A 97,774-nucleotide genomic window follows, 5' to 3' on the forward strand; every position below is an offset into this window, starting at 1 on the left:
ACGCTCAAACTTTTCCTTAGCCATTCCTTAGGCGCCCTTTTGAAACAGGGGTCATGCATTGACCCGGTTACCTCTGCGCGGGCGGATTATTTGGTTTGAGCGGAAAAATCAACCCGTTCCTGCTTGACGAAGGCGGAAATCGCAAGGCTCAGCCGGCTGGCGCAGGCGCGGCGGCATCCGCAGCAGCTCCGCTTCCGGAACCTGCCGCCGGACGTGGCGCAAACCATCCCTCGTCCTCGTGCTGCTTAGCCATCCATTCTTCCACCTTGTCGGCAATATTGACCGCGAGGCCCTGGATTTGCTGCTCTTTGGTGCGGGCATGGCCGGATCCCAGCAACGCGCTTTCGCCGGTGGTGCTTTCAAAGATCTCCATCTGGTGCTTCTTGGCCAGGAATTTCTTTGCCGCAACGTCATAGACAAAGACATTCACCACCACCGCGCTTTTGGGGGAGAACAGCACCGGCACGCCGGGCGGTGCCAGCATGAAACCCTCCAGCGTAACCGCCACATCATATTCCTGCGCCCCCTGATAGCGGCGCAGGCGGGTTTCCAGGGCGTTCTTCATCGCCGCATCCCATTCGCTGTGTTCCGCATTGCGGGACAACGGCCATTGCAGCGCTTTTTCGGTGTAGACATGCGTTACCCGTGCCTGAAAAGCGCCAAGGTCCTCGGGCGCTTCGTCCAACCGGGTTTCACCGCAGGACGCGAGCAAGGCCAGCGTGGCCAGAATGGAAAGAAAGCGGATCATGGAGCCCCCCAAGGAAATTCGACACCGCCCAGATAGCCGGGCACGGCACAGCGGGTAAAGAGGTGGAAACAGCCGCCCCCCGCGCGGGTGGCGCGGGGGGCACAGGCAGGCAGCAGGTTTCAGCCGCCTTATTTGAACTTGTAGTCGCGCGGGAAGCCATGCGGCGGGCGTTTGCCAACGCCGGCCCGCTTGCCCAGCCACTGGCCAAGGTCTGTTTCGTGGCGGGTCTTGCCACCACCCATTTCCCATTTGAGCCCATCATCCCAATTGAAGGTCGTGATGTCGCTGAGACCGCCGTCCAGTTCCAGCGAACCCTGCTTGCCGCGGGCCATGTTGTATTTCTGCAGGCGTACGCCCTTGCCGCGGGTGAGCTCCGGCATTTCCTCGACCGCGAAGACCAGGAACTTGCCGTTTTCCGAGACAATGGCGACGTGATCGCCTTCGACCGGGATACAGATCTTGGCGTGATCGTCATCCTTGACGTTCAGCACCTGCTTGCCGCTGCGGGTCTGCGCGACGATTTCCTTCTCTGCGCAGATAAAGCCGTTGCCCGCATCGGATGCAACAAGCAGCCGGCCTTCGGGATTGTGGATCAGCAGGTCGACGATCTCCACCTCGTTGGGCAGGTCGACCATCAGGCGCAGCGGTTCGCCCATGCCGCGGCCGCCGGGGAGATTCGCCGCCGACAGGGTGTAAAAACGGCCATTGGAACCGAACACCAAGAGCCGGTCGGTGGTTTCCGCATGGAAGACAAAGCGCGGACCATCGCCGTCCTTGAACTTCAATTCGCGGCTGAGGTCGATATGGCCGGTCATTGCCCGGATCCAGCCCATCTGGCTGCAGACAACAGTGATCGGCTCGCGGTCGATCATCGCCTCCAGCGGCACGTCCTCGACCTCGCCGGCCTCGGCAAAGCGGGTACGGCGGGCGCCGCCGGCGTAGTCTTTGCCGAACTGCTTTTTGGTGTCCTTCAGCTGTTCTGAGATCCGGCTCCACTGCAGCTCTTCGGACCCCAGAAGCTCAACCAGCCCGGCCCGTTCCGCACGCAGCGCGTCGCGCTCGCGGACCAGCTCGATCTCTTCCAGCTTGCGCAATGAACGCAGGCGCATGTTGAGGATGGCCTCGGCCTGGACCTCAGTCAGCTCGCCCACGCCCTGAGCCGGGGTAATATAGTCCGCCTCGGTGAAAGCGCGGGGGTGGTCGCGGCTCCAGTCCTCGCGGATCAGGGCGGCCTTGGGGTCGTCATCATAGCGGATGATGTCGATCACACGGTCAAGGTTCAGGAAGGCGATAATGAAGCCTTCCAGGACCTCCAGCCGGTGGTCGATTTTCTCCATCCGGTGCTGCGAGCGGCGCTGCAGCACGTCGCGGCGATGATCGAGGAAGGCACGCAGCACCTCTTTCATCGAGCAGACCTTGGGGGTGACGCCGTCGATCAGCACATTCATGTTCAGGCTGAAACGGGTTTCCAGATCCGAGTTGCGGAACATCATGTTCATCAGAACCTCGGGGTCCACGTTTTTGGACTTGGGTTCGAGGATGATGCGGATGTCTTCCGCTGATTCGTCGCGCACATCGGCGAGAATCGGCACCTTCTTGGTCTGGATCAGCTCGGCGATTTTTTCGATCAGCTTGGATTTCTGGACCTGATAGGGGATCTCGGTGACGACGATCTGCCACTGGCCGCGGCCCAGGTCCTCGACCTCGTGGGTGCAGCGCAGGCGGAAGGAGCCGCGTCCGGTGCTGTAGGCCTTGGCGATGCTTTCCTTGGGTTCGACAATGACGCCGCCGGTGGGGAAGTCCGGACCGGGCACATAGTTCAGCAGCGTTTCGTCACGGGCATCCGGGGTTTTGATCAGATGCAGGCAGGCGTCGATCAGCTCGGCAATATTGTGCGGCGGGATGTTGGTCGCCATGCCAACGGCGATACCTGCGGCACCGTTGGCCAGGATGTTCGGGAATGTGGCGGGCAGCACCGCCGGTTCAGTCAGGCGGCCGTCATAGTTGTCGCGAAAATCCACCGAATCTTCGTTCAGGCCTTCGAGCATCGCCTCGGCCACGAAGGTCATCCGTGCCTCTGTGTAGCGCGAGGCCGCCGGGTTGTCGCCGTCGATATTGCCGAAGTTGCCCTGGCCGTCGACCAGCGGGTAGCGGACGTTGAAATCCTGCGCCAAACGCGCCATCGCGTCATAGATCGCGGCGTCGCCATGCGGGTGGAAGTCGCCCATGGTGTCGCCGGAAATCTTGGCGGACTTCAAAAAGCCGCCAGTGGAGCTGAGCCGCAGGCGGTTCATGGCATAGAGAATGCGCCGGTGCACCGGCTTCAGCCCGTCACGCGCATCGGGCAGTGCCCGGTGCATGATGGTGCTCAGCGCATAGGTCAGATAGCGCTCGCCAATGGCGCGGCGCAGCGGTTCCAGGATTTCGCCTTGTTCGGGGGCGGACGGCATGTCGGGGTCTTCTACCAGATCGGTCATGAATCGGTGATACTGCCGCCGCCGGAATTGGTAAAGCGGGCGCGGGCGAAATTCGCACAGTCCTGCGCAGCTTTGGCGGCAGCGGATGCGGTTCGGGGGAGAAGCCGGCCGACTCTCCCCTGTTTCCGCGGCTTTAACTTGCCCTAGATAAAAGGGAACCAAGCTGCCGCACCGCGCGTTTAATTCCAAACTCATGCAATAAAGTGCAGCTGCTGTCTGTTGGTCTGGGGGGACCGGGTTATGTCGCGATTTGTTATGGTATCTTTCGCCTTCCTTGGGTGGGGCTTTTACGAGTTGAGCGGAGGCGCGGATTTCGAGCCGCCCAAACGGCCCGCCGCCGTGGCAGAGACTGATACCGCGGCCCAGCCGGCCGAACGGCCAAGACTCTCCGCGGCCTCAATCGCGGCCCAGCCTGTTCTCACTCAGCGGGCGCAGATTCAGAGACCGGCCCGCCCGGCAGCGGATCCGGCGTTGCGCCAGCGCGTGGCAGCAGGGCATCTGGCCAGCGCATCCGGTGTGCTTGCCACGACACAAACCGCCTTTTCAGACGAGCCGGCACCCGGTGGCCTGCAGCTCGCATCGCTTGACGGCGGCCTGGCAGCCATCACCGCGGCCCCCGCTGCAGAACTGATCCCGCAGCCTGCAGAAGTTTCATATTTGGACCGCCGCAGCATCCGTGCCTCACGCGTGAATATGCGCCAGGGGCCCGGCACATCCTATCCGGTCATCACCCGCCTTCTGGGCGGCGAGGAAGTCATCGTGATCGAAGACAGCGGCACCGGCTGGCTGCATCTCCGTGCCCCGGACAAAGGCCATACCGGCTGGATTGCGGCTTCCCTGGTAAGCAAGAAACGCCCATAACTGCTGCGGAGCATTCCGCGGCAAGAGGCGTTCACATGAAGAAAACCATTCTGATTACCGGCTGCTCCTCAGGGATCGGCCTGGATGCGGCGCGCGGTATGCGGGAACGCGGCTGGCGGGTGTTTGCCTCCTGCCGCCAGCAGCGCGATTGCGACCGGATGCGCGCCGAGGGGTTTGACAGCCCGCGCATTGATTACACCGACCCCGCCAGCATCGGAACAGGCCTGGCCGAAGTACTCGCGGCCACGGGTGGCACTTTGGATGCGCTGTTCAACAATGGCGCCCACGGGCTGCCCGGCGCGGTGGAGGATCTGCCGACCGACGCGCTGCGCACAATTTTCGAAGCCAATTTCTTTGGCTGGCACGAGCTGACCCGGCAGGTGATTCCGGTGATGCGCAAGCAGGGGCACGGACGGATCGTACAGAATTCCTCGATCCTCGGCTTTGTCACCTTTCCCTGGCGCGGCGCTTATGTGGCGACGAAATACGCGTTGGAAGGGCTGACCGACACGCTGCGGGTGGAACTGCGGGGCACCGGGATCCATATGGTGCTTATTGAGCCGGGACCGGTCACGTCGAAGATTCGCGAGAAGTCGATCCCGCATTTCGAACGCTTCATCGACTGGCAGGCGTCGCCGCTGCGGGAGCTTTACGAATCGCGCCTGCTGAAGCGGCTGTATGAAAGCAATGGACCGGACCGGTTCGAACTGCCGGCTTCAGCCGTGACAGCCAAGCTGGCGCACGCCTGCGAATCCCGCCGTCCGCGCGAACGCTATTACGTCACCACCCCCACCCATATCGCCGGATTTCTGCGCCGGATCCTCAGCACAAGGGCAATTGACCGCATCCTGGTGAAGCTCGGATAGCGGATTCGCAGTCGCCAATGGCCCTGACGCAGGGTAGAGGGAGGCAACAGAATTGATGCGCCTTTGGGGGACAAGATGAGCGATCCGCTGTATTATCTGGGACTGGCAGCCGTTGCCGCCGTGGTTGTGGCACTGGTCGTCGGCATCGGCGGCTTTGGCAAGGGCGGCGAGTTCAACCGCAAGAACGCAAACAAGATGATGCGGCTGCGTATCCTGTTTCAGTTCATTGCAGTGGCGGTGCTGCTGGCCTACGTCTACCTGCGCAGCAAGGGAGGATAACCGGCAATGGTCGTTTTGAACAAGATTTACACCCGCACCGGCGACAAGGGTGAGACCGCTCTGGGCAACGGTGATCGCGTTGCCAAGCATTCGGCGCGGGTCAATGCCTATGGCACCTCGGATGAGCTGAATTCTTTTGTCGGCGTCGCACGGCTGGAAGCAGACGGCGACATGGATGCAGCGCTGGCGCGGATCCAGAACGACCTGTTCGACCTGGGCGCTGACCTGTGCCGGCCGGAAATGGCAAAAGACGCGGATGCGGAATACCCGCCGCTGCGGGTTGCCGTCGCACAGGTCGAGCGGCTGGAAGCTGAAATCGACGTGATGAACAAGGAACTGGAAGCGCTGCGCAGCTTCATCCTGCCGGGCGGATCAAAATTGGCGGCGCATCTGCACGTCTGCCGCACCGTCGCGCGCCGCGCCGAACGGCTGACTACAGATCTAAGCACCGCTGAAGAGGTGAACCCGGCAGCAGTGAAATACCTGAACCGGCTGTCCGACTGGTTCTTTGTCGCCGCCCGCATGGCGAACAACGGCGGCAAGGACGACGTTTTGTGGGTTCCCGGCGCCAACCGCTAATTCCCCAGCTACCGGCTTGATTCGCGATTTCACGCCGGTTTTCGGCCGATCCCGCGGGCAACGCGTCATTTTCGCGCCCGCGGCAGCGCCAATCCGGCAGGCTGATTTCCCTCCGGAAACATTCTTGCAAAAATGATGTTCCAAATGAGCAAACGCGACGTCGGCGTGCGCTAACGTGACGATTTTGCCCTGTTGCAGACGCACACCAGCCGGTATCAACGCAGCGAGAGCATGGAGGGGAGTCGCCCAAAGGCGGCTTGCCGTTTGTTAAGGAGAGAACGCAAAATGAAGGTACTTGTGCCTGTCAAGCGCGTGATTGACTACAACGTGAAGGTCCGCGTCAAAGCGGACGGCAGCGGTGTCGATCTCGCCAACGTGAAGATGTCGATGAACCCCTTCGACGAAATTGCCGTCGAAGAGGCGATCCGCCTGAAAGAAGCCGGCAAGGCCGACGAGGTGATTGCGGTTTCGATCGGCGTGAAGCAGGCCCAGGAAACCCTGCGCACCGCGCTGGCGATGGGTGCGGACCGCGCCATCCTGGTGGTTGCAGCCGACGACGTGCACACCGACATCGAGCCGCTGGCCGTTGCGAAAATCCTGGCCAAAGTGGTCGAGGAAGAGCAGCCGGGCGTCGTGCTTTGCGGTAAGCAGGCAATCGACAACGACATGAACGCAACCGGCCAGATGCTGTCGGCGCTGCTGGGCTGGTCCCAGGGCACCTTTGCCTCTGAACTGGACATCGAAGGCGACAACGCCAAGGTGACCCGGGAGGTCGACGGCGGCCTGCAGACTATTTCCGTGAAGATGCCCGCCATCATCACCGTGGACCTGCGCCTGAACGAGCCGCGCTATGCGTCGCTGCCGAACATCATGAAAGCGAAGAAAAAGCCGCTGGCCGAAAAGACCGCCGCCGACTACGGCGTCGACGTCACCCCGCGCCTGGAAATCGTCAAGACCGAAGAGCCGGAGGCCCGCGCCGCAGGCATCATCGTCGGTTCCGTCGACGAGCTGGTTGAGAAACTCAAAGAAGCGGGGGCTGTGTAATGGCTGTTCTTCTCCTTGCTGAAGTGACCGACGGCGCGCTGGCGCTGGACGCAACCGCAAAAGCCGTGGCCGCTGCCGCATCGCTGGGCGACGTGACCGTTCTGGCCGCTGGCGCCTCTGCTGCTGCGGCCGGCGAAGAAGCTGCCAAGATCGCAGGCGTTGCCAAGGTTCTGGTTGCCGAGGACGCATCGCTGGGCCACCGCCTGGCAGAGCCGACCGCGGCGCTGATCGCAGGCCTGGCCTCCGATTTTGAGCACATCGTCGCGCCAGCCACCACCGACGCCAAGAACGTTCTGCCGCGCGTTGCCGCGCTGCTGGACGTGATGGTGATCTCGGACGTTTCCGGTATTGTCGACGGCGACACCTTCGAGCGCCCGATCTATGCCGGCAACGCGATCCAGACCGTGAAGTCGAAAGACGCCAAAAAAGTCGTCTCGATCCGCACCGCGTCCTTTGATGCAGCCGGTGACGGCGGCTCGGCTTCGGTTGAGAGCATCTCGGCTGCAGCAAACCCGGGCTTGTCCGAGTGGGTTGAAGACAAGGTTGCCGCAAGCGACCGTCCCGAGCTGACCTCGGCCGGTATCGTTGTTTCCGGCGGCCGCGGCGTTGGCTCCGAGGATGACTTCAAACTGATCGAAACCCTGGCCGACAAGCTGGGCGCCGCAGTTGGCGCATCGCGCGCCGCGGTTGATTCGGGCTACGCCCCGAACGACTGGCAGGTCGGTCAGACCGGCAAGGTTGTTGCACCGGACCTGTATGTCGCCATCGGCATCTCGGGTGCGATCCAGCACCTGGCCGGCATGAAGGACTCCAAGGTCATCGTGGCGATCAACAAGGACGAAGAAGCACCGATCTTCCAGGTTGCTGATTTCGGCCTGGTTGCCGACCTGTTCGAAGCCGTCCCGGCCCTGACCGCAAAACTGGGCTAAGCCCTGTTCGACAGCTGATCAATCAGGAAAGGCCCGCCATCCGGCGGGCCTTTTTTTGCTTCCGCCACTGGCACTGTTCCTATTTACGAACCAGCGGCGACAGGCGGTCTGCCAGCGCATCGGCAATCCGCAGATGTTCCTTCGGGCCAATCATGTGGCGGGCGGCGGGCAATTCCATCTGGCCAAAGATCATGCCGGCGATATCCTGTGCCATTGCCGCCGAAGAGGCTCTGAACTCCAGCACCCCCTGAACCTTGGGGCGCAAGGCATCGGCCATGGAACGGTCTACCAGGACCGGCTCTTCTGGAAATCCGGCTTCGGCATCCAATTCATAACGGAGCCATAGCAGCAGAACACGGCCATCAAGTGCCTCGATCAAAACGCTCATCCGCTCTATCCAGCTGCGTTGCAGCTGTTCCTGCACCTGCTCAAACCGCTGGCTGGAGATTTCACGCAGGGTGCACAGCAGATGCTTGTTGAAATGAAATTCCGTAAAATCCACTTCGGGATAAAGCGTCTTTAGGGCCGCATGGGCCTGCAGGAACCGGTCGTTGCGGCGCGGATGCACCCGGTAGTAGGGGTTTGAGATGTTCTGCGCCCCCAGCATCTGCACCACTGATACATCCGCCTGTCTGGCGATACCGATCAGGGAATCATCCTGCACAAAACTGTCCAGCCCGGCATTCACACTGCCCAGATTGATGCAATCCAGTCCAAGCTGGGTTTGCAGGGAGTCGACAAAGGGAAATTCAACGAATCGCCCGTAAACTTCGGTTCCACCAAGAAAGGCAACATAGGGATCGTCCAGGGACCGCTGCGGGCCCCGGACCAACAGTCTGGATTTCCCGTATCTGCATGGTTCCCCCGAAAGCGCCCCCGCGCTTTTGAGTTCATAGCTCATTTCACCACCAATTTTTCACCCGAGACTCACCTTGCCGCGCAAGCATTGCAAATTCCCTAAAGTGAGAATTTGCCTCAAATCAGCCCCAGCCGCCCTTGTGCCTGCCCTTCGCCCGCCAGTAAGGTTGCCGCAGATATTTCGGGAGCCTGAGGCATGGAAATTCAGAAGGTTGGAGTGATCGGCGCCGGGCAGATGGGCAATGGCATTGCCCATGTTCTGGCGCTTGCCGGGTACGAGGTCGTGCTGAATGATGTCAGCCAGCCTGCGCTGGACAGTGCCCTGAGCCTTATTCTCAAGAACATGGAACGCCAGGCAAGCAAGGGAAAAATCTCGGAGGCAGACGTAAAGGCTGCATTGGCCCGCGTTACGCCCTCACTGAAGCTTGCAGATGTCGGCGCAACCGATCTGGTCATCGAAGCGGCCACCGAACGGGAAACTGTCAAACAAGCGATCTTTGATGATCTGCTGCCGCATTTGCTGCCGCACACGATCCTGACCTCCAACACCTCGTCAATCTCGATCACCCGGCTGGCCAGCCGCACCGACCGGCCGGAACGCTTTATGGGCTTCCACTTCATGAACCCGGTGCCGGTCATGCAACTGGTCGAGCTAATCCGCGGAATTGCCACGGATGAGCCGACATTCACGGCCTGCCAGGAAGTCGTGGCACGATTGGGCAAGACCTCTGCCAGCGCCGAGGACTTCCCGGCCTTCATCGTCAACCGGATCCTGATGCCGATGATCAACGAGGCGGTCTATACCCTGTATGAGGGCGTTGGTTCGGTCAAATCGATCGACGAATCGATGAAACTTGGCGCCAACCACCCGATGGGTCCGCTGGAGCTGGCGGACTTTATTGGTCTGGACACCTGCCTGGCCATCATGAACGTGCTGCATGACGGGCTGGCAGACACCAAATACCGCCCCTGCCCGCTGCTGACCAAATATGTCGAGGCCGGCTGGCTGGGCCGCAAGACCCAGCGCGGCTTCTATGACTATCGCGGAGAAACGCCGGTGCCGACACGGTAGAGGGAACAAAAAAGGCGCCCCGCGGGGCGCTTTTCTGTTTCCGGCCCGGTGGTGATAAGGCAGGCTTAGCCTTTTTTGCCGAGGCTCAGGGTATGTTCGCGCAGCCAGGCCATAAAGCCCCGCGGATCGCTTTGCAGCTGTTCCATCTGCGCGTCCGTCAGCGGTTCACCCACAACCGGCGCCTGCGGCTTGTTGCAGGAGCGCACGATTTCGCGCAACAGCAGCCCCTGGCGCAGGATCGGGGAAATCCGGCAGGCGATCTGATACCAGCGGGAATTGTGGCCGGGGAAGTAGATCGGCACTACCCGGGCGCCAGAACGGCGGATCAGCTGGGCAGTGAAGACATTCCATTCACGTTCAACCGCGGGGCCGAACCAGCTGTCGGAGGACATCACCACGCCGGACGGGAACAACGCCACTGCGCCGCCATCCTTGAGGAAAGTCATGGTTTTTGCCCGCATGTCGACCATCTTGCGCTGCGCTTCGGGGTCATGCGGGAAGGGCACCGGGATCATGAAGGAAGTTGCGGCCTCGTCCAGCCCTGTCAGCACCGAGCGGGTCAGGATCCGGTAATCCAGGCGGCGGCGGCCGATGAGGTCGGCAAAAATCATGCCATCGACCATCCCATGCGGATGGTTGGCGACGATCACCACAGGCCCGTCCTTGGGAATGTTGTTGATCTGCTGTTCCGGTGTCTGCAGTTCAATGCCCATGATATTGAGGGCCCCGCGCCAGAACTTCTGACCGCGGTACTCTGCATTCTGTTTTTCGAACTTGCTGACCATACGCAGGATGGTCAGTTTTCCGGTGAGCCATTCGATGGTCTTGATCGCCAGCGAGGTCCAGCGGTCGTCAAAGGAATTGGCATAGGTCAGCGTGCGGCGGTCATAGACCTCGCCCGTCTGATCAGCGGTTTCCGGCGCGACGCCGGTATTCCTGTCGTGTGCGGTATCCGCCAAAGTGTTTTTCCCGTTCCGCTGCCGGCGCGGGCCTAGTAGCCCTCGCCGAACTTGCCGGCCACCAGGGCCTCCAGCGCATGCGCCAGCGCATCAGCATCGGGCCCCGAAGTCTCGACGTCAATAGTCGTTCCTTTCGAGGCTGCCAACATCAAAAGACCCATTATGCTGTCACCAGAGGCAGACAGGCCGTCCCTGATAACTTCTGCCGTGGCGTCAAACCCTTCTACAACCTCTACCAGCTTGGCCGAGGCGCGGGCGTGCAGCCCCTTTTCATTGATGATTTCCAGCGTCTTCAGAGCCATTTAGTGTGCTTGCTCCCCGTCAGGGTTAACGTTTTGCGCGTTGATATACTTGCGCCCGGCCTCCATTGCCTGCCGGACTGCATCGGCAACCGGCAAGTGGCGGGATTTCGCCAGTTTGATCAACATCGGCAAATTGGCCCCGTACAGAATACGGCGATCCGCCGGGGCGCATGCCTTCAGGCTGAGGTTGGAAGGCGAGCCGCCGAACAGGTCGGTGACCACAACGACCCCGTCGCCGGTGTCCACTTCATTCGCAGCCGAGCATATTTCGTCCTGCTTGCGGTCCCTGTCGTCCTCGGGTCCGATGCCGATGGCCATCAGGCAGGGCTGCGGGCCCACAACGTGTTCCACAGCGGCAAGGTATTCCCTTGCCAGCTCGCCATGCGCTACGATCACAATCCCGATCAACCCGGCCTCTCACTTCTTTTGCTGGCCTTGCAGCTCGCGGTGTCTAATTGACACTTGCAGGCCGTCTTCCGCAAGGGCCTTGGCGAGGGTTTCCGCCATCGTTACCGATCTGTGCTGCCCGCCGGTGCAGCCGAAGGCGATTGAAAAATGCGACTTCCCCTCTTCCCGGTAAGCCGGCAGCAGCAGACGAGTGAGGTCCAGCACCCGGGAAAAGAAAGGGGTGAACCTGCCGTCGGCCCGCACAAAGTCCTGCACAGCCTGATCAATGCCGTTGAACTGCCGCAATCCGGGCTGCCAATAAGGGTTGGCCAGAAAACGGCAATCAAACACCATGTCAATTCCGTGCGGCATCCCGCGTTTGTAAGAGAAGCTTTGCACCGACAGCGCCAGCGCGCGGCCTTCAGGCGCAAACCAGCGTTCGATCTCTGCCTTTAACTGGTGCACATTCATATCCGAAGTTTCCAGCAGGATATCAGCACGGTCACGGATCGGCGCCATCAGATCCAGCTCTCGGCGCACGCCTTCGCCCGGAGATTCCGCGGGTGCCAGCGGATGGCGGCGGCGGGTCTCGGAGTAGCGCCGCAGCAAAACGTCAGCTTTCGAATCAAGGTAGAGCACCGTCAGCTCTACCTCGCGGCGGCCGGACAGCATGTCGATCACATCCAGCAGCGCCCGCGGCGAGAAATCCCGGTTGCGGCTGTCCAGCCCCAATGCCATCGGCCGCGGAGCCGCAGCTGCATCAATCAGCCCCGGCAGCAGCCGCAGCGGCAGGTTGTCGATCGCCTCAAAGCCAAGATCTTCAAGCACGTTGATCGCCGTGGTCCTGCCCGCTCCGGAGGGGCCGGTGACCAGCACCGCCGGGACCGCCTTTTGCTCTGCCTCAGGCATCGGGGTCCAAAGCTCCGCATCTGAGATACTGCATCAGCGCCGGAGCAAAATGCGCACCGTCCACTCGCTTGACCCGAAGCACCTCCTGCCCCAGCAACTGCGTGCTGTGCCGCATCGGCAAGCGTTCAGTTTCGGCCTCATCCAGGTCCACCAGTGCAGCAACCGGCACAGGGCTGCGGATCTGCGCGTGCAGCAGCCCCATAAACCGCGCCTCGATCAGTCCGCGGATCGGCTCTGGCGCGCTGGCTACAACCTGCCCGTCCAAAAGCTGCAGCAGCACCCGGTCGTCCGCCACCAGCTGCGCGCCAAAAGCCATCAGCTGCAGTGCCAAAGCGGATTTGCCTTGCCCGGAATTTCCCGTGATCAAAAGCCCCCGCCCCTCCAGCGCGACGCAGGAGGCATGCAGGATAAGGCTTTCTGTATCAGGCATGGTTACACCGGAAGACCAACTACAAACCGCGCACCCAAGGGCTCGGAGGTGACGTCGGCTTCTGTCGGACGGATGTTTTCGGCCCAGATCACGCCGCCGTGCGCCTCGACAATCTGCTTCGAGATCGCCAGACCGAGTCCTGAGTTATTGCCGAAATGCTCCACCGGGCGCTGCGAATAGAAGCGTTTGAAAATCTTCGACAACGCCTGGTCCGGGATGCCCGGACCGGTATCCTCAACCACAATCAGCACCCGGTTGGCACGGCGCCGGGCCCAAACGCGAATGGCGTCACCCTCTTCGCAGAACGAGATCGCATTGGTGATCAGATTGACAAAGACCTGCGCCAATCGTGCCTCAAGGCCCTGCAACTGAATGGGCTGGGCCGGAAGGTCGGTGATGTAATCAATCCCCTTGGTGCGGGCGTCTTCCCCCAAGTACTGGTTGAGATTGCCCAGCATGGCCAGCAGATCGAAGTCTTCTTCTTCCTCCTTGACCAGCTCGGCATCCAGCCGCGACGCGTTGGAAATGTCGCTGACCAGCCGGTCCAGGCGGCGAACATCGTGTTCAATCACATCCATCAGCTTCTCGCGCTGGTCATCACGGTGAACCATGCGCAATGTGCCGACCGCCGACTGCAGGCTGGCCAGGGGGTTTTTGATTTCATGCGCCACGTCGGCTGCAAACTGTTCGTTGCTGTCGATCCGGGAGTACAACGCCTTGACCATCCCGCGCAGAGCCCGGCTGAGGCGGCCGATCTCATCCGGCCGGGCAGACAGGTCCGGAATCCGGATCCGTCCCGGGTTTGACTTGCGGCTGCCGCGCTCGCGGCCAAGTTCGGCAGCCTCGGCAAGATCGGCAAGCGGGTTGGCGATGGTCGAGGCCAGCACCAAGCTCAACCCGACCGAAACCAGCAGGGCGACGACAAACATCTGCAGCACGCGCTCCTGCTCGCCGCGCACCAAAGCGTCCACCTCGCCGGTGGGGGACGTCAGCGCGATAACGCCGACTGCCCTGCCATTATGCATGATCGGCGTGGCCGCGGAAATCACCCGGCTGCCGGTAGTGTCCACCACAGTTTCAATGCCGGTGCCGCCGCTCATCGCCCGGTCAACCAAACCGCCCAGCCGTTCCTCTAAGGACGGCCCCAAAGCGGCGGCATCTTCGGCTGCCGCATCGCCGCCATCCGCAATGCCCCAAATGGCCGACAGCCCGTCGCTGATCAACGTACGGCTTCGGCCGCTGTCATTCAGCACATTCAGCGCATCGCTGCGGTCCACGCCCTTGATGCTGGAAATCAGATTGCCGGTGGTGTCGAACACAAAGGCTTCGACGCCGCCGCGCAGGCTGAGCCGCGCCAGGGTGTCCTCGACCTGGATGCCGTCACCTGCAACGAAGCTGACCGCGCCTGCGGCCGGCATTTCGGCCTCAAAGACATCCGCCGCCAGCATGGCTTCGGATACCAGAGTGCCCGCCCGCTGCTGGACCAGGCTTTGACGCGAAGAATTCAGGTACAGGATCCCGGTGACCAGAATGATCAATGCGATCAGGTTGAAAGTGATGATCTTCCGGGTCAGCGGCGAGCCCTTGAGCGACAAAAGCCCCCGGCGCGCGCGCTTGACCTGCATTTCACGCGTGACGGATTGTTCCGGGGTGACCCAGTCTTCCCCTAGAACAACATCGCCGTCCTGCTGGCGTTGCGTAATGCTGGTATCGCGCATGCGCGCCCACTCCTTCGGCCCCGGGGGCAAACAGCCCCGCTTAAACGTGCCGCTTATTCTTCGTTATAACGGTAACCGATTCCATAAAGGGTTTCGATTGCCGCAAAATCCGTGTCTGCCGTGCGCATTTTCTTGCGCAAGCGCTTGATGTGGCTGTCGATGGTCCGGTCGTCCACATAGACCTGATCATCATAGGCCACATCCATCAGCTGGTCCCGGCTTTTGACAAAACCCGGCCGCTGGGCCAGCGCCTGCAGCAACAGGAATTCGGTCACAGTCAGCGACACATCATTGCCCTTCCAGCTGACCGCATGGCGCAGCGGGTCCATCCGCAGATTGCCGCGTTCCATCACCTTGGTTTCGGGCGAGGCGGTTCCGGCGGCGTCGCTGTTGATCGCCTCCTGGCGGCGCAGCAGCGACCGGATCCGTTCGACCAGAAGGCGCTGCGAGAACGGCTTTTTCACATAATCGTCCGCGCCCATGCGCAGACCCAAAACCTCGTCGATCTCATCATCCTTGGAGGTGAGGAAGATCACCGGCATCTGGGATTTCTGGCGCAGCCGCTGCAATAGGTCCATGCCGTCCATCCGCGGCATTTTAATATCCAGCACGGCCATATCCGGCAGCTTCTTGTTGAATGCGTCCAGCGCCGCCTGGCCGTCGTTGTAGGTTTCCACCTCAAAGCCTTCGGCCTCAAGCGTCATGGAAACGGATGTCAGGATGTTCCTGTCATCATCTACCAATGCAATTTTTGACATCGGAATTGCCCCTAATCTGCTCTGTTCTGTGTTGTTTTTTAGCACTTTCATCGCCGTTATGGTGCCCCGAATCAATCCCATTTAAAGAATCAGGGCGATCTTTGGTCTCAATTGGGGCAAAAATACCTTAGCGTCTGCTGAACAAGCAGGCACCGGCGCAGGCTTAAACTGATGGTTGCGCTAAACGTCGCCTTGGTGGCGCTAACTCGGGGGAACCGGCCTGTTCACCGCCCGAAACGCCGTGTTAAGACCCCGCCACCGGCAGCGATGCCGTGTTCTATTGCCCCATTGGCGCAGCCCCGCAGCCTGCGTGCAGCCGCGCCGCCACAGGAGAAAAAACGTATGACATCTGGACGGGTTAACCCGCAATTCCGCCTCGAGGATCAGGGCATCGAGGGTCTGGGCAATGTCTTCTACAACTTCATGGAGCCCGCGCTGATCGAAGCCGCGCTGAAGCGCAGCGAAGGCACGCTGGGCAATGGCGGAGCCTTCCTTGTAACCACCGGGAAATTCACCGGCCGCTCGCCCAAAGATAAACACGTCGTCAAGTCGGACAGCGTCCGCGACACCATCTGGTGGGACAACAATGCAGCGATGAGCCCGGAAGGCTTTGACGCGCTTTACACCGACATGCTGGAGCATATGAAGGGCAAGGACTATTACGTCCAGGATCTGGTCGGCGGTGCTGACCCGGCCCATGCCATCAATGTCCGCATGGTGACCGAACTGGCCTGGCACAACCTGTTCATCCGCACCATGCTGCGCCGTCCGGACCGCGAAGACCTGGATGACTTCATCGCGGACTTCACGGTCATCAACTGCCCGAGCTTCCAAGCCGACCCCAAGAAGCATGATTGCCGTTCCGAGACCGTCATTGCGATGAATTTCGACCGCAAGATGATCCTGATCGGCGGCACTGAATACGCAGGCGAGAACAAGAAATCCGTCTTCACCCTGCTGAACTACCTGCTGCCGGAAAAAGGCATCATGCCGATGCACTGCTCCGCCAATCACGCCAAGGGCAACCCGGTCGACACCGCCGTGTTCTTCGGCCTGTCGGGCACCGGCAAGACCACCCTGTCCGCCGACCCGGACCGGGTGCTGATCGGCGATGACGAACATGGCTGGGCCGACAACGGCACCTTCAATTTTGAAGGCGGCTGCTATGCCAAGACCATCAACCTGAATGCCGAGGCAGAGCCGGAGATCTATGCCACCACCTCCAAATTCGGCACCGTGATCGAAAACATGGTGTTCGATCCGGAGACCAAGGAGCTGGATTTCAACGACGACAGCCTGACCGCCAACATGCGCTGTGCCTATCCGCTGCATTACATCTCCAATGCCTCGGACAGCGCCCGCGGCGGCCACCCGAAAAACATCATCATGCTGACCTGTGATGCTTTCGGCGTGCTGCCTCCGATCTCGCGGCTGACCCCGGCGCAGGCGATGTACCACTTCCTGTCGGGCTTCACCTCCAAAGTGGCCGGCACCGAGCGCGGCGTGACCGAACCGGAACCGACCTTCTCGACCTGCTTCGGCGCCCCCTTCATGCCGCGCCGCCCGGAAGTTTACGGAAACCTGCTGCGCGAAAAGATCGCCCAGCACGGCGCGACCTGCTGGCTGGTGAACACCGGCTGGACCGGTGGCGCTTATGGCACCGGCAGCCGGATGCCGATCAAGGCAACCCGCGCCCTGCTGACCGCAGCTTTGGACGGCTCGCTGGCCAATGTCGAATTCCGCAAGGATGCCAACTTTGGCTTCGACGTGCCGGTTGACGTGCCGGGTGTTCCTGAAATGCTGCTGGATCCGCGCCGCACCTGGGACGACAAAGGTGCATATGACGCGCAGGCGGCCAAGCTGGTGCAGATGTTCTCCGACAACTTCGAGCAGTACCTGCCCTTCATTGACGAGGACGTGAAAGCCGCCGCCATCGGCTGAGCCATTTGCTCCGCAAATAGAAAACCCGGCCAATGGCCGGGTTTTTTCGTTTCAGATGACTGAGCAGATCAAATATTCAGACTGCCTGTAACCATGTCCCGGACCTTGACCGCGTAACGGTCGGTCATGCCGGAAACGAAGTCGGCAAGCGAGTGCATCGCCGTGTACGGGTCTTCCACGCCACGCAAATCCAAATCCACAGCGCGGATCAGCTGCTTCCAATGGTTGTGCTTTTTGCCCAGCTGATCCTGATCCCATTCACAAGCAGCAAGATCGGCATAAAGCCCGTGAAACTGGTCGAGAAGGCGATGCAGCACTTGGCGGCCTGCCACTTCCAGCTCGGTTTTTCGGCGCGCGGCAAAGATCCGCTCCACCGACAATCGCTGCAGCTCGGCGAACGCGTCTGCCTTGGCGGAAGCGCCAATCAAATCGCCGTCGAACTCGCCGCTCATGATGGCGTCATAATTGTCCATGAACGCCTGCACCGCCGCGCTGGTGGCAGCGCCGATCGACAAGGCACGCAGCAAAGCAACCCGGTCATTCAGCGGCATGGCCGCGTCTTCCTCACGGTTGCGCTTGCCTGTGATATCCTCCAGCACCGCGGCCACGTCGGCGCGATCCAGGTCGCCGACTGCGCCTGCGTCCTCGATGTCCATGATCCGGTAGCAGATGTCATCCGCCGCCTCGACCAGGAAGGCGAGCGGATGGCGGCGGAACCAGCCTGTGTCTTCGCGGATCATGCCGGTGGCCGCGCAGATTTCGTCAAGCAGTGCAGTGTCAGAGGCAAAAACACCGAATTTCTTGAGGCCCGCATAGGGCGCCGGGCCGCCGCCGCAGGCCGCGTCCCGCACCTGGCGGGTGCAGGGGTACTTCAAAAAGGCACCCAGCGTTGCATAGCTGAGCCGCATGCCGCCCTCGCGCCGGGCCATTTCCAGCCGCCCGGCGATGCGCAGGCCCTGGGCGTTGCCCTCGAAATGCGCGAATTCGGCCTGCCGGTCCGCAGGCACCTGTGCTGCCAGCCCCTGTTTCGCGCGGAACTGCACGGCGAACCAGCCGCCGATGCTGTCCTCGCCGGAATGGCCGAAGGGCGGGTTGCCGATATCATGCAGCAGGCAGGCGGCCTGCACGTGGCCGGCAATGCGCAGAACCTGATCCGGAGTGATGCGATCTGCTGCCAGCAGCGCCTGACCGACGCCGGCCCCCAGAGAACGCCCGACGCTGCAGGTCTCCATGCTGTGAATCATCCGGTGATGCACATGGTCGTGACTGTAGAGCGGATGCACCTGGGTCTTCTGGGCCAGACGGCGGAAGGGCTCGGAGAACAGAATGCGGTCATAGTCCTGCAAATAGGCCTCGCGCCCCGGTGCTTCAGGGTAATCCGGCCGGCACAGCCGCCCCGGGTTCAGCAGCCTGTTCCACTCCATCACCAATTGCCTGCTCCTTTGCTGGTTTCGTAAGCGGTTAAACGGGAGGCCGGGCGGAAATGCAATCGCTTCAGCGCGGCGTGATCCCGGCAGGTTCCAGCTTGGTCTCAGGCTCCACGTGAATCACCGTCTGCGCGTCCGGAAACGCCTTGTGCAGTGCAGCCTCCACCCGGTCGCAGATGTCATGCGCTTCCTGAACAGTCATGCTTCCAGCAACAACCATGTGGCACTCCACAAACAGCGCCCTGCCTGCGCGGCGGGTCTTGAGGCCATGCACCTGCAACGCTCCGGCGGCAGAGCTGTGGATGATTTCCTCGACCTTCGCACGCTCTCCTTCGGGGGCGGCGGTGTCCATCAGCCCGTTTACCGATGCAGCAATCACCAGCCAGCCTTCGCGCAAAATATTGACCGCAACCAGCAGCGCCAGCAGCGGGTCGAGCACAGCCCAGCCGCTGGCCAGTGCCAGCACCAGGCCCAGCAACACCCCTGCCGACGTCCAGACGTCGCTCATCAGGTGCCGCCCGCCGGCAGACAGCGCCGGTGAATGCAGCCGCCTGCCCGCCCGCAACAGCACCCGCGCCCAGGCCAGGTTCACGCCCATTGCCACTGCATTGACGACTATTCCCGCGGTGCCCCATTCGGCTGCAGCCGGGCGGCCCAAAGCATTCACGGCTTCATGCACGATTACCAAAGCGGCGATGACAATCATGATGCCTTCGGCCACAGCAGAAAAATATTCGGCCTTGTGATGACCAAAAGGGTGGCCCGCATCCGGCGGCCGCTGGGCGTAGCGCACAGCAAACCACGCCATAACTGCGCCCCCGATATTCACCAGCGACTCCAGCGCATCAGACAGCAACGCAACTGAGCCCGTCATCACCCAAGCCGCCGTCTTCAGCCCCATAACCGCCAGCGCGATCAGGATAGAGCCTGTTGCCAGCTGCCCGGCACTTAGCCGTTGATGCATGATCCCATCCTCCGGCCCCTGGTCACATCAGCAAGCCGCGGCGCAGCAGGTTCACCCCCGCAATCAGCAGAACCACAAGTGTTGCGCGGCGGAACAGCACCTGATCGATCCGGTCATGCAACAGGCCGCCGATCCACATGCCTGCCACTGCCGGCGCAATCAGCACCAGCGAAAAGGGCGCAGTTTCAATCCGCATCACGCCGGATCCAATATGTGCGACCAGAAGCGCCACCGCGCCAAGGCCATAGATCACTCCTTGCACCCGGATCTGCTCTGTTTTTTCAGTATTCAATGCGGTCAGGTAGGCGACCGTCGGCGGCCCCCAAACTCCGGAGACACCGCCAATCAGCCCGGCGATGCCGCCCACCATGGCCTCGCTGCGGCGGGAGGGATAGGTGATGGTGAATGTCTTGCCCATCAGCAGGATACAGGCAAAGACCGTAACCGGCAGGCCAATCACCAAAAGCAGCGCCTGCTGCGGCAGCAGCCGCACGGACTGGGCGCTCAGCAGCAGGCAAACGAGACCAATCAGCAGGAATACCCGGAACTTGCGGATCGAGGCCATCGCCGCGTCCGGCCCCTGGCGCAGCGCCTGCATGCCGTTTGTCACCAAGGTCGGCAGAATCAGCCCCGCCAATGCCAGATCCGGAGCCAGGAACAAGCTGAGACCGGAAACAAAAATCATCGGCATGGCAAAACCAACCAGGCCTTTGACAGTGCCTGCCAGCAGCGCGATGCCAAAAGCCGCTGCCAGCTCTGCCGGGGAAAGGAGTGAAAACAATGCCGTCATATCTCCGCTGTACCACATCCGGGCTGTGCTGCACGGGCAAAATCAATACGCAATATTTGATCCAAACGCCGCAGCTGTGAGTATTTTTGTTGCGCTGCACCTGCAAAATGATTTACCACCGGGCGACCGGAAAAGGATCTGATTCATGGCCCGCGACGGACAGGACTTGCATATGAAACCGACACTCATCCCCGACCTGCTGGCGTTGACCGCCGCATCCCTGGAGCCCCTGGACCAGCTGCTTGAGGCCGCTCGCGCCTCAGTCAAGGACATGGTGAGCGAAGAGGGCCGGGTCTCCGGCCGCCTGATCGAGGAAAACCAGGTTGCCGCACATGGCCTGTCGTGGCTGGCAACCTATGTCTACAGCCTGCGGCAGATGCAAAAATGGGCCGAAAAGCTGCAAGCCGAGGGCAAGTTCAGCGAATTGGATCAGCTGATCCATCAGATCGGTTTCGGCGAATACCTTTGGCAGGTCTACGGCGGCATCCAGATGAACCAGGGCGAGATTATCCGCCTGCAGGATCTGGGCCTCTCCCAGGACGCGCAGCGCGGGCTGATGGCGCCTGCAGTGATGACACTTTGCGAACAAGGCAACAGCCAAGCCGCCCGTACCCGCCTCGTGGAACTGATGGAAGAGCAGGCCGGCGCCACCATGTTCGGCGCTTCAGGCCTGGAAGAAGAACTGGAAATGATCCGCGACCAGTTCCGCCGCTATGCGGTGGAGAAGGTAGAGCCGCACGCCCATGACTGGCACCTGAAGGACGAGCTGATCCCGCTCAGCGTGATCGAAGAGCTGGCCGAGATGGGCGTATTCGGCCTGACTATCCCCGAGGAATACGGCGGGTTCGGCCTGTCCAAGGCGTCGATGGTCGTGGTCTCGGAGGAACTGTCGCGCGGCTATATCGGTGTCGGATCACTTGGCACCCGTTCGGAAATCGCAGCCGAGCTGATCCTGTGCGGCGGCACCGAGGAGCAGAAAGCCAATTGGCTGCCCAAGCTGTCCAGCGCCGAGATCCTGCCCACCGCGGTGTTCACCGAGCCGAACACCGGTTCCGACCTCGGCTCCCTGCGCACCCGGGCTGTGAAGGATGACAACGGCGACTATAAGATCACCGGCAACAAGACCTGGATCACCCACGCTGCCCGCACTCACGTGATGACCCTGCTTGCACGCACTGATCCGAACACCACGGATCATCGCGGCCTGTCGATGTTCCTGGCGGAAAAAACGCCAGGAACCGATGAGGCACCGTTCCCGACTGAGGGCATGACCGGCGGCGAAATCGAAGTTCTCGGCTACCGGGGCATGAAGGAATACGAGCTGGGTTTCGACAACTTCCACGTAAAGGGCGGGAACCTTCTGGGCGGCGAGGAAAACAAAGGCTTCAAACAATTGATGGAGACCTTTGAATCGGCGCGCATTCAGACTGCGGCACGTGCAATCGGCGTGGCCCAGTCGGCACTGGACATCGCCATGCAGTACGCGCAGGACCGCAAGCAGTTTGGCAAATCGCTGATCAAATTCCCGCGTGTGTCCGGCAAGCTTGCAATGATGGCGGTGGAAATCATGATCGCCCGCCAGCTGACCTATTTCTCGGCCTGGGAAAAGGACCACGGTCACCGCTGCGACCTGGAGGCCGGAATGGCCAAGCTCCTGGGTGCCCGGGTCGCCTGGGCCGCCGCGGACAACGGGTTGCAGATCCACGGCGGCAACGGGTTTGCCACAGAGTATAAAATCTCCCGCGTGTTGTGCGACGCCAGGATCTTGAATATTTTTGAAGGTGCAGCAGAAATTCAGGCTCAGGTTATCGCCCGCCGCCTGCTGGGCTGAACCGGCTGAAAGCAATTCCTAAGGGAGCAATCCTGTTCAGGCCCGGCGTTTACGCCGGGCTTTTTGCAGCCGTATCCAGTCCAGAGTGCGTTCACGCTGCAACCAGCACACGGAATAAGACTGTTTCCAATCCTGGTTATTCGGTTTTTCATAAATTGTGGTTAACAAGAGTCCATGACACTCTTTCGCTGCTTCCTGCTTCCCTTGCTGTTTTTGTTTTCCGCCTGTGCCGGTGCCGTGCCGCCGGAACAATCCCCCCGCATCCTGGCGATGGGGGATTCCCTGCTGGCCTGGCACAGCCTGGCAGGTAAATCCATCGCAGACACCGTTGCCCGCGAGTTGCAGGAACCAGTCGTTGACCGCTCGGTCTCTGCCGCGCGGATCATCTACAAGCTGCCGATTTCCGGCGCGGCAGGGATGCAGATCCGCAAGCAGTATAAGCCCGGCAAATGGGACTGGGTGATCGTGAATGGCGGCGGAAATGATCTGTGGCTCGGCTGCGGCTGTTTTGCGTGCAATCGAAAACTGAACAAACTGGTTTCCCCCGACGGACGCAAAGGTGCGATTCCGGGCATGCTGTCTGAACTGCGCGCAACCGGTGCCAGGGTGATTTACGTCGGCTATCTGCGCAGCCCCGGAGTGGGATCGATGATCGAGCACTGCCGCGACGAAGGAAACGAGCTGGAATCCCGCATCGAACGGCTGGCCGCGCTGGACACAGGCATTCATTTCCTGTCTCTCAAGGATTTGGTGCCCTTCGGCGACCGGTCTTATCACGCGCTCGACATGATCCACCCGTCGGCAAAGGCCAGCGACGAGATCGGCCGCAAGGTGGCCGAAATTATCCAGGCAAATTAAGCCGCGGCCCCTCCCGCCCCTTCAGATGCATTCTTGGAATGCGCCTTCTGCGCCGTTGCGCCCGGACCCGGCCTGCGCCGCGCCGCGCATTGCGCGGCGCCACGCCCAACGGGAGCAAGGCATTTTAATGCCGCCGCAACGGGCGGGAGCCGTCACTTTTTCAGGGCGAAGCCTTGCAATTTCTGCCCCCTCTTGGCCAGAGTGTGCAAAATACTTCAATTGGGTAACCCGGTGCCGCGCATCGCTTGGATCTGTTCTCTGCTGTTTGCCAGTGCCTGCACCGGCGACGAAACGCTTTCAGCTTACGGGGCGGCGGGAAAGGTCTGGCACCTCTCCAGCATTGATAATGAGCCCTATCCCGCATTGGCCAGGCTGACCTTCCCGGAACCTGGAAAAATCACGGGGCGGGCACCCTGCAACAGTTTCCAGGGCACTCAGACGGCACCTTACCCCTGGTTCAGCGCTGAGGCGCTTACCGCTGCACGCGCTGCCTGCCCGGAACTGGCACTCGAAGCCGATTTCCTGCAGTCCCTTCAGAAAATGACGCTGGCCGAGGTTTCCGGCGATGTGCTGATCCTCAGCAACGGCCAGGGACGCGAGATGCTGTTCACAGCCGGCGGATGAGCAGGTCCGTCAGCCGTCCCCGCGCCTCCGGCACTGGCTGATTGCCCAAAGACGGCGCCAGATGCGCGTCCAGAAAATAGCCGGTGGTGTGCAGCGCCTGCACAATTTCCGCATCCTCCGCGCTGCCCTGCCCCAGCATCACCGGCGGCAAAGGCAGCAGCCGATCCGCCCAGCCTCCGGCGCCTTCACGTGAAACAGCCCGGCCAGATTTCGGCGAGACATAGCACAGGGCGCTGCCACTGCCGGTCACGGCGCAGGCTGTCAGATCAAGGCCGAAACCCATCTCCTCCAGCAGCGCCAGCTCCCAGCGCAGATAGGCAAGCGGCCAGAGCTCTTCATTACCCAAGAGATCCAGCAACAGTTCACTGCGGGTATAGAGGTCAGGATGCGGTTCACGCTCTGGCAGGCAGAAGGACAGCAGCGCTGTCACCGCATTAAGGCCGGCCAGCGCCAGCCGTCCGGACATCGCAGCTGCAGCACGGCTGCGTAAAGGTTCAGCGTGATAGCTGCCCAGATGATCCTCCAGCCGCGCTCTCCAGGTCAGGTCCAGCTGCGCACCGGGCTGCAGGATCGGGGCCAGCTTGCGGCTGGCACCGCCGCGCACCATGCCCGCATGGCGGCCATGCTCTTCTGTAAAGACGTCGATGATGGCCGAGTTTTCACCGTGGCGGCGCATCGAAAGCAAAATGCCGTGATCACGCCATTCCACTGGCGGCCCTCACTGTTGTTCTGGCAGCCTCAGCAGACCGCATTGCGGTGCGTTCCGCAAGCGTCAAGACTTCTCCAACCCAGGCTCGTCCAGCAGGTGGCGTCCGGCCCGGTCTTCGACCTCAATAACCCAGAGGTCGGGATCAAACGACCGCTGACGCAGGATAGAAGTGTCGACCTCAGCCTCCGGCCCGGCTGAAAGCCCATCCCATTTGCGCGCGCCGCTCATCAGATCATAGGTGCGGTGGAAAGCGCGTGCCTGGCCGTCCAGGGTGTTGAGTTTGACCAGCACGGCACCCGCCGTGTCGTCACCATGCGACGTTACAAAGGCAGGGATTCCCATCAGCCGCAGCCGGGCCAGATAGGCCTGCACCCAGAATTCAGCAGTAAGGCGGGTCATGCTGCGTGTTTTCCGGCGGTGCCGCAGGTTGAACGCACAGGAGCCTCCGGCGGGAGTATTTTCACAAAGGTGAAACGCATGGGGAGCATTAATTACCGTCTTTGAAGTCGAGGCCCATTTCGGAATAGCGTTCGGATTCCTCCAGCCAATTCGGGCGCACCTTCACTTGCAGGAACAGATGCACCTTACGGTCCAGGAACTCTTCCAGCTCAGCGCGGGCCGCTTGGCTGACCGCTTTGATGGTCTCGCCCCGTTTGCCCAGAATAATCCCCTTATGCCCGTCGCGCACCACATAGATCAATTGATCCACCCGGGCTGAGCCGTCCTTGCGTTCTTCCCAGTTTTCGGTTTCAACCGTCAGCTGGTAGGGCAGTTCCTGGTGCAGGCGCAAAGTCAGTTTTTCGCGGGTCATTTCTGCCGCAATCATCCGCATTGGCAGGTCGGCAATCTGATCCTCGGGGTAGAGCCAGGGGCTTTCCGGCAGTTTGCCCGCCAGCCACTGGCGCAGGTCATCCACACCATGGCCGCGCTCGGCCGAGATCATGAATGTTTCGGCAAAACCGTAGCGGCTGTTCAGGTCCTCGGCGAGGCCCAGCAGTTTTTCTGCCGGCACCCTGTCGATCTTGTTGATGGCCAGCGCCACTTTGCGGCCAGTGCCGATTTCTTCAAGTCCGTCCAGAATGGTTTCCACGCCTTCGGTGATACCCCGGTGCGCCTCGATCATCAGCACCACGACGTCGGCATCCGCTGCGCCGCCCCAGGCAGCGGCGACCATTGCCCGGTCCAGGCGGCGGCGTGGTTTGAACAGACCTGGTGTGTCGACAAACACTAACTGCGCGTCACCTTCCATCGCCACGCCGCGGATCCGGGTTCGGGTGGTCTGCACCTTATGGGTCACGATCGAGACCTTGGCCCCGACCATACGGTTCAAAAGGGTCGATTTGCCCGCGTTGGGCTCTCCGATCAGGGCAACGAATCCGGCGCGTGTGGTCATCTTAACTGGTCCTGTTTGCAGAGTAGACCCCCTACAGGATTTTACCCACAGGGGCCAGAGGCGTTTTCAACGGGGATCCGGCACCTTCCGCAACCTTGCCCTATGTCAAAGACCTGTGGCAGATCCAATGTGACAACCGCAGCGCCGAGCCATTCCGCGAGCCAGGCTTTTCATGACATTTATGCCTTGGGGAGGCTTCCGATGAGACGCCGTGATTTTCTGCTTGGGTCTGCTGCGATGGCAGGGGTGATGGGCGCCGCGTCCTGGGGCAGCGCTCGCAGCACCGTACAGCAGCTGACCATCCAGACCGCCCGTTTTGCTTTTCGCGAAAGACCAACAGACGGGCTGGTGAGCCTGTCGCCGGATGCGCCGCCGCCGGTTCTTTACGGAACCCAGGGCGACCCCATGCACCTGCGGGTGGTCAACGGCACCGAAGATTACACCGCGATGCACTGGCATGGGCTGCGGATCGCCAACGCAATGGACGGAGTGCCTTATCTGACCCAAATGCCGATCGCAGGCGGCGAGTCGTTTGAGTATGATTTCACCCCGCCGGATGCCGGCACCTACTGGTATCACCCGCATTGCATGACCATGGCGCAGATGGCGCACGGGCTGACCGGGGTGATGGTAATCAGGGAAGCAGAGGATCCCGGTTTCGACAGTGATCAGGTGATCAACCTGCGCGACTTCCGGCTGGATGGGAATGGCGGCTTCCTGCCTTACTACACCGCCCGCGGCGCGGCCCGCAGCGGAACCCACGGCAATGTGCTGACCGCGAACTGGCTGCAGGCGCCGGTTTATGATCATCCCGCGGGCGGGCTGGTGCGGTTGCGGGTGGTGAACAGCGACACCACACGGATCTACAAGCTGCACCTCAGAACCGGTCAGGCAAGGATCATCGCTTGGGATGGGCATCCCGTCGAAATTGACGTTCCCCTGCCGTCTGTTGACGAACCGCTGCTGATCGGCCCCGGCCAGCGGGTGGATTTCGCGGTGCGGATGCCAGCAAGCGAGGGGCAGACGGCGGATCTGCTGGCAGAACTGCCAGGACAGCCCACCCGCACCATGGCGCAGCTGAGGTCCGTTGGAGCTAATCAAAAACGGGACCTGCGGGATCTGAAGCCGCTGGCTGCCAACCCCGTTTCACGTCCAGACCTTTCAAGCGCCGAGATGCTCGACTTCGTCTTTGGCTGGACGCCAGAGGGCGGGCCGCCGAATGACGGCTATTGCGGTTCCTTGGGATACAGTTTCTGGTCGATCAACCGCACACCCTGGGCCGGAGATGCGGCCAAGGGCACCGGGCCGCTGGCGACCCTGAAGCGCGGAAAAAGCTATGTGCTGCGGCTGAGGAATGAATCGCCGAACCTGCATCCGATCCACCTGCACGGGCTGGCCTTTGTCCCGATCCGCTCAAACTTGCGCAGGCTGCCGCCGCTGGTGACCGATACCATGCTGCTGCTGAAGGATGAGGTGGCCGAGATTGCGCTGGTCGCCGACAATCCCGGCGACTGGGCGTTCCACTGCCATGTGATCGAACATCAGAAAACCGGTCTCGCGGGCTATATCCGCGTGACCTGAGTGTTCAGCCGAGCTGTTCCAGCAGAGCTTTGGCGGCGGCCTGTTCGGCCTGCCGCTTAGAGCCTGCGGTGGCTTGTGCTTCGGTGCCGTCCTGCAGCCGCGCTGCGATAGTGAAGACCGGTGCGTGATCCGGGCCGCTGCGGGACACTTCGACATAGGCCGGCGGTTTCTGTCCGCGTGCCTGTGCCCATTCCTGCAGCGAGGTTTTGGCGTCGCGCGCGTCGCTTTCGACCTGATGAACACGGCGGCCCCACAGGCGCAGGATCATCTCAGCTGCGGCCTCAAAGCCTGCATCTTTGTAGACTGCAGCAATCACCGCCTCCATCGCGTCACCCAGCAGCGCCTGCTTGCGCCGGCCACCCGACATCATCTCCGACCGGCCCAGTTTCAGCACTTCGCCCAGGTCGATTTCAGCGGCAACATCAGCGCAGGCTTCCTTGCGCACCAGCGCATTGAAACGCGGCGCCAACTGGCCCTCGGTGGCGGTCTTGTCATGCTCCAGCAGAGCCGTTGCCATCACCAGCCCCAGAACCCTGTCGCCCAGGAATTCCAGCCGCTGGTTGTCTTTGCGGTTGGGCGAGGACACAGACGCGTGGGTCACGGCGCGCTGCAACAGGTCGGGGCGGGCAAAGCGATGCCCGATCCGGTCTTCAAACGCGCGCAATTCCTTGGACAGCTTCACTGGATCCCCTTGAAGAAACGGTCGCTCCGCCAGGTCCAGAAGTAGAGCATGGACCGCCCGGCTGAGGAGAACATGATCCGGTCGGCCCGGCCGATCAGGTTTTCAAACGGAACGAAACCCACGCCGCCGGCAGACTGCGGCAAGCGGCTGTCCGAGGAATTGTCCCGGTTGTCGCCCATAAAGAAATAGTGGCCTTCCGGCACCTGATAAACGCCGGTATGATCCATGCCCTGATTGGTGATGTTAAGCACAATATGCTCATTGCCGCCCGGCAGGGTTTCCAGTTTGCGCGATTTATTGCAGACAGCACCCTGGCCCACCGGCGCGTTTTCACATCGCGGGAAGGAACCCTGCGGCCCCTGGCGTTCCATCACTTCCTCGAACTGGCCCGCGTCCTGCAGTTTGACCGGTTCGCCGTTGATGAACAGCACACCGTTTTTCATCTGAATCTTGTCGCCCGGCAGACCGATCAGCCGTTTGATGAAGTCATTGCTGTTGACCGGATGGCGGAACACCACCACATCGCCGCGCTTGGGCTGGCTGCCCATCAAACGGGTGTTGTCGCCGTCCAGGAAGCCGCAGATGTTCTTGGCGTCGATGTTGAGACCAACAGCAGGGATGCGCACGCTGGGGCAGGACGCGTAAGAATAGCCATAGGCCATCTTGTTCACGAACAGGAAATCCCCAATCAGCAGGGTCTCTTTCATCGATCCGGAGGGGATCCAGAAGGGCTGGAAAAACAGGGTGCGGAAGACACCGGCGATCAGCAGCGCATAGACGATGGTCTTTATCGTCTCGATGATCGAACTGCTGGTCTTTGCTTTGGCCGTCATCAGGCTCTCCGGATTGGAAACAGGGTCCGGCGCTACATGCGGGCCTGAGGGGGGCAAGTCAAGTTCCGGCGGGCAATTCCGCCGGGTTCGCGGGGATAGGACGCGCCTCGATCACCACAAAGGCCTGCGCCCAGGGGTGATCATCAGTCAGTGTCACGTGGATCACAGCCTCATGGGCAGGAGGCGTCATCTCGCGCAGGCGTTCGGCGGCCCAGCCGGTCACATGCATCACCGGCTGGCCGGTGCGCAGATTGGTAACTGCCATGTCCTTCCAGGCAATCCCCATGCGCAGGCCGGTACCCAGCGCCTTGGAACAGGCCTCCTTGGCGGCCCAGCGTTTGGCATAGGTGCCCGCCACGTCGCGACGGCGTTCGGCCTTCTTCTGTTCGGTTTCGGTGAAAACCCGGTTGCGGAACCTGTCTCCGAAACGGTCCAGCGTGCGCTGGATGCGCTCGATATTGGCGAGATCGGTTCCAACACCCAGGATCATTCTTCCAACCGCTTCAACCCCAGTTTGATGCCATGCCCCAGGAACAGGCGGTTGACCATCAGGATGACTGCCAGAAGCAGCAGGAAAATTCCGGCCAGGAAAACAAGTGGAATGGTCTCCCGCGCCTCGGCGACCATTGGCGAGTTCCAGTAGAGCGGCAGCTGAATGATGGTCAGCACGGCCACCACCCCGGTCATCGCCGCAGCGTTGATCCAGGCCGTTTTACCTGCCAGCGGCGCCCGGGTTGAATGGGCAATTCGGATCCCTTCAAGAACCGCAGCAAACATCGGCGGCAGAACCGTTGCCAGCCCGGCCGGCATACCAACCCCGAATTGTGCAAGCACCAATCCCAGCAGAAGCATCGCGACTGAGGCCGCCATCCACAGCAGCCCGTAGCGGATCAGATTGACTGGCATAGCCGCGTTACCCCCGTGCATCATCCATCAGCCGGCGCATTTCCTGCACTGCAGGGGTCAGCCCGCGGAAGACCGCCTCGCCGATCAGGAAGTGGCCGATATTCAGCTCCTTCACCTCTGGAAAGGCCGCCACCGGCTTTACTGTTTCATAGGTGAGTCCATGACCTGCATGCACTTCCAGCCCCAGCGAATGGGCAAACGCGGACATCTCGCGCAGTGCTTCCAGTTCGCGGTCGCGGTCCTCGGCCTTGCCCTCGGCGTGATAGTCGCAATAGGCGCCCGTGTGCAGTTCGATCACCTCGGCACCGATCCGGTGCGCGGCTTCGATCTGCTTTTTATCAGCCGCAATGAAGATCGACACCCGGCAGCCCGCATCGCGCAAGGGCGCGATGTAATGGGCCAGACGGTTTTCTTCACGGGCGACCTCGAGCCCGCCTTCAGTGGTGCGTTCCTCGCGTTTTTCCGGCACGATGCAAACCGCGTGCGGCTTGTGGCGCAAGGCGATCTGCTGCATTTCCTCGGTCGCTGCCATCTCGAAATTCAGCGGCACGGTCAGCGCTTCCATCAACCCGTCGATATCTGCATCGGTAATATGGCGGCGGTCTTCGCGCAGGTGCGCCGTGATCCCGTCTGCGCCAGCCTCCTCGGCCAGCTTCGCGGCGCGGACCGGGTCCGGATAGGCACCGCCGCGGGCGTTGCGCACGGTGGCAACATGGTCGATGTTCACGCCCAGGCGCAATTTGTTCTGTGTCATGACAGCTGTCTCATCCGTCTGAAGTCAAAGCTTTAACCAAAGACTAGACACCAGCCCGGCAAGAGCAACCCCGCAAGTGATAATGGTACAATCCGGCTGCCCGGGTCAGGCGTCAGTCCCGACTTCTGCCCGTTGTTTGATTGCCTCGAACTTGGCCTTAATCTTGGACCGCCGGCGCTGCTGGTAGACGCGGATCACCGGCAGGCTTAGCACATAGCAGACCGTGGCCGTGATAATGCCCGGGATGATGCCGCCAATCATGTAAGGGTAGAATACTTCATTGTAGAACAAATACAGGCCCTGCCAATCGGCGGGCCGGTCGTTGAACAGCGCAATCAGGTTGTCCTTCAGGTCGCCGCCGGCTGCCATGAATTTGCCAACCAGGGATTTGTCGACTTCCTCGTCGAACTCGGTGCCCAGGATCCAATGCCCGGTCTGCAGCGAGGCCACTCCGATCGGCACATAGGTCAGCGGGTTGCCAAAGAAGGTGGCGCTGAGCGAGGCAAGAATATTTCCGTTCATCAGCCGGGAAACGATCGCCGCCACAAGAAAATGCAGCCCGTAAAAAGGCGTGAAGGTGGTGAACACTCCGGCCCAGATGCCGCGGGCGATGCGCTCGGGCGAATCGGGCAGACGCCGCACCCGGTGCTTTACATACAGGAACGCCCTTCCCCAGCCGCCGCGCGGCCAGAGAAAATTCGCCAGCGCCCGGAGGGGCGGACGTCTGTCCCGGCGCCTGAATACCAAAGCTGTGCGTCCTTCCCAGTTCCCGGCTCAAAATTTCAGCGGCTTATCCCGGAAAATGGCGTTCTTCCGGCTTGTTCCGGAACCGCGCCACCGCGGCAACATCGCTTTCGGCTTCAAGCGTCAGCATCAGCGAGTGCAGCTGTTCCACATCCCGCAGCTCCACATTGATCATAAGCCGGTAAAAGTCTGGTTTCCTGTCGACAAATTCAAGGTCCGAGATATTGGCCTTTTTCTCGCCAATCAATGTGCAAATGCGCCCCAGCACACCGGCGTCATTGCCAATGGTCAGTTCAAGCGTGGTGCCATAAGCCGCCGGGTGGGTGCCGCTGTGCCATTGCACATCCATCCAGCGTTCCGGCTGGTCCTCAAACTCGCCCAGCTTGTCGCAATCCGCAGAATGCACGACAACCCCGCGGCCGCGGTAGGTAATACCAATGATGCGCTCACCCGGCAGCGGCTGGCAGCAGGGCGCGCGCTCAAAGCTTTGACCCGGCTCCAGGCCGACCACCGCGCGGCGCGGAGAGATTTCGTCGCCATCGCCAGTGGTGGTCAGTTCCGGATAAACCGATTGCACCACGTCATGCGCGGTGATCTCTGCCGCGCCAAGCCGCGCCAGCAGCTCATTCACCCCGCCTGCCCGCAAGGCGCGCGCTGCGGTTTCCAACGCTTTGTCGGTGGCTTTCTTGCCGACATGTTCAAAAGCCGAGCGGGCCAGTTCATGGCCCAGCTTCACAAACCGCGCCCGGTCCGCTTCGCGCAGGGCGCGGCGGATCGCAGTGCGGGCCTTGCCGGTGGTGGCAATCTCCAGCCAGCTGACCTGCGGGGTCTGGCCCTCGGCGGTGATCACATCCACAGATTGGCCATTGCGCAGCCGGGTCCACAGCGGCACCCGGATCCCGTCTACCTTGGCGCCGACGCAGGCATGGCCGATGCGGGTGTGGATGGCATAGGCAAAGTCGATCGGCGTCGCACCTTTCGGCAGTTTGATCACATCGCCCTTTGGCGTGAAGCAGAACACCTGGTCCGAATACATCTCGAGCTTCACCGCCTCGAGAAATTCATCGTGATCATCCTCGGCGTCGAATTGCTCGGTCAGCGAGGCGATCCACTTGGCCGGATCCACGGCAAAGGGGTTCTCCGTCCGCACACCGTCGCGGTAAGACCAATGCGCCGCAACCCCGGTTTCGGCCACGTCATGCATCTGCCGGGTGCGGATCTGCACCTCAACCCGCTTGCCGTCGCGGCCCGACACTGTGGTGTGGATTGAGCGGTAGCCATTGGATTTCGGCTGGCTGATGTAATCCTTGAACCGGCCCGGCACCGCCCGCCAGCGCTGGTGGATGGCGCCCAGCGCGCGGTAGGCGTCCTCTTCGGACAGGGTGATTACCCGGAAACCGTAGATATCAGAGAGCCGCGAAAAGCCCTGATCCTTGGCCTGCATCTTGCGCCAGATCGAATAGGGCTTCTTGGCGCGGCCGAACACTTCGGCCTCGATCCCGGTCTTTTCCAGCTCCAGCCGCATGTCACCGGTAATCCGGTGGATCACATCGCCTGTTTCGCGCTGCAGGGTCACAAAGCGGCGGATGATCGACTGACGCCCTTCGGCGTTGAGCACGCGGAAGGCCAGATCCTCCAGCTCTTCGCGCATCCACTGCATCCCCATGCGGCCCGCCAGCGGCGCATAGATGTCCATCGTCTCGCGCGCTTTCTGGGCCTGCTTTTCCGGGCGCATCGCCTTGATTGTGCGCATGTTGTGCAGCCGGTCGGCGAGCTTGACCAGGATCACCCGCAGGTCCTTGGACATTGCCATGAACAGCTTGCGGAAGTTTTCAGCCTGCTTGGTCTCGCGGCTGGAGAGCTGCAGATTGGTCAGCTTGGTGACGCCATCGACCAGCATCGCCACCTCATCGCCAAAACGGCGGGTGACCTCCTCGTAAGAGGCCTTGGTGTCTTCGATGGTGTCATGCAAAAGCGCGGTGATGATTGTTGCATCATCCAGGCGCTGTTCGGTCAGGATGGCGGCAACGGCCACCGGATGCGTGAAATAGGGTTCGCCCGAATGGCGGTATTGCCCTTCATGCATCTGCTCGCCGAATGCAAAAGCTTCAGCAATCCTGTCCGCATTTGTCTTTGGGTTGTAGTTGCGGACCAGAGCAAGCAGATCTCCAGCGGAAATATCGGGGGAGTTCATGTCCGGTCCGCAGCCTCAAATTCGTCAGCGTATGCCTCAGCCCTGGCCCTGGGCCTCCATCAGCGCGCGCAGCAGTTTCTCTTCAGACATATCGTCATCGGCGGGCTTGTCGTGATCCGCGCCCATCAGCAGAGCCATCGAATCCTCTTCCGGCTCATCGACTTCGATCTGAGTCTGGTTGCCTTCGATCAGACGCTCACGCAGATCGTCTGCGCTTTGAGTCTCGTCAGCGATTTCACGCAAGGAAACGACCGGGTTTTTGTCGTTGTCGCGGTCCACGGTGATCGGGGCACCAGCCGAGATTTCGCGGGCACGGTGCGCTGCCAGCATCACCAGCTCAAAGCGGTTGGGCACTTTATCGACGCAATCTTCAACCGTCACGCGGGCCATCAGCGACTCTCCATATCATTCCGGGTCCAGAAGGCAGACATTTACGCCCAAACCTTTCCCTTGACAAGAGCGGAAAACACCGCATCACGCGTCCTGCAACGGCGTGACCTCTGCCACATCTTCCGGTGGCAATTCCGCCAGCAGCCCGGCGGCAGTTTTCTGCAGCACCGGGTGGCGCCAGCGCGGGGCAATATCGCAAAGCGGCACCAGCACAAAGGCGCGGTCCTGAATGCGCGGATGCGGCAGGATCAGCTGCCCTGGCGCCTCCTGCATCTGGGTCTCCAGCGGCAGCCCCTGCCAGCGGGCAAACCCCTCCGCGTCCGGCAGCACCGCGCCGCCATAGTCGATCAGATCCAGATCAAGCGTACGCATCCCCCAGCGCTGCTGGCGCACCCGCGCGAACTGCGCTTCAATCTCGTGCAAGCGCGCCAGCAGCGCGCGCGCGGACAAAGACGTTTCAACCGCAACCGCGGCGTTCACATAATCCGGCCCCGCTCCTGCCGGGAAACAGGGTGTCTGAAAGAAACGCGAGATGCAGCGCAGCACAACATCATCCGATTGCAAAGCGGCAAGAGCCTTTGACAAGGTGGCTTGCGGCGCATCTGCCTCAACAGGCAGGTTGCCGCCAAGCGCGATGAGCGACGTTTTCCGGTTTCCGGCCATTTTTGACCCTATTTCAGAATGGCAGTATACTTGCGGCAGATGACAAATAACTTACATTAAGTCCACCCGTCCCGCTGATTTCAAGCACTCACTCACGGAACACCCGGCCGGGACGGTTATACCGGAAGGAACATTTTATGTTTTATAAAGACGAACGGCTTGCGCTGTTCATAGACGGGTCGAACCTGTACGCCGCAGCTAAGGCGCTTGGGTTTGACATCGACTATAAGCTTTTGCGGCAGGAATTCATGCGCCGCGGCAAGCTTCTGCGGGCCTTTTATTACACTGCCCTGCTGGAGAATGACGAGTATTCACCGATCCGCCCATTGGTCGACTGGCTGCATTACAATGGCTTCACCATGGTCACCAAACCGGCCAAGGAATACACCGACAGCATGGGCCGCCGCAAAGTCAAAGGCAACATGGATATCGAGCTTACCGTTGATGCCATGGAATTGGCCCCGCGGGTGGATCATATCGTGCTTTTCTCAGGCGATGGCGATTTCCGGCCGCTGATTGCCAGCCTGCAGCGCCAGGGCGTGCGTGTCTCGGTGGTGTCTACCATCCGCAGCCAGCCGCCTATGATCTCGGACGATCTGCGCCGCCAGGCCGACAATTTCATCGAGCTGGAAGAACTGCGCGATGTCATCGGCCGCCCGCCGCGCGAGCAAAGCGAACCGCGTTCAGCGACCGCTGCGCACGGCTAAGAAAAACCTGCCGGAACAGGGCGCCTGATGGGGTGGCGCCTTGTTCCGGACAGCGCGTTCCCCCGCTTGACTATTGGTCTGATTGCGGTGGGTAGCCCGTATCGTTGTGTGTGGCGCATCCAGCGTGCCGGCAGTGCCCTGAACCGGTGGATCCGCCGGCATCAAGAAGCTGCTTTGAGCTTGGGCGGGGCCGTCTGAACGGCCGCGCCAGCCGCTGCCTGTTAAAGGCAGAAATTGTCTTTTTCATACAATCACCGCTGTCCGCGCGGCACTTCCGGCCTATTTGCGGCCGGTCGCCGCGGCAAGTTCCGCAGGCACCGGCTGCGGCCCCGCCGGCACTGGACCTTACGGCCCGAACCGCTTACCTCTGGCCGTAAGGAGACGCCAATGACCAAGCCAGCCCTGACACTCTACCTTGCTGCGCCGCGCGGCTTTTGCGCCGGAGTGGACCGCGCCATCAAGATTGTCGAAATGGCGATCGGTAAATGGGGGGCGCCGGTCTATGTGCGCCACGAAATCGTGCACAACAAATTCGTCGTCGACTCGTTGCGCGACAAGGGCGCGGTGTTTGTCGAGGAGTTGGACGAATGCCCTGATGACCGCCCGGTGATTTTTTCCGCCCACGGGGTTCCGAAATCAGTCCCGGCCGAGGCCGGCCGCCGCGAAATGGTCTATGTCGATGCCACCTGCCCGCTGGTCTCCAAGGTGCATATCGAGGCCCAACGCCACGCCGAAGCCGGCCTGCAGATGATCATGATCGGCCACAAGGGCCACCCGGAAACCATCGGCACCATGGGACAGCTGCCCGACGGCGAGGTGCTGCTGGTGGAAACCGTCGAGGACGTGGCCGCGGTGGAGGTGCGCGACCCGGATCAGCTGGCCTATGTCACCCAGACCACCCTATCGGTCGATGACACCAAGGGTATCGTGGCAGCATTGCACCAGCGGTTCCCGAACATTACCGGCCCGCACAAGGAAGACATCTGCTACGCCACCACCAACCGCCAGGAGGCGGTGAAGTCGGTGGCGCCCAAAGCAGACGCTCTGCTGGTGGTCGGCGCGCCGAACTCCTCGAATTCCCGCCGCCTGGTCGAGGTCGGCGCCAAAAACGGCTGCGATTACGCCCAACTGGTGCAACGCGCGGACAACATAGACTGGCGCGCGCTGGAGGGTATCCGCTCGGTTGCCATCACCGCCGGCGCCTCGGCCCCGGAACTGCTGGTCAACGAAGTGATCGACGCCTTCCGCGGCCGCTACGACGTGACGGTCGAGGTAGTGGAAACCGCTGTCGAAACCGTGGAATTCAAGGTGCCCAAGGTGTTGCGCGAAACCGCCTGACGAAACGCGGCTGGATTGCGGCGAAAGTCACAGAAAACACGCCTGCGGTACGCTATTCATGTTACCCAAAAGCACTCGGACATTTTTTCAGGAGCCGCATTGATGATTACCCTGCAATTTCTGATCACCGCCTTTGTTGTTGTCCTCGCCCCGGGTACCGGCGTCATTTACACATTGGCCCTGGGCCTCGGCCAAGGCCGCCGCGCTGCGATCTGGGCTGCGCTTGGCTGCACCTTCGGCATTCTTCCGCATTTGGCTGCAGCAACCCTCGGGCTGGCGGCGGTCCTGCACAGTTCGGCGCTGCTGTTCCAGATCGTCAAGGCCGCAGGCGTTGCCTATCTGCTTTATCTGGCCTGGCAGGCCCTGCGCAGCGGCGGCGTCCTGGCCGTCAGCTCTAAGCGTACCAGCCAGCCCGGCTGGACCATCGCCTGGCGCGGAGCGCTGATCAACATTCTGAACCCCAAACTGTCGGTATTCTTTCTGGCGCTGCTGCCGCCGTTCCTGAGCGGCACCCCCGCCAGCGCAACGCTGGAGATGTCCGTTCTGGGACTGGTGTTCATGATGATGACCTTCGTCATTTTTGTATTCTACGGGCTGTTTGCCGCACAGGCCCGCAATTATCTGCTGAACAGCGAGCGGGTGCTGAAATGGATGAGCCGCGGCTTCGCCGCCGTGTTTGCAGGCCTCGCAGCCCGGCTAGCGTTGGAACGCGCCTGAGCCTACGGAGACCGCAGTATGACCGATTCAGAAACCATCCGCGTCTACGATAGCCGCGCCGCCGATTATGCCGCGCTGACAGATGAGCAAGCCGGAAACGACCCAAGCCTGGCGGCCTTCATCGAAGCCTGCCCCAAGGGTGGCCGGGTGCTTGATCTTGGCTGCGGCCCCGGTACTGCCGCTGCGTGCATGGCCCAATCCGGTCTGCAAGCTGATGCGCTGGATGCCTCTGCCGAGATGGTCGCATTGGCGGACCAGCACGCTGGCGTCAACGCCCGCCTGGCGACCTTCGATCAGATCGGAGGCACCGCGATCTATGATGGCATCTGGGCAAATTTCAGCTTGCTGCACGCCCCGCGCGCCGATATGCCCCGGCATCTGGCAGCCCTCAAGCAGGCGCTGAAACCCGGCGGTGTGTTTCACATCGGCATGAAACTGGGGGAAGGCGAAGCCCGCGACGGTATCGGCCGCCTCTATACCTATTACTCCGAGGACGAACTGGTGCAGCTTCTGGAACAGACTGGCTTTGACGTGAAAACCCGCAAATTCGGCGAGGCTGAGGGCCTGGATGGCACCATGGCCCCCTTCATTCTGGTGACCGCCCATGGCTGAGCTGTTTGCCTATACCGATGGCGCTTGCTCCGGCAACCCCGGCCCCGGCGGATGGGGTGCGTTGCTGCGTGCGATGGATGGAGACACCGTCGTCAAGGAGAAAGAACTGAAGGGTGGCGAAGCCGAGACCACCAATAACCGGATGGAACTGCTGGCGGCGATTAACGCGCTGGAAAGCCTGGCGCGCCCGTCCACGCTCACCGTGGTGACCGACTCGGCCTATGTGAAGAACGGCGTCACCGGCTGGATCTTCGGCTGGAAAAGAAACGGCTGGAAAACCTCCAGCAAGAAGCCGGTCAAGAACGTCGAGCTGTGGCAGCGCCTGGACGAAGCGCAAGCCCGCCACAAAGTGACTTGGGAATGGGTCAAGGGCCACGCCGGCCACCCGGAGAACGAACGCGCGGATGAACTGGCCCGCGCGGGCATGGCGCCCTTCAAGAAAAAGAAGAGCGCCTGATGCAAGCGCACTGCCCATGACATTTCTGGCGCTGCTGGATTACGCTTCTGTTCTGGTTTTTGCCCTGTCCGGCGCACTGGTGGCCAGCCGGGCACAGCTGGATATCGTCGGCTTTGCTTTTGTTGCCTGCCTGACTGCGCTTGGCGGCGGCACGCTGCGCGACCTGCTTTTGGACCGCAATCCGGTGTTTTGGATCGGCAACCCGAATTACATCCTGCTTGCGGCCTTTGCAGCGGTGGCCGTGTTCTTCACTGCGCATTTGCTGGAAAGCCGGTTGCGCTGGGTCGTGTGGCTCGACAGTTTTGCGCTGGCCGTGGCCGTCCCCGCGGGGACAGGTGCTGCGCTGGCGCTGGACAGCCCGCCGGTGATCACCGTGCTGATGGGCATGGCTACCGGAACCATGGGCGGTTTGATGCGCGACGTGGTCTGCAACGAGGTGCCATTGGTGCTGAAACAGGGTGAGCTGTACATCTCCTGCGCCATGGCAGGAGCGATCACTGCCGTTATGATGATCTGGCTGGGACTGGAGGTACGGTTTGCCCTGCTGGCCTGCGCCGGGGTGTGCTGGACATTGCGGGCAGGTTCCATCCTGTTCGGCTGGCACCTGCCTGTCTACAAAAGCCGCCCGCCGCGCAGTTAAGACCGACTTGCGGCCAGAACAATGGGCGCCTTCCTCCAATCAACCGGAAATACCTGATTGTGAACCCAATCTTCACAACCCGGATGCGGAAACTGTCACCAGCGCAATCAGATACGCGGCGGCTGCGGAGCAAGGCTGCTCAATCTGCCGCCACCGAAAGCCAAGACGCGCTGACACGAATGGCACCCGCTACCAATCAGCCGCAATCAGGCGGTTTTGCGGCTGTCAGCCAACGAGTTCAGAAACTCCTGGCCGTCCTTGCTGATCCTGGCTTTCCGGCCCTTGCGCCGATGCCAGACCAGCGCCATTTCATGATATTCCCGCAGATTGTCGTCTTGCAGAAGGTCTTCCTTGATCTGCAGCGCAGCTGAGAAATTGTCCGCCAGCCGCCGGTCTTCTTCTTCATTCTTATCAAACTTGTGCCAGTAGCCTGGCTCGATGGAGGAGGTGAAGTGGTTTGCCCGGCCGCGGGCTTTCTTGTTCAGGAACCCGTCACGCGACCGCAGCGCATAGTGGTTGAGCTGCGCTGCAGAATAGCCGTAGCCGCCGCGCACGTACAGGGCGCCTTCCAGCTCATCCTCCGGCAGGCGTGTGCCATCGGCAAGCTGCCAGTTCACCTCGCCCGCCGTGTCCGCAAGAAAAGGGCGGTGAACCCCCATACGGGTGAATTTCCCATTTTTGCGGAACGCTGTCTTGAAGAAACGGTGTTCATCCGGGAGCCCCGCCGCGGGTTCAGCCAGCACAAAGGCCTGAGGCACAGGGGGATGATCCACAGGTCCAACACCCGCATTGCCGAAAATGCGCCAAACAAAGGAAACCGCATCTGCATCCGCCCGCTCTGCCAGCAGCCCCGGCAACGTGCCGTCACCGGAATTGATCTGCAGATATTCATCGACGTCGATCACCAGAACCCAGTCGGCATTGTTCACCTTGGGTTCGTATTCCGCCCACATCAGTGCGCTTTTGTGCGGGCCGCGGCGCACCACCCGGCTGAACCGGTGTTCGATTACACCCATCCGGTGCAAGCAGCGCAGGATGTGGTCCGTGGGATCGGAGCATTCATTGGTGAAGATGACAAAATCGCTGACACCAATGGATTTGTAGTGGCTGATCCAGTCGAGAATATAGGCGCCTTCATCCTTCATGGTGGTCACAACCACCACGTTCGGCGCGCCGGGCTGGCCGCTGTCCTGTGTCATCTGCAAATGCCCTCTGCCTCGATTTTCCACCGCATTGCTCAGCGGTTGAGATATTGTATTCATTCAGCGGCCCGGTGCAGCAGAAATCACCCGTTCTCCCTTCGGCTGTGGCCTGTGTACCTCAGCCGGGATTACTTTTGCAGATAACGCTGCCAAAGCCAGATCAGCACCAAAGCGCCCAGTACCGCGCCGGCAAAGCCGGCCATGAACCCCATGACCGCCAGCAGGGCGCGCAGCACCAGCCCGCCGATCAATGCACCGGCCATGCCAATCACAACAGTTGTGATAATATCGGTTTCAAGCCGCATCAGCCGGGTCGCCAGGAAACCTGCCGCAGCGCCGATGATAATCAATGCAAGAACGGGCATAGCAATCTCCCTATCTGCGCCAATGGGTCGGCACGATCACCAAGGCCCCGATGGAAGAGGCAATCGCATTCCAGCCCGGCGCGCTGAAGCCGATGCCGAACATCAGCCGCATGAAATAGAACAGGAACGCTCCACCAGTGCAAATGATGATCGATGGCACATAGCCATTGCTGGTAAAGCCGCTGCGTTCAGAAGCGTAGCCGACAATACCGGCAATCACCACGGTGCCCATCAGGGTCAGAATCATGCCGGGCTCCCGGTTACAGGCGGCAGCCCTTCAAAACAGGGTAGCCACGTAAGAATGCTTCAGGATCCTGCGCGCTTTTACCTGCCCGTTGCAAGCGCAACAGCTGGACCGCCCCGGACCCGCAAGCGATTGTCAGATTGTCATCCAGAACTTCGCCCGGCGCGCCTTGACCCTTTGCCAAACGTGACGCCAGCAGCTTGACCCGCTGGCCCTCGATTTCGCACCAAGCACCGGGGAAGGGCGACAGCCCGCGAATCTGACGGTCCACTTCAGCCGCCGGACGGGTCCAGTTTATCTGCGCCTCGCCTTTGTCGATCTTTTCGGCATAGGTAACACCCGCCTCCGGCTGCACCTCAGGTGTCAGCTCTGCCAGGCGGCTCAGGGCGTCCACGATCAGCGCAGCGCCCATCTCCGACAGCCGGTCATGCAGCTGGGCGGTGGTTTCCCCGTCCCCGACTGCGGTGGCCTCCCGCAGCAGCACTGGACCGGTGTCCAACCCTGCCTCCATCTGCATGATGCAAATGCCGGTTTCCGGATCCCCCGCCATGATCGCCCGGTGGATCGGCGCCGCACCGCGCCAGCGCGGCAAGAGGCTGGCGTGGATGTTCAGGCAGCCATGTTCGGGTGCGTCCAGAACCGCCTGCGGCAGGATCAGACCGTAGGCCACAACCACCGCCACATCCGCATTCAAAGCCGCAAAGGCTTCCTGTTCTTCTGCCCCTTTCAGAGAAACTGGATGGCGCACTTCCAGTCCCAAGGCCGCGGCGCGGGCGTGGACGGGTGCGGGCCGGTCCTTCTTGCCGCGGCCTGCAGGCCGGGGAGGCTGGCAGTAAACGGCGGCAATTTCGTGCCCTGCATCGACCAGCGCATCCAGCACCGGCACCGAAAAATCAGGCGTTCCCATGAAGATAATACGCATCTGCATCCCCTGCCCCGGTTGCCCTGCCCGCAGCCGTCAAAACGGGCCTTACGCAGTTTCGCGTCCGTCCTGGGGACGGGGCCGGGCGCGAACCGGGCCCAAGCGGCCCGGGAAATGAAATCCGGCCTCAGCCGTTCAGCTTTTTCGCCTTGCGGATCAGCATGTCGCGTTTCACCTTGCTTAGACGGTCGAAATACATCCTGCCGTTCAGATGATCGATCTGATGCTGTACCGAGGTCGCCTCAATTCCGATAAAATCCTTGCGGTCAACCATGCCCTGTTCGTTGATGAAACGGACGGTCACGGCACGCGGGCGTTTGATCTTGGCTGAGACGCCCGGTAGATTGGGGCTGGCTTCGTCATGCTCGCGCAGTTCGATCGAGGAGTGCAGGATCTCCGGGTTGGCCAGCTTCACCGCGCGGCCGCGTTCGGTGGAGCCGTCCACCACTGCCAGCCGCAGCATCACGCCGATCTGGTTGGCGGCCAGGCCCACGCCCGGCATCGCGTCCATAGTATCAACCATGTCGTTCCAGATTTCACGAATCTCACTGGTGATTTCGCTCACGTCTTCGGCCTTGGTGCGCAGGCGCTTGTCAGGCCAGGGCAGGCAGGTGCGGACGGTCATGTCTGATGTTTCCTCAGGCGCGGGCGCGTTCGCGCTTCAACTTCTGCATCTTGCGGGTGATCATCTGGCGCTTCAGCGGTTTCAGGTAATCGATGAACAGCTTGCCGTTCAAGTGGTCGATCTCATGCTGCACGCAAGTGGCCCAAAGCCCGTCGAAGGTCTCGCGCTGCGCATTGCCGTCGCGATCCATCCATTCGACTTCTACGACCCTGGGACGGGTCACTTCGGCATACTGGTCCGGGATCGACAGGCAGCCTTCCTCATAAACGTTGGTGTCGTCCGACGACGACAGGACCTGCGGGTTGAACATCACCAAGGGGCGCGCATCGCCGTCCTCTTCCTTAACGCAATCCAGCACGATCAGCCGTTGCAGAATACCGATCTGCGGCGCCGCCAGGCCAATGCCGGGGGCTGCATACATGGTTTCCAGCATGTCATCCGCCAGCACGCGCAAATCATCGCTCAGGTCCGGCACAGGCACGCAGACCTTTTTCAGGCGGGGATCGGGATGGATCAGGATCGGTCGTTTCATGCGCTTCATGTATGCGATCAGCAGCGCCATCGCAACGCCCCCTTGCGCGTGCCGCTGCAGCGGCTAGCTTCGCATGCAAAGTTAAGGGCAACGACACGGGAATTCACCACATGAATTTTGACAAAATCACCGACCGCTGCGGCACTCACAGTTCGAAATGGGACAAAATGGAGAAACTGTACGGCATCCCGGCGCAGGACGGTCTGGCGATGTGGACGGCGGATTCCGACTATGAAACTGCGCCTTGCGTGATTGATGCAGTCAAAGCCGCCGCCGAACATGGTGTCTTCGGCTATTCCTGGCAGCACCCGGAGTATCTGCAGGCGGTTCAATGGTGGATGAAAACCCGCCACAGCTGGGACATTGAAACCGATTGGGTATTGACATCGCAAGGGCTGGGCAATGCCATTGCCCTCTGCCTGGATGTCTGGAGCCAGCCCGGTGATGGCGCTGTTATCTTCTCGCCCGTTTATCATGAGTTTGCGCACAAGGTGAACAAGTCGGGGCGCAAGGTTACCGAATGCCCGCTGGCGCGCGACGGCGATACCTACAATCTGGACCTCGACGATGCGCAATCGCGCCTGAACGGAACCGAGAAGCTGCTGCTGTGGTGCTCGCCGCAAAACCCTTCAGGCCGGGTCTGGACCGCCGAAGAACTGCGCGCAGTGGCAGAGTTCGCCAAGCGCAACGGGTTGATTCTGATCTCCGACGAAATTCACCATGACCTTGTCTATTCTGGCAGCACTTTTGTGCCGATGGACGTGGCGGCCCCCGACGCACGCGCCTGGACTGTGACCCTGACCGCGCCTTCGAAAACCTTCAATATTGCCGGCCAACGGACCGGCAATATGATCATTCCAGACCCGGAGCTGCGCGCCGCAATGCGGCACCGGCAGAACACGCTGGACTATGATCCCAGCGCGCTTGGTGTTGCGATGATCACCGCCGCCTACTCCCCCGAGGGTGCGGAATGGGTGGATGCCCAGGTCGCCCACCTGGAAGGCAACCGAAGACTGTTTGACGCGACCGTGAACGCCCTGCCGGGGCTGAAATCACTGCCGCTGCAATCGACCTATCTGGCCTGGGTGGATTTCTCCGGCACCGGTATGAACCGCGAGGAATTCATCAAACGGCTGCGCGAAGACGCAAAGATCGCGACTTCGCCCGGCGACGGTTTCGGCACCGGCGGCGAACTCATGGAACGCTTCAACCTGGCCACCCAGCGGTCACGGGTGGAGGAAGCCTGCCGCCGCCTGACTGCAGCCTTCTCGGACCTGCAGTAACCATGAAGCGCCTGCTGCGTCTTCTGGCGCTGGTTGTTCTGACCGGCGCCGCCTGGCAGGCTTTTGCACCGCGGCCCGCACCGCCGCCGCAGGCCGCGGCGGTGGAGCGGATCGACCGCATCCTGATCGAAAAATCCGCCCGCCGCCTGACCGCCAGCCGGGCGGGTGAGACGGTGCTGGAGTTCCCCATTGCGCTAGGGTTCGAACCGGCAGGTGACAAGTTTCAGGAAGGTGACGGAAAAACGCCCGAAGGCACATTCCTGATCGACCGGCGCAACCCCAACAGTGCCTATCATCTGTCGCTGGGAATCAACTATCCGCAGCCCGAAGACAGGAAGCAGGCCCAAGCGGCCGGGGTCAGCCCCGGCGGCGACATCTTCATTCATGGACAGCCGAATTCGGTGGGCGATCTGATCACCCTGCCCGGCGATTGGACCGCCGGCTGCATCGCTGTCAGCAATGAACAGATGGAAACGCTGTGGCGCCTGGCAGAAATCGGGACGGAGATTGAAATCCGTCCCTGAGCCAGCGGCTCAGATCTTGCCCTGCGACTGGTCGAAGGGGATCAGCCCGGAAGGTGCGTCCGGGGATTTGTAGAAATCCAGCGGTGCCCTGTCCGCAGCGGGTGTTGAGCGCTTGAATTCATAGCGCATCTCACCGCCCTCTTCTTCGCTGGCAACGATCAGGCATTGCGACAGGTGCCGCGCTCCCTCGTAAAGATCGACCAGCCCGCGCAGCATCGGCGCGGTCTCTGCCTCAACCGAAAAACCCGTCTTCCACATCCGCAGAACCGGGACCAGCTCATTGTCCGCCATTACCCGCAAACGGCTTTTCTTGCGCATCCCCTGAAGGCGGGCGGTGTCCAGCGCTTCCTGCACGGCTTTGGGCACATAGGTATTCATCGTTCCGGCCTTCCAAATGCTTAGGGTCTCTCGGGTCCTTCTTTCAACGGTGCGTCACAAATATATAAAATCAAGTGAACATTTTCGGAAATTTGACGGTCGCGCAATTTTGTTGCTCTTGTGCAGTGGCGCAGAGGGCTTGCGCGCTGCACTGCATAGGCACCCGGCCTGAGCAGGTCTATGTTTCCTGCGCACAGCAGCAGGAGCAGACCCGATGGGCCTTTTGATCGACGGGAAATGGCACGACAAGTGGTATGATACCAAATCCAATGGCGGCGCGTTCAAACGCAGCGAATCGCAGTTCCGCAACTGGATCACAGCCGATGGCAGCGCCGGTCCTTCGGGCAAAGGCGGCTTCCCGGCAGCAAGCGGACGCTATCACCTTTTTGTCTCGCTCGCCTGCCCCTGGGCCCACCGCACGCTGATCTTCCGCAAGCTGAAGGGGCTGGAGGATCATATCTCCGTTTCCGTTGTGCATCCCGATATGCTGGGCGAAGGCTGGACCTTTGACAGGGATGACCATGGCGCCACCGGCGACACTCTGTTCGGCAGTTCCCATATGCACCAGATCTACACCCGCGCCGATGCAGGCTATACCGGCCGGGTGACGGTGCCGGTTCTGTGGGACAAGGAACAGGATACCATCGTTTCCAACGAAAGCGCCGAGATCATCCGAATGCTCAACTCAGCGTTCAACGGGATCACCGGCAACACCGGCGATTACTGGCCGGAAGAGCTGCGGGAGCCGATCGAGGCGGTGAACGCCCGCATTTACAGCACCATCAATAACGGCGTCTACAAATGCGGCTTTGCTACCACGCAAGAGGCTTATGACACCGCAGTCAAGCCGCTGTTTGAAAGCCTGGACTGGCTGGAGGACCTGCTGTCGCAACACCGCTACCTGCTGGGGGACCGCGTGACCGAGGCCGATTGGCGGCTGTTCACCACACTCCTGCGGTTTGATCCGGTCTATCACGTGCATTTCAAGTGCAACCGCAAGCGGTTGGCGGACTACCCGAACCTTTGGGCCTACACCCGCGAGCTGTACCAATGGCCGGGCGTGGCGGAAACCGTCGGCATGCAGCATATCGTGCGCCACTATTACTACAGCCACGACACCATCAACCCGCACCGGATCATCCCGGTCAATCCGGATATCGACTGGCAAGAACCGCACCGGCGCGGCTGATCCGCCGCTGGCAGCCGCCAATCCGGCGATTCCGGACGATACCGCTAAAATTAGGGAGTTCACGCCCCGTCCCGGTTGCTTTATGAACCGCTGTGTCTGATTTGACGTCCGATCCGTTCGGAGCAACATTCAACCGGTGGCTACCGCGATGCTTGAACTCCCGCATGAAAATGCAGCCCCATCCAGGGACCACGGCGGCAATTTGGGCGTTGCCATGGCAGAATTCGGCGGAACCCGCAGCGATTGGATGGACTTGTCCACCGGTATCAACCCGCACCCCTATCCGCTGCCGGACTTTACCGTCGGAGATTGGGGCGCGCTTCCAGACGCCGATGCGCTGACCGATATGGAACGCGCCGCGCGGTCGTTCTGGAACATCCCGGATGAGGCCGCCGTCCTGGCTGCCCCCGGTGCATCAGCCCTGATCGCAGCCCTGCCTGCGCTGGCCGCGCCGCGCTGGGTGCAGATCAGCAAGCCGACTTACAACGAGCACGCCGCCGCTTTTGAAGCCCGCGGGTGGAAGATTCGCGTGGATGGCCCGGCTGAGGCCCGTGTCGCGGTGCATCCGAACAACCCTGACGGCCGAATGTGGAAAGAAGAGCAACTCACTGCACCGCTCACTATTATCGACGAAAGCTTTTGCGACGTCTGCCCAACGGAGAGCCTGATTCGCATGGCCGCCCGCCCCGGCGTGATTGTCCTGAAAAGCTTTGGCAAATTCTGGGGCCTCGCCGGCCTGCGGCTGGGCTTTGCGATCGGCGATCCCAAACTGATCGCCGCTCTGTCAACGTGGCAAGGCCCTTGGGCCGTCTCCGGCCCGGCCCTGCGAACTGGCGCGCTGGCCCTGCAGGACCACGGCTGGGCCGGAGACACCCGCAGCCGGCTCCGGGCGGATGCGGCGCGGCTGGATGAAATGGTGCTTGCCAAGGGCGCCAGCCTGGTGGGCGGCACCGATCTGTTCCGTCTCTACAATGTTGACGATGCTGCTGCCTGGCAGGATAAACTTGCCCGCGCCCGCATCTGGAGCCGCATTTTCCCTTATTCCAAAACCTATCTGCGCCTCGGCCTGCCGCCCGCTGACGGCTGGGACCGGCTGGAGGCCGCGCTATGACTACCGCTGCAATGCTGGCGGTGGCCCTCGTGCTGGATGCCGTTTTCGGCGAGCCCAAATGGCTGTGGTCCCGTATCACCCACCCGGCGGTGCTGATGGGCAAGGCAGTCGGCTTCTTCGACCGCAAGCTTAATACCGGCCAAAACCGCCGCGGCAAAGGCGTGCTGGCGGCGTTGGCGCTGGTTCTTTGCGGCATTATCGCTGGCAAGCTGCTGTCGCTGCCCGGCACGCTGGTGGAAATCCTGGTGGCAGCCATCCTGATCGCCCAGCGTTCGCTGATCGAACATGTTGCTGCCGTTGCCAAGGGCCTGCGCAGCAGCCTGGAGGATGGCCGCCAAGCGGTGGCCATGATCGTCAGCCGCGACACCGCGGCCATGACGGCGCCGCAAGCCGCCCGCTCTGCCATTGAAAGCGGCGCCGAGAACATGTCGGACGGCGTCATCGCCCCTGCCTTCTGGTTTCTGATTGCCGGGTTGCCGGGCCTGATTGCTTACAAGATGGTCAACACCGCCGACAGCATGATCGGCTACCGTACCAGCCGGTACGAGGATTTCGGCTGGGCATCTGCCCGTCTGGACGACCTGTTAAACCTGATCCCGGCCCGCCTTACCGGGTTGCTGATCGCCCTGTCCAGCGGCCAGCTGCGCCACTGGGGGGCAATTTCTGCAGACGCCCGGAAGCACCGGTCGCCCAATGCCGGCTGGCCTGAAGCCGCCATGGCGCGGGCGCTGGACACCGCACTGGCCGGCCCGCGATCCTATGAGGGGCAGATGCGCGATTTTCCCTGGGTCCATGCCTTTGGTGCCAAAAGCGCCAATGCCGAAACCATCACCCGCTCCGTGACCCTGCTTTGGCAGACCTGGGCGCTTGCGCTTGTCCTGACGGTTGCCATTGCCACGGTTTTCTAGCACATAAGGCCCTGCGGGAGCGGTCAGACAAAGGAGCGCCGGAACAATGCGCCTAATGCCCTTCGTCCTTGCAGCAAGCCTGCTGCCTGCGGCGGCAACTGCCCAATGCGGCGGCGGCTTTCAGAATTTTGTTAAGCTGATGAAAGACGAGGCGGTGCAGGCCGGATATGACACGTCCACTGTCAACGCCTTCTTCTCGGGCACCCGCAAAGATGCCCGCGTGCTTAAGGCCGACCGTGCCCAGGGTGTGTTCCAAAAACCTTTCATCGAGTTCACCCGCCACCTGATCTCGCAAAGCCGGATCAAGCGCGGCCGCCAGATGGCGCAAAAACATGATGCCACCTTCCAGCGGATTGAGAACACCTATGGCATTGACCGCGGTGTGCTGTTGGCGTTCTGGGCCTTCGAGACCGACTATGGCGGCTATCAGGGCGATTTCAACACCCGCGATGCGCTTGTCACCCTGGCGCATGACTGCCGCCGCCCGGAGCTTTTCCGGCCGCAGGTCTTCTCGGCACTGGAGCTGTTCGACCAGGGCAATTTCGATCCCAAACGCACAACAGGCGCCTGGGCCGGCGAGATCGGCATGGTACAGATGCTGCCCGGAGATATTCTGGATCATGGTGTCGATGCCGACGGCGATGGCCAGGTCAGTCTGAAAACCTCTGCCGCCGACGCGCTGATGTCGGGTGCGCGGATGCTGTCCCATTTGGGTTGGAAACCGGGCCAGCCCTGGCTGCAAGAGGTCATCATCCCTCAGGATCTGGATCTGACGCTGACAGGCACTGGACGCAAGAAATCCGTGGCCCAGTGGCGCGGTCTGGGCGTCTCGGCGCGGGACGGCAAACTCCCCGATCCCTCCTTGCGCGCTTCGCTTCTGCTGCCGCAGGGCCACAAGGGGCCGGCTTTCCTCGCTTACCCTAACTTTGACGTCTATTTTGAGTGGAACCAGAGCTTTACCTATGTCCTCACGGCTGCTTACTTTGCCAACCGGTTGAAAGGCGCGGAAGCCTTTAGCGTCGGCCAACCCGAAAGCGGGCTGAATGGCACCCAGATGAAGCAGTTGCAGCAGATACTCCAGGCCCGCGGCCATAACGTTGGGGATATCGACGGCATTCTTGGCGCCCGCACCCGGATTGCAGTGCAAAAAGAGCAAGCCCGCCTTGGCCTGCCCGCTGATGCCTGGCCGACGCCGGCGCTGCTGCAGAAGCTTTAACGGACCGGGAACCGCTCGCCCTTTTCGGTAATCAGGATGACCCGGCTTCCATTGCGTACATACAGATCGCAGCGGCCAAGTCCGTTGGCGAACTCCACGCAGACGCTGCCATCTGCGGCAATCCGGTAAGTGCCCCAAGCGGTGCCCCCGCCGTTCTTCGCCGAGTAAGTATAAGCATAGGCGCCATCGCTGCCATACAGCGACTCTCCGCCATCATAAAAGCGAAAGGACCGGCCTGACAGCGCGTCCAGTTCGTCCTGCGCCAAGACCGTGTCGCCGGGCCGCAGCGGCCAATCGCCGGCCAACGCGCTGCCTGCCATCAGAGATAGAAAAAGGGGCATGATCCATTTCATGCCCCTACCTTAGCGGTTCACTTGTTAAGCTGGTGTCACGATCCGGTGACTCGTGGGTTCACCAGTCAATGAAAGCTTCGAAATCCAGCATTGCGCGGTTCCAGATCCCCACTGCCTCGGCAAAATCATCCGGGCTCATGCCCTTGTTGCCCAGGAACACATCCATTTCGATCCGGGCTGAACCCTCTTCCGAGACATAGCCGCGGGCAAAACGGTTTTCATTGTTCCACTCGTTGATCTTGGACAGGCGCACGCTGCCGTCTGTCTGATAGCCGGAAAAGAACTGGATGGCCTCGCAGTTGGTGTTGTTGTCGCAGCCGTAGTAATAGACTGAGAAATCGTTGCCGTAATACTCAACTTTCAGTTTGGGATCACCTACGCTGTCCGTGGTTACTTCGACCTTGGCGCCCTCATCCTTGAAGAAACCGGCAACACTGTCGCCGGTTTTGGCGACTACATTCTGGGCCGCCGCGGCAACCGGGATCATCAAGACCACGGATGCGGCAATTGCTTTGAGCATATTCATTTGTCACTCCACTAATAAATTCGAAAACAAAAGCACCAATCCCAGTAGTGCCTCTGCCTTAGGCCACCATCGCCTCTGCTTTCTTCAGGTCAACTGAAACCAGCTGGCTAACGCCCTTTTCCTGCATGGTGACCCCAAACAGCCGGTCCATCCGCGCCATCGTTACAGCGTGGTGGGTGATGATCAGGAAACGGGTGTCAGTCTGGCGGCACATCTCGTCCAGAAGGTCGCAGAAGCGGGTGACGTTAGCGTCATCCAGCGGCGCGTCGACCTCGTCCAGCACACAGATCGGCGCCGGATTGGACAGGAAAACCGCAAAGATCAGCGCCATCGCGGTCAGCGTCTGCTCGCCGCCCGACAGCAGCGACAGGGTCGACAGCTTCTTGCCCGGCGGCTGGCACATGATCTCCAGGCCCGCATCCAGCGGATCGTCGCTCTCGACCATAACCAGATTGGCCTCGCCGCCGCCGAACAGATGGGTGAACAGCATGGCAAAGCTGTTGTTCACCTGCTCAAACGCCGTCAGCAGCCTTTCGCGCCCCTCGCGGTTAAGACTGGCAATCCCGTCGCGCAAGGTCTTGACCGCGCCTTCCAGGTCCAGCTTCTCGGCGACCAGCGTGTCATGCTCGTTCTGCACGCCGCGGGCGTCTTCCTCTGCCCGCAAGTTCACAGCACCCATAGCATCGCGCTGGCGCTTGCAGCGGTCCACGTCGTGTTCCAGGTCATCCGAGGCGGGCATTTCATCCGGTGACACGCCCAGCTTCTCCAGCAATGCCTGCGGGGTGATCTGCTGCGCCTCGATGATGCGGCCCGCGGCCTGGGTCACCGCCTCCTTGGCCGCATCGCTGCGCGCCTCAGAGCGGGCGCGTGCTTCGCGTGCCTCAGATGCCAGCCGCTCGCATTCGCGTTCCTTATGAACCGCGTCGCGCAGTTCGGCCTCGGCTGCAATCAACGCTTCTGTTGCCGCAGACTTACGCACCTCTGCCTCGGAAATCGCCTCGTTCAGCTCCTCGCGTTTCCCGGCAATCTCCGCCGGGACCGCATTCGCCTCTTCCAGCTCTTCTTGCGAGGCTTCACGGCGTTCGGCCAATTCTGCGATCCGTGCCTCAGCGCTCTCCAAACGGTGGCGCCAGCCGGACAGTTCCTTGGTCACTTCCTGGGCGCGCTTGGTGCGGGCCTCGCCTTCACGGCGAAGCTCATCGTGGGAGGACCGGTGAGTCAGCATGGTGATCCGCGCCGCCTCCACCGACTGCTTGATGTCCTCAACCGCAATGCGGGCCTGGTCCAGATTGCCTAGATCCCCCAGCGCCTTTTCCGCCTCTTTCAGCTGCAGGCTGGAACTCAGCGCGTCTTCCTCATGGCGGGAGACGGCAATCCCCAATGTCTCAAGTTTGGCCTCAGCCAGGTTGCGGTCCGCCTCGGCACGGCTCAGCGCACGCGCGGCGTCAGCCACCCGCTGGTCGGCCACGCGGCGCGCCTGGCGGGCGTTCTGGTCGGCCAGCGTCACCTCCTCCAGTTTGCGCAACAGCATCTCATGTGCCGCGCGCGCGCCGTCCGCCGTGGCGCTGACACGTTCCATCTCCTGCTTCAGCGCTTCCAGCTTGTTCAATTGCTCCAGCCGCAGGGCTGCTGCACTTGGCGCGTCCTCGGCCCAAGCGCGGTAGCCGTCCCAACGCCATAGGTCACCCTCAACCGTCACCAGCCGCTGCCCTGGCATCAGCAGCGCCTGCAGCCCTGCTGCCGCATCGCCATCCACCAGTCCGATCTGCGCCACCCGGCGGGACAAGGCATCAGGGCCGGAAACAAACAGCGCCAGCGGCTGCACACCATCGGGCAGGGGCGCATCCTGGTCATAACCGGACAGCGACACCCAGCCCGTCGGCCCGTCCGCCTCCGCCAGCGGCGCACGCAAATCATCGGCCAGTGCCGCACCCAGAGCCTTTTCATACCCCGGAGCCACGGTCAGCTCGTCCAGGATCTGCCCCCCCTCGGCGGTATCCCGTTCCACCAGTTTGGCCAGCGCCGTAACCTCGGCACGCAATGCGCCCAGCCCGCCTTCGGCTTCCGAGCGCTGCGAACGCGCTTCGGCCTCCCGGCTTTGTGTCTCGGTGCGGGTCTCATCCGCATCGGCCAGCGCCTCTTCAGCCATTTCCGAGGCCTCGCGGGCCTCTTCCTCAGCGGCTACCGAAATTTCGAATTTCTCCACCGCCAGTTCCAAGGCATCCTGCGCCTCGCCCTTGGCGGCGCGGGCCTTCACAGCCTCGCCCTCGGAACGGCCCAAAGCTCGTTGGCAATCCTCTAATGCACGGCGTGCCGACTGGTGGCGTGCCGCCAGACGGGCCACATCCTCGGTCACCTGCGCCAGATGATCCTCGCGTGCCTGCAAGATCGAGCCGGCATCGCGCGCCAGTTCCGCTGCTTCGGCCATCTTGCCGTCATGCCCGTCGCCGGCCTTGGAAAGCTCGCGCTGCTCCCACTCCAGCCGTTCAATGGTTTCGCCGGCGTCCTTGTTGAGCCCAGCTTCGCGCTCAATGTCGTTACCCAGCTGCACAACACGGCTGCTGAGCCGTTCGATGGTCTGGCGCGCCTGCGCCTCCTGATCGCCCAGCGAATCCCGTTGCACCGCCAGCCGCTGCAGGATGGCAGCGGCAATCGCCTCCTCTTCCCGCAAGGGCGGCAGCTTTTCTTCAAACGTGCCGCGCTGCGCCGCAGCTGCACGCACCAGCGCCTCAGCCTTGGCGGCCTGCTCAACCCGCGCCCGCAGCTCATCCTCGGAGGCCAGCCGCAACGCATCCGCTTCGCGCCAGCGGCGGTACAGCAGCATGCCCTCCGCCAGCCGCAGCTTTTCACCGATCTCGCGGTAGCGCTGCGCCTGCCGCGCCTGCTTGGCCAGCTGCGCCAGCTGTGCCGCCAGCTGCTCGATCACGTCATCGACACGCAGCAGGTTGGCTTCGGTGTTCTTCAGCTTCAGCTCAGCCTCGTGGCGCCGCTGATAAAGGCCGGAAATACCCGCCGCCTCTTCCAGAATACGCCGCCGTGCCTTGGGCTTAGCGTTGATCAGCTCGGCGATCTGCCCCTGCCGCACCAGCGCCGGCGAATGCGCCCCGGTCGAGGCATCGGCAAACAGCATCTGCACATCGCGTGCCCGCACATCCTTGCTGTTCGACTTGTAGGCACTGCCAACATCGCGGGTGATGCGGCGCACGATTTCCAGCCCGTCCGCCTCATTGAACCCCGAGGGCGCCAGCCGTTCAGAATTGTCGATTTGCAGGCTGACTTCGGCAAAGTTGCGCGCAGGCCGCGACGAAGTGCCGGCAAAGATCACATCTTCCATGCCGCCGCCGCGCATTGCCTTGGCACGGGTCTCGCCCATCACCCAGCGCAATGCCTCCAGAAGATTGGATTTGCCGCAACCGTTTGGACCCACTACCCCGGTCAGCCCATCGGCAATGACCAGTTCGGTAGGATCAACAAAGCTTTTGAAGCCGTTCAGCCTGAGCTTGGAAAACCGCAAAGCTGCCCCTCCGTGATTCCGGATCGAGAAAGTTCAGCGGTTCCTATCGTGTGTGTCAACGCTCTGCATCCCCAAATCGGGGCGAACCTGCCTCAAACCACACCATATCTTGTGGATAACCCGCACAACCCGGCGATCTTTTGCCAAGCCGGTGGCAATCCGGCCTTAGACAGAGCCCAGCAGCCGGCCCAACCGGGCAATCCCGTCCTCAATCGCCGCATGGTTAGAGTTGGAAAAGCTCAACCGGATCGTGTTCTGGCCGCTGCCATCGGCGAAAAATGCCTGCCCCGGGACAAAGGCCACCCTTTCCGTCTCCAAAGAACGGGCCAGCAACTGCGCCCCATCCATGCGGTCCGGCAGGGTCATCCACACGAACATGCCGCCCTCAGGCCGGGTCCAGCTGACACCCTCCGGCATGTGCTCCTCCAGCGCCGCCAGCATGACGTCCCGGCGGCGTTGGTAGACCGCGTGCAGCTGCGCCACATGCACATCGAAACGGGCCTCGGCAACGCCATGGACTGCCATCTGGTTGATTGTCGAACTATGCAGGTCCGCCGCCTGCTTAAGCAGCACCATTTGCGTGATCACCGGCTTGGCTGCCACCGCCCAGCCGATCCGCAAACCCGGCGAAAGGGTCTTGCTGAACGAGCCGCAATAAATCGTCCGGCAGTCCTCAATCGAACCCTTCCGTTCCAGCTCCAGCGCCAGAACCGGCGGCACCACCTCCCCGTCATAGCGCAGCGACTGGTAAGCCGCATCTTCGATGACGGCACACTCCAGACTGTCAGCCAGTTCCAGCAGCCGCAGCCGCCCGGCGCGGTCCAGGGTCTCTCCGGTTGGATTGGCAAAATCCGGCGACAGGTAGGCGAATTTCACCGCGCTGCCCGCGTCCGCTGCATCCTCGGCATAACTTTCCGCCGTTCGGTTGCCCTTCAAAGTCAGCCGGTCATAACGTGGCTCATAGGCGTTGAACGCTGCCAGCGCGCCCAGATAGGTCGGCCAGCCGACCAGTGCAGTATCCCCCGGCGACAGGAACAGCTTGCCCAGATAATCCAACGCCTGCTGGGAGCCGGAGGTGATCAGCACATTGTTCGCATCACAGGCGATACCGATCTTCGCCATCTCCTCAACAATCCAGTCACGCAGCGGCAGATATCCCTCGCTCACTGAATACTGCAGTGCCATGGCCTGCCGTTCCGGTGTCAGCGCATTCTTGAATGCATCGGCAAATTCATCCGCCGGAAACAGTGCCGGGTCCGGGATGCCGCCGGCAAATGAGATGATATCCGGCTGGTCCAAGAGCTTCAGCAGTTCGCGGATTTCCGACGCCTTCATCCGCGTGTTCCGGCTGGCAAAGATCTGGTCGAACTGCATCCTGGCTCTCCTGGCTTGGGATCTGGTGCCACGGTAGGAGAGCACGAAATAATGTCAACAATACTGACCTAATGTTACAACCTTCGTGATCCTTGCCTGCCCTTGCAGCCCCTTCCCCCCCGTGGTCATATGATTTGACCAATTCAGATGAGCCTCAGCATGCCATTTCAGAAAGTTCAGCCCGAAAAACTCTCCGCCTCCGTCGTTAAGCAGATAGAGCAGCTGATCCTGCGCGGCATCCTCTCACCTGGTGAACGGCTGCCCGCCGAACGGGAGCTGGCGGAGAGGCTTGGTGTCTCCCGCCCCTCCCTGCGTGATGCCATCGGCGAGTTGCAGGCGCGCGGGCTGCTTGCCTCCAAGGCAGGCTCCGGCGTGTTTGTGGGGGATGTTTTGGGATCTGCTTTTTCGCCGGCACTGATCCAGCTGTTCGCCACCCATGACGAAGCCGTGTTTGACTACCTCTCCTTCCGCCGCGACATGGAGGGGCTGGCCGCAGAACGCGCAGCCCGGTTCGGGTCGGACTATGACCTGCAGGTGATCCAGGCGATCTTTGACAAAATGGAGGCGGCCGGCAATCCCGCCATTTCTGAAGAAGCGGCCCAGCTCGACGCCCAGTTCCACTCCGCTATCATGGACGCCAGCCACAACGTCATCATGCTGCACATGATGCGCTCGATGTTCGATCTGCTGCGCGAGGGCGTCTTCTACAACCGCCGGATCATGTTCCAGCAGCACACCACCTATGAAGCGCTGCTGGAGCAGCACCGCGCCATCAACGCCGCCCTGCAGACCCGCGATCCGCAGGCTGCCCGGTCAGCAGTCGAAGAGCATCTTGATTACGTCAAACAGGCCCTCACCGACCACCAGCGCGCCGAGCGCAACGCCGAAGTGGCAAAGCAGCGGCTGGAGCATGAGACCGGGAAGGGGTGACGATGCAGGTTAATGACCGACAAGCGGACGAAACCGACTTTCGCGAGCGCTGCACCAAGGTTTGTTTTCGTTTCTAATCTACCGCTTTAGCTCAGCAATTACTCTGTTGGCAGTCACCAGTGCCTGTTCAATAAATGGTATTTTCTGGCCCGCATTTTTTGTCAAATCAATAGCGCCCCAGATCAACCCAAGCGTAAGCTGACACTCTCTGGCAAGTGATTCACTTGGATCATCAAACCCGGTTGGATAGCCGTCGCTCGATGCATAGAAGATAGCGTTACGAGCCTCTTGCCCAATCTTAACTGCCTTCTTCAATTCAGCAACGTCGCCAAACATATTGACCACCTCGTCGTAGAAGTCTGGCATTATCTGCGCTTCATGATCGCGGAAATGGAAGAGCTTCGTTGAGGCCTCGGTGTAGTGAGTTTCGCCATCTACAATGTATCGTGCGGCCAAGGTCTGTGTCTCAACATTGAGCGCAACGGCGACTTGATAATGGAACAGAATACCTGAAACCTTTTGAGCCAAAAGCGATACTGTCGCCTTTGCCATGTGATCTTTAATGTTGATTTTCTTCGCCTCGTCATAACCGCACTCTTTTGCACAGGATACGAATGCCGCAACGGCTTCTTCCGTTGCGTGAAGCGCGCAGAAGCATGCAGGAATTGGCATCCCCGCGTCGAATATACCGTTTGCCCACTGGAGTGATCGCAACGCACTCGATGCTCGGAATTTCCCTCGGTCAGGCAGTGCGATGATTTGGCTGTCGATCCACGTAGAAGAATCTTTTCGCATGATTTCGTCGATGACGCTCATCAGGCTTCCTTAACTTACAGTTCGATTTCCGCCCCTCATAGGGATCTGTATCAGATCAAGGGTTCCAAGAGGTTGCTAATACAATAATGCCTCAGAAGCTGCCATCCACGCGCCGCGCAGCATCGGTCGATCTGGGGCTCAAAACGCCCCTTCCCCAAACAAAAAACCCGGCCACTCGGACCGGGTTCTTTTAACTTGTCTGTATCAGCACAGGCTTAGTGCAGCTTGGCGTCCACATCCGCGATGGCGGCGTCGATCAGCTTGTTGGCCTCTGCGGCGGTCATCTGCTTGGAGATCACCTGATCCGCAGCAGCAACAGCGATTGTGATCGCCTGGTCGCGCACTTCCTTCACAGCCGAGGCTTCCGCCGAAGCGATCTGCTCCTCGGCAGCCGCCAGACGGCGGGCAATGGAGGTTTGCAGATCCGCTTTGGCCTGCTCCGCTGCGCGGGCAGCTTCGTCACGGGCGGCAGCAACGATCTGATCAGCCTGGGCCTGAACTTCCTGCTGCTTACGCTCATAAGACGCCAGAACGGTCTGGGCCTCTTCACGCAGCGCGCGGGCTTCGTTCAGTTCCTTCTGGATACCTTCCGCACGGTTATCCAGCTGGCCTGCGAGCAGCGATGGCACTTTGGCAAAAAGCAGAATGCCAACGAACAGTACAAAGCCGAGACCCACAACCAGATTGGTGTTGGACAGGTCCAGGCCGCCGCCGGCAGCAAAGGCAGGCGAAACTGCACCGAAGGTCAGGGCAAGGGCGAGAATATTGCGCATGTCCTTATCCTTTCGTCCGCTCGGCAACTGCCGCGGCAATTGCGTCTGCGTCTGCCGAACCGCCCAGCGCCGTCACCAGCGCCTCTGCGGTGTCGGTTGCAACAGCCTTCACGCTTTCCAGCGCACCGGCCTTGATTTCGGCGATTGCCTTTTCGGACTCGGCGGCCTTGGCAGCGATCTGTTCGTCTGCTTTGGCAATTGCCTCGTCCAGCCCGGCCTGAATTTCCACACGTGTCTCAGCAACGATGCGCTGAGATTCGGCACGGGCATCCGCCAGAGCTTTGTTATATGCGTTTTCGGCCTCGACTGCCTTGGCTTTCAGGTCTTCAGCCGCGGCGAGGTCGTTGGTGATGGTCCCCTGACGCTCGGCCAGCACAGCCGCAATGCGGGGCAGCGCGACGCGCGACAGGATGAGGTAGATCACGACCAGAGCGACCGCGAGCCAGAAGATCTGGTTCCCGAAGGTCGAGAAGTCCAGCTGCGGCATACCCGGAGCAGACCCGTGCGCTGCGTCTGCGGCGCCGTGTGCTGCGTCTTGCGTATTAGATGCCATGTCGTCCTCCTTGGGAACTTGCCGTTACACCGGGCAGAGCGGATTTAGGCCGCACTGCCCGGCCGTAAGGAAATAGGTTCCTGAGGTCTTAGACGGCGAACATCAGCAGCAGCGCAACCAGGAACGAGAAGATGCCCAGTGCTTCTGCAAATGCGATGCCGATGAACAGGGTTGCGGTCTGGCCGGCAGCTGCCGACGGGTTACGCAGAGCGCCTGCCAGGAAGTTGCCGGCAACGTGGCCCACACCGATTGCGGCTGCGCCGGAACCGATTGCTGCCAGGCCTGCGCCGATGAATTTGCCGAGTGCTGCTGCTGCTACGAGTTCCATGATGTTTCTCCTTACGATGGAATGTGCATTTCGGGGAGCAGGCGCGCCGGTCAGGCTGCGCCCGCGGATTTTCAGATCCTGGCCTTAGTGGCTCGGGTGCAGTGCGTCCTTCAGGTACACGCAGGTCAGGATGGTAAAGACGTAGGCCTGAATGAAGGCCACCAGAACTTCGAGTGCGTAAACCGCGGTGATGGCAAAGATCGGCAGGAAGCTGAACATGCCCAGTGCTGCGGCAAAGCCTGCGAACACTTTCAGAACCGCGTGGCCGGCCATCACGTTGCCTGCCAGACGAATGCTGTGGCTGACGGGGCGCACGAAGTAGGAAATAAGTTCGATGATGGCCAGGATCGGGCGCAGCGCCAGCGGCGCGCTCGACACCCAGAACAGGCCCAGGAAACCAGCGCCGTTCTTGACGAAACCTACGATGGTCACAGTGAAGAACACCAGCGCCGCCAGAACCGCGGTCACCGCGATGTGCGAGGTGGTGGTGAACGAGCCGGGGATCAGGCCCAGGAAGTTGGCCATCACGATGAACATGAACAGGGTCATGATGTAGGGGAAGAACTTGACGCCGTCCTTGCCAGCCACGTCCTCAACCATCTTGTAGATGAAGCCGTAAGCCAGTTCCGCGACCGACTGGGCGCGGCCAGGCACGATGGCGCGGCGCGATGAGCCCATGACCAGCAGCGCAAACACCGCGGCAACAGCCAGCGCCATCCACAGGGTCACGTTGGTCGGGGTGTACCAGGAGATGTGATCGCCAAACAGCGCTGCCACGTTGAACTGATCCATCGGGTGGATTGCCAGTTTTGACTCCGCCGGGGCGAAAATCAGGCCGGATACCAGCACCAGCGCCAGCGCTGCGTAAAAGAAAATTTTGCCCATCGGTCCGCTTCTCCTGTCGCCGGCGTTTGATCCCGTCGGATCAGTCCCGGTCTTGCGCATTTTTCTTGGCCTCATCGGCCAGTTTCTGTTCCTGGATCTCCTGCGCGGTGCGAAGCATTGTCTTCACTCCAGCCGCAAGGCCCAGCATTACAAACAGCACCATGAAGATGGGCAGGGTTCCAAACAGAAGGTCCAGCCCGTATCCGATGCCAAAGCCAATCCCGAGACCGGCCACCAATTCAATCACCATCCGCCAAGCCTGATTGGCCATGGAATAGTGCTCATCCGCGCGCGGCTTGGGCTGCTGTGCCTTACGCGCCGCCGCGAGCTTTTCCTCCAGCTGCGCCATGCGCTGCTTTTGGTCGTCGTCGGTCACGGGCGCCATCCTCACGCGATTTCTATGAGGTTGCTAAGGCCATGGGGCTTAGGAGTCAATTACAAGGGAAGAAGATTCAATACACCACCAAGTCGCTGATTTATAAGTGATAATTTGATCTCTCGAAAAACCGCGCCGCTCTGCCGCAGCAACCGTTGGCGCCAATCCACCCCAGTTTCCATATTCAACCAAAAGGTTGATTTTAGCGAATGGGCGGTTTTGCCATCCGCCAGCGCACAATCCGCCCGTCGATCAGCAACAATCCCAGCAGGATCGCTGCCATGCCCCACAGGTGCTCTGCCAGCAGCTGCTCCTTCAGGATGTAGGTTCCAAGGAACAGCGCCGAAACCGGCGCGATCAGCGTTGGCAGGGTAATGTTGGTTGGCCCCACCTTGGGCAGCACCCAGTAAAAGGCGATGAAAGCGGCTGAGGTCAGCACAAAACCGATGATGAACAAGGAGGCCCAGGTCTCAATCCGCGTCACATGCGGCAGGCCTTCGCTCCAGATTGCCAGCGGCGCAATCGCCGCGGTGGCCCCGGTCAGCGCAATGGCCACCAGCACCACCGGCTGCATATCCTTAAAGCGTCGCGCGATGTTGACCGAAAAGGCATAGCACAGCGGCGCGCACAGAGTGATCAGCACCGCCCAGATCTCCGACGACCGGCCGCTATCCAGCAGAGGCAGCGACAGCAGCACGATACCAAGGAACCCGCAGACCACCCCTAGTGACTTCAACCCGGTTGCGCGCTCGCCGCCGGGCCAGAAATGGGAGACAACCACCGCCAGCGCCGGAGTGGTCGCATTGACAATCCCGGCCACGCCGCTTGCGATATGCTGCTGGCCCAGCGCGTAAAAGGCAAACGGCCCGGCATAGCTGAGCACTCCAAAGCCAAACAGCGCCAGCCAGCGCCCAGGCTCTGCCGGCACCCGCTTGCGTGCCGCCAGCACATAGATCCAGCAGCCCAGCGCGCCAAATCCGACCCGCCCCATCGACACCGACAACGGCCCCAATTCGCGCAGCAGAATGGCATTGAACATGAACGACATGCCCCAGCCGATGCCGAGAATGAATATCACCAGCCAGTATTTCAATGCCATGCCATCAATCCCCGTGCGCTTAAAAGGCGCCACCATGACGGTTCAGGACAGATTGTCAAACTGCCGGACGATGGATAGGAGTATCAGGCATGAGCGACCCTCTTGACACCGTCTTTGCGGCCTTGGCCGACCCCACCCGCCGGGCGATCCTCACCATGCTGCTGGAGGACGATATGGCGGTGACCGATGTGGCGGAACCGTTTGAGATGTCGCTGGCAGCAATTTCAAAACACTTGGTTATCCTGACCCGCGCAGGCCTGATCGCGCAGGAAAAGCATGGCCGGGTCAAATGGTGCAAGCTGCAACCGGATGCCATGCGCGCAGCCTCGGTCTGGATGCAGGGCTTCGGCCAGTTCGAACCGGTCAATCTGGATGCCTTTGAACGCTTTCTGGAGACCGAGCATCTGTCAGAGGACGCGCAGCCGGACCCCTAGCGCACCACAAATACCGAGGTTTCGGAATGCAGCACCAGATGGCTGGCGTGGGACGAAAACACATAATCCAGGATCCCCGGCATATGGGTGCCCATCACAACCAGATCCACCTCCAGCTCCTTAGCGGTCCGGGGCAGGATGGAGTCGATCTCTGATCCGACATCCACAGAATAGACCGGCAGCCCCTCCACCCTTGCACCGGTCTCTGCCGCCATCTTGTTTGCCAGGTCCGCCAGCTCGTCACCTGACGGCCCGACGGTATGCCCGCGCTTGACCTGCTGATCCGTCACATGCACCAGTGTTACGCGCGAGCTGTGATTTTTGGCAAAGTCCGCTGCCACATCCAGGGCTTTCTTGACCGTTGCGGGCATGTGCAGATCAACGGGCACCATGATATGCTTGAACATTTCTCCCTCCTCTATCCGAAGAGTCCCTCAGGACCAGTATAGCGGAAAACAAGGGAATTGCGTTGACCTGCCGCAAGCGGCGGCGAAGGCCCGCCGGCGGTCAGGCCCAATGCGTTCAGGCCCGTTGCGTTCAGGCCCGTTGCGTTCAGGCCCGTTGCGTTCAGGCCGGGCCCCGCGACCGCGCCCCTTCCAGCAGCATCACCAGCGCCACCACCGACATCGCCACCCCGATCAGCACCAGGCCCGGCGGCGCGCCGCGGCCCAGCGCGATCTCCCACAGGATCACCCAGCTGGGGGTGAGATAAGTATAGGCCATCACCTTGGCCGAGGGCAGCCGCATCGCCGCATATTGCAGCAGCACAAAGGTGGCAGAGCTGGCACAGACCGCCAGATAGAACAGACCGATCCAGACGATACCGGGCAGCTGGGACCAATTGGTGGCCAGAATGTCCTGCCAGCCGAATACCGCCAGCAACGCGCCGCCCGCCAGCAGCATCCCGAAGGTGAACACCACCGCCGGCTCGCCCCGGTTCAGCTTGCGCACCATCGGCGTATAGATCGCGTGCAGCACGCAGCCCCAGAAATAGATGACCTCGCCCTGGCCGATCTCAAAGGCAGCCAAGGCGCCCGGATCACCACGCACGATCACCCAGACCGCGCCTGCCGCGCCAATCGCCAGCGCCAATGCCATCCAGCCGGTAGTGATCTGCCGCAGCAGCAGCCAGCCGAACACGGCGCTCATCAACGGCACCAGCGTGAACACTGCCGCTGCGCTGACCGGCGCCGCCGTCTGCAGCCCGTAGAACATCAGCACGAAATAGCCGCCGAACAGCCCGCCCAGCACCGCAAACCGCCACGGCGCCCGGAAATGCGCCCGTTGCAGCCCGGTGGTGGCCAGCGCCGCGACACCGATCACCACAGCGGCAATACCAAACCGCGCCGCATTCAAGGCCGCTGGTGCAATCTCGTTGGCGACCATGACACCCAGCGAGAAAGACCCCGCCACCAGGGCCGAAAACAACAGCATCGCCAAATGCCCGCGCAGTGCCTCGCTCACAGCTGCCAGTCCTTTACCTGTTCCTTGAGGAACGTCAGGAACGCCTGCACCTTAGTGGTCCGGTGCAGATCCACATGGGTCACCAGCCACAATGCGCCTTCCCAGTCCTCCTGCGGCGGCATCATCTCCACCAGATCCGGTTGCCGCCGCGCCTCCCAGGCCGCCATAAAGCCAATCCCGGCACCGCTGCGGACCGCTGACTTCAGGGTAAAGCCATCGGTACAGCGAAAGGCGATGGCCTCGGCCGGTGCATTGGCCCGCAACCAGCGCGAAAACGGCGCCCTGCTGCTCTCATCGTCCTGACCGACAAACCGGTGATTGGGAATATCCTCGACACCCTTCAGCATTCCGTATTCTTCGGCATAAGCCTTAGAGGCATAAAGCCCGATCTGCTGTTTCATAAAGGGCTGCACCACATTGTCGGGCTGATCCGGTGCATTGCCCGCGCGGATCGCCACATGCGCCTCGCCATACTCCAGCCGGAACAGCCGGTCGCCGGTCAGGTAGCGGATGATCAGCCCCGGATGCATATCCTGAAACAATTTCAACGCCGGCACCATCATCGGCGCAAAGGACGCCAGCGAGGTCACAACCAGTTCCCCCGACACATCGTCGCCCTGCCCTTTCAGCCGCCCGACCAGCTGGCTGAACTGGTCATCGGTCGCCTGCGCCACCCGCAGCAAGTCCTGACCGGATTCCGTCGGGGTATAGCCGCGGGCATGGCGTTGAAAAAGCTTAACGCCCAGCCGCGCCTCGATCGCATCAATATGCCGGATCACCGTCGCGTGATGCACGCCCAGCACCTCGGCGGCACCGCTGACCGTGCCCATGCGGGCCACTTGATAGGCAGTGCGGACTTCGTCCCAATTATCCATGGCGGCCTCCTTGCCAGCGGAATTGCATCCCCCACAAAAACGCACAATTCATGTGATTTGAGCGGCATTGCGTTCGAAAATGCAATAACCCAAATTCCTGCCAGCAACAAGCACAGGAATACTGTAATGGCCCGTACCATCCTCCATATCGACTCCTCCGCCCGCATCGATGGCTCCGTTTCCCGCGATCTTTCGGCGCAGATAACCAGCCGCCTTGGCGCCTCCCATGTGATCCGCCGCGATCTGGCTGCGCCGCTGCCGCTGCTGGACGGCGCCTGGATCGGGGCCAACTTCACCCCGGCAAACCAGCGCAGCGATGAACAAAAGCAGCAGCTTGCCCTTTCCGACTCGCTGGTGGAGGAACTGAAACAGGCCGATACCATCGTGATCGGCACGCCGATCTACAACTTCTCGGTGCCGTCCACACTCAAGGCCTGGATTGACCTGGTGGCCCGCGTGGGTGTCACCTTCCGCTACGAGGAAACCGGTCCCGTCGGCCTGCTGGAAGGCAAGCGCGCCATCATCGCAGTGGCCTCCGGCGGCACTCAGGCGGGCTCTGACATCGACTTTGCGACCACCTATCTGCGCCACGTGCTGGGCTTCATCGGCATCACCGAGGTTGAGATCGTGGCCGCCGACGCCCTGATGGCCGGCGCTGACAGCGCCCTGGCCAAGGCAAAATCCCAGATCGAAGCCCTGGCGGCCTGATCCTCTGCACATCCGCACGGCCGCCAGCTCTCCATCGGGGGGGGGCCGGCGGTCTTTTAAGTTTGGCACCCCTCCGCTGCCGTGCCAATCTGCCAGCATCAGCGTTTAAAGGGCAGGCAACTCAATGAAGAAAATCGGCATTCTCGGCGGCGTCGGCTGGGCCTCCACCGTCGATTACTACCGCGCCATCTGCGAGGGCGCTGGACGGTTCTTCGCGGAGCGCGGCGCCACATCGCCGCTACCGGTACCGCCCATTGCCATCGAATCCGTTGTTCAAGCCCAGACCCGCGCTCTGCGCGGCCGCCCCGGTGATGAGGCCAGCTGGGCCGCTTTCGACGCCGTCTTTCGAGAGGCCATGCTGACCCTGGAACGCGCGGGCTGTGATTTTGCCTTAATCGCCTCCAACACTCCGCACGCGCGACTGCATGCGATCCGCGACGGGGTAATGATGCCCATCCTCAGCATCTTTGACACCACTGCCAAAGCCACCGCCGCCATCGGCGCGACCCATGCGCTGGTCCTGGGCACCGCTGTCACCATGCAGGCCCGCAACTATGCCAGCGTACTCGCCGAACACGGGGTCAGCGCCAATGACCCTTTGCCGGAGGAAGAGATCATCGGAATGCAGGCCATGATCGACGAGGATTTCCATGGCGGCGCGGCCAGTGGCGCACAGAACCGTCTGCTGCGGTTTTGCGCCAAACACGCCCGGCCCGGCACCGCCATTCTGCTGGCCTGCACCGAACTGCCGCTGGCCTTCCCTGACCACATCGACGACGTCAGTTTCGAGACCGGCGGCTTCCTGTTCGTGAACCCCTCTGCCGCCCATGTTGCCGCCGCGCTGGATCTTGCGCTGGAGGAGGAACGGGCCGGTTAGACCCAGCTGACCTCGCAGCCGGTCTTTTCAAAGAATGCCATCACATCGGCACGTTTCATCGCCACCGTGCGGTCATTGACCAGCGGGTGCATATAGATCACATCCGCTTCCTGTGCAGCGGCGTCCATATAGAAGGTGACGCCTTTCTTTGCGCCGGTGATCATCGCCAGCGGACTGACCGCGCCGGGGCGGATGCCGAGGTTCTCCAGCAGCCGGTCAGCGGAGCCGAACGAAAGGTTGCCGGCACCCATCTCCGCGCCCAGCGCCTTCAGGTCGATTTCGCGGTCCTGCTGCAGCGTCACCAGATAGTTCCGCTTCTTCTTGTCGCGCAGATACAGGTTCTTCAGCCGCAGCGCGTTTTCGCCCGGCACCATGAACTGCCCCTCGACCCCCTTGGCATCCTCCACCGTCCGCAGCGGCACATGGGTATGCAACTGATAGGCGATGCCCCAGTCATCCAGCTGCTTCAGCAGCGCATCCGAAGAGACAGGCAGGCTGTCCTGATAGGTTGATGAGGCGTCCATGGCGTGCTCCGCGAAATCAATGTCGAATTGCAGAGCAGATCACGCAAAACAGCGGCGGGGCGCAAGAGGTGTTCCGCCCCCTGCGCCCCGATTTGCGCCAGCCTGGACCTAGGCCTCGGCGAAATCCGCCCGCCGCGCCTCTTCATAGTGGTCGAAATCAGTGCTGAACCAGCCGGTACCGCGGGTGGCACTGGCCAGCGTGTTGCACAGATTATCCTGCGCCGACATTGGCAGCAGGGTTTCGAACACGTCCCAGCCGGCCACGCCGTCCTCAGCCTCGAACCCCAGAATCTGCCCCTTCATGCCGCTCACCACCGGCACCAGCCCGCCGGTGAAGACGGACGGCACATGGATATGCACCCGCATGATCGGCTGCAGCAGCACCGCGCCGGCCTCAGACAGCGCCTCCCGGACCGCGTTCTTGCCCGCGGTGCGGAAGGCATAGTCGGAACTGTCAACCGAGTGATGCTTGCCGTCCTTCAGCGTCACGCAGACATCCACTACCGGATGGCCGTTCAGCCCCTGCGCCAGCGCTTCGCGCGCGCCGGCCTCGACCGAGGGGATGTAGTTCTTGGGCACCGCGCCGCCCTTCACTGTTTCCTCGAACACAAAGCCGCTGCCGCGCGGCAACGGCTTCACCTCGATCACCACATCGGCAAACTGCCCCGCGCCGCCGGACTGCTTCCGGTGACGGTATTGGATCTGCACGCTCTTGCTGATGGTCTCGCGCAGCGCCGGAGGCACCTGCCCCTCCTCCACCTCGACGCCGAACTCGTCTTTCAAAGCCTGCTTGATGCGTCGCATGTGCAGCGGCCCCTGCAGGTTCAGCAGCAGATGGCCGCTGGCCTCATCCTGCCCCACCACCAGCGCCGGGTCGATCTCCGCCAGCCGTTCCAGCGCGCCCGACAGCCGCGCATCGTCGCGCTCATTCAACGGAGTGATCACCCGCCGGAATGTCGAAGGCCGCGGCTGCGCCCAATCCGGCAACGGCGCCGCCCCTTCCGGCCCATAGGCAAAACCCAGGTTCAAATGATCCGATTTAACCGCCTGCCCAATGTCTCCTGCCTGAAACGCGTTGTTCACGGCCCCGCCGATCCCTGTCAGCGACCCCAGTGCCGCGCCGCCGACAGGGGCGCCATTGCCCATGCCTATGTCCAGCGCGCGTACCATCACCGTCTTGCCAAGATGTTTGACCAGATCCGCCATGCAGCCGACGGCCACCACCGCGCCGTCCTGCGACAGCCGCTCCAGTGCGACGCCCACATCAGGCGCCTCGTGCCGCAAGGACTTCATCAGCCGCAGGATGCCATTCTTATGCTCAGCCGACCCCATCAGTGCCGGAACCAGGTCGTTATGCTGCAGCACCTTGGTCGCCACATCATAGACCTCTTCCGGCATCACCTTCTGATCTTCGATCAGCTCCTCCAGCAGCGTGTCGTCAAAATCCGCCAGCGCTTCCAGCAGCTCGGTGCGGGCCTCCTGCTCGCGCGCATACATCGCCACCGGCAGCTCAATCAGCGCCGAAGGCTTGCCCTCCTGGTACTGCCAGGCGCGTTCGGAAATCAGATCCACAGCACCCACAACCTGGCCATCCTCGCGGATCGGCACCTGCCGCAGGATGATGTTGTGGCTGCAATAGGCCTGAAGCGCGGCAACGATCTCTGCCACCCGGTCCGCTGCCTGGTCCATGCGGTTGACAAAAAGAAAGGCGGGGATGCCCGCCTCCTCCAGCTTGCGCAGATACGGCGCGCTGAGCACCGCAGCCCCGGCATCAGCCGGCACGCAGAGGACGGCCGCGTCGCTCGCCGCCAGTGCAGGCCCAGCCTGCGCCAGATTGTCGGCGCCGCCCGCAATGTCGATTGCGGCCCAGTCCTCGCCCATGAATGAAAAAGGCTGCAAAGCGGCAACGCCTGCAACCTCCTGCCGCTTGCCGGCAGCGCTGTCCAGATTGGCCAGCGCCGTGGCCAGCGTTGATTTGCCGGACTGCGACGGTCCCAGAATAGTGAAAACGCGCATGTTCTTAGATCCTCCCTTGGCTGATGCGAATGCCCGCCTAGGACCGCAGCCGCCAAGGGCGTGCAGCTTACCTGTGCCAAAGATCTGCCTCGGTGCTCTTCTGAGCGCCCCGTGCCGGTGAGTGGACAGCAGGGGGCCGTTTTTGATGTTGGCCAAGCGCCCCGCCCCGAGTCAAGCGCGCAGAGGGCGTAGCGGCGGCGCCCCGTACACGAATTTGACGCAAAGTCCGCCATTTTCCCCTGAAGGACCGCTTTCCCCAGGGTAAGCTTACACCATGAAAATCACCCGCAACACGCCTGAACAGCTGATCCTGGCCGATAACCCTTGGTTCATCGGCATCGCCCTTACCCTGTTTATCCTAGTCTTTGTTGGCGCAGGTCTTGGCGCGGCCAGCACCGGCGGCGCGAACCTCTGGTTCGGCATCTTCTTTGCCCTCGCGGGCGGCGGTATGGGCTTTGCCGCCTTCTGCCTCTTTGTGCGCCGGGTGCAGGTGATCCTCGACCGCTCCGGCGGCAGTATCGTGATCCGGCGCCAGTCGGTGTTCGGCTACAGCGAGGCCGAACACCGGCTCGCCGACCTGTCCCACGCCGAGGTGGAAAGCACCACCAGCCGCAGCGAGGGCCGCACCCGCACGCTTTACCGCCCGGTGCTGGTACTGGACGGCGGCATGAGTGCCGGCCGCCACCCGGTGGTTGAGGCCTATACCAATGGCCGCGGCCCGCTGCAGCTGGCCGATGCGATCAATGCATGGCTGCCTGCAGCCCCCCTTGCAACAGTTGACTCTGACGGTCAATCGGCGTAACGCCTGCTCCAACGTCCGGAAGCACTGAGTCTTCCGGTCCCTGCCCGTGCCAGGGATCGCCCCCCACCAGCGTGTTACGCCCGTGGGGGCAAACCCGTTTGGTTTGCCCCACGACTGACACGAGGAGCTTGGGGGCATTTGCGCATGGATCGCATGTCCCCTACATACGGGGGCGCTACAACTGGAAACCGGCACAGGAGGCCGCAAGGCATGTTTGAAAATCTATCCGAACGCCTTTCCGGCGTCTTTGACCGGCTGACCAAACAGGGCGCCCTCAATGAAGAGGACGTCAAATCCGCCCTGCGCGAGGTCCGCGTCGCCCTGCTGGAGGCTGATGTCTCGCTGCCGGTGGCCCGCGACTTCGTTAAAAAGGTGCAGGAGCAGGCCACCGGCCAGTCCGTCACCAAATCGGTGACCCCCGGCCAGCAAGTGGTCAAAATCGTCCATGACGCGCTGGTCGACGTGCTGCGCGGTGACGAAGACCCCGGCAAGCTTAAGGTCGACAACCCGCCCGCCCCGGTCCTGATGGTCGGCCTGCAAGGCTCGGGTAAGACCACCACCACCGGCAAGCTGGCAAAAAGGCTGAAGGACAAAGAGGGCAAGAAAGTCCTGATGGCCTCGCTCGACGTCTACCGCCCGGCGGCGATGGACCAGCTGGCCGTGCTCGGCACCCAGATCGGCGTCGACACTTTGCCGATCGTACCCGGCCAGAAACCCGTCGATATCGCCAAACGCGCCAAGCAGCAGGCGACGCTGGGCGGCTATGACGTCTACATGCTGGACACCGCCGGCCGCCTGCACATCGACGAAGTGCTGATGCAGGAGGTCGAGGACGTCCGCAACGTGGTCTCCCCGCGCGAGACTCTGCTGGTGGTCGATGGCCTGACCGGCCAGGTCGCCGTCGAGGTGGCCGAGGAATTTGATGCCAAGATCGGCATCTCCGGCGTAGTGCTTACCCGGATGGACGGCGACGGCCGCGGCGGTGCGGCGCTGTCGATGCGCGCCGTCACCGGCAAGCCGATCCGCTTTGTCGGCCTGGGCGAGAAGATGGACGCCCTGGAAACCTTTGAGGCAGACCGGATCGCCGGCCGCATCCTCGGCATGGGCGACATCGTGGCGCTGGTCGAAAAGGCCCAGGAAACCATCGAGGCCGAACAGGCCGAAAAGATGATGAAGCGCATGATGAAGGGTCAGTTCAACATGAACGACCTGAAGATGCAGCTTGAACAGATGCTCCAGATGGGCGGCATGGAGGGCATGATGCAGATGATGCCCGGCATGGGCAAAATGGCCAAGCAGGTGCAGGACGCCGGCATGGACGACAAGGTGCTGAAACGTCAGATCGCCATGATCCAGTCGATGACCAAGAAAGAGCGCGCCAACCCCGCGCTGCTGCAGGCAAGCCGCAAGAAACGCATCGCGGCCGGCTCCGGCATGGAGGTCTCCGACCTCAACAAGCTTCTGAAAATGCACCGGCAGATGGCCGACGTGATGAAGAAGATGGGCAAGATGGGCAAAGGCAAGATGCTGAAACAGGCCATGAAGGGCATGTTCGGCAAGGGCGGCATGCCGGATATGGGCGGCATGGATCCCAGCCAGATGGACCCCAAAGCGCTGGAAGCCGCGGCCAAGGCAATGGGCGGCAAAGGCGGCCTGCCCGGCGGCCTCCCCGGTCTTGGCGGCGGCATGGGCCTGCCTGCGGGCCTCAGCGGTTTCGGCAAGAAGAAGTAACCTATGCAGCTCCCCGCCATCCCTCAGCTTGAAACCGAACGCCTGGTCCTGCGCGGACCGGAGGCGGCGGATTTCGGGCCGGTGGCAGCGTTCTTCGCCGATGAAGCACGCTCCTGGGGGTTTGGCGGGCCGCTCGACCGCAACGAAGCCTGGCGCTGGTTCACCATGTCGGTGGGCCACTGGGCAATGCGCGGTTTCGGCTTCTGGACCATAACCTGCAAGGAAACCGGCGAGGCGCTTGGCATCACCGGCATCTGGCAGCCCGAAGGCTGGCCGGAACCGGAACTGGGCTGGGTGGCGTTCCCGGCCGGCGAAGGCCGCGGCGTCATGGCCGAGGCCGCGCTGGCCGCCCGCACCCACGCCTATGAGGTGATGGGCCTGCCCGCACTCAGTTCCAACATCTTCCCGGGCAATACCCGTTCGGTGGCGCTGGCCGAACGGCTTGGCGCGGTGTTCGAGGCGGAATTCGACAACCCGAAACACGGGCGTGAGCTGGTCTACCGCCATCCTGCCCCCGAGGCGCCGAGCGATGGCGGGATGGAGGCCTACGCATGAGCTTCTGTCAAATTTGCACAAACCAGGCCGCCCCGGCAGCCCGGGATGCAGCCCGTTTAACTGAAAATTACGCAGTCTCCCCGATACTCCCTCATTGGATGGGTGAAATTTATGCCGGGCGGTCCGCCGCCCGGACAAAGGGGTACAAGATGACTGACGTGCAAACGCCGTATCCGCGGCTAAAGTCCAAACGGCTTATGCTGATGTCTCCGGCGGACCCGGAGTTCGACGCCAATGCCGCCTTCCTCGACGCGGGCGCGGCGCGCTTCATCGATGCGGCGGAAGATCCGGATTCGCTTTGGTGGTCGATTGCCACCATCATCGGCCACTGGCATCTGCACGGCTACGGCCTGTTTGCCGTGGTTGAACGCAGCACCGGACGGACCGTGGGCCTGGTTGGCCCCTGGTTCCCCAAAGGCTGGCCGGAACCGGAACTGTCCTGGCACCTGATGGAAACGGGCCGCGGCAAGGGCTACGCCAGCGAAGCCGCGCAATGTGTTCTCGACTGGCTGTTTGCCGAGGCCGGGTGGGACTGCATCGTCTCCTACGTGCCCGAGGAAAACGGCGCCTCCATCGCACTGGCCCAACGCGTCGGCGCCCGCCCGGAAAAGCCGGTCAGCTTCCGCCTGCAGCCCGCGCCCAATATCCGCGTCTGGCGCCATGTCCCGCCCGCCCGCATGTCCGGCGCGCAGGCCGAACGGGGCCTGCTGCACTAATGCGCCGTTACGGGATCATAGTCCGGCCCGGCCGCGACCTTCCGCTGGAGGGAGCGCGCTGATGCCCTTTGACATCCCGGTGATCGAAACCCGCCGTCTGGTACTGCGTGGCCCCGAACCGCAGGACTACCCCGATTTCAAAGCCACCTTCAGCTCCTACCGTTCGCGCTTTATGGGCGGTCCGCTGAATACCTATGAGGCCTGGATGCTCTATGCGGCTGAGATCGGCCATTGGCAGGTGCGCGGATTCGGCATGTGGATGATCCACGACAAGGCCACGGACGAGACTTACGGCATGGCCGGCGGCTGGCAGCCCGCAGGCTGGCCCGAGCGCGAGATCGCCTGGATCATCTGGCCCGGTGCCGCCGGCAAGGGCTATGCGCTGGAGGCGGTACAGGCCGCTCGCGGACATTTTTATTCAAATCTGGGCTGGGAGACCGCGGTCAGCTATATCGATCCCAAGAATCTCGATTCGATCCGGCTGGCGGAGCGGCTCGGCGCTGCCAAGGACCACAGCGCCGCAACCATCGACGGCAATGATGCGGTCTACCGCCACCCTGCGCCGGACACCCTGAAGGACAGCCAGATTGCGCATGGCATCGAAATGGAAATCGGCCACTACGCCGACCCGTTGTTCAAGCCGGAGGGTTGGGCACTTGACTGAGTTGCACCAGAACACCCATTTGCTGCGCTGTGGCGGTCCACTTGCTGTGAATAGCGGATATATGCCCGCTGCTGTCCCGGCACGCCCTGGCATTGCTGCCCTGCGGAGGACCTGATGACGACCGAAACCCAAGACCCCGCCGTCCGCGCAGCCCAGCTGCTGAAGGGCCACCGTGAAAGCATCGACCGCCTGGATGCGATCCTCGTTTATACTCTGGGCGAGCGGTTCAAGCACACCCAGGCAGTGGGGCGGCTCAAGGCTGAACACGACCTTCCGCCGTCTGATCCAACCCGCGAAGCGGCGCAGATCGCGCGGCTTGAAGACTTGGCAAAACAGGCCGATCTGGACCCTGAATTCGCTAAGGCATTTTTGAACTTCATCATCGGTGAAGTCATTCGGCACCACAAGAAGCACCAAGAATAATAACAGACAACAGGAACAACCGGGGCAAACCCCGGACAACGCCATCAAAGGAGATGTACCCATGGCAATGAAAATCCGTTTGGCCCGCGGCGGCTCTAAAAAGCGTCCTTTTTACCGCATCGTGGCTGCTGACAGCCGCATGCCGCGCGACGGCCGCTTCATCGAGAAGCTGGGCACCTACAACCCGCTGCTGCCGAAAGACAGCGAAGAGCGCGTGAAAATGGACATGGAACGCGTGCAGCACTGGCTGGACCACGGCGCGCAGCCCACCGACCGTATCGCCCGCATGCTGGAAGCGGCCGGTGTCCGTGCCAAGACCGAGCGCAGCAACCCCAAGAAAGGCGCCCCGGGCAAGAAAGCCCAGGAGCGCGCAGAAGAGAAAGCTGCAAAGGCTGCTGAAGCCTCCGCAGCAACTGCAGACGCGGAATAATTCCGTGGAGCTGCGGGGCGCTTTTCCCGAAGAGTTCCGCAGCCAGCTTGATCTGCTGATGCGGCTCCGGCGCGACGTGCGCCGGTTCCGCAGCGATCCGGTGGAAGAGGCAGTGCTGATGCGCTGCCTCTCTGCCATTCCGCTTGCCCCGTCTGTGGGCCTCAGCGAACCCTGGCGCATCCTGCGGGTGGACAGCAGCCCCGCCCGTGCCGCTGCGCTGAAGAATTTTGAGACTGCTAATGCGCAAGCCCTGGAAGGGTATTCCGGCGAACGCGCCGAGCGTTATGCCGGGCTGAAACTGTCCGGAATGCGCGACGCCCCGGTGCAATTGGCGGTCTACTGCGACGATGAAACTGCGCAGGGCCACGGCCTGGGCGCCGCAACCATGCCGGAGATGCGCCGCTATTCGGTGGTCACCGCTATCACATTGTTCTGGCTTGCTCTTCGGGCCGAAGGACTGGGTCTGGGCTGGGTGTCGGTGCTGGACCCCGAACAGTTGAACCGCGATCTGAACGCCCCCGAAGGCTGGCAGCTGATCGGCTATTTCTGCATTGGCTATCCGGAACGGTTCTCGGACACGCCGGAGCTGGAAGAAACCGGCTGGGAAAGCCGGATGGCCAGCCTGCCGCTTGAAACCCGCTGAGGCCCATGATGGGACGGTTGATCCGGCTTGTGTTTTTTGTTGCAGTGGCCTTTACCGCAGGCATCTTTTTTGAACGCAACCACCAAAGCGAACTCTGCGAACACTCTGGCGGCCAATGGCTGCGCGCAGGGTTCTGTGCAAAGGAATAATACCATGAGCGACCTGATCTGCGTGGGAGCGGTGGCCGGCGCTTTCGGCGTGCGCGGCGAGGTGCGGCTCAAGAGCTTCTGCGCCATTCCCGAAGAAATCAGCGACTATTCACCGCTTACCAGCGAGGACGGCAGCCGGAGTTTTACGGTGACCCTGACCCGAACGGTCAAAAACGGCTTTGCCGCCCGGCTGAGCGGCGTTGAAACCAAAGAGCAGGCCGATGCAGTCAGAGGCCTGCGCCTGTTTGCCCGCCGCGACCAGCTGCCAAAGCTGCCGGATGACGAATTCTATCACACCGACCTGATCGGGCTGGAAGTGTATGACACCGGCGGCACCCTGCTGGGCACAGTGAAATCGGTGCAGAACCACGGCGCCGCCGACCTGCTGGAAATCCACGGCCCCGGCCTGAAAGCCACGGTGCTGCTGCCCTTCACTCTGGAAGCGGTGCCAACCGTGGACCAAACCCGGGGCCGCATCATCGCCGATCCGCCCGAAGGGCTGTTCTGAGCGGGCAGGCCCCGCTCAGCCCGGCTCTTGGTCCAGAAGTAAATCAAGAACCTTAACCACCTGCTCAAGCTGCCTCTGACCTTTCTTTCCGGCGGCGCGGCCGGATGCCGAGAACCTTATCCAGGATTCCCAAAGCCGCAGCGCAAAGCAGAACTGGAAAAGCGGTTCACGGGAAACATGCCGCCCGTAGCCTTCTTCGAACGCCGCCCAATCTGCTTGTGAAATCCCGCCAAATCCAGCGTCTCCGTCCAGGCCGGACAAATGGTCCAGGCCATTTGCAAGCCATAGGTTGGAGATATCGCGCTCGGCGATAGAAAACCTCTGGCTGGAAAAATCGATAAAGGAAATCTGATCAGCAGAGGCCAGAATATTCCGGAAATGCAGGTCGCCGTGGGCGAGGCCGGGCTGGTATCTGACACCTCTGGCGCGCCGCCCAGCACGGTGCATATACGCACACAGCCCCAGGAAACGCTTCGGTTTTACAACGGTCACCTCTCCTGCACGAACGGTACCGGCAGTCCGTGACACGGTTTCAAGATGCCGCATCGGCCAGAATACCTGCTCATCCGTCGCCGAGCAGCGGTGCAGCAACCGCGGCGCCGATCCGCTGCAACAGCCGGTCGCGGTCCCCAAGCCCATAGCCAGCCAGATACAATGCCTGAAATGCTGTATCCCCAGGAGCCAATTCCATCAGCGTGTACTTATACTGGGGATCGCACCAAAGAAGCTGCGGCACCGATACGCCCGCCGTGAATTTCAGCGCCTCTGCTGCGGTCCGGTGGCGTTTCAGGTTCGCCTGATGCCGGTCAAGGTTTCCTTCGGCAAAGTCAGCCCGCATCACAAGTTCCCTGCCGTCCTGCAAGGATACTCTCAAGACGCAGCATTGATCCTCTTTTTTGGGGTTGACCTGCATCCGTCTGAACAAAGCGCCTGCAGCCGGGAGCCCCAGATCCGAAGCAATCCCGGGCCACAGCGCTTCGGCGCGGCGCTGCGCGGCCTCGAACCCGCCCTGCTGCTCAATGGATGCTGGCAGAGAAGTGCGTTTCGAATTCATGCAGGGTCCAAAGCTTTCTATTGCGCGAAAATCTGACTGAACTAAACAGCATTATTATGACAGCACCAAGCAAATCCCACGGCCGCAAGGCCATCCGTCAGACCCTGAAACCGCGTGAACTGATGACACCCACGCCGGACCTTGCAGGCGTTTGGAAAGCCAAGGTCATCACCCTGTTTCCCGCAGCCTTCCCCGGAGTGCTGGGCGAAAGCCTGACGGGTAAGGCGCTGCAGGACGGGTTGTGGCAGCTTGAGACAGTGGATCTGCGCGAGTTCGGCGCCGGAAAGCATCGCAATGTCGATGACACTCCCGCAGGCGGCGGCGCCGGAATGGTGCTGCGTGCAGATGTGCTGGGCAACGCAATTGAGCACACGATGACCGGAACCAAGGGCAACTGGCCGCTGATTTACCTGTCGCCGCGGGGGCGCCGGATGGACCAGCAGATGATGCAGAACTTCGCCCAATGCGATGGCATGACCCTGTTGTGCGGCCGGTTTGAAGGCGTCGATGAGCGGGTACTGGACCATTACGGTATTCAGGAAGTCTCCTTGGGCGATTTCGTGATGACCGGCGGCGAACTGGCCGCGCAGGCACTGATTGATGCCACCGTCCGGCTGATCCCCGGCGTGCTGGGAAATCACGCCTCGACCGAGGAGGAGAGTTTTTCCTCCGGCCTGCTGGAGCATCCGCAATATACCCGCCCTGCCGAATGGAACGGCCGCGCAATCCCGGATGTGCTGATGTCAGGCCACCATGGCAAGATCGCGGAATGGCGGCACAGGATGAGCGAAGACATTACCAAGGCCCGCCGTCCTGATCTATGGGAAGCTCACAGCAGCAAGAAAGACAACAAACGCTGATCAAGTGATTGGCCCGCACCGCCGATTCCGCGTTTGCAGCAGCCCCAAAACATTGCCGGATGACCCAAGCCGTGCTTTAGTCCCCTCATATTCATCAGGAATTAGGAGTGAGCAGGGTGTCTGGGAAATTCGAACTTTATACCGATAATGCGGGCGAATTCCGCTTCCGCCTGAAAGCAGGCAACGGCGAGAACATTCTGGCCAGCGAAGGCTACAAGCAGAAAGCCAGTGCTGAGAATGGCATTGAGTCAGTTAAAAAGAACGCTGGTGATGATGGGCGGTATGAGCGTAAGGAAACAGCCGCCGGCAAGCACATGTTCAACCTGAAAGCCACCAATGGCCAGGTGATCGGCACCTCGCAAAGCTACGCCAGCGCCTCTGGCCGCAACAATGGCATTGAGTCCGTCAAGAAAAACGCCCCTGATGCAGCAGTGGACGACAAAACCGGCTAAGATTGCCGGTATGACAGACACAAGGCCCACCGGCCTTGTGCAGCCACGCCCGTCCGGGAACCCGGTTACTCTTGGCTCTCCTCACTTTGCGTCTGCCGCCTCCCGGCCAGCGCATCTGCGATCCGGAGCGGCCTGGGGTTGTTGCCATCGGGCCGCGCAGGCCAGCCTTCACGATGCCGGCTGCGGTCGCCATCGGTTTCCTCGGTCTGGTCGTGAAACAGCATCACTTGGGTCGGGTACGGCATGTCAATTCCGCTGTCATCCAGCGCCTTGTAGACAGCCTCGATTACCTGGGCAAAGGTCTGCACCACGCTTGCCCGGTCGGATTTGGTCCACCAGCGCAAGCGGATATTGTTGCCATTGTCAGCAATCGCCCAAGGCAGCGCTTCCGGCGCCGGGTCCTCCAGCACCCCGTCGCATCCGCGCGCAGCCTCCAGCATGATCCGCTTGGCGTCGTCCCAGCTGTCGTTGCAACCGATCTGCACGTCATACTGCGAACGGCGCTGCTCAAACGCTGTGTTGACGGTGACGGCATCGGTGTAAATGTCAGAATTCGGAATGACAACGCGGCGCCCGTCGTATGTTTTAATCAGCGTTGCCCGGGTTTCGATCCGCTCCACCGTGCCTTCATGCCCGCCAGAGATAATCTGGTCCCCAACCGAAAACGGCTGGCGCAGCAAAATCAGGATCCCCGCCAGCAGGTTCTGCAGAATGTCCTTAAAGGCAAAGCCGATGGCAACGGAGCCGATACCCAGGCCGGCAAACAGATCCGCAGGAGTGATGGAGGGCGCAATGACCGTGATCGCCAGCATCAGACCGACAATGATCAGCGCCCATTTTATCAGGGCTGCGCCGACCTCGCCCAGATTGTCCCGCCCGCGTCTTTTTCCGGCCCTACTCACGACACCGGCAACCAGCCTGGCCAGCAGCCAGAACACGGCAAGCAGAACCAGCGCGATGCCAAGGTTGGGCAGGATTCTGAAAAAGCCGTCCACCCAGCTGTCTATCTTCTCAAAAACATTGCCGACATCCGCATCCACCTGCTCCATCTGTCTTCCTCTCTTGGCTCCGATCAGGTAAAACGCCTGTCATCCTCGAAGGTTCCCTGCTCCGCCCCCGCTGCGGCCGGACCTGCATTTCTTTCCCTTGATCCGGCCCGCATTTCTGCCTATACGTCCGCAAGTCTGGATTCGCTTTTGCGGCTCCGGACTGCTGGCTGTTGGATCAATCCACCTGAAGATCTTCTTCGGTTTTCACCCGGGATCTGACCGCCAGAAGCAAGAAACAGACTGCGTGATCTCTGGCGGGCTGCCTAAGGCGGGACCCGGTGAAGACCAAGAGCTCTCATGACGGCGCAAACCTCTGCGGAAAGAACCGCAGGCCAATTTAGGAGAGTTGCGATGAACTTGATCGCACAGCTGGAGGCGGAACAGATCGCCGCCCTGGGGAAAGATATCCCTGATTTCAAAGCCGGCGACACCATCCGTGTCGGCTTTAAGGTGACCGAAGGCTCGCGTTCGCGCGTGCAGATGTACGAAGGTGTTTGCATCAGCCGTAAAAACGGTTCGGGCATTGCCGGTTCGTTCACCGTCCGCAAGATTTCGTTCGGCGAAGGCGTGGAGCGTGTGTTCCCGCTGCATTCGACCAACATCGACAGCATCACCGTTGTGCGCCGCGGCCGCGTGCGCCGCGCCAAGCTGTACTACCTGCGCGAGCGCCGCGGCAAGTCGGCCCGTATCGCAGAAGATGCACACTACAAGCCCAAGAAAGCCTGAGGAGCGGTATCATGAAAAAAGACACTCATCCCGAATACCACTTCATCGACGTCAAAATGACCGACGGCACCATCCTCAAAATGCGCTCCACCTGGGGCAATGAAGGGGATCAGCTGGCGCTGGACATCGACCCGACCGTGCACCCGGCCTGGACCGGCGGCACCTCGCGCCTGATGGATGCCGGCGGCCGCGTGTCGAAGTTCAAGAAGAAATACGAAGGCCTGGGCTTCTAAGCCACCTGCCGTATTTTGCCAAACTCCCGAAGGCTGCCCCGGACGGGCAGCCTTCTTTCTTTTCTCCTGACGCTGAGGCGGTATGCGCCTTGCGGGAAAGACAGCCCTCCTCGTGAAACAAGCCCTGGCCAACGCACTGCAAGAGCGCGGATATGAAACCCTGACCCAAGTTCAGGAGGCTGTGACCCAGCCAGAGCTGAACGAGCGCGACCTGCTGGTTTCGGCGCAGACCGGATCGGGCAAGACAGTCGGGTTCGGACTGGCGCTGGCACCGACACTGCTGGGTGAGGCTGAGGCATTTGAGGCTGCTGCCGCGCCGCTGGCCCTGGTGATTGCGCCGACACGGGAATTGGCGCTGCAGGTGAAACACGAGCTGAGCTGGCTGTACAAGGGCGCCGGTGCGGTGATCGCCTCCTGCGTTGGCGGCATGGATATGCGCGACGAGCGCCGGGAGCTGGCCCGCGGTGCGCATATCGTCGCGGCAACGCCAGGGCGGCTGCGTGACCACATCATGCGCGGCTCTATTGATCTCAGCAATCTGCGCGGAGTGGTGCTGGACGAAGCCGACGAAATGCTGGACCTGGGCTTCCGCGAAGATCTAGAGTTCATTCTGGGCGAAGCGCCCGAAGACCGCCGCACCCTGCTGTTCTCGGCCACCGTGCCGTCGGGCATTGCCAGCCTGGCCACGACATTCCAGAAAGACGCGCAGCGGATCCAGACCGCAGGCGAAACCAAACAGCATTCCGACATTGAATACCGGCTGATGAGCGTGGCGCAGCAAGATGCGGAAAACGCCATCATCAATGTGCTGCGCTACTATGAGGCGCCCAGCTCTATCGTTTTCGCCAACACCCGAGCGGCGGTGAACCGTCTGGCGGCACGGCTGACCAACCGCGGTCTGTCGGTGGTGACGCTGTCGGGCGAATTGTCCCAAGCCGAGCGCAGCCAGGCGCTGCAGGCAATGCGCGACGGCCGCGCCCGGGTCTGCGTGGCCACTGACGTGGCCGCACGCGGTATCGACCTGCCAGGGCTGGAGCTGGTGGTACATGCCGAGCTGCCGTCGAACCACGAAACTCTGCTGCACCGTTCGGGCCGGACCGGCCGCGCGGGCCGCAAAGGCGTCAGCGCGCTGATCGCGCCGCCCAAGGCCCGCAGCAAGGCGCTGCGGCTGCTGAAGTGGGCCAAGCTGACGGCAGAACACTGCGAAGCGCCCTCGGCCGACGACATTATGGCGCGTGACGAGGAGCGGATGCTGGCCGATCCTGTCTGGCAGGAGCCTGTTGCGGAGCAGGAACAGGCAGGCGTCAAGACCCTGCTGGAGCATTTCTCTGCCGAGCAGATTGCCACCACCTACCTGCGCCTTTTCCGCAGCCGCCATTCTGCGCCGGAGGATCTGCGCCCGGCCGGCGCGGAGGAACCGCGCAAGGAACGCAAAGAACGCAAGGATTTCGGTCCGTCGGTGTGGTTCTCGCTGTCAGGCGGGCGCGCCGCTGGTGCGGACCCGCGCAAGGTGCTGCCGATGCTGTGCAAAGCCGGCAGTATTGATCGCGACGTTATCGGGGCGATCCGGATACAAGAAAACGAAACCTTTGCCGAAATCAGCCAGGATGCGGTTGATGGCTTCCTGAAAGCACTGGGCGGCAAGACCGAGCTGGAGCCAGGCGCGGTGCTGACACAGCTGTCCGAAGCCCCTGATCTGGGACCAGCCCAGCGCCGTGGCCCCGGTGGCCCCAAGGGCGGATTCAAGGGCGACCGTGATCGCGGCGAAAAACCGCACCGCGGCAAGCAGGATGGCCCCAAACCCTATCGCGCCAAATCCGATGACGGCCGCGACAGCCGGCCGCCGCGTAAGGAATGGAGCGGCAAGCAGGACCGGGAAGAACGCCGCGAACCGCGCCCCGATGACCGTCCCCGCAAGCCCGCTCCGGCAGTCACGGCCAAGCCCAAAGGCGCTTCGGATCCGTCCAAACGGATGGCAAAACCCGGCGCACCGGCAGCCAAACCTTTCAAAGCCAAAGGCCCCAAACCGCCGGCCGGCAAGCCGAACAGCAAGAAAAACAAGGCCCGCGCTCCATTTGCCAAACCTGGGAAAGGCGGCGACACCCGTCCCAACCGCAAGCCGGCGGGACCTTCAAAACACAGGTGATACACTAAGTTTACCAGCCCGCGCAGACCGCTTTTCTTGACCGAATCCAGAGCCTATACAGGGGCGCAAAGATAAAAGCGTGCCAAAGGCACGAGCGAAGGGACCTGTACATGGCGCATATTATTGTCGTCGGCAACGAGAAGGGCGGCGCGGGAAAATCCACTGTGTCCATGCATGTTGCTACCACCTTGGCCCGGCTTGGGCACAAGGTGGCGGCGCTTGACCTGGACTTGCGGCAGCGCTCGATGGGGCGGTATCTGGAGAACCGCAAGGATTTCTGCGCGAAGGCAGGGCTGGACCTGCCGATGGTGGGAATGCACGAACTGCCGGAGATTGATCCCGATAGCTTGCAGCCGGGCGAAAACATCTATGACCACCGGCTGTCAGCGGCGGTCTCGGCGCTGGAGCCTGGCCATGACTTCATCCTGATCGACTGCCCTGGCTCGCACACGCGCCTCAGTCAGGTGGCGCATTCGCTGGCTGACACGCTGATCACGCCCTTGAATGACAGTTTTGTCGATTTCGACCTGCTTGCGCATGTGGACCAAAAGGGTGAGGCGATTACCGGGCCGTCCGTCTACTCGGAAATGGTCTGGAACGCCCGTCAGCTGCGGGCGCAGGCGGGGCTCAAGCCGATCGACTGGATCGTGATCCGCAACCGCGTCGGCACACAGCGCATGGTCAACAAGGAAAAGATGGAGCGCGCCATCAATATGCTGTCCAAGCGGATCGGCTTCCGGGTCGCACCGGGCTTTTCCGAGCGGGTGATTTTCCGCGAGTTGTTCCCGCGCGGGCTGACGCTGCTTGACCTCAAGGATATCGGTGTCAAGCAGCTGAACATTTCCAACATCGCTGCCCGGCAGGAGCTGCGCGACATGATGAAGGAAGTAAACCTGCCGGGGGTCGAGATCAGTATCTGATCCTGCCCCGCGGCGGTTTAGCCATCGCAGCCGCAATTGCCGCGGTAAATGGTGTAAAGCTCAATCGGCTCGGCCACTCCGCGCAGCATGTAACGGCCCAGCGACACCAGATCGTGGTTGGTGCCTTTGGCCGCCTTCTGCACGTCTTCGGACATGATGATGCTTTGGCCGACCGAACGGTGCATCCCCGCGATCCGGGCGGTCTGGTTCACCGCCTGGCCGATGACGGTGAAATCAAGCCGGTTCTCTGCACCGATATTGCCGTAAAGGATGGTTCCCGCGTGCAGCGCCAGGGTAAAGCCCGCGGTGGGCAGCCCCCGCTCTTCGCGCTCGGAGTTGAAGGCACGCACTTTGCCGCACAGTTCATTGGCCGCCGCAAGGGCCGCATGGGCGTCCTCCTCGATACTGCCGAGGTTGAACATGGTCAGCATGCCGTCGCCCATGAACTTGAGGATATTGCCGCCATGCGCCTGGATGGTTTCCACCGCCAGGCCGAAATAGCCGTTCAGCATCTCGATCAGCTCGGTTCCGGGCAGCCGTTCCGCCAGCTGGGTAAAGCCCTTAAGGTCAAACAGGCAGAGCACAGCATCGATCTGCTGCGAGGAACCGCGTTGAATTTCGCCTGACAAAACCCGGCGGCCCGCATCGCGGCCCAGATAGACCTGCAAAAGATCACTGGCCATCTGCCGGTTGGAAGAGGATTTCAGCGCCAGCCCCAGATGCGGCAGCGTGGTACGGATCAGATCCAGCTCGCGGTTGCTGAACCCGCCGGGCCGGTCTGATGACCAGGAAACCAGCATGCCTTCCTGCGGATGGCGCGGATCGTTCGGACCCGCTTCGGGCGGTGCAAACCGCACGCCTTTGGCGAAGTAATCGGTCGCCCCGCGCTCCCGCAATTCAGGCAGCAGCGGAAATTCTGCTGGGGCTCTGTCTTCGATCCTTTCCCGGAACTCTTCCAGATTGTGCTCCAGAATATGGAAGAACGGGCTGCGCAGCCATTCCTCGCGCGGGGACTCGCGGTATTCGTAGTGCTCGTGGCTGATGCCGTCGGTGCGGGTCCAATTGAAGCCGAGACCACCGAACTTCGGGTGGAAGGCGCGCTGTGCCAGGTGGAACCGCCACAGCGGCACTCCGGCATCGACCAGACGCTGGCAATATCCCTGCAAAAGATCCTGCTGCTGCGCGCCTTGAAGCCCCTGCTCCATCAGCCAGGCAATCAACGGTCCGGAATTGACATCAATCTGTATCATGTTTTCACCTTCAATACCGCCGCCTTACTTGGGTATTCCAGGCGCCGATGTCTATGGGTCTATCTCTGCTAAATTGCGCAGCATGTACCGCAAAATTGCAACTTCGCCGGTGGTGAACCGGGCGCAGATGCCGGTGTCGAACTGCAACGCATGTTCGCGCAGATCTTTATAGGCGGCCTCCCCAGCGGCAGTCAGGGTCAAATGTTCGGCCCGCCGGTCATTTTCATCGCGGGTGCGGGTCACAAACCGCTTTTCCGATAGTTTGGCCACGGCGCGGCTGATTTTGGTCTTGTGGATCTTTGCCCGCGTACCGATTTCCTTGGCGGTCATCTCACCGTAGTTGCCCAGGTGGAACAGCACCCTCCACTCTGTGCGCAGCATTCCATAGCGGTTTTTGTAGTGTTTTTGGAAACCCAGCGAGCTTTCCTCAGCCGCCCGGTTCAACAGATACGGCAGGAAATCCTGCAAGGCAAAATCATCTTTTTCGTTCATTTTGCTCCCCTCTCCCTTGTTAGTTACAAAAACAACTAATATTCCGCAAGCAGCAAGAGGAGAAACGCGCGATGAATCGGCCCGCCGATCCCCATGAAATGATCCAGGCCCCCTCTCTTCAGGGGCCGAACGAGGGCTACATGCCCGGTTTTGCCAATGACTTTGAAAGTGAGGCGCTGCCCGGCGCGCTGCCGCAGGGTATGAACAGTCCGCAAAAGTGCAACTATGGCCTTTACGGCGAACAGCTGAGCGGCACCGCCTTTACCGCCGACCCGCCGGAACGGACCTGGTGCTACCGGATCCGCCCGTCGGTAAAGCACTCGCACCGTTATGAGAAAATCGACCTGCCGCTGTGGAAATCAGCGCCTTACGTTGACCCGGACGTGATCTCGCTGGGCCAGTACCGCTGGGATCCGGTGCCGCATTCTGATGAAGGCCTCACCTGGCTCACCGGCATGCGCAGCATGACCACCGCGGGAGACGTGAACACGCAAGTAGGCATGGCCAGCCACATCTATCTGGTCACCGAGTCGATGGTGGACAGCTACTTCTTTTCCGCTGATTCCGAACTGCTGGTAGTGCCACAGGAAGGCAGGCTGCGTTTTACGACAGAACTGGGCATCATCGATCTGGCGCCGCAGGAAATTGCCATCCTCCCGCGCGGGCTGGTTTACCGGGTCGAGGTACTGGAAGGCCCCTGCCGCGGCTTTGTCTGCGAAAATTACGGCCAGAAATTCGAACTGCCGGGCCGCGGCCCGATCGGCGCCAATTGCATGGCCAATCCGCGCGACTTCAGGGCGCCGGTGGCAGCGTTTGAAGATCGTGAAGCCCCCTCGACCGTAACCATCAAATGGTGCGGCCAGTTCCACGAGACCAAGATCGGCCATTCGCCGCTGGATGTGGTTGCCTGGCACGGCAACTATGCACCTTTCAAATACGACCTGACCACCTACTGCCCGGTTGGGGCGATCCTGTTCGATCACCCGGATCCGTCGATTTTCACCGTTCTGACCGCTCCTTCGGGCGTTCCGGGCACTGCCAATATCGACTTTGTGCTGTTCCGCGAGCGCTGGATGGTGGCGGAGAATACCTTCCGCCCGCCATGGTATCACAAGAACATCATGTCGGAGCTGATGGGCAACATCTATGGCCAGTATGACGCTAAGCCGCAGGGATTTGTCCCAGGCGGCATGTCGTTGCACAACATGATGCTGCCGCACGGGCCGGACAAAAACGCATTCGAGGGCGCGTCGAATTCCAACCTCGGCCCTGAAAAGCTGGAGAACACCATGTCCTTCATGTTCGAGACCCGCTTCCCGCAACATCTGACTGCCTTTGCTGCCAAGGAAGCGCCGCTGCAGGATGACTACATCGACTGCTGGAACGACATCGAAAAGAAATTCGACGGCACGCCCGGCCTGAAATGAATATGGTGAGGGGGCGCTGCCCCCTCTGGGCCTGACCGGCCCATTCACCCCCGGAGTATTTCCGGAAAAGATGAAATGGATCTTCGGATCCGGAAACTGGAGACACCATGCCTCTGCTGAAATCCTGGGTGGCCTCGGCCAATGATGCGAACCACCCGTTCCCGCTGAACAACCTGCCTTATGGTGTATTTTCCGTTGAGGGCGATGACCCGCGCTGCGGTGTTGCGATCGGCGACATGATCCTGGACATGCAGGCCGCCGAAGAGACCGGGCTGATCCAGCTGGCCGATGCGCCGCTATTCGACGTGCCCTATTGGAACGACCTGATGGAAGAAGGCCCGGCCGTTTGGGCCGCACTGCGTGAACGGCTGACTGCGCTGCTTTCCGACGGCGCTGCCGAACAGGAAAAGGTGGAAGCCCTGCTGGTCTCCGCTGTGGATGCCGAGCTGCACATGCCTTTTGCGGTCAGCGAATATACCGACTTCTATGCCGGCAAATACCACGCCTTCAACGTCGGCACAATGTTTCGCGGCCCAGAAAACGCGCTGCCGCCGAACTGGCTGCATATCCCGATCGGCTATAACGGACGGGCATCCTCTGTGGTGGTCTCCGGCACCGATGTGCGCCGCCCCTGGGGACAGCTGAAAGGCCCCAATGATGCAGCCCCCCGCTGGGCCCCCTGCGCGCGGTTCGATATCGAACTGGAGATGGGCGCCATTGTCGGCACGCCTTCGGACGGTCCGATTACTGTGCAAGAGGCCGATGACCATATCTTTGGCTATGTGCTGCTGAACGATTGGTCGGCGCGCGACATTCAGGCCTGGGAATACCAGCCGCTGGGGCCGTTCCAGGCCAAGGCGACCGCCAATTCGATCAGCCCCTGGATTGTGACCAAAGCAGCACTGGAGCCGTTCCGCTGCGACACGCCCGAGCGCGAGGTGGAGCTGCTGGACCACCTGAAAGACTGCGGGCCGATGCTCTATGACATCGACCTGGAAGTCACCATGGCGCCGGAAGGCAAAGAGGCGACCACCATCGCGCGAACCAACTACAAGGAAATGTACTACTCCGCCGCGCAGCAGCTGGCACATCACACCACCTCGGGCTGCCCGATGAATGCAGGCGACCTTTTGGGGTCCGGCACCATCTCCGGCCCAAGCAAGGAAAGCCGCGGCTCGTTGCTGGAGTTGAGCTGGGGCGGCAAGGAGCCACTGACGCTGGACAGTGGCGAAGAGCGCTCCTTCATTGCCGATGGCGACACGCTGACCCTGCGGGGCGCGGCAAAGGGCGACGGCTATTCCATCGGCTTTGGCGACTGCACCGGCACCGTTCTGGCCGCCCTTGATGACCCCTACGCAAGATAAGGAAGACCACCATGGCAAAAGCTTTTGCGTCCCAAGGGGACATGACCGAAAAGAAAATCACCTTTGATGAGATTGGAGAAGGACTTTATGCCTTCACCGCCGAGGGAGATCCCAACTCCGGTGTGATCATCGGCGACGACAGCGTGATGATTATTGAGGCACAGGCCACCCCGCGGCTGGCGAACAAGGTGATAGAATGCGTTCGGTCAGTGACCGACAAGCCGATTACCCATGTGGCACTGACCCATTACCACGCGGTGCGGGTTCTGGGCGCCTCGGCATTTGGCGCGCAGCAGGTCATCATGGGCGATGCGGCCCGTGCCATGGTGGTGGAACGCGGCCAGGAGGACTGGGACAGCGAGTTCCAGCGCTTCCCGCGGCTGTTCGAAGGCCATGAAAGCATTCCGGGCCTGACCTGGCCGACCACGACTTTTTCCGACGATATGACCGTGTATCTTGGCAGCCGGCGGGTCGATCTGATGCACCTGGGCCGGGCCCATACCGCAGGCGACATCGTGATCCATGTGCCGGATCAGAACGTTATGTTCACCGGTGACATCGTGGAATACCACTCCGCCTGCTACTGCGGTGACGGCCACTTCAGCGACTGGGGCGATACGCTGGACAACATCAAGTCATTCGACGTGGACGCCATCGCACCTGGCCGCGGCGACGCGCTGGTTGGCAAGGACATGGTGAATGCCGCAATCGAAAACACCCGCGGCTTTGTCGAGAGCACGTACCGTCCCGCCGCCAAGGTAGCCGCCCGCAATGGCACCCTGAAAGAGGCCTGGGACGCCGTGCGTGCCGAGTGCGACCCGAAGTTCTCGGATTATGCGATCTACGAGCATTGCCTGCCCTTCAACGTCGCCCGCGCCTATGACGAGGCCCGCGGCATCGACACCCCGCGTACTTGGACCGCCCAGCGCGATCTGGAGATGTGGGAGGCCTTGCAGGGCTGAGCCCCGGCCAGGAATTGCAACCGGGGCGGTTTGATCCAGATCGTTTCGCCCCGGCAGAACCTGTGAGACGCTAGACCATCCTCTCGGCTGCCCACGCCGGGAAGCGGTAAAGCTGTGCCTGACGGCACCCGAATTAGGGAGGAGACCTGATGAACAAGATCTTTGAAGTCCCGTTGTACCCCTATGCGCGCCACGCGGATCAGGACGCCCCTGCCCCCGTGCGCCGCAAGGTGGTGGTGATCGGGGCAGGCCCAATCGGCCTGGCTGCCGCCATAGACCTGGCGCAAGCCGGCACCGAAGTGGTGATTCTGGATGACAACGACAAGGTGAGCTTCGGCTCCCGGGCGATCTGCTTTGCCAAGCGGCCCCTGGAGATCCTCGACCGGTTGGGCTGCGGCCAGCCGATGGTGGACAAGGGCGTGCAGTGGAATGCCGGCAAGGTGTTCTTTGACGAACGTCAGGTCTATGACTTCAATCTGCTGCCGGAGGAAGGCCACAAACGCCCCGCCTTCATCAATCTGCAGCAGTATTACTTTGAGGAATACCTGGTGAACCGGGTTCGCGAGCTGCAGCAGCAGGGCGCACCAATCGAAATCCGCGGCCGCAACAAGGTTTCGGCCATCGGCACTCATCCCAGCCATGTGACATTGGAAATCGACACGCCCGAAGACTCCTATAACCTGGAGGCCGATTGGCTGATCGCCTGCGACGGCGCAGGCTCTCCGACCCGGCGGATGCTGGGACTGGATTTCGTCGGCCGGGTGTTCGAGGACAACTTCCTGATCGCCGATGTAATTATGGAGGCGGATTTTCCGACCGAACGCTGGTTCTGGTTCGACCCGCCATTCAACAAAGGACAGTCGGCGCTTTTGCACAAGCAACCGGACGGTGTCTGGCGGATTGATCTGCAATTGGGATGGGATATCGACAAGGAGCGCGAGAAACGCCCGGAAAACGTGATCCCGCGCCTCAAGGCGATGCTGGGGGAGGACGTGAAGTTCGAGCTGGAGTGGGTGTCGATCTACACATTCCAATGCCGCCGGATGGAGCAATTCCGCCATGGCCGGGTGCTGTTTGCCGGCGATGCCGCGCATCAGGTCTCGCCCTTTGGGGCCCGCGGCGCGAACTCCGGCATCCAGGACACCGACAACCTGTGCTGGAAGCTGCAGATGGTGATCGACGGCACCGCGCCGGAAAGCCTGCTGGACAGCTATGATACCGAGCGGGTTCACGGTGCGGATGAAAACATCCTGAACTCATCGCGCTCCACCGATTTCATCACGCCCAAGTCCGAGATGAGCCGGGTGCTGCGTGACGCGGTTCTGGACCTGTCCGAACAGTTTGAATTCGCCCGTCCGCTGGTGAACTCGGGCCGGCTGTCGGTGCCTTGCACCTATGACGGCTCGCCGCTGAATTCGGCAGATGCACTGGACGGGCCAGAGCGTACCCGCCCAGGCTCTTCCTGCCCCGACGTGCCGCTGGGCGACGGATTCTTGTTAGACAAGCTGGGAGATAAATTCGTGCTGCTCACCATCGACGCCGATGCCCCCGATGTGATCGAGGAAGAAGGTATTGAAGTCACCCGGCTGGCGCTCTCCATCAAGGATGACAAGACGCTGGCGCTGAAGGAACGGTATCTGGGCAAGCATGACAGCGGTGTTTACCTGATCCGCCCGGACCAGCATGTTGCTGCCCGCCGCCCCGGCTTTGACGAAAACCAGTTCCGGCACGCAATCCGCCGGGCCATCGGCAAGGAGTGATCAAGATGACCGAAGACCAATTGATCCTGACCGCCAACCTCGAGCGCGCCGACGATTTCTATGCAGATCTCCTGACCGCGCATGAGGGCCTCAGCAAAGCCGAAAGCGATGCGCTGAATGCGCGTCTGGTGCTGGTGCTGGCTAATCACATTGGAAAACGCGCGATCCTGAAACAGGCGCTGGCCGCGGCCGCGCTGAAACCTGGGGAGGACACCGCTTGAAAATCGAACAGATCCACCACGTCGCCTACCGCTGCAAGGACGCCAAACAGACGGTAGAGTGGTACAACAAGATGCTGAACATGGACTTTGTCCTGGCGATTGCCGAGGACCATGTTCCATCAACGCATGAACCCGACCCCTACATGCATATCTTCATGGATGCAGGTAACGGCAACGTCCTGGCCTTCTTTGAACTGCCGACCAAGCCGGAGATGGACCGCGACCGCAACACGCCGGTCTGGGTGCAGCATATCGCCTTCAAGGTGAAAGACCGCGAGACCCTGATCCAGTTCAAGGAGCATCTGGAGGCCAATGGGGTCGAAGTTCTGGGCGTCACTGACCACTCGATCTTCCACTCGATCTACTTCTTCGACCCGAACGGCCACCGGGTGGAACTGGCCTGTCCGGATCCCGAGGAAGAGGCGTTGCTGCAAAAACTGGACGCGGTGAAATGGGAGATGCTGGAGGAATGGTCCAAGACCAAGAAGGCCCCCAAGCATGCCGAATGGCTGCACGCCAAGGAATTGCATAAGACCTGAATATGGCCAAACCAATTAAGGCAGCCCATCGGGCTGCCTCCTCAGCACCGGAGGACGCCGATGGGCAGCACGCTTCTTTTTGACTACTGGCGATCATCGGCCAGCTACCGGCTGCGCATCGCGCTGAACCTGGGTGAAATCGAATACACCTCGGTCCCGGTTGATCTGGTTAAGGGCGAGCACAAGAGCCCGGAGCACCTGGCCCGCAACCCGCAGGGCTTTGTACCGGTGCTTGAGATCGACGGGCTGCGTCTGACCCAATCACTGGGGATTTTGGACTACCTGGACGAAACCCGGAACCTCGGCCTATTGCCCAAAGACCCAGGCCTGCGTGCCAGGGCACGGGCGTTGGCCCATTCGGTTGCGGTGGATGTGCATCCGGTCTGTAACTTGCAAGTGGCCAGACACGCGACCCAGCTCAGCAGGGGTGCGGCAGACATGCCCAAGGCCTGGATGCAGCATTTCATCCGGCCTGGCCTGCAAGCGTTTGAGGCATTACTTACCAGCTTCAGCCAGTCGCCCTTTTGCATTGGAAAAACCCCGGGGCTCGCCGATATCTGCCTGATGCCGCAGCTTTACAATGCACGCCGCTGGGAAGTGGACTTTTCGGACCTGCCACGGATCTGCGCCGTGGAAACAGCCTGCGCGGCGCACCCTGCTTTTGCCACGGCGCACCCGGATCAACTCCGCTGACCAGCCACGCCGCATGTTGCACCGGCATAAATATGCAACAGAACGAGGCGTTGGCGGGTGTCTGCGTGCGCCAGGGGCGCAGGCAGGACAGGCGCACATCGGGTGCAGCATTTCAAATTAAGCAATCTTCCCGCAGGGCTAGCCGGTTTTCGCGGCACCTGCCGCTTGCGTAAACTGGAGGGGCTTCAAGTTGCTATTCAAGCCATTCAGCGAACATTGGCGACGCAGTGGCGATAAGCATCAATTAATTCAGTTGAAAGAAGGTCAGCATCTTCTTCCTGCATGCCGTATCCAATGACAGAAGCTCGAATGATCTTGCGGCCAGCCCATTCGCCATGTGTCGGGTAAACTTTGCCATTTCCCTGAACACGCCGCAGGACCTGCATAGTGAGCTTGTCGCCATCCGCCCCGTCGCCGCAGCAAATCGCAACCTGGTTGCTGTGGATCCGGTTCAGGACTGTTAAGCCGGGCTCGTTTGACACCGTTCGGGCAATCCGCTCCGCGAGGCGGCAATGGTGCGCTACAAGTTCGCGAACACCAGCCCGGCCGAGATGCCGCAGTATCGCATAGCTAGGGACACCTCTTGCCCGCCGGGATAACTCAGGCGTTGAATCACTTGGCTCCCAATGCTCAGTGGTCTCAGGCAGATAGGCGCCACGGGCAGACATCGACGCAACGAGCGGCGCACGGTCGCGTACTATAACCATGCCGGCATCGAAAGGTGCGTTAAGCCACTTGTGCAGGTCGATTGCCCAGCTGTCCGCTTCGCCGACCCCCTCCAGCCGATTTGCAAGCTCGGGCACTGCAGCGAGCCATAGCCCGAACGCTCCATCGACATGAACCCAGCCCTTCTTCTCGCGTACCATTGGGATCAATTCGTCAAACGGATCGAAGGCGCCAGTGTTTATTTGACCTGCCTGCAGGATCACAAGCGGCGGTTTGCTGCACCGGTTTATTGCTGCCCGAAATGCGTCCGGCTTAATCCTCCCTTCGCTGTCGGCAGCTACAGTTTGTGTGCGGCTTGCTCCAAATCCGGCGTAGCGCAGGGCTGCAAATGGCGCAGAATGTGCGTCTTGCCCGATCAGAACCGGAATCTCCGGTGCCCCGAAAAGCCCATCAGCTTCGACATCCCAACCCTGAGCGGCCAGCAGCGCATGGCGTGCCGCCATAATGCCAGCCATGTTTGCAACCGTACCGCCGGTCACCAATCCGGCTCCGCTTTCGGCAGGCAGCGACAGCAATTCAATAACCCAGTTGCAGACGGCGCGCTCCATACCCGTGATTGCTGGTGTCTCAAAGGATGAACCCGCGTTTTGCCCCCAGGCTGACACTAAGAAATCAGCAGCTACACCAACGGGATGCGACGCACCAAGGACATAGCCGAAGAAGGTCGGGGCTGCCATTTTGTGCAGCCCGCCGTCAGCCTGCTGCACGATATCCTCGATAACCTTACTCTCCGGCACCCCTGTTTCAGCAAGAGGCCCCAGGAAGCGGTTTGCAGCTTCGCCAAGTTCCAAGCTGGGGCGGGCCAGCCCCTGAGGCAGATCCTCGCGAAAAGCCTTCGCCGCTCTGTATGCTGTTTCTAAAGCTACCGCTTGCCCATCACTCAAGCCACGCCGAACACGATCCATCTCACATATCCCTCCTACTTTTTAACAACACGTCGAAAAGTAGCACGGATTCCGAGTTCCCTTGAGCGACCAATGCCATTTTGGCAATGCGGCCGGTCGTGGCGGATTGGAGAACCCGCCAGCTGCCTGCCGCCCAGCCTGGAGCGAGGGACGGGTTGTTGGGCAGGGGCTTTTTCGGGTGCCGGTTCATGTTTGGGCCATTCGTGTTCGATTAGCCGCACGTCCTAAGCCCGTATAAGCTCGCGGCCCTTCAAGCGATATCCTCCAGGAGCAATCTGTTTACGGAATTCCTGGTCATGGCTGACCAGAAGGATTGCCTGATCAAGCCCTTTCAGGATCCCGGCCAGCCGCGCGTAGTTGTCCGGGTCCAGTGCGTTGGTCGGCTCATCCAGAATAAGCACTGCCGGCTCCATGGCCAGCACCGTGGCCAGTGTCACCAGCCTCTTCTCGCCGCCCGACAGTTTGTGGGTCACCCGGTCGCGCAGATGCATCAGCTCCAGGCGGGTCAGCACGCTGTCAACAATTGCCAAGGCATCCTGTTTGGATTTGCCCAGGTTGAGCGGACCAAAGGCCACATCCTCGGCCACGGTCGGGCAGAAGAGCTGGTCGTCGGCGTCCTGAAACACAAAGCCCACGCGGCGGCGCATCTCGTGAAAATCCGCTTCCGCCATGCAAGGCTTGCCAAAGGCGGTGACGGTGCCGCTGGCGGGAACAAGCAGCCCCATAATGATTTTCAGCAGTGTCGATTTTCCGGCGCCGTTGGGCCCGGAAATCGACAACCGTTCACCAGCGTTGAGCCGCATCGAGGCGCCTTCCAGCACCGGATCAAGCCCCGGGTAGGCAAAGTGGATATTGTTCAAATCAAGAAGCGGCATAGGCGGCCTCCGCCCAGATCAGGGCAGCAAGTGCGGCGGACAACGCCGCGGCAAACAGCAGGTCGGACCGGTTGAAACGAAAATCCTCCAGCAGGATGATGCGGCCGGAGAACCCCCGGCATTTCATCGCCGCCAGAATGCGCTCCGACCGTTCGATGGAGCGCACCAGCATCATGCCAACCAGGTAGCCGTAGCTGCGGTAGGTGTGCCAATTGGTGCCGGGGCGGAAGCCGCGCAGCTTCATCGAGGTGCGCAGGCGCTGGTATTCCTCGCGCAGAACGTCGATGTATCGGATGGTGAACATCATCAGGTGCACCAGCCGCTCTGGCATCTTGAGGGCAAAGAGCGCGTGGCCCATGGTTACCGGCTCCATCGAACCCACCAGTGTCATAACCGCAAGGATCACCGCATTGGCGGTAAGGGCAATCTCGGTTGCACGCCACAGGCCTTCCCAGCTGGCCTCCAGCCCCCAAATGGACAGGGCCGGGGTTCCCGGCACTGTAAACGGCAGCAGCACCAGCATGAAGATGATGAAACTGTCCATCATCGCCATCCGTTTCAGCGTTTTCCGGGGCGGCAGGCCAGAGAAGGCCAGCAACCACATCGACAGGCCGAGAGCGGCCGCCAGAACCCAAAGATTGCTGAGCGAGACAACCACCACCGCATAGGCGGCCGTCATCACGATGCGCATCCGCGGGTCAATTGCTGTGACCTTGGCGTGGAAGGTGCCGAAACCGCCGAGCGGTTTTTCCTCGCTCGTCAGAACATAGGTCATGCGCTGCTGCCGATCTTGCGGCGTGCCGCAATGTAGAAGCCCAGCCCGAACAGGCCGCAGATATAGCCGATGCCGCCAAGCACGGATTGAAAGTCCGACTTGTTCTTGAACGCTGTCAGCTCCTGCCGGAGCGGGCGCAGTTCATTGCGCATCATGGTGGCAAGCTCGGAGCGGGTTTGATCGGAGAGGCCCGCGGACCCTGCCGCCGCCGGCGCTGCAGAAGTGTCCGGGGCAGCAGCCGCTGAAACTGCTGCCGCGCCCGGGCTTTGCCCAATGATCTGCGCGACTTCCGCACCGTCCATCATCATCTCGGCCACGTGGCCAGCACCCAGATCGCCGCGGAAGATATGTGTCACAGGCTCCGACGGGGTGAACAGGAAAAAGCCGTCACCGTCGGTTCTGGACTCTCCCAGCTTGCTGCCGGCCGCGTCAAAGATCTCAATCAGCAGGTCCGCGGCCATGTCACCGTTGGAAAAGCCCACTTCGCCTTCAATGTCGGAACCGGACGGAAAGACAGCTGAGATAACATTGTGTGCCATCACCGGGAGCGGCGCCAGCAGTGCAAGGATCAGAATGCAGGAGCGGATCATGCAAGGCTTCCTTTTGTGTCGAAAAACAGCTCGGGCTTCACACGCCGCGCCAGGAAAATGGCAGCACCGGACAAAAGCGCTTCGATGATCACCACCGGGATATGGGAAAAGAACACCAGTTTCGCTGCCAGGACAAACTCATCGCCGGACAACATCAGCGAGACTGCAACAGCAAGTGTTGTGGCAGCAATGGCCGCGCCGCCGCCGATACCGCCCCAGATGGCGCCCTGCAGAGGCGAGCCGCGGGCCACCAGCGGTCGGAAAATCAGCCCGACCAGAACTGCAGGCAGGGCGATGTTCACGGCGTTCACGCCCAGCACGGTCAGCCCGCCAAAGCCAAAGAACACCGCCTGCAGCAAGAGGCCGACAAACAGGGCCGGAAAGGCCGCCCAGCCCAGAACCAGCCCCGCAAGCCCGTTCAGGATCAGGTGAACCGAACTCGGCCCGATCGGGACATGGATCAGGGAGGCCACAAAGAAACTGGCCGAAAGAACCCCCGCCGCCGGAATACGTTCCAGCGGCAGGCTCCGCAGCCCCATGGCGATACCGCCGACGGCGGCAACCGCGCCGCCGATCACAACCGGATTCGACAATGCGCCGTCTACGATATGCATGGTGCTATTCTCACTTCAGCTCTTCAGCGTGGATCCACAACACAGCGTCCTGGCTGAGTTCCTTGCCGTCATGCTCAGTCGCCGGGCCGGAGCCGAGAGCAGCAAAGCCCCAGTGGCCCGCTTTCGGAATGCCAAAGGAAAAGACGCCATTCTGGTCTGCAATCGCAACGATGGCGCCGCCGGACATCGGCTGAACCGTCGGGTTGGTTGTGGAAAAGGCCGCAAGGTCAGGCTCTGATGCCATGAATTCAACCTCGATTTCGGCACCAGGAACCGGCTTGCCATCCGCCAGCACCTGACCTGAGAAGGTAGAGCCGACAATGACGTTATAGGGCTTGTTCAACGGCAGGATCTCGGTTTCCAGGCCCACCGGCTGATCCCAATCGGTGGGCAGGGTGTTGCGGTTCAGCACGACTTTGGAAATCTGCTGAATATAGATGTCTTCGCTTTCCTCATAATAGGGCGCGGGCACAGTCACCACCACATAGTCGCCCGAGCGCTTGACCGGAACCGACGCCCTGTAGGCGGCGGCTTCGTTCTCCGCGCCCTTGAATGTGGCCGGTTCCAAGCGGTCCGAAAGATCAACCTTTTCGCCCTTGTGAACCATAAAAAATTCTTCAGGTTTGCCCATGTCCATCACATGGCCGTTTTCCAGCGGGTGCCAGAACACCAGCCCCATCGGCACATCGCCGGGCTTCCCGATCAGCACGTTTTCAGTGTAGTTCAGCTGGAAATGCGCCGATGCGGTGACCGGCAGGGATATGGCCAGAGCTGCAGCCAGATAATTCAGTTTCATTTCGTCCTCATTCGACGACACAGGCGCACCTGCAATCAGGAATGAACAACGGGGAGAGTGGCACGGAGAAGCCTGAACGGCAGCCGCGCCAGACGCGCACCCCGGCGTCCGGTGGAAAAGGGCAGACACTCCGCTAGCGAAGTCTTTGCCCTGTGTCCGGCAGGTCTCCTGACTCGCGGGTCTTGGTTCGGCTGGCCTTCCCGGGAAAGATCCCAGTGGCATGTTCAGCGTCACTCACCGCTCACAGTTGCGGGGGCAGTCACGGATTTGGTCCCTAATGGGTACGCCGCACCGTGTTCCCTATTTCTTCCGCTGCGCATTGAAACACTCGCGGAACCGGTCACACTTGCTGAATGGCAAAACCATTTTACTGAGTCAAGCTTCCCGTCTTCTGTTCAATTGCCGAATGAGTGGACCTGTCGCGGTTTGATGCCGCCCCTTTGATAGCATTTACTGCACCAAAGGAGACGAAGTATGGGCACGAAACGGACGGACGAATTCCGAGCTGATGCGGTGCTCATAGCGCTGACCAGCGCACTTACACGCAAGCAGGTTGCTGATGATCTTGATGTTGGCCTGTCAACGTTTGACAAATGGATCACGGCACACCGAGACACCGGTGTAGTGTCGAAGGAGGATTTGAGCCTTGCCAAAGAGAATGATCGGCTTCGGCGCGAGAACCGCATTCATAAGGAGGAAAGGGAAATCTTAAAAAAGGCCACGGTGTTCTTCGCGAGCCAAAAGCCGTGAGGTTTAAGTTCATTGAAGAACACCGAAATCAGTTTCCAACAGCACGCTTGTGTAAGGTAATGGACGTGAGTGCGCGTGGTTTGCGTGCATTCCGCAGCCGCCCTGCCAGTCGCAGGCAGAGATCTGATCTGGTGACATTGGCCCACATCAAGGAGCAATCGCGTGTCAGCCTGGGCAGCTATGGTCGGCCACGCATGACTGAAGAGCTGAAGGAGATCGGCCTGAATGTTGGGCATCGGCGTGTGGGCAGATTGATGCGACAGAACGGCATATCCATTGTTAGGACCCGCAAACACAAGGCCACGACGGATAGCGACCACAAGTTCAACATCGCACCCAATCTGCTGGATCGGAACTTCATTGCCGACCAACCAAACCAAAAAGTGGGCTGGCGATATCAGTTACGTCTGGACCCGTGAGGGTTGGCTATACCTCGCTGTCATCCTGGACCTGCATTCTCGGCGGGTCATCGGTTGGGCCATCAGCAATCGGATGAAGCGGGACTTGGCGATCCGGGCGCTGAACATGGCTATAGCCTTCAGATCACCGCCTATGGGCTGCATTCATCATACGGATCGTGGATCGCAATACTGTGCTCATGACTATCAGAAAATCCTGCGACAACACGGGTTCAGCGTGTCCCCCTCTCATGCATGTAAACATGCACTGCCGGGGCAGTGGATGAGCGGCAAAGGAAATTGCTATGACAATGCGGCCGTCGAGACCTTCTTCAAGACGATCAAGGCAGAGCTGATCTGGCGAAGGTCATGGCCAACGCGACGGACAGCGGAGATGGCGATCTTTAACTACATAAACGGCCTCTACAATCCGCGCCGACGGCACTCTGCCTTAGGCTGGAAAAGCCCAGTCGCGTTCGAACGGAAAGTGGCTTAAACGAGCACCTGGGGCGGCACGAAACCGCGACAGGTCCAGAGTCACTGCGCGCATTGGTGGAGCGGATCGTGCTGACGCCTGCGTCGGCGGGCGCTGGCCTGGATCTGACGCTGGAGGGGGATCTGGCCGGTCTCTTGCGGCTTGCGGCGGGTGCGGAAGGCGCGGACACGAAGAAGGCTTCGGACAGTAGATCCGAAGCCTTTGATATGTCTGAGGAAATTGTGT

General features: G+C 61.3%; 109 protein-coding genes, 1 pseudogene and 1 riboswitch. Of the genes and pseudogenes, 51 read left to right on the top strand and 59 right to left on the bottom strand.

What is annotated here, in order from left to right; genetic code table 11:
• Window positions 1-148 precede the first annotated feature (148 nt).
• The gene (locus L1069_RS11980; RefSeq protein WP_129369357.1) at window positions 149-748 is read right to left on the bottom strand and encodes a hypothetical protein; all 600 of its coding nucleotides are present in this window, start codon (window positions 746-748) and stop codon (window positions 149-151) included.
• A 128-nt stretch (window positions 749-876) separates the two neighbouring features.
• The gene (locus tag L1069_RS11985; protein ID WP_237455836.1) at window positions 877-3,225 is read right to left on the bottom strand and encodes a DNA topoisomerase IV subunit A; all 2,349 of its coding nucleotides are present in this window, start codon (window positions 3,223-3,225) and stop codon (window positions 877-879) included.
• Between the two features lie 240 nt (window positions 3,226-3,465).
• On the opposite strand from L1069_RS11985, the gene L1069_RS11990 reads away from it, so the two are divergent.
• The 6 genes from L1069_RS11990 (at window position 3,466) to L1069_RS12015 (ending at window position 7,783) form a co-directional block, all read left to right on the top strand.
• Complete coding sequence (locus tag L1069_RS11990; protein ID WP_134830806.1) at window positions 3,466-4,086, top strand: SH3 domain-containing protein; 621 nt, start codon at window positions 3,466-3,468, stop codon at window positions 4,084-4,086.
• A 35-nt stretch (window positions 4,087-4,121) separates the two neighbouring features.
• Window positions 4,122-4,952: an SDR family NAD(P)-dependent oxidoreductase gene (locus L1069_RS11995; protein WP_134830807.1), complete on the top strand. Its 831-nt coding sequence runs from the start codon at window positions 4,122-4,124 to the stop codon at window positions 4,950-4,952.
• A 75-nt stretch (window positions 4,953-5,027) separates the two neighbouring features.
• Complete coding sequence (locus L1069_RS12000; protein WP_129369353.1) at window positions 5,028-5,231, top strand: twin transmembrane helix small protein; 204 nt, start codon at window positions 5,028-5,030, stop codon at window positions 5,229-5,231.
• A 6-nt stretch (window positions 5,232-5,237) separates the two neighbouring features.
• Complete coding sequence (locus L1069_RS12005) at window positions 5,238-5,810, top strand: cob(I)yrinic acid a,c-diamide adenosyltransferase (protein WP_129369352.1); 573 nt, start codon at window positions 5,238-5,240, stop codon at window positions 5,808-5,810.
• A 285-nt stretch (window positions 5,811-6,095) separates the two neighbouring features.
• Window positions 6,096-6,854 carry an electron transfer flavoprotein subunit beta/FixA family protein gene (locus L1069_RS12010; RefSeq protein ID WP_129369351.1) on the top strand — a complete coding sequence of 253 codons (759 nt, stop codon included), beginning with the start codon at window positions 6,096-6,098 and terminating at the stop codon, window positions 6,852-6,854.
• Window positions 6,854-7,783 carry an electron transfer flavoprotein subunit alpha/FixB family protein gene (locus L1069_RS12015; protein ID WP_129369350.1) on the top strand — a complete coding sequence of 310 codons (930 nt, stop codon included), beginning with the start codon at window positions 6,854-6,856 and terminating at the stop codon, window positions 7,781-7,783. Before L1069_RS12010 ends, L1069_RS12015 begins: the two co-directional genes overlap by 1 nt.
• Before the next feature lie 79 nt (window positions 7,784-7,862).
• On the opposite strand, the gene L1069_RS12020 is transcribed toward L1069_RS12015, so the two are convergent.
• Window positions 7,863-8,684 carry a DUF6473 family protein gene (locus L1069_RS12020; protein ID WP_237455837.1) on the bottom strand — a complete coding sequence of 274 codons (822 nt, stop codon included), beginning with the start codon at window positions 8,682-8,684 and terminating at the stop codon, window positions 7,863-7,865.
• Window positions 8,685-8,837: 153 nt separating this feature from the next.
• Between L1069_RS12020 and L1069_RS12025 the strand changes: the two genes are divergently transcribed.
• Window positions 8,838-9,713, top strand: a complete 876-nt coding sequence (locus L1069_RS12025; RefSeq protein WP_129369348.1) for a 3-hydroxybutyryl-CoA dehydrogenase — start codon at window positions 8,838-8,840, stop codon at window positions 9,711-9,713.
• 65 nt (window positions 9,714-9,778) lie between these two features.
• Here L1069_RS12025 and L1069_RS12030 read toward each other — a convergent pair whose 3' ends face one another.
• Genes L1069_RS12030 through L1069_RS12060 form a run of 7 tightly spaced genes read right to left on the bottom strand, consistent with a single transcriptional unit; the run spans window position 9,779 to window position 15,176 of the window.
• Entirely contained in the window at window positions 9,779-10,672 is an 894-nt protein-coding gene (locus L1069_RS12030) for a lysophospholipid acyltransferase family protein (protein WP_134830809.1), read from the bottom strand.
• Between the two features lie 32 nt (window positions 10,673-10,704).
• Window positions 10,705-10,974: an HPr family phosphocarrier protein gene (locus L1069_RS12035; RefSeq protein WP_237455838.1), complete on the bottom strand. Its 270-nt coding sequence runs from the start codon at window positions 10,972-10,974 to the stop codon at window positions 10,705-10,707.
• Complete coding sequence (locus L1069_RS12040; protein WP_027257311.1) at window positions 10,975-11,382, bottom strand: PTS fructose transporter subunit IIA; 408 nt, start codon at window positions 11,380-11,382, stop codon at window positions 10,975-10,977.
• 9 nt (window positions 11,383-11,391) lie between these two features.
• Complete coding sequence (gene rapZ, locus L1069_RS12045) at window positions 11,392-12,270, bottom strand: RNase adapter RapZ (protein ID WP_134830810.1); 879 nt, start codon at window positions 12,268-12,270, stop codon at window positions 11,392-11,394.
• The gene (locus L1069_RS12050) at window positions 12,263-12,700 is read right to left on the bottom strand and encodes an HPr kinase/phosphatase C-terminal domain-containing protein (RefSeq protein ID WP_134830811.1); all 438 of its coding nucleotides are present in this window, start codon (window positions 12,698-12,700) and stop codon (window positions 12,263-12,265) included. Before L1069_RS12050 ends, rapZ begins: the two co-directional genes overlap by 8 nt.
• Window positions 12,701-12,702: 2 nt before the next feature.
• Window positions 12,703-14,418, bottom strand: coding sequence for a sensor histidine kinase (locus L1069_RS12055; RefSeq protein WP_129369342.1), 1,716 nt, complete (start codon window positions 14,416-14,418; stop codon window positions 12,703-12,705).
• 53 nt (window positions 14,419-14,471) lie between these two features.
• Window positions 14,472-15,176, bottom strand: a complete 705-nt coding sequence (locus L1069_RS12060; protein WP_129369341.1) for a response regulator transcription factor — start codon at window positions 15,174-15,176, stop codon at window positions 14,472-14,474.
• 342 nt (window positions 15,177-15,518) lie between these two features.
• On the opposite strand from L1069_RS12060, the gene L1069_RS12065 reads away from it, so the two are divergent.
• Complete coding sequence (locus L1069_RS12065) at window positions 15,519-17,117, top strand: phosphoenolpyruvate carboxykinase (protein ID WP_027257306.1); 1,599 nt, start codon at window positions 15,519-15,521, stop codon at window positions 17,115-17,117.
• A gap of 68 nt (window positions 17,118-17,185) precedes the next feature.
• Here L1069_RS12065 and dgt read toward each other — a convergent pair whose 3' ends face one another.
• From dgt to L1069_RS12080, 3 genes are all read right to left on the bottom strand, one after another.
• Complete coding sequence (dgt, locus tag L1069_RS12070) at window positions 17,186-18,541, bottom strand: dGTP triphosphohydrolase (protein ID WP_237455839.1); 1,356 nt, start codon at window positions 18,539-18,541, stop codon at window positions 17,186-17,188.
• Window positions 18,542-18,611: 70 nt separating this feature from the next.
• A complete protein-coding gene (locus L1069_RS12075; protein ID WP_237455840.1) occupies window positions 18,612-19,508 on the bottom strand; it encodes a cation diffusion facilitator family transporter in 897 nt (298 codons plus the stop codon).
• Window positions 19,509-19,530: 22 nt separating this feature from the next.
• Entirely contained in the window at window positions 19,531-20,298 is a 768-nt protein-coding gene (locus L1069_RS12080) for a sulfite exporter TauE/SafE family protein (protein WP_129369338.1), read from the bottom strand.
• A 145-nt stretch (window positions 20,299-20,443) separates the two neighbouring features.
• Between L1069_RS12080 and L1069_RS12085 the strand changes: the two genes are divergently transcribed.
• From L1069_RS12085 to L1069_RS12095, 3 genes are all read left to right on the top strand, one after another.
• Window positions 20,444-22,129 carry an acyl-CoA dehydrogenase family protein gene (locus L1069_RS12085; protein ID WP_237455841.1) on the top strand — a complete coding sequence of 562 codons (1,686 nt, stop codon included), beginning with the start codon at window positions 20,444-20,446 and terminating at the stop codon, window positions 22,127-22,129.
• A 174-nt stretch (window positions 22,130-22,303) separates the two neighbouring features.
• Window positions 22,304-22,987: an SGNH/GDSL hydrolase family protein gene (locus tag L1069_RS12090; RefSeq protein ID WP_237455842.1), complete on the top strand. Its 684-nt coding sequence runs from the start codon at window positions 22,304-22,306 to the stop codon at window positions 22,985-22,987.
• Between the two features lie 231 nt (window positions 22,988-23,218).
• Window positions 23,219-23,611, top strand: coding sequence for an META domain-containing protein (locus tag L1069_RS12095; protein WP_129369336.1), 393 nt, complete (start codon window positions 23,219-23,221; stop codon window positions 23,609-23,611).
• On the opposite strand, the gene recO is transcribed toward L1069_RS12095, so the two are convergent.
• The 3 genes from recO to era form a co-directional block, all read right to left on the bottom strand.
• Complete coding sequence (gene recO / locus L1069_RS12100) at window positions 23,595-24,320, bottom strand: DNA repair protein RecO (protein ID WP_129369335.1); 726 nt, start codon at window positions 24,318-24,320, stop codon at window positions 23,595-23,597. The genes L1069_RS12095 and recO overlap by 17 nt on opposite strands.
• Window positions 24,321-24,383: 63 nt before the next feature.
• Window positions 24,384-24,719 (bottom strand): DUF1491 family protein, encoded by a 336-nt coding sequence (locus L1069_RS12105; RefSeq protein WP_237455843.1) that lies wholly within the window; start codon window positions 24,717-24,719, stop codon window positions 24,384-24,386.
• Window positions 24,720-24,807: 88 nt separating this feature from the next.
• Complete coding sequence (era, locus tag L1069_RS12110) at window positions 24,808-25,713, bottom strand: GTPase Era (protein ID WP_237455844.1); 906 nt, start codon at window positions 25,711-25,713, stop codon at window positions 24,808-24,810.
• Between the two features lie 201 nt (window positions 25,714-25,914).
• Between era and L1069_RS12115 the strand changes: the two genes are divergently transcribed.
• Entirely contained in the window at window positions 25,915-27,294 is a 1,380-nt protein-coding gene (locus L1069_RS12115; RefSeq protein WP_237455845.1) for a multicopper oxidase family protein, read from the top strand.
• Window positions 27,295-27,298: 4 nt separating this feature from the next.
• Here L1069_RS12115 and rnc read toward each other — a convergent pair whose 3' ends face one another.
• The 9 genes from rnc to folK all read right to left on the bottom strand — a co-directional run bounded on the left by rnc (window position 27,299) and on the right by folK (window position 34,460).
• A complete protein-coding gene (gene rnc, locus L1069_RS12120) occupies window positions 27,299-27,976 on the bottom strand; it encodes a ribonuclease III (RefSeq protein WP_129369331.1) in 678 nt (225 codons plus the stop codon).
• Window positions 27,973-28,809 (bottom strand): signal peptidase I, encoded by an 837-nt coding sequence (gene lepB / locus L1069_RS12125; protein WP_237455846.1) that lies wholly within the window; start codon window positions 28,807-28,809, stop codon window positions 27,973-27,975. Before lepB ends, rnc begins: the two co-directional genes overlap by 4 nt.
• Window positions 28,810-28,867: 58 nt before the next feature.
• Window positions 28,868-29,299 carry a holo-ACP synthase gene (gene acpS / locus L1069_RS12130; protein WP_129369329.1) on the bottom strand — a complete coding sequence of 144 codons (432 nt, stop codon included), beginning with the start codon at window positions 29,297-29,299 and terminating at the stop codon, window positions 28,868-28,870.
• Entirely contained in the window at window positions 29,296-29,715 is a 420-nt protein-coding gene (locus L1069_RS12135) for an ABZJ_00895 family protein (protein WP_134830820.1), read from the bottom strand. The genes acpS and L1069_RS12135 overlap by 4 nt, the downstream gene beginning before the upstream one ends.
• A 7-nt stretch (window positions 29,716-29,722) precedes the next feature.
• On the bottom strand, window positions 29,723-30,469 hold the full coding sequence (locus L1069_RS12140; RefSeq protein ID WP_134830821.1) for a pyridoxine 5'-phosphate synthase: 747 nt from the start codon (window positions 30,467-30,469) through the stop codon (window positions 29,723-29,725).
• Between the two features lie 105 nt (window positions 30,470-30,574).
• Window positions 30,575-31,216 carry a DUF2062 domain-containing protein gene (locus L1069_RS12145; RefSeq protein WP_129369326.1) on the bottom strand — a complete coding sequence of 214 codons (642 nt, stop codon included), beginning with the start codon at window positions 31,214-31,216 and terminating at the stop codon, window positions 30,575-30,577.
• A 43-nt stretch (window positions 31,217-31,259) separates the two neighbouring features.
• Entirely contained in the window at window positions 31,260-33,407 is a 2,148-nt protein-coding gene (locus L1069_RS12150; RefSeq protein ID WP_129369325.1) for a bifunctional (p)ppGpp synthetase/guanosine-3',5'-bis(diphosphate) 3'-pyrophosphohydrolase, read from the bottom strand.
• 36 nt (window positions 33,408-33,443) lie between these two features.
• Window positions 33,444-33,797 (bottom strand): DNA-directed RNA polymerase subunit omega, encoded by a 354-nt coding sequence (gene rpoZ / locus L1069_RS12155; protein ID WP_129369324.1) that lies wholly within the window; start codon window positions 33,795-33,797, stop codon window positions 33,444-33,446.
• Window positions 33,798-33,881: 84 nt separating this feature from the next.
• Window positions 33,882-34,460, bottom strand: a complete 579-nt coding sequence (gene folK / locus L1069_RS12160) for a 2-amino-4-hydroxy-6-hydroxymethyldihydropteridine diphosphokinase (protein ID WP_237455847.1) — start codon at window positions 34,458-34,460, stop codon at window positions 33,882-33,884.
• A gap of 137 nt (window positions 34,461-34,597) precedes the next feature.
• Between folK and L1069_RS12165 the strand changes: the two genes are divergently transcribed.
• The 6 genes from L1069_RS12165 to L1069_RS12190 all read left to right on the top strand — a co-directional run bounded on the left by L1069_RS12165 (window position 34,598) and on the right by L1069_RS12190 (window position 38,931).
• Window positions 34,598-35,167, top strand: a complete 570-nt coding sequence (locus L1069_RS12165; RefSeq protein WP_019296609.1) for an NYN domain-containing protein — start codon at window positions 34,598-34,600, stop codon at window positions 35,165-35,167.
• A gap of 387 nt (window positions 35,168-35,554) precedes the next feature.
• The gene (gene ispH / locus L1069_RS12170; RefSeq protein ID WP_237455848.1) at window positions 35,555-36,505 is read left to right on the top strand and encodes a 4-hydroxy-3-methylbut-2-enyl diphosphate reductase; all 951 of its coding nucleotides are present in this window, start codon (window positions 35,555-35,557) and stop codon (window positions 36,503-36,505) included.
• Window positions 36,506-36,607: 102 nt separating this feature from the next.
• On the top strand, window positions 36,608-37,222 hold the full coding sequence (locus L1069_RS12175; protein WP_237455849.1) for a LysE family translocator: 615 nt from the start codon (window positions 36,608-36,610) through the stop codon (window positions 37,220-37,222).
• Between the two features lie 18 nt (window positions 37,223-37,240).
• Window positions 37,241-37,834 carry a class I SAM-dependent methyltransferase gene (locus tag L1069_RS12180; protein WP_237455850.1) on the top strand — a complete coding sequence of 198 codons (594 nt, stop codon included), beginning with the start codon at window positions 37,241-37,243 and terminating at the stop codon, window positions 37,832-37,834.
• On the top strand, window positions 37,827-38,291 hold the full coding sequence (gene rnhA, locus L1069_RS12185) for a ribonuclease HI (RefSeq protein ID WP_134830827.1): 465 nt from the start codon (window positions 37,827-37,829) through the stop codon (window positions 38,289-38,291). The genes L1069_RS12180 and rnhA overlap by 8 nt, the downstream gene beginning before the upstream one ends.
• Before the next feature lie 16 nt (window positions 38,292-38,307).
• A complete protein-coding gene (locus L1069_RS12190; RefSeq protein ID WP_129369318.1) occupies window positions 38,308-38,931 on the top strand; it encodes a trimeric intracellular cation channel family protein in 624 nt (207 codons plus the stop codon).
• A 206-nt stretch (window positions 38,932-39,137) separates the two neighbouring features.
• Here L1069_RS12190 and L1069_RS12195 read toward each other — a convergent pair whose 3' ends face one another.
• From L1069_RS12195 to def (L1069_RS12220), 6 genes are all read right to left on the bottom strand, one after another.
• A complete protein-coding gene (locus tag L1069_RS12195) occupies window positions 39,138-40,130 on the bottom strand; it encodes a glycosyltransferase family 2 protein (protein ID WP_164982661.1) in 993 nt (330 codons plus the stop codon).
• A 131-nt stretch (window positions 40,131-40,261) separates the two neighbouring features.
• Window positions 40,262-40,498: a GlsB/YeaQ/YmgE family stress response membrane protein gene (locus tag L1069_RS12200; protein ID WP_129369316.1), complete on the bottom strand. Its 237-nt coding sequence runs from the start codon at window positions 40,496-40,498 to the stop codon at window positions 40,262-40,264.
• A 10-nt stretch (window positions 40,499-40,508) separates the two neighbouring features.
• On the bottom strand, window positions 40,509-40,745 hold the full coding sequence (locus L1069_RS12205) for a hypothetical protein (RefSeq protein WP_129369315.1): 237 nt from the start codon (window positions 40,743-40,745) through the stop codon (window positions 40,509-40,511).
• A gap of 13 nt (window positions 40,746-40,758) precedes the next feature.
• Window positions 40,759-41,664 carry a methionyl-tRNA formyltransferase gene (fmt, locus tag L1069_RS12210; RefSeq protein ID WP_237455851.1) on the bottom strand — a complete coding sequence of 302 codons (906 nt, stop codon included), beginning with the start codon at window positions 41,662-41,664 and terminating at the stop codon, window positions 40,759-40,761.
• A gap of 127 nt (window positions 41,665-41,791) precedes the next feature.
• Window positions 41,792-42,289, bottom strand: coding sequence for a peptide deformylase (def, locus tag L1069_RS12215; RefSeq protein ID WP_134830830.1), 498 nt, complete (start codon window positions 42,287-42,289; stop codon window positions 41,792-41,794).
• Window positions 42,290-42,302: 13 nt separating this feature from the next.
• Window positions 42,303-42,821 carry a peptide deformylase gene (def, locus tag L1069_RS12220; RefSeq protein ID WP_129372793.1) on the bottom strand — a complete coding sequence of 173 codons (519 nt, stop codon included), beginning with the start codon at window positions 42,819-42,821 and terminating at the stop codon, window positions 42,303-42,305.
• A gap of 110 nt (window positions 42,822-42,931) precedes the next feature.
• On the opposite strand from def (L1069_RS12220), the gene L1069_RS12225 reads away from it, so the two are divergent.
• Window positions 42,932-44,104, top strand: a complete 1,173-nt coding sequence (locus tag L1069_RS12225; RefSeq protein ID WP_237455852.1) for a MalY/PatB family protein — start codon at window positions 42,932-42,934, stop codon at window positions 44,102-44,104.
• Window positions 44,105-44,106: 2 nt separating this feature from the next.
• Window positions 44,107-44,628, top strand: coding sequence for a L,D-transpeptidase family protein (locus tag L1069_RS12230; protein ID WP_237455853.1), 522 nt, complete (start codon window positions 44,107-44,109; stop codon window positions 44,626-44,628).
• A gap of 9 nt (window positions 44,629-44,637) precedes the next feature.
• Here the strand turns inward: L1069_RS12230 and L1069_RS12235 are convergent, their stop codons facing one another.
• Entirely contained in the window at window positions 44,638-45,006 is a 369-nt protein-coding gene (locus tag L1069_RS12235) for a hypothetical protein (RefSeq protein WP_134830833.1), read from the bottom strand.
• Between the two features lie 214 nt (window positions 45,007-45,220).
• On the opposite strand from L1069_RS12235, the gene L1069_RS12240 reads away from it, so the two are divergent.
• The 4 genes from L1069_RS12240 to L1069_RS12255 all read left to right on the top strand — a co-directional run bounded on the left by L1069_RS12240 (window position 45,221) and on the right by L1069_RS12255 (window position 49,430).
• Window positions 45,221-46,195, top strand: a complete 975-nt coding sequence (locus L1069_RS12240) for a glutathione S-transferase family protein (protein ID WP_134830834.1) — start codon at window positions 45,221-45,223, stop codon at window positions 46,193-46,195.
• A gap of 148 nt (window positions 46,196-46,343) precedes the next feature.
• Complete coding sequence (locus tag L1069_RS12245) at window positions 46,344-47,306, top strand: threonine-phosphate decarboxylase (protein ID WP_237455854.1); 963 nt, start codon at window positions 46,344-46,346, stop codon at window positions 47,304-47,306.
• Window positions 47,303-48,214, top strand: coding sequence for an adenosylcobinamide-phosphate synthase CbiB (cbiB, locus tag L1069_RS12250; protein ID WP_237455855.1), 912 nt, complete (start codon window positions 47,303-47,305; stop codon window positions 48,212-48,214). Before L1069_RS12245 ends, cbiB begins: the two co-directional genes overlap by 4 nt.
• A 46-nt stretch (window positions 48,215-48,260) precedes the next feature.
• Window positions 48,261-49,430, top strand: coding sequence for a lytic murein transglycosylase (locus tag L1069_RS12255; protein ID WP_237455856.1), 1,170 nt, complete (start codon window positions 48,261-48,263; stop codon window positions 49,428-49,430).
• On the opposite strand, the gene L1069_RS12260 is transcribed toward L1069_RS12255, so the two are convergent.
• The 4 genes from L1069_RS12260 to L1069_RS12275 form a co-directional block, all read right to left on the bottom strand.
• Window positions 49,427-49,771 carry a hypothetical protein gene (locus tag L1069_RS12260; RefSeq protein WP_343328058.1) on the bottom strand — a complete coding sequence of 115 codons (345 nt, stop codon included), beginning with the start codon at window positions 49,769-49,771 and terminating at the stop codon, window positions 49,427-49,429. The two genes, L1069_RS12255 and L1069_RS12260, sit on opposite strands and share 4 nt — an antisense overlap.
• Window positions 49,772-49,841: 70 nt before the next feature.
• Window positions 49,842-50,309, bottom strand: coding sequence for a YbjN domain-containing protein (locus L1069_RS12265; RefSeq protein ID WP_129369305.1), 468 nt, complete (start codon window positions 50,307-50,309; stop codon window positions 49,842-49,844).
• A 58-nt stretch (window positions 50,310-50,367) separates the two neighbouring features.
• On the bottom strand, window positions 50,368-53,823 hold the full coding sequence (locus L1069_RS12270) for an AAA family ATPase (protein WP_237455858.1): 3,456 nt from the start codon (window positions 53,821-53,823) through the stop codon (window positions 50,368-50,370).
• 165 nt (window positions 53,824-53,988) lie between these two features.
• Entirely contained in the window at window positions 53,989-55,197 is a 1,209-nt protein-coding gene (locus L1069_RS12275) for a PLP-dependent aminotransferase family protein (RefSeq protein ID WP_237455859.1), read from the bottom strand.
• A 159-nt stretch (window positions 55,198-55,356) separates the two neighbouring features.
• On the opposite strand from L1069_RS12275, the gene L1069_RS12280 reads away from it, so the two are divergent.
• The gene (locus tag L1069_RS12280; protein WP_237455860.1) at window positions 55,357-56,127 is read left to right on the top strand and encodes an FCD domain-containing protein; all 771 of its coding nucleotides are present in this window, start codon (window positions 55,357-55,359) and stop codon (window positions 56,125-56,127) included.
• 78 nt (window positions 56,128-56,205) lie between these two features.
• Here the strand turns inward: L1069_RS12280 and L1069_RS12285 are convergent, their stop codons facing one another.
• The 7 genes from L1069_RS12285 to L1069_RS12315 form a co-directional block, all read right to left on the bottom strand.
• Entirely contained in the window at window positions 56,206-56,943 is a 738-nt protein-coding gene (locus L1069_RS12285; RefSeq protein WP_237455861.1) for a hypothetical protein, read from the bottom strand.
• Window positions 56,944-57,158: 215 nt separating this feature from the next.
• Window positions 57,159-57,716, bottom strand: a complete 558-nt coding sequence (locus tag L1069_RS12290; RefSeq protein WP_237455862.1) for a F0F1 ATP synthase subunit B — start codon at window positions 57,714-57,716, stop codon at window positions 57,159-57,161.
• A gap of 4 nt (window positions 57,717-57,720) precedes the next feature.
• A complete protein-coding gene (locus tag L1069_RS12295) occupies window positions 57,721-58,269 on the bottom strand; it encodes a F0F1 ATP synthase subunit B' (RefSeq protein WP_129369299.1) in 549 nt (182 codons plus the stop codon).
• A gap of 88 nt (window positions 58,270-58,357) precedes the next feature.
• On the bottom strand, window positions 58,358-58,597 hold the full coding sequence (locus L1069_RS12300) for a F0F1 ATP synthase subunit C (RefSeq protein ID WP_027242466.1): 240 nt from the start codon (window positions 58,595-58,597) through the stop codon (window positions 58,358-58,360).
• Between the two features lie 84 nt (window positions 58,598-58,681).
• Complete coding sequence (locus tag L1069_RS12305) at window positions 58,682-59,482, bottom strand: F0F1 ATP synthase subunit A (RefSeq protein WP_129369298.1); 801 nt, start codon at window positions 59,480-59,482, stop codon at window positions 58,682-58,684.
• Between the two features lie 40 nt (window positions 59,483-59,522).
• Window positions 59,523-59,858 (bottom strand): AtpZ/AtpI family protein, encoded by a 336-nt coding sequence (locus L1069_RS12310; protein WP_129369297.1) that lies wholly within the window; start codon window positions 59,856-59,858, stop codon window positions 59,523-59,525.
• A gap of 202 nt (window positions 59,859-60,060) precedes the next feature.
• On the bottom strand, window positions 60,061-60,957 hold the full coding sequence (locus tag L1069_RS12315) for a DMT family transporter (RefSeq protein ID WP_129372792.1): 897 nt from the start codon (window positions 60,955-60,957) through the stop codon (window positions 60,061-60,063).
• 89 nt (window positions 60,958-61,046) lie between these two features.
• On the opposite strand from L1069_RS12315, the gene L1069_RS12320 reads away from it, so the two are divergent.
• Window positions 61,047-61,391 carry a metalloregulator ArsR/SmtB family transcription factor gene (locus L1069_RS12320; protein ID WP_237455863.1) on the top strand — a complete coding sequence of 115 codons (345 nt, stop codon included), beginning with the start codon at window positions 61,047-61,049 and terminating at the stop codon, window positions 61,389-61,391.
• On the opposite strand, the gene L1069_RS12325 is transcribed toward L1069_RS12320, so the two are convergent.
• The 3 genes from L1069_RS12325 to L1069_RS12335 all read right to left on the bottom strand — a co-directional run bounded on the left by L1069_RS12325 (window position 61,388) and on the right by L1069_RS12335 (window position 63,730).
• Window positions 61,388-61,798 carry a universal stress protein gene (locus L1069_RS12325; RefSeq protein WP_237455864.1) on the bottom strand — a complete coding sequence of 137 codons (411 nt, stop codon included), beginning with the start codon at window positions 61,796-61,798 and terminating at the stop codon, window positions 61,388-61,390. The genes L1069_RS12320 and L1069_RS12325 overlap by 4 nt on opposite strands.
• A 160-nt stretch (window positions 61,799-61,958) precedes the next feature.
• Entirely contained in the window at window positions 61,959-62,855 is an 897-nt protein-coding gene (locus L1069_RS12330) for an EamA family transporter (protein WP_237455865.1), read from the bottom strand.
• The gene (locus L1069_RS12335) at window positions 62,852-63,730 is read right to left on the bottom strand and encodes a LysR family transcriptional regulator (RefSeq protein ID WP_237455866.1); all 879 of its coding nucleotides are present in this window, start codon (window positions 63,728-63,730) and stop codon (window positions 62,852-62,854) included. Before L1069_RS12335 ends, L1069_RS12330 begins: the two co-directional genes overlap by 4 nt.
• Window positions 63,731-63,856: 126 nt before the next feature.
• On the opposite strand from L1069_RS12335, the gene L1069_RS12340 reads away from it, so the two are divergent.
• Together L1069_RS12340 and L1069_RS12345 are read left to right on the top strand one after the other, a co-directional pair.
• Window positions 63,857-64,438, top strand: coding sequence for an NAD(P)H-dependent oxidoreductase (locus L1069_RS12340; RefSeq protein WP_129369292.1), 582 nt, complete (start codon window positions 63,857-63,859; stop codon window positions 64,436-64,438).
• A gap of 124 nt (window positions 64,439-64,562) precedes the next feature.
• Window positions 64,563-65,315: an aspartate/glutamate racemase family protein gene (locus L1069_RS12345; RefSeq protein ID WP_237455867.1), complete on the top strand. Its 753-nt coding sequence runs from the start codon at window positions 64,563-64,565 to the stop codon at window positions 65,313-65,315.
• On the opposite strand, the gene L1069_RS12350 is transcribed toward L1069_RS12345, so the two are convergent.
• A complete protein-coding gene (locus L1069_RS12350; protein WP_237455868.1) occupies window positions 65,312-65,839 on the bottom strand; it encodes a prolyl-tRNA synthetase associated domain-containing protein in 528 nt (175 codons plus the stop codon). The two genes, L1069_RS12345 and L1069_RS12350, sit on opposite strands and share 4 nt — an antisense overlap.
• A gap of 108 nt (window positions 65,840-65,947) precedes the next feature.
• Window positions 65,948-67,855, bottom strand: coding sequence for an elongation factor G (locus tag L1069_RS12355; RefSeq protein ID WP_237455869.1), 1,908 nt, complete (start codon window positions 67,853-67,855; stop codon window positions 65,948-65,950).
• Window positions 67,856-68,129: 274 nt separating this feature from the next.
• On the opposite strand from L1069_RS12355, the gene L1069_RS12360 reads away from it, so the two are divergent.
• The 9 genes from L1069_RS12360 (at window position 68,130) to rimM (ending at window position 74,476) form a co-directional block, all read left to right on the top strand.
• Window positions 68,130-68,657: a hypothetical protein gene (locus L1069_RS12360; protein ID WP_237455870.1), complete on the top strand. Its 528-nt coding sequence runs from the start codon at window positions 68,130-68,132 to the stop codon at window positions 68,655-68,657.
• 210 nt (window positions 68,658-68,867) lie between these two features.
• The gene (gene ffh / locus L1069_RS12365; protein WP_129369287.1) at window positions 68,868-70,388 is read left to right on the top strand and encodes a signal recognition particle protein; all 1,521 of its coding nucleotides are present in this window, start codon (window positions 68,868-68,870) and stop codon (window positions 70,386-70,388) included.
• A 3-nt stretch (window positions 70,389-70,391) separates the two neighbouring features.
• Entirely contained in the window at window positions 70,392-70,943 is a 552-nt protein-coding gene (locus tag L1069_RS12370) for a GNAT family N-acetyltransferase (protein ID WP_237455871.1), read from the top strand.
• A 149-nt stretch (window positions 70,944-71,092) separates the two neighbouring features.
• Complete coding sequence (locus L1069_RS12375) at window positions 71,093-71,659, top strand: GNAT family N-acetyltransferase (protein ID WP_237455872.1); 567 nt, start codon at window positions 71,093-71,095, stop codon at window positions 71,657-71,659.
• Between the two features lie 61 nt (window positions 71,660-71,720).
• Window positions 71,721-72,323: a GNAT family N-acetyltransferase gene (locus tag L1069_RS12380; RefSeq protein ID WP_129369285.1), complete on the top strand. Its 603-nt coding sequence runs from the start codon at window positions 71,721-71,723 to the stop codon at window positions 72,321-72,323.
• A gap of 114 nt (window positions 72,324-72,437) precedes the next feature.
• Window positions 72,438-72,746: a chorismate mutase gene (locus L1069_RS12385; RefSeq protein ID WP_129369284.1), complete on the top strand. Its 309-nt coding sequence runs from the start codon at window positions 72,438-72,440 to the stop codon at window positions 72,744-72,746.
• Between the two features lie 61 nt (window positions 72,747-72,807).
• Window positions 72,808-73,176 (top strand): 30S ribosomal protein S16, encoded by a 369-nt coding sequence (rpsP, locus tag L1069_RS12390; protein ID WP_129369283.1) that lies wholly within the window; start codon window positions 72,808-72,810, stop codon window positions 73,174-73,176.
• A 4-nt stretch (window positions 73,177-73,180) separates the two neighbouring features.
• Window positions 73,181-73,819 carry a 5,6-dimethylbenzimidazole synthase gene (gene bluB, locus L1069_RS12395; RefSeq protein WP_129369282.1) on the top strand — a complete coding sequence of 213 codons (639 nt, stop codon included), beginning with the start codon at window positions 73,181-73,183 and terminating at the stop codon, window positions 73,817-73,819.
• 153 nt (window positions 73,820-73,972) lie between these two features.
• Window positions 73,973-74,476 (top strand): ribosome maturation factor RimM, encoded by a 504-nt coding sequence (rimM, locus tag L1069_RS12400; protein WP_129369281.1) that lies wholly within the window; start codon window positions 73,973-73,975, stop codon window positions 74,474-74,476.
• A 15-nt stretch (window positions 74,477-74,491) separates the two neighbouring features.
• Here rimM and L1069_RS12405 read toward each other — a convergent pair whose 3' ends face one another.
• A complete protein-coding gene (locus L1069_RS12405) occupies window positions 74,492-75,022 on the bottom strand; it encodes a hypothetical protein (protein WP_237455873.1) in 531 nt (176 codons plus the stop codon).
• Window positions 75,023-75,038: 16 nt separating this feature from the next.
• The gene (locus L1069_RS12410; RefSeq protein ID WP_237455874.1) at window positions 75,039-75,530 is read right to left on the bottom strand and encodes a hypothetical protein; all 492 of its coding nucleotides are present in this window, start codon (window positions 75,528-75,530) and stop codon (window positions 75,039-75,041) included.
• 56 nt (window positions 75,531-75,586) lie between these two features.
• On the opposite strand from L1069_RS12410, the gene trmD reads away from it, so the two are divergent.
• A complete protein-coding gene (trmD, locus tag L1069_RS12415) occupies window positions 75,587-76,390 on the top strand; it encodes a tRNA (guanosine(37)-N1)-methyltransferase TrmD (RefSeq protein ID WP_237455875.1) in 804 nt (267 codons plus the stop codon).
• Between the two features lie 116 nt (window positions 76,391-76,506).
• Complete coding sequence (locus L1069_RS24275; RefSeq protein WP_134831355.1) at window positions 76,507-76,842, top strand: YegP family protein; 336 nt, start codon at window positions 76,507-76,509, stop codon at window positions 76,840-76,842.
• 65 nt (window positions 76,843-76,907) lie between these two features.
• Here L1069_RS24275 and L1069_RS12425 read toward each other — a convergent pair whose 3' ends face one another.
• Complete coding sequence (locus tag L1069_RS12425; protein WP_134830856.1) at window positions 76,908-77,891, bottom strand: mechanosensitive ion channel family protein; 984 nt, start codon at window positions 77,889-77,891, stop codon at window positions 76,908-76,910.
• Between the two features lie 351 nt (window positions 77,892-78,242).
• On the opposite strand from L1069_RS12425, the gene rplS reads away from it, so the two are divergent.
• The 4 genes from rplS (at window position 78,243) to L1069_RS12445 (ending at window position 81,916) form a co-directional block, all read left to right on the top strand.
• Window positions 78,243-78,617, top strand: coding sequence for a 50S ribosomal protein L19 (gene rplS, locus L1069_RS12430; protein WP_129369277.1), 375 nt, complete (start codon window positions 78,243-78,245; stop codon window positions 78,615-78,617).
• Between the two features lie 11 nt (window positions 78,618-78,628).
• Window positions 78,629-78,850, top strand: coding sequence for a 50S ribosomal protein L31 (gene rpmE, locus L1069_RS12435; RefSeq protein ID WP_129369276.1), 222 nt, complete (start codon window positions 78,629-78,631; stop codon window positions 78,848-78,850).
• A gap of 112 nt (window positions 78,851-78,962) precedes the next feature.
• Window positions 78,963-80,996, top strand: coding sequence for a DEAD/DEAH box helicase (locus L1069_RS12440; RefSeq protein ID WP_237455876.1), 2,034 nt, complete (start codon window positions 78,963-78,965; stop codon window positions 80,994-80,996).
• Window positions 80,997-81,106: 110 nt separating this feature from the next.
• Window positions 81,107-81,916, top strand: a complete 810-nt coding sequence (locus tag L1069_RS12445; RefSeq protein ID WP_129369274.1) for a division plane positioning ATPase MipZ — start codon at window positions 81,107-81,109, stop codon at window positions 81,914-81,916.
• Between the two features lie 17 nt (window positions 81,917-81,933).
• Here L1069_RS12445 and L1069_RS12450 read toward each other — a convergent pair whose 3' ends face one another.
• Together L1069_RS12450 and L1069_RS12455 are read right to left on the bottom strand one after the other, a co-directional pair.
• Window positions 81,934-83,166, bottom strand: a complete 1,233-nt coding sequence (locus tag L1069_RS12450; RefSeq protein WP_237455877.1) for an adenylate/guanylate cyclase domain-containing protein — start codon at window positions 83,164-83,166, stop codon at window positions 81,934-81,936.
• A gap of 51 nt (window positions 83,167-83,217) precedes the next feature.
• Window positions 83,218-83,658, bottom strand: coding sequence for a MarR family transcriptional regulator (locus L1069_RS12455; protein WP_129369272.1), 441 nt, complete (start codon window positions 83,656-83,658; stop codon window positions 83,218-83,220).
• Between the two features lie 71 nt (window positions 83,659-83,729).
• Here L1069_RS12455 and hmgA point away from each other — a divergent pair, with 71 nt between their 5' ends.
• The 7 genes from hmgA (at window position 83,730) to maiA (ending at window position 90,624) form a co-directional block, all read left to right on the top strand.
• Complete coding sequence (gene hmgA / locus L1069_RS12460) at window positions 83,730-85,085, top strand: homogentisate 1,2-dioxygenase (RefSeq protein ID WP_237455878.1); 1,356 nt, start codon at window positions 83,730-83,732, stop codon at window positions 85,083-85,085.
• A gap of 107 nt (window positions 85,086-85,192) precedes the next feature.
• Window positions 85,193-86,449, top strand: coding sequence for a fumarylacetoacetase (fahA, locus tag L1069_RS12465; RefSeq protein WP_237455879.1), 1,257 nt, complete (start codon window positions 85,193-85,195; stop codon window positions 86,447-86,449).
• An 11-nt stretch (window positions 86,450-86,460) separates the two neighbouring features.
• Window positions 86,461-87,411 (top strand): MBL fold metallo-hydrolase, encoded by a 951-nt coding sequence (locus L1069_RS12470; RefSeq protein WP_237455880.1) that lies wholly within the window; start codon window positions 86,461-86,463, stop codon window positions 87,409-87,411.
• A 149-nt stretch (window positions 87,412-87,560) separates the two neighbouring features.
• Window positions 87,561-89,171, top strand: coding sequence for an FAD-dependent oxidoreductase (locus L1069_RS12475; protein WP_237455881.1), 1,611 nt, complete (start codon window positions 87,561-87,563; stop codon window positions 89,169-89,171).
• Between the two features lie 5 nt (window positions 89,172-89,176).
• Window positions 89,177-89,392 carry a DUF2783 domain-containing protein gene (locus tag L1069_RS12480; protein ID WP_129369267.1) on the top strand — a complete coding sequence of 72 codons (216 nt, stop codon included), beginning with the start codon at window positions 89,177-89,179 and terminating at the stop codon, window positions 89,390-89,392.
• Entirely contained in the window at window positions 89,389-89,931 is a 543-nt protein-coding gene (locus L1069_RS12485; RefSeq protein ID WP_237455882.1) for a VOC family protein, read from the top strand. Before L1069_RS12480 ends, L1069_RS12485 begins: the two co-directional genes overlap by 4 nt.
• A 60-nt stretch (window positions 89,932-89,991) precedes the next feature.
• Complete coding sequence (gene maiA, locus L1069_RS12490) at window positions 89,992-90,624, top strand: maleylacetoacetate isomerase (protein WP_237455883.1); 633 nt, start codon at window positions 89,992-89,994, stop codon at window positions 90,622-90,624.
• A gap of 206 nt (window positions 90,625-90,830) precedes the next feature.
• Here the strand turns inward: maiA and L1069_RS12495 are convergent, their stop codons facing one another.
• The 6 genes from L1069_RS12495 to L1069_RS12520 all read right to left on the bottom strand — a co-directional run bounded on the left by L1069_RS12495 (window position 90,831) and on the right by L1069_RS12520 (window position 95,905).
• Window positions 90,831-92,255, bottom strand: coding sequence for an aminotransferase class V-fold PLP-dependent enzyme (locus L1069_RS12495; protein ID WP_237455884.1), 1,425 nt, complete (start codon window positions 92,253-92,255; stop codon window positions 90,831-90,833).
• A 224-nt stretch (window positions 92,256-92,479) separates the two neighbouring features.
• Complete coding sequence (locus L1069_RS12500; protein WP_134830864.1) at window positions 92,480-93,130, bottom strand: ABC transporter ATP-binding protein; 651 nt, start codon at window positions 93,128-93,130, stop codon at window positions 92,480-92,482.
• On the bottom strand, window positions 93,117-93,905 hold the full coding sequence (gene cbiQ, locus L1069_RS12505) for a cobalt ECF transporter T component CbiQ (protein ID WP_237455885.1): 789 nt from the start codon (window positions 93,903-93,905) through the stop codon (window positions 93,117-93,119). The genes L1069_RS12500 and cbiQ overlap by 14 nt, the downstream gene beginning before the upstream one ends.
• Window positions 93,902-94,495, bottom strand: coding sequence for a cobalt ABC transporter permease (locus L1069_RS12510; RefSeq protein WP_237455886.1), 594 nt, complete (start codon window positions 94,493-94,495; stop codon window positions 93,902-93,904). Before L1069_RS12510 ends, cbiQ begins: the two co-directional genes overlap by 4 nt.
• On the bottom strand, window positions 94,492-95,109 hold the full coding sequence (cbiM, locus tag L1069_RS12515; RefSeq protein ID WP_237455887.1) for a cobalt transporter CbiM: 618 nt from the start codon (window positions 95,107-95,109) through the stop codon (window positions 94,492-94,494). The genes L1069_RS12510 and cbiM overlap by 4 nt, the downstream gene beginning before the upstream one ends.
• A 10-nt stretch (window positions 95,110-95,119) precedes the next feature.
• Window positions 95,120-95,905: a DUF4198 domain-containing protein gene (locus L1069_RS12520; RefSeq protein WP_134830867.1), complete on the bottom strand. Its 786-nt coding sequence runs from the start codon at window positions 95,903-95,905 to the stop codon at window positions 95,120-95,122.
• 140 nt (window positions 95,906-96,045) lie between these two features.
• Window positions 96,046-96,261: riboswitch (cobalamin riboswitch) on the bottom strand.
• 118 nt (window positions 96,262-96,379) lie between these two features.
• Between L1069_RS12520 and L1069_RS12525 the strand changes: the two are divergent.
• Window positions 96,380-97,549, top strand: a pseudogene (locus L1069_RS12525) (IS3 family transposase).
• Window positions 97,550-97,774 lie beyond the last annotated feature (225 nt).

The organism is Leisingera sp. MMG026 (assembly GCF_021654205.1).
GTDB lineage: Bacteria > Pseudomonadota > Alphaproteobacteria > Rhodobacterales > Rhodobacteraceae > Leisingera.

Coding starts and splice junctions, on each gene's coding strand:
- L1069_RS12050 (WP_134830811.1), bottom strand. CDS start 12,700: ATGCCTGATACAGAAAGCCTTATCCTGCATGCCTCCTGCGTCGCGCTG.
- L1069_RS12355 (WP_237455869.1), bottom strand. CDS start 67,855: ATGCGCGTTTTCACTATTCTGGGACCGTCGCAGTCCGGCAAATCAACG.
- L1069_RS12450 (WP_237455877.1), bottom strand. CDS start 83,166: ATGATACAGATTGATGTCAATTCCGGACCGTTGATTGCCTGGCTGATG.
- L1069_RS12020 (WP_237455837.1), bottom strand. CDS start 8,684: ATGAGCTATGAACTCAAAAGCGCGGGGGCGCTTTCGGGGGAACCATGC.
- L1069_RS12315 (WP_129372792.1), bottom strand. CDS start 60,957: ATGGCATTGAAATACTGGCTGGTGATATTCATTCTCGGCATCGGCTGG.
- L1069_RS12235 (WP_134830833.1), bottom strand. CDS start 45,006: ATGAATACCTATGTGCCCAAAGCCGTGCAGGAAGCGCTGGACACCGCC.
- rimM (WP_129369281.1), top strand. CDS start 73,973: ATGAGCGACCTGATCTGCGTGGGAGCGGTGGCCGGCGCTTTCGGCGTG.
- L1069_RS12115 (WP_237455845.1), top strand. CDS start 25,915: ATGAGACGCCGTGATTTTCTGCTTGGGTCTGCTGCGATGGCAGGGGTG.
- L1069_RS12340 (WP_129369292.1), top strand. CDS start 63,857: ATGGCCCGTACCATCCTCCATATCGACTCCTCCGCCCGCATCGATGGC.
- L1069_RS12015 (WP_129369350.1), top strand. CDS start 6,854: ATGGCTGTTCTTCTCCTTGCTGAAGTGACCGACGGCGCGCTGGCGCTG.
- L1069_RS12005 (WP_129369352.1), top strand. CDS start 5,238: ATGGTCGTTTTGAACAAGATTTACACCCGCACCGGCGACAAGGGTGAG.
- trmD (WP_237455875.1), top strand. CDS start 75,587: ATGACAGCACCAAGCAAATCCCACGGCCGCAAGGCCATCCGTCAGACC.
- L1069_RS12260 (WP_343328058.1), bottom strand. CDS start 49,771: ATGCCCCTTTTTCTATCTCTGATGGCAGGCAGCGCGTTGGCCGGCGAT.
- L1069_RS12060 (WP_129369341.1), bottom strand. CDS start 15,176: ATGTCAAAAATTGCATTGGTAGATGATGACAGGAACATCCTGACATCC.
- L1069_RS12180 (WP_237455850.1), top strand. CDS start 37,241: ATGACCGATTCAGAAACCATCCGCGTCTACGATAGCCGCGCCGCCGAT.
- L1069_RS12065 (WP_027257306.1), top strand. CDS start 15,519: ATGACATCTGGACGGGTTAACCCGCAATTCCGCCTCGAGGATCAGGGC.
- rplS (WP_129369277.1), top strand. CDS start 78,243: ATGAACTTGATCGCACAGCTGGAGGCGGAACAGATCGCCGCCCTGGGG.
- L1069_RS12500 (WP_134830864.1), bottom strand. CDS start 93,130: ATGCCGCTTCTTGATTTGAACAATATCCACTTTGCCTACCCGGGGCTT.
- L1069_RS12445 (WP_129369274.1), top strand. CDS start 81,107: ATGGCGCATATTATTGTCGTCGGCAACGAGAAGGGCGGCGCGGGAAAA.
- L1069_RS12480 (WP_129369267.1), top strand. CDS start 89,177: ATGACCGAAGACCAATTGATCCTGACCGCCAACCTCGAGCGCGCCGAC.
- L1069_RS12385 (WP_129369284.1), top strand. CDS start 72,438: ATGACGACCGAAACCCAAGACCCCGCCGTCCGCGCAGCCCAGCTGCTG.
- def (WP_129372793.1), bottom strand. CDS start 42,821: ATGAAACGACCGATCCTGATCCATCCCGATCCCCGCCTGAAAAAGGTC.
- L1069_RS12140 (WP_134830821.1), bottom strand. CDS start 30,469: ATGACACAGAACAAATTGCGCCTGGGCGTGAACATCGACCATGTTGCC.
- rpsP (WP_129369283.1), top strand. CDS start 72,808: ATGGCAATGAAAATCCGTTTGGCCCGCGGCGGCTCTAAAAAGCGTCCT.
- L1069_RS12325 (WP_237455864.1), bottom strand. CDS start 61,798: ATGTTCAAGCATATCATGGTGCCCGTTGATCTGCACATGCCCGCAACG.
- fmt (WP_237455851.1), bottom strand. CDS start 41,664: ATGCGTATTATCTTCATGGGAACGCCTGATTTTTCGGTGCCGGTGCTG.
- dgt (WP_237455839.1), bottom strand. CDS start 18,541: ATGGAGTGGAACAGGCTGCTGAACCCGGGGCGGCTGTGCCGGCCGGAT.
- L1069_RS12165 (WP_019296609.1), top strand. CDS start 34,598: ATGTTTTATAAAGACGAACGGCTTGCGCTGTTCATAGACGGGTCGAAC.
- L1069_RS12075 (WP_237455840.1), bottom strand. CDS start 19,508: ATGCATCAACGGCTAAGTGCCGGGCAGCTGGCAACAGGCTCTATCCTG.
- L1069_RS12510 (WP_237455886.1), bottom strand. CDS start 94,495: ATGATCCGCTCCTGCATTCTGATCCTTGCACTGCTGGCGCCGCTCCCG.
- ffh (WP_129369287.1), top strand. CDS start 68,868: ATGTTTGAAAATCTATCCGAACGCCTTTCCGGCGTCTTTGACCGGCTG.
- L1069_RS12345 (WP_237455867.1), top strand. CDS start 64,563: ATGAAGAAAATCGGCATTCTCGGCGGCGTCGGCTGGGCCTCCACCGTC.
- hmgA (WP_237455878.1), top strand. CDS start 83,730: ATGAATCGGCCCGCCGATCCCCATGAAATGATCCAGGCCCCCTCTCTT.
- L1069_RS12280 (WP_237455860.1), top strand. CDS start 55,357: ATGCCATTTCAGAAAGTTCAGCCCGAAAAACTCTCCGCCTCCGTCGTT.
- L1069_RS12055 (WP_129369342.1), bottom strand. CDS start 14,418: ATGCGCGATACCAGCATTACGCAACGCCAGCAGGACGGCGATGTTGTT.
- L1069_RS12335 (WP_237455866.1), bottom strand. CDS start 63,730: ATGGATAATTGGGACGAAGTCCGCACTGCCTATCAAGTGGCCCGCATG.
- L1069_RS12300 (WP_027242466.1), bottom strand. CDS start 58,597: ATGGAACTCGTAGCAGCAGCAGCACTCGGCAAATTCATCGGCGCAGGC.
- maiA (WP_237455883.1), top strand. CDS start 89,992: ATGGGCAGCACGCTTCTTTTTGACTACTGGCGATCATCGGCCAGCTAC.
- L1069_RS11985 (WP_237455836.1), bottom strand. CDS start 3,225: ATGACCGATCTGGTAGAAGACCCCGACATGCCGTCCGCCCCCGAACAA.
- cbiM (WP_237455887.1), bottom strand. CDS start 95,109: ATGCATATCGTAGACGGCGCATTGTCGAATCCGGTTGTGATCGGCGGC.
- L1069_RS12405 (WP_237455873.1), bottom strand. CDS start 75,022: ATGCGGCATCTTGAAACCGTGTCACGGACTGCCGGTACCGTTCGTGCA.
- era (WP_237455844.1), bottom strand. CDS start 25,713: ATGACCACACGCGCCGGATTCGTTGCCCTGATCGGAGAGCCCAACGCG.
- L1069_RS12275 (WP_237455859.1), bottom strand. CDS start 55,197: ATGCAGTTCGACCAGATCTTTGCCAGCCGGAACACGCGGATGAAGGCG.
- L1069_RS12475 (WP_237455881.1), top strand. CDS start 87,561: ATGAACAAGATCTTTGAAGTCCCGTTGTACCCCTATGCGCGCCACGCG.
- L1069_RS12085 (WP_237455841.1), top strand. CDS start 20,444: ATGGCCCGCGACGGACAGGACTTGCATATGAAACCGACACTCATCCCC.
- L1069_RS12255 (WP_237455856.1), top strand. CDS start 48,261: ATGCGCCTAATGCCCTTCGTCCTTGCAGCAAGCCTGCTGCCTGCGGCG.
- L1069_RS12375 (WP_237455872.1), top strand. CDS start 71,093: ATGACTGACGTGCAAACGCCGTATCCGCGGCTAAAGTCCAAACGGCTT.
- L1069_RS11995 (WP_134830807.1), top strand. CDS start 4,122: ATGAAGAAAACCATTCTGATTACCGGCTGCTCCTCAGGGATCGGCCTG.
- L1069_RS12425 (WP_134830856.1), bottom strand. CDS start 77,891: ATGGAGCAGGTGGATGCGGATGTCGGCAATGTTTTTGAGAAGATAGAC.
- L1069_RS12380 (WP_129369285.1), top strand. CDS start 71,721: ATGCCCTTTGACATCCCGGTGATCGAAACCCGCCGTCTGGTACTGCGT.
- L1069_RS12230 (WP_237455853.1), top strand. CDS start 44,107: ATGAAGCGCCTGCTGCGTCTTCTGGCGCTGGTTGTTCTGACCGGCGCC.
- L1069_RS12205 (WP_129369315.1), bottom strand. CDS start 40,745: ATGATTCTGACCCTGATGGGCACCGTGGTGATTGCCGGTATTGTCGGC.
- L1069_RS12195 (WP_164982661.1), bottom strand. CDS start 40,130: ATGACACAGGACAGCGGCCAGCCCGGCGCGCCGAACGTGGTGGTTGTG.
- L1069_RS12080 (WP_129369338.1), bottom strand. CDS start 20,298: ATGACGGCATTGTTTTCACTCCTTTCCCCGGCAGAGCTGGCAGCGGCT.
- L1069_RS12520 (WP_134830867.1), bottom strand. CDS start 95,905: ATGAAACTGAATTATCTGGCTGCAGCTCTGGCCATATCCCTGCCGGTC.
- L1069_RS12360 (WP_237455870.1), top strand. CDS start 68,130: ATGAAAATCACCCGCAACACGCCTGAACAGCTGATCCTGGCCGATAAC.
- L1069_RS12245 (WP_237455854.1), top strand. CDS start 46,344: ATGCTTGAACTCCCGCATGAAAATGCAGCCCCATCCAGGGACCACGGC.
- cbiB (WP_237455855.1), top strand. CDS start 47,303: ATGACTACCGCTGCAATGCTGGCGGTGGCCCTCGTGCTGGATGCCGTT.
- lepB (WP_237455846.1), bottom strand. CDS start 28,809: ATGACGGCCAAAGCAAAGACCAGCAGTTCGATCATCGAGACGATAAAG.
- L1069_RS12190 (WP_129369318.1), top strand. CDS start 38,308: ATGACATTTCTGGCGCTGCTGGATTACGCTTCTGTTCTGGTTTTTGCC.
- cbiQ (WP_237455885.1), bottom strand. CDS start 93,905: ATGACCTATGTTCTGACGAGCGAGGAAAAACCGCTCGGCGGTTTCGGC.
- def (WP_134830830.1), bottom strand. CDS start 42,289: ATGACCGTCCGCACCTGCCTGCCCTGGCCTGACAAGCGCCTGCGCACC.
- L1069_RS12000 (WP_129369353.1), top strand. CDS start 5,028: ATGAGCGATCCGCTGTATTATCTGGGACTGGCAGCCGTTGCCGCCGTG.
- L1069_RS12470 (WP_237455880.1), top strand. CDS start 86,461: ATGGCAAAAGCTTTTGCGTCCCAAGGGGACATGACCGAAAAGAAAATC.
- L1069_RS12410 (WP_237455874.1), bottom strand. CDS start 75,530: ATGAATTCGAAACGCACTTCTCTGCCAGCATCCATTGAGCAGCAGGGC.
- L1069_RS12035 (WP_237455838.1), bottom strand. CDS start 10,974: ATGGCTCTGAAGACGCTGGAAATCATCAATGAAAAGGGGCTGCACGCC.
- L1069_RS12150 (WP_129369325.1), bottom strand. CDS start 33,407: ATGAACTCCCCCGATATTTCCGCTGGAGATCTGCTTGCTCTGGTCCGC.
- fahA (WP_237455879.1), top strand. CDS start 85,193: ATGCCTCTGCTGAAATCCTGGGTGGCCTCGGCCAATGATGCGAACCAC.
- L1069_RS12105 (WP_237455843.1), bottom strand. CDS start 24,719: ATGACCCGCCTTACTGCTGAATTCTGGGTGCAGGCCTATCTGGCCCGG.
- L1069_RS12010 (WP_129369351.1), top strand. CDS start 6,096: ATGAAGGTACTTGTGCCTGTCAAGCGCGTGATTGACTACAACGTGAAG.
- L1069_RS11980 (WP_129369357.1), bottom strand. CDS start 748: ATGATCCGCTTTCTTTCCATTCTGGCCACGCTGGCCTTGCTCGCGTCC.
- L1069_RS12370 (WP_237455871.1), top strand. CDS start 70,392: ATGCAGCTCCCCGCCATCCCTCAGCTTGAAACCGAACGCCTGGTCCTG.
- acpS (WP_129369329.1), bottom strand. CDS start 29,299: ATGATCCTGGGTGTTGGAACCGATCTCGCCAATATCGAGCGCATCCAG.
- L1069_RS12240 (WP_134830834.1), top strand. CDS start 45,221: ATGGGCCTTTTGATCGACGGGAAATGGCACGACAAGTGGTATGATACC.
- rpoZ (WP_129369324.1), bottom strand. CDS start 33,797: ATGGCCCGCGTGACGGTTGAAGATTGCGTCGATAAAGTGCCCAACCGC.
- L1069_RS12285 (WP_237455861.1), bottom strand. CDS start 56,943: ATGAGCGTCATCGACGAAATCATGCGAAAAGATTCTTCTACGTGGATC.
- L1069_RS12295 (WP_129369299.1), bottom strand. CDS start 58,269: ATGGCATCTAATACGCAAGACGCAGCACACGGCGCCGCAGACGCAGCG.
- L1069_RS12200 (WP_129369316.1), bottom strand. CDS start 40,498: ATGCCCGTTCTTGCATTGATTATCATCGGCGCTGCGGCAGGTTTCCTG.
- L1069_RS12350 (WP_237455868.1), bottom strand. CDS start 65,839: ATGGACGCCTCATCAACCTATCAGGACAGCCTGCCTGTCTCTTCGGAT.
- L1069_RS12290 (WP_237455862.1), bottom strand. CDS start 57,716: ATGCGCAATATTCTCGCCCTTGCCCTGACCTTCGGTGCAGTTTCGCCT.
- L1069_RS12175 (WP_237455849.1), top strand. CDS start 36,608: ATGATTACCCTGCAATTTCTGATCACCGCCTTTGTTGTTGTCCTCGCC.
- rapZ (WP_134830810.1), bottom strand. CDS start 12,270: ATGCCTGAGGCAGAGCAAAAGGCGGTCCCGGCGGTGCTGGTCACCGGC.
- rpmE (WP_129369276.1), top strand. CDS start 78,629: ATGAAAAAAGACACTCATCCCGAATACCACTTCATCGACGTCAAAATG.
- L1069_RS12305 (WP_129369298.1), bottom strand. CDS start 59,482: ATGGGCAAAATTTTCTTTTACGCAGCGCTGGCGCTGGTGCTGGTATCC.
- L1069_RS11990 (WP_134830806.1), top strand. CDS start 3,466: ATGTCGCGATTTGTTATGGTATCTTTCGCCTTCCTTGGGTGGGGCTTT.
- L1069_RS12135 (WP_134830820.1), bottom strand. CDS start 29,715: ATGCCAGTCAATCTGATCCGCTACGGGCTGCTGTGGATGGCGGCCTCA.
- L1069_RS12455 (WP_129369272.1), bottom strand. CDS start 83,658: ATGAACGAAAAAGATGATTTTGCCTTGCAGGATTTCCTGCCGTATCTG.
- L1069_RS12320 (WP_237455863.1), top strand. CDS start 61,047: ATGAGCGACCCTCTTGACACCGTCTTTGCGGCCTTGGCCGACCCCACC.
- folK (WP_237455847.1), bottom strand. CDS start 34,460: ATGGCCGGAAACCGGAAAACGTCGCTCATCGCGCTTGGCGGCAACCTG.
- rnhA (WP_134830827.1), top strand. CDS start 37,827: ATGGCTGAGCTGTTTGCCTATACCGATGGCGCTTGCTCCGGCAACCCC.
- ispH (WP_237455848.1), top strand. CDS start 35,555: ATGACCAAGCCAGCCCTGACACTCTACCTTGCTGCGCCGCGCGGCTTT.
- L1069_RS12090 (WP_237455842.1), top strand. CDS start 22,304: ATGACACTCTTTCGCTGCTTCCTGCTTCCCTTGCTGTTTTTGTTTTCC.
- L1069_RS12025 (WP_129369348.1), top strand. CDS start 8,838: ATGGAAATTCAGAAGGTTGGAGTGATCGGCGCCGGGCAGATGGGCAAT.
- L1069_RS12495 (WP_237455884.1), bottom strand. CDS start 92,255: ATGGATCGTGTTCGGCGTGGCTTGAGTGATGGGCAAGCGGTAGCTTTA.
- L1069_RS12225 (WP_237455852.1), top strand. CDS start 42,932: ATGAATTTTGACAAAATCACCGACCGCTGCGGCACTCACAGTTCGAAA.
- L1069_RS12265 (WP_129369305.1), bottom strand. CDS start 50,309: ATGAATATGCTCAAAGCAATTGCCGCATCCGTGGTCTTGATGATCCCG.